The following is a 115,343-nucleotide window of genomic DNA, read 5'->3' as shown; positions in this document are numbered from 1 at the left end:
CAGAAAAACATATGGAGACCAGATCATCAGTGCATCTGAGGTCAGAAAAAAATATGCGGAAAATCAATTAAAAAGCGTCTGCGGAATGCTTCCGGAAAGTACCTGGCGCTATCTGGAAAGGAAAAAGAATGAAAACGGAAAATAAAGTTTCCTTAGAGCAGGTATTGTGGAGCCGAGAAAAAAGGGTGGCAACGCAGAAAGAGCTTCTTGAAAAATATCCGGGTACGTTAATCTGCTTTATGCTCAATATTCCGGGTCCGGAAAAGGTAAATAAACTTTTCGAAAAGGTCTTTTATGAAGGACTGGAAAAGATACAGAATAAGCTGGAAACGGAAAAAATTTCGACGGAAGTCCGGCTGGTACAAGAAAACATAACCGGATATGAGGGATATTTGGTTGTGAAAGCAGACGGCTGCCGGGTGAAAAAGCTTATGATTGCTTTGGAAGAGACGAAGATTGGGAGACTGTATGATATTGATGTATTGGAAAAAGAAAATACGAAAATCAGCAGAAATGATCTTGGATTTCCGGAAAGAAAATGTCTGTTATGCGACAACCCGGCCTGTCAGTGTGGCAGAAGCAGAAAACATTCGATCGAAGAATTGAGAAAAAAGATCTATGATATCATATGGGAAGAGCAGCTACAAAGAGGCGTAGCCGCTGAGATCAGTCAGGCCCTGATGGAAGAAGTGTATACGACACCAAAACCAGGCTTAGTAGACCGGGAGGATACCGGTGCACATACAGATATGGACTGTCAGACATTTCAAAAGAGTACAGAGGCGATCGCCGAAGATCTGGCGGCAATGTTTGAAGCAGGGTATTCCTGGGAGGCAGATCCGGAGACGCTGTTTCCGCTTCTCAGAGAAAGAGGAAAAAAGACGGAAGAAAAAATGTTTGCTGCAACCGGAGGAGTCAATACGCATAAAGGAATCATTTTTACGATTGGCATTCTAGCAGCTGCGGCCGGAATTTCCCTGAGAAATTACGGAAAAATCGAGTCAGAGAGTGTTTGCCGAATCAGTCTGGAAATGACAAAAAAAGAGCTGGAACAAGATCTGAGAAAGTTAAAACAAAGTTCGGGGATCACGCATGGAGAAAAAATTTACTGCCATCTGGGCGAAAAAGGTGTCCGGGGACTGGCAATGACCGGATATCCGATTCTGTGTGAACTTACGGTTCCTCATATGAAGCAGTATATAGCAAATAACAGGGACAAAAATCAGATCAATGTACAGATTCTTCTTGAAATTATAGCAGAGCTTACAGACACAAATGTCATCAGCAGAACCAGTGAGAAAGAAATGCGATGGCTGCAAACGGAAGCAAAGGCAATTCTTAAGGCAGGTGGTGCTTTTAGTGAGAATGGTTTGCAAAAAGTGCGGGAACTGAATCAGATTTGTATCCGGAAAAATATGAGTCCGGGCGGAGCTGCGGATTTACTTGCAGCAACGATTTTTTTGTGCCGCATGGAAACACTGATGGAACGACGGAAAGGTATTTTACAATAAAAAGAAATTAAAAAGAAACGGCCGCTTTCAATACGGAATATTTCGTTATTGAGAGCGGCTTTTCCTATAACAGCCTTCACTCGGACAAAATCTCCCACAAAGTGGAATTCACAGCTTACGAATATCCGCTTGACACACACTCTGGTGCGGTAATGTTTAGGGAAGGAAGAGTTACAATTTGCCCGGCGTTTGATTGCATCGAAAAAAAGAGTCTGTTATACTTAGCTATGTCTATTTTAGGAACGGAAACGGGGCAGAACAGGAGGAAAAAAGCATGAGTCTGCAGTTTATTATGGGAAATTCGGGGGCTGGGAAATCGAGGTATGCGTATGAAAAAATTCTGGCGGAAGCGGCGCGCCACCCGGAGAAAAATTATCTGATTGTCGTGCCGGAGCAGTTTACAATGCAGACACAGAAAGAACTCGTGTCTCTGCATCCGGCGGGCGGAATTTTAAATATTGATATTTTAAGTTTTCAACGTCTGGCCTACCGTATTTTTGAGGAGACCGGCGGAAGCCTGTATCCGGTGCTTGAAGAGACGGGAAAAAGCCTCGTGGTGAAGCGCGTTGCGCAGGAAAAGAAAAAGGAGCTGACAATTCTTGGCAGCACGTTAAAAAGAACCGGTGCGGTTTCGCAGATGAAATCGCTGATTTCCGAGCTGAAGCAGTATCAGATTGCGCCGTCCGAGCTTGATACGTGGGCGGAAGAGACGGGAGAGAAAAAGCTGCTGGCGGCAAAGCTGAAGGACACCGGTGTGATCTACCGTGCGTTTGAGGAATATCTGGAAAACCGTTACGTGACGGCGGAGGATGTGCTGGAAGTTCTGGCGGGAAAGCTGGAAGAATCGGAGCTGATTAAAAACAGTGAGGTACTGGTGGATGGGTTTACCGGATTTACGCCGGTGCAGATCGGTGTGCTTGGAAAGCTGTTCCGGCTCTGTGCGAAGGTTTATGTGACGATTATTATGGATGAGCGGGAGGACCCGTATAAAAAGGCGATTCCGCATCAGCTTTTTGCGATGAGCCGCCAGCTTGTCCAGCAGCTCATGAAAGCGGCAGATGAAGCAGGGTGCCCGGTGGAGCCGGAAATCTGGGTCAGACGCTCGGGACATGGCCGTTTTCAGCCGGGAAGCACGATGGATCAGCTGGAGCAGAGACTGTTCCGGTATGGGAAGAGAGGATTTTCCGGAAATGGAATAGAAAAAAGACCGGAATCAGGAACGGAAGCAAAGACGGGAAATCCGGCAGCAGGACACGAGGCGAACCAGCAGGGAATCTATATCAGCGTAGCGCCGAATCCGCGTGCCGAGCTGGAAGAGACGGTGCGTCTGATCCGCCGCATGGTGCGCGAGGAGGGCATGCGCTACCAGGATTTCGCCGTTCTGACCGGAGATCTCTCCGTTTACGGTACGTATGCGCGGGAAATCTTTGAAAAATGCGGTGTTCCGTACTTCGTTGATGAAAAACATTCCGTCCTGATGAACCCGTTCGTCGAATTTCTGCGCGCGGCGATTGAGATGGTCGTGCAGAGCTTTTCCTACGAGAGTGTCTTCCGCTATCTGCGCTGCGGTCTTTCGAGTCTGAACCGTGAGGAGACAGATGCGATGGAAAACTATGTCCTGGCACTTGGCATCCGTGGGCTGAAAGCGTATGGGGAGACGTGGACGAGGGGTTACCGCGGCATCAAGCCGGATGAAGTGCCGCAGCGCAATCTTCTGCGGGAGAAGTTCTATGCCGAAGTGCAGCCGTTTGCGGAGCAGATGAAAAAGAAAGATGCCACTGTGCGGGAGCGGACCGAGTCGCTGTATGCACTGGCAGTGCAGAATCAGATGCAGCAAAAGCTCGAGGAGCGGCGGCAGCAGTTTGAGCAGCAGGGACAGGAGGCGTTCGCAAAAGAATACAGCCAGATTTACGGCATTGTCATGGAGCTGCTGGACAAAATTGTCGAGGTGCTGGGCGATGAGAAGATGACGCTGGCAGAGTATCAGGAAATTCTGGAGGCGGGCTTTGCGGAGGCATCTGTCGGTATTATTCCGCCGACGGCGGACCAGGTACTGATCGGTGATAATGAACGGTCGCGTCTGAAGGACATCCGCGTGCTGTTTTTCGTCGGCGTGAATGACGGGCTGATTCCGCGCCACGACGCGGGCGGCGGCATTCTCTCGGAATATGACCGCGAGGAGCTGGAACGGGCGGATGCGAAGCTGTCCCCGACGGCGCGGGAGACGATGTATCAGCAGAAATTCCATCTCTACCGAAATCTGACAAAACCGTCGGAGCGGCTGTACCTTTCCTTTGCGAAAGCGGGCGCGTCCGGCGAGGCGCAGAATCCGTCGTATTTGATCAACGAAATACGAAAACTCTTCCCGGAGATTCCGGTGCGGGATATTGAAAAAGAGGAAAAACCGGAGGAAAAACTGGAAATGCCGCGTTCCGGCGAGGCACTGTTTCTGGAGGAGCTTGGCAGAGCGGCGGAGGGAGAGATCGATCCGCTGTTTGAGGAGCTTTACCGCTGGTATGCAGCACATCCGGAGGCGGGAATTCCGGCGGAGACGTATCGAAAAGCGGCGTTTCTGCGCTGTGCGGACGGTGTAATCGGAAAGAGTGCGGCATCGGCACTGTACGGAGATACGTTAAAAAACAGTGCAACGCGGCTGGAAAAGTATGCGGCGTGTGCGTTTGCCCACTTTATGGAGTTCGGCCTTCAGATCCGCGAGCGGGATCAGTATGAGCTGAAAGCGGCGGATATGGGAACGGTCATGCATGAGGCGCTTGAGAAGTTTTCGAAAAAACTGCAGGAGAACGGTGAGACCTGGAAGACGGTGACCGATGACACGCGTGACCGTCTGATTGAGGAGTGTGTCGAGGAGACGATGGCGGACTATGGAAACACAATTTTTCAGAGTTCAAGCCGGAATCAGTACCGCATTATCCGCGTGAAGCGGATCCTGAAACGAACTGTCTGGGCACTGCAGCAGCAGATCCGGCAGGGAGAATTTGAGCCAGGGGAATTCGAGGTTTCGTTCTCGATGGAGGACTCGCTGTCGGCGATCAACATCGATCTGTCGGAGCATGAGAAAATGCGTCTGCGCGGACGGATTGACCGCGTGGATCTCTGCGAGACGGACGATAAGGTCTATGTGAAAATTATCGATTACAAGACGGGAAATACGTCGCTCGACCTGGTGGCGCTCTATTATGGACTGCAGCTGCAGCTTGCTGTTTATCTCGATGCGGCGGTGGAACTGGAGCAGAAAAAGCATCCCAGCAAGCAGGTGGAGCCGGCGGGCGTGTTCTATTATCATATTGATGATCCGATGCTCGATCAGGAGGAGGATGAGACCGACGAGGCGTGGGGCCGGCGGATGCTGAAAGCGCTGCGGATGGACGGTCTTGTGAATGCGGACCGGAAAGTTGTGGAGCTTCTTGACCGCGTGCTTGAGGACGGAACGACATCCGATGTGATTCCGGTTGGAAAGAAGAAGGATGGAAGTTATACGAGCTATTCGAAAGTAGCATCGCCGGAGCAGTTTGATGTGATCCGCACGTACACCAGAAAGAAGGTGCGTGAGATCGGCGAGGGCATTTTTTCGGGCAATGTAAAAATTTCCCCGTATCAGCGGGACGGTGCAACGGCGTGTGCGTACTGTGAATATCAGGGAATCTGCGGTTTTGACCAGAAAATTCAGGGATACGAGTACCGCAAACTGAAGGGCATGGACACGGAACTGCTGATGAAGGCGATGCAGGAGATAACACAAAGTGATCAAAAAGAGTGACTGCCTTCCGGAAAGGAAAGAGAAATGCAGTTTTCCATGTATGAGAAAGTAATCAGCCAGAAAGAAGAGGGAGAGATAAATGGCAGTAAAATGGACAGCGGAACAGCAGAAAGTCATTGATACGAGAGACCGGAATCTTCTGGTCAGCGCAGCGGCAGGTTCCGGAAAGACGGCGGTTCTGGTAGAGCGGATCCTTGCGATGGTGAAAGATCCCGTGCGCCCGATTGATATTGATCAGCTTCTTGTCGTGACCTTTACGCGTGCAGCGGCGGGAGAGATGAAAGAGAGAATCGGCCGCGCCCTGCAGCAGAGCCTCGAGGAAAATCCAGAGAATGAGCATTTACAGCGGCAGCAGACCCTGCTTCACCATGCACAGATCAGCACGATCCATGGCTTCTGTTCGTATGTGATAAAAAATTATTTTCAGATGATCGATCTCGATCCGGTATACCGCATGGCGGATGAGGGAGAGATCCGTCTGATGAAAAGTGACGTGATTCAGAAGGTGATGGAGGAGCGGTTTGCGGAAAAAGATCCTGCGTTTACACGGTTTGTGGAGAGCTACGCGGCGGGAAAACAGGATGACGGACTCGACGCGCTCGTGCTGAAGCTGTATGAATTTTCCATGAGTTATCCGTGGCCGGAGCAGTGGCTCGAAGAGTGCCGGGCGGCGTATCAGATCGATTCGCCGGAGGCGGTGCAGAAAAGCATCTGGGTACAGGTACTGATGGCTGAGGCGAAAAAGCGGCTCTCGAGTATTCTGGAAGGAATTGAGGAAAACCGAAAAATGGCGGTAAGCCCTGGCGGACCGTATCTGTATGACGAGGCGCTGGCATCAGATCAGCAGATGGTGGAAGAGCTGATCGAGACGGAATCGTTCGATGGAATGGTGCGCGCGATGGCCGGAATGAAGTTCAAGGCGCTTTCGCGGAAAAGGGCAGACGATGTGAGCGAGGCGCTGAAAGATCAGGTGAAGGCAGAGCGCGATGCATGCAAAAAAGAACTGCAGAAATTAAAAGAGCAGTTTTTCGAGAAGGACAGCGCCGAGATTGCGGAGGAGATTGCGGACTGCCGGGAGCCGATCGGCGTTCTGATCGATCTGACGGAGCAGTTTGCGAAAGCGTTTGCAGAGAAAAAACGGAGCAAAAATATTCTTGATTATGCCGATCTGGAACACTTTGCGCTCGAAATTCTTGTGCAGCAGGAGGACGGCCGTCTGGTGCGGACCGATGCGGCGCGGGAGCTTTCGGAACAGTTCCGCGAAATCATGATCGATGAGTATCAGGACAGCAACTTTATCCAGGAGGCACTGCTCTCTGCAGTGTCCGGCGAGGAGGAAGGCAGATGGAACCGGTTTATGGTCGGCGATATCAAGCAGAGCATCTACGGATTCCGCCTGGCGCGGCCGGAGCTGTTTCTGGAAAAATATCATACGTATGCGAAGGACGGGGAAAGCCAGCAGAGAATCGATCTCGACAAAAACTTCCGAAGCCGGCCGGAGGTGCTTGCGACGGCGAATTATGTATTCCGCAAGCTGATGAGTCCGGAACTCGGAGGCATCGCGTACGATGAGGCGGCGAGCCTCCATGCGGGAGCAGCGTTTCCTGCATTGCCGGAAATGGAAGAGGAAAAGACGGAAACGTGGCATGCGGCATATGAAACAGAACTTCTTCTGCTGGATGACAAGGCGCCCGAGCTGGAAGATGATAAGTCGCGTGAGACAAAGATGGAAACGGAGGCGGCTGCCGTTGCCGCGCGCATCCGCGAGATGGTCGGAAATGAGGAAGTCGTGGGCAAAGAGACCGGGGAATACCGGAAAATTCAGTACCGCGATATCGTAATTCTGCTTCGTGCGGTCAGCGGATGGGCGGAGACGTTTTCGCGCGTACTGCAGGCGGCGGGAATTCCGGCGTACAGCACATCAAAAACGGGATACTTTTCCACGCAGGAAATCGTGACGGTGCTGAATTACCTGCATCTGTGTGACAATCCATGCCAGGAGATTCCATTTACGGCAATCTTACGCTCGCCGATCTGCGGATGCACTGATGCAGAGCTTGCTGCGGTGCGTTGTGTGGATAAAGACGTAAAAATTTATGAGGCGTGTGGAAAATATGCGGCAGAAGGGGAAGATGAGGCGCTTCGGAAGAAGCTTGGAAGTTTTCTGGAGCAGCTGGAAATGCTGCGAAGCCGCGTGCCGTATACGCCGATCCATGAGCTGATCACACAGATTCTCGAGGAGACGGGCTACGGCGGCTATGCATCTGCAATGCCGGGTGGTGTGCAGCGGCGGGCAAATCTGGAGATGCTGGTGGAAAAGGCGGTGGAATTTGAGGCGACGAGTTACCGTGGACTGTTCAACTTTATCCGTTATATCGAGCAGCTTCAGAAGTATGAAGTCGATTTCGGCGAGGTGAATATTTACGGGGAGAGCGCAGACACGGTGCGTATCATGAGTATTCACAAGAGTAAAGGACTGGAATTCCCGGTTGTGTTCCTCTCGGGCATGGGCAAATCGTTTAACCAGATGGACAGCCGTGCGGCGCTTGTACTCCATTCCCGCATGGGCATCGGCGCGGATGCGATCGATCCGGAGCACCGCGTCCGTCAGGCGACACTTCCGCGGCAGATCATCCGGCAGAGCATGAAGCTGGAAAATCTGGCGGAGGAGCTGCGGGTGCTTTACGTTGCCATGACGCGACCGAAGGAGAAGCTGATTATGACGGGCATGGCGTCGAAGCTGGAGAGCCGCGTGAAGCAGTGCGCGGCGCATGCGGGGCGGCAGGAGGAGCTGCTGTCGTATCAGACATTGAGCAGTGCATCCGGGTATCTCGACTGGATTTTGCCGGCATTTTCGAGAAACCGGTGTTTCGATGGGCTGTATGAACAATTCGGTCTGGCAGGGAATGCGGACAATCCGCTGTATGCAGAGAAAATTCCGGTAACGATCCGCCTTGTATCACCGGCAGGACTTGTTGAGGGAGAAGTGCTGCATCAGATGGAGCGCGCGGTGAATGAGCAGAAAATCATGGAAATTCCGAAGCAGCCGCCGAGAGAAGCAGCGCTGAAGGAACTTGTGGAGGAGCGGTTTGCCTACCAGTATCCGTACGAGAAGGAAAAACAGATTCCGGTAAAAGTTACCGTTTCGCAGCTGAAGAAGGCCGGGATGGAGGAATCCGAGATCGGAAAAGAGCTGTTCGTTCCGGAAGAACCTGTGCCGATTGTACCGGGCTTTCTAAAAAAGGATCACGCGAAAGTTCTGGCCGGAGCCGATCGCGGAACTGCATATCATCGCCTGCTGGAATGTCTCGATTATCGCAGATCGTACAGCATCAAAGAACTGATGACACAGACGGAAGAACTGATTGCGGACGGAAAAATGACGAAAGAGGAGGCGGAGTGCATTTATTTCAAATCCATTCTCACCTTTGCAAAAAGTCCGGTGGGAATGCGGATGCGGAATGCATTTCTGAAGGGAACGCTGAGACGAGAGCAGCCGTTTGTAATGTCCGTTCCGGCAAGCGAGGCAGATCCGTCCTATCCGGAAGACGAAACCATTCTCGTGCAGGGAATCATTGACGCATGGTTCCCGGAGGGGGACGAGATTGTTCTTGTGGACTACAAAACGGATCGTGTGAAAGAAGCCGGGGAGCTGAAAAAGAGGTATGAAAAACAGCTCGCCTATTACCAGCAGGCACTGGAGCGGACGACAGGGAAGAAAGTGAAAGAGAAAATTATTTATTCGCTGGCACTGGATGAAGAGTTGGTATTGTAGGAAAAAACTACTAGAAAAAACAACTGTCAAAACAGGGATAAAGTATGATATCATAGTTGAGAAACAAATAGGTATTGAGAAACAAAGAGAAAAAAGGAGATTCAGTGATGATTCGAAAAATTGTTCAGATAGAGGAAGACAGATGTACAGGATGCGGGCTTTGTGCGCATGCCTGTCATGAAAGTGCGATTGCGATGGTTGACGGGAAGGCAAAGCTGATCCGGGATGACTACTGCGACGGATTCGGTGACTGCCTGCCGGTCTGTCCGGCAGATGCGATTTCGTTTGTGGAGCGGGAGGCGCTGCCGTACGATGAGGAGGCGGTAAAAGAGAACCAGCGGAAGGCAAAAGAGGCGGCCGGACAGGAGAATACCGGAGCAGGAAAAGCAGGTGAAAACAGCTGGGCGATTGACCGTGCAGATGCGCAGGAAAATTCTGCAGCAGTTCCGTCCCGGCTCCGCCAGTGGCCGGTGCAGATCAAGCTGGTGCAGGAGCGGGCTTCGATGTTTGCAGGAGCAGACCTTCTCGTTGCGGCGGATTGTACAGCGTATACGTATGGAAACTTCCACCAGGATTTTATTCGGGATCATGTCGTTCTCGTAGGCTGTACAAAACTTGACGATATCGATTATTCCGAGAAACTTGCGCGGATTTTTATGTGCAATGATATTAAGAGTATCACGGTTGCACGCATGGAGGTTCCGTGCTGCGCAGGAATGGAGCGTGCCGTGAAGATGGCGCTGAAAGAGAGTGGAAAGAAGATTCCGGTGAAAACCGTGGTGATTTCTACGGAGGGGGAAATTTTGTAGAAAATCAGATATAGTAATTAGCGTGTGCCCTTAAAAGTTATTTTACAATTGGTACATTCTGCTTTGTGGAATATGTAAGACGAAAAAAATGAAAAGCTCGGTAAGAGGTATTAGAAAAATGAGTATGACGAAGATACAAGAGGAGCTTCTTGGTGCGCTGATCGGTCTGGCCCGGTCGGTAGATGGAAGAGGAGAAGCAGCAAAAGGTGAATCGCAGGAGTTTTCCAGCGGTGACAGCAATGGTCACCGCCCGGACAAAGCCACGCATGAGATTCTGCTTGGCGGAATTTGTGCGGCAAATCCGGAAAAAGAGCTGAGGGAAGAAGAGGGGAAATCCTGGATTGTACGCGTGGAGGCAGAAAAGAACCGTCTGAATCCGGATTGCGCAGTGTGCAAGGGAAAATGCGGCAGAACAGATAACTATGATCTCGAAGAAATGGAGACAGATGAACCGTCGGACCGGGCACGAAAAGAGCAGATTCTTGCGGAATTGTTTCCGATGGCAGAAAAACTGCAGCAGCTTCGGAAAGAAACAAAAGAGCAAAACGAAGAATTGCAGGGGGCGGTTAATTTTTTGTATAAGGCATTGTTTGCGATTGGAAACTATGTCGGGGAAAAGAGTCTGCAGAGTGTGGTGCAGGAGATGAATAACCTTTTTGTTAAATTGGAAAATGTATTAAAATAAGTAGAAAATAAGAAAAATCCTCTGTCCGGAGTGTATAAAAAACCCCGGAAACAGGGGATTTTTTGCGTTCTGCGCCAAGTGCATAAAACGTATTATCGCGTTTTCACAAAGTTTTGCAAAAGCAGACAAAATTGCAGACAGGCGCTTGCAACAGAAAAATGAATAGGTTATAACATTATAACAAGGCGGCAGGAGAACCAATACAAAGAAATGAGATTCTAGTGGCATATAAACAGAAAGAATACAGGGAAAAGATGAAAAGGGACGGAAGCGGGATGGAGAAGAAAAAGTATATCCTTCTGGATGTTGGCGGAACGGAAATCAAAGGAAGTGTGTCGGACAGAAATGGAGTAAGAACGAAAATCCGGAAATTTCCAGCACGGGCGCAGAAGAGCACAGAGAAGATTCTGGACAATTTTGCAAAGATCTGCCGGGAACTGATGATAGAAGCAGACGGAAGTGTTGTCGGAGTTGGGATGGCGATTCCGGGTCCGTTTGATTATGAAAATGGAATCAGCCGGATGCAGGGACTGAATAAGTACGATGCCATTTACGGGATTCCACTGGAAAGCGAAATCAAGGCGCGCGTGCCGGAACTTGGATCAGCACGATTTTTGTTTTTACATGACATTGAAGCATTTGCACTGGGAGAAAGCTGGTACGGAAACTGTCGTGATGTAGATAAAATTCTGTGCGTCTGCATCGGAACCGGCGCCGGATCTGCTTTTGTAGAAAACGGCAAAACAGTGAAAACGGGAAAAGGTGTGCCGGAAAATGGATGGATTTATCAACAGCCGTTTGGAGATTCCATTTTGGACGATTATCTTTCTGTGCGCGGGCTGGAGCAGATTAGCCTGGCTGTGACAGGAAAAGTGTGGAGTGGAAAAGAATTGTATGGTCTGGTAAAAGCGGGAAACATGGAGGCAGAAGAAGTCTGGAGAAGATTTGGAGCAGATGTGGCGGCTGGCCTTCTTCCTGTGCTGGAGGAATATCAGCCGGATCTGCTGCTTCTGGGCGGACAGATTGCAAAAAGTTTTTCCTGGTTTGGAAAAGAACTGGAAAGAGAGTGCGAGAAAAGAAAGATTCGGATTCAGATAGAAACGGAAACATCCGGCCGTGCCATGGAAGGCCTGTTGTCACAGTTTCCTGAAAAAACACAATAGAGCAAAAATATTTTCAGAAACAAAAATACAATGCTATGGAGAGAAAAGAAGAAGGAGAAACTGCAAAAATGGATAGAAATCCGGGAGCACCGCCGCTGTATGCGCAGCTGGAACAGATTCTGAAACAGCAGATCGAATGCGGCACGTACAAAAAAGGAGATTTTCTGCCAACAGAAAAAGAGCTGATGGAAAAGTACGAGCTTTCGCGTGTGACAGTACGCCAGGCGATGACGAATCTGATACAGAGCGGTTACGCCCGTGCACGGCGCGGCATCGGAACAGATGTTGTCTACGAGAAAGTCGAAGAGCAGATGGAAGGTGTCATCAGCTTCACGGAAGAAATGAAAAAGCATCATATCGAAATGCAGACAATATACTGCAAGATGGAACTGATCAGTCCCGGGGAAACGGTAGCAAGAAGTCTGCAGATTCCATTGACGGAGCCATGTTATTGCCTGAAACGTGTGAGGAATGCTGTGGGAAAACCCATGGTCTATACCATTACGTATCTGAAAAAAATCTGCGAACTGCCAACAGAGCCGGAGCCATACATGGAATCGCTGTATCAGTATCTGTGGGAGGAGCATGGAATCTATATTGAATCCGGCCGGGATACGCTTGAGGCGGCACTTCCATCGGAAGAGGTGCAGAAAGCACTGAAAATTGATGCGCAGATGCCTATTTTTATCCGGACACGGCAGACATTTCGGAAGGGCGGCGAGGTTTTTGAATATTCGATCTGCTATTATCCGGGAAATCGTTATAAGTACACGGTGGAACTGTAAACATATGACATGTAAAAAAACGAAACCGGATAGAAGTGCGAAATCCGCCAGATGCAAAAGCGTTGAAACAAAGATGATAGGTCTGATCGGCGCAGGAAACAACCCAATGGATGGAAGAAAAATTAAGAAAAGGAAAAGAATCCAAATGAATTTAAAAAAGAAATATGGAAACTACGAATTACATCCGCAAATGAAGATCACAGGATACGAAAATGAAATCTGGGATGAAAAAAAGAAGATCATCGAAGAATTAAAACGGGCGGTTCAGGAAAAACAGAAAGAAAAGAAAACCTGTATTCTTTCCTTTGATCTGTACCCGGGTGTACGAAAAGAAGAAATAATGGAACTGGCCAATGCACTGCAGCCGGACCGGATTTTTGATATCGAAGACTGTGCCAAAGACGAAGAAACGCTGTTAAGAGAATTTAACGATTACATCACCGATGACCGTGTTTTCGGCATTATGTGTCATAAAACCATAGACACCTGGTTTGAGAGCGAAAAGCTGGAAACCATGAAAAAAGCAATTGAGACAGAATGTGCGGAAGAAAAAGATACAAACGGTGGTCTGATCGTGATCGTTGGTACAGCGACAGAGCTTCTGGCCGAAGCAGATGTTCTTGTTTACTGTGATCTGACCCGCTGGGAAGTTCAGCTCCGCTACCGGAGCGGAATGCCAAACTGGCACAGTACCAATTATAATGATCCGATCCTGACGAAATATAAACGGGGATTTTTCATTGAATGGCGTCTGGCGGACCGCTATAAAAAAGAGCGGTATGAAAAATTCACGTATCTTCTGGATACGGAGAAAGAAAATGCACCGGTTCTTACAACGGGAAATGCCTTCCGAGGCGCACTGCAGCAGCTTGCCAGACAGCCATTTCGTATGGAGCCGTATTTCGACCCTGGCGTATGGGGCGGTCAGTGGATGAAGGAAAACTTTGGTCTGGATGCATTGAAGGAAAATTTCGCGTGGAGCTTTGACGGAGTTCCGGAGGAAAACAGCCTGAATCTGGAAATCGGCGGAAAAGTCTTAAAAGTACCGGCACAGGATCTTGTCTTCTATGCGCCGCATGAACTGCTGGGTGAAAGAGTCCACGGCCGGTTCGGCGCAGAATTCCCGATCCGTTTTGACCTGCTGGATACGATGGGCGGTCAGAATCTTTCCCTGCAGGTACATCCGCTGACCGAATATATCTATGAAAAATTTGGCATGCCATATACGCAGGATGAGAGCTACTATCTTCTGGATGCCGATGAAGACGAGGAAACGTATGTATACCTCGGCCTCAAAGAAGGCGTGGATAAAAAAGAGATGGAGCGGGAACTCCGTGCAGCAGAAAAAGGAGAAGAACTTTTCCCTGCAGAAAAATATGTCAACAAAATCCCGGTCAAAAAACACGATCATGTGCTGATTCCGGCAGGAACGGTGCACTGCTCAGGAAAAAACACGATGGTGCTGGAGATCAGTGCGACACCGTATATCTTTACCTTCAAACTCTGGGACTGGGGCCGCCTTGGCATGGATGGACTGCCGCGTCCGATCCACCTCGACCACGGTATGAAAAATATCCAGTGGAACCGCGATACCAAATGGGTGTACGACAATATCGTCGGCCAGCAGAAAACACTGGAAAAAACAGAAAACTGTGAAGTGGAGCGCACCGGACTGCACAGCCGCGAATTTATCGACACGATGCGCTACACACTTTCGGAAGTGTACACCGTTTCCATGGATGACACCGTTCACGTCATGAACCTGGTGGATGGACGCAGTGCTACGATTGAGAGCGTGGATGGAAGCTTTGCACCGTTTACGGTACATTACGCAGAAACCGCCATTGTTCCGGCAGCGGTCGGAACGTATCGGATTGTACCGAAAAAAGGCGAGACGATTAAAATGCTGGTAGCATCAGTGCGATAAGGGAAAAGTGATAAAAACTTATGGTAGCTGCATGGAAAAAAGAACGTAGAATTTTATATATTTCAGGAAGAATAATGTATGTTATTGGAGATTCTCCTGTGCTAAACTCTTTTTGCACAGGAGAACAGAAGAATATTTTAAGAATCCAAACAAGAGCACAGATATAAACGGCGGTAGGAAGATGGCGCCATGCCGGTTTGCTTTTTGAAAAAATTTGAAAAATAAAACTGGTTATCAAAACCGAGTGTATCTGCAATCTTGGAAATGGGCAGATCTGTAGAAGTTAAAAGCAGCGTTGCAGTTTCCACTTTTTTCTGCAGAATAAACTGTCCAGGAGAAATTCCCATGTGGGTCTGAAATAGTTTTGTAAAGTAACTGGAATGGTAGCCGGCCACTTCTGCCATCTGTTGTACGGTAATCTGCTCATGCAGATGTGTTTCAACATAGGCAATTGCACTGGAAAGTGGAGAATCAAAGGATTGTGGAATGAAAGAGACACTTCCAGGCGGGCAGCATTCAAAATAATAGCAGAGCAGATGAAAGACAGCCTGTTTGGCCTTCAAAGCGGAAGAAATATCCGTCTGTTTACAGGATTGAATAATGTCCTGAAAAATTCGCTGTGCTTTTTGCGGGTCTTTAGCATCAACACAAAGAGGAAACTGAACCAGCTGAAAGAGGTCCGTTTGCTGACAGGTAATCTGAAAATGGCAAAAATAGGTGCGATAGGGATTTTGAACATCTGTAAAAAAAGATTGATGCGTACAGGCTGGGAGCAGATATAACTGACCTGCGTGAGGATGCAATACTGTCTGGTCGACCTGAACTGTGCCTTCCCCCTGTATTACCAGCTGAAAGCTGGAAAAAGGAGGACGAGAGGAATCGCATTTCCAGGATTCATCGCAAATAATCAGATTAGCACGTTCGAGAATGACAGTTGCCTCCCGGAGGCGATTTTTAATAAGTAATTCGTTTTCATTCATAAGTCGTTTCCACCTATACATTCTTCTGTGAATATAATAATTTTAAAAATAAATCATTGATAAATGAATGATATGGCATTACTGCAAGAACAATTGTTAGCATTCTAGCATAAAAAGGAGAAAATAGCAAATGACACACAAAATCAGAGAAGTCTACATCGTACATCATTCCCACACTGACGTGGGTTACACCGATCTGCAGGAGCAGGTTATCTACAATCAGGCAAACAACATCCGCAGGGCGGTCGAACTGATTGAAAATGGAATCAAAAACAACACAACCCAGAAAGATCTGAAATGGAACTGTGAGACATGGTACTGCGTGGAGCAGTTTTTCAAAATGGCAACGGAGGAAGAAAAAGAAAAGTTTTTCGATCTGGTAAAAAAAGGAAACATCGGTCTGTCTGCCAATTATCTGAACTTTAATGATCTTGCCGACTGCAAATATCTGAAAGAAAAAATCCATACGATGCAGGAAATCTGCGGCGAAAAAGGAATCCAGATCAAAACAGCCATGATTGCAGATATTAATGGTATCTCCATGGGACAGCGCGATGCCCTGATCGAAAACGGAGTAGAATTTTTGTATACCAATATCCATACCCATCACGGCATGTATCCGCTGTATCAGAACCAGAAACCGTATTTCTGGGAAAATGAGAACGGACAGCGTCTGCTGGTATGGAATGGTGAGCATTATAACCTGGGAAATGCCCTCGGCATCGTCCTGAATAAAAATGTTAACTTTATGACAGAAAATTACTTCGGCAAAAAGAATGGCGATGTGGCAGGACTTCTGGAAAATCTGCACACGAATCTGGCTGCGAGCATAAAGGAATATGAAGAAAACGGTTATCCGTACGATTTCTATATCACCAGTGTTTCCGGCGTTTTTTCGGATAATGCGCCGATCAACCCGGCCATTGCAGATACGGTTGCGCTGTTTAATGAAAAATATGGCGAAGAAGTCACCATGCATATGGTGACGCTTCAGGAATTGTATGACAAGATCCGGGATAAAGTGCAGGATGCACCAGTGTATCGGGGTGCCCTCAATGACTGGTGGGGCAATGGCGTTGGAAGTACACCATATGCGGTAAAACATTACAAAGAAGCCGTACGACTGAACCATATCTGCGACCGACTGGAAGAAAAAACAGGGGTACATAACAAAGAAATGATTCAGGCATATGGCGACAATTCTCTTTTGTATGCAGAGCACACCTGGGGTCATTCTGCTACGGTAACCAATCCGTATGATACCATGGTAACAAATCTGGATATGCGAAAAAGCAGCTATGCTTCCAAGGCACATGAGGCCGCGGCAATGCGTAAAAATGAACAGTGCCATAAACTGGGTGATATCCTGCGGTATTACAATCTGTCCGGCAAAGTGAAAGCGGTCTCCACAAGCCATCAAAAGAGAGTATTTCCGGTAGAATTTTACGTAGAAACTTTAAGTCTTTTTGCAGTTAAAGTAACCGATGACAAAACAAAACAGGAGATGGAGGTGCAGCTGTCTGCTCATCCGCGCGGAGTCCTGATAAGTTTTCTGGCAGAATTTGAGCCGATGGAAGAGAAAACGTTCACGTACGAAGAGCAGCCGGCTCTGTCCCAGACCCTGTTCACCAGAACTGCCTGGGTAGGCGCAGAGCGGGTGCGCGATATTGTGAACACGTACGATCCGGAAAGTTACAAACTGCCTTACGGTCTGGAAAACGATTTCTTTCAGATCAAATGGAAAGTCGGAGAGGGCATTACCTCCTTCTACAATAAAAAAGCAGAGGTTGAAATGTGCAAATCCGGTCTGGAAACGTTCTTCACGCCGGTTTATGAACGCACCGAAATACGGAAGGGTGTTTATGCGGAACGCAGTCTGATCGGAAGAAATATCCGCGGACTTCACGCAGAGCAGTATCAGGGTGACCTTACGGATGTGAAAATTCTGGATCACGGACCGGTGTTTACCAAAGTAGAACTGATCTTTACCCTGGAGGGAACGTATCACAGCAGTGTTGTGATCAAAATGTACCGTCATCTTCCGAAAATTGAGTTTTCTTACCGGGTAGCCAAAACATTAAGCGAGGATATCGAAAGCCTGTACCTTCCGTTATCGTTAAATCTTCCGGATGCGGAAGTGATGATCCAGAACGGAGGTGTTACCATGCGCCCTGGTATTGATCAGCTTCCTGGCACCAATATGGAATACTATATTGCGGATGAAGGGCTCGTTTACCGGACAAAAGATCAGACGATTCTGGTTAATACTTTTGACACACCGTTACTTTACATGGGGGAGATGGAATCCCACCCAATCCTTCTGTGCGATAACAAAGAGGAGAATAATAAACGGCCGGTTTACAGCTGGATTATGAATAACACATGGGAAACAAACTTCAAGATGGACCTGTCCGGATTCAGTGAGTTCCGTTATGGAGTGGAGATTGTGGAGCAGGGAACCGCAGAGAAAGATATGGAAAGCCTGTCAGATAATGACAAGGGTGTGGTTACCTTTATTTGCGGGTAATCATTGTTCCGCGGTTTTACGGCGGTGTCAGGCAATGAGGCCATGGCTGTCTGGCGGTAGTATGAAAAACAGCAGAAGATGAAAAAAGACAGCGGGGAGTATGACAATTAGACGAAAAAGTCAGACTTTCCGCTGCTTTTTCGTTAAAAATGAAAACAGGCGAAAAAGTACTGCGTTAATATTAAGATGTTATGTGACTTAACACAAGAACACAGATTTTCTGTCTAAAAAATCAAAAGAAACAGAAGAATACTCCTCGATCTATACAAATTAGGACTGGAAAATAAGAATTTTAATATACAAAATAACGAAAAGGCTATTGACAATCTTTCTAAAAGATGTTAACATCTAAACACAAGTTAAGAAACAAATAGAGGGGCTGTTGGTAACATGGCAGAGAGAAAATCAGTATCCATGCAGGACCTGGCAGATAAGCTGGGCATCAGTAAAGTAACAGTTTCCAAGGCGCTGAACGGAAAAGACGGCGTGGGAGAAGAACTGAAAGAAAAGATTTTTGCGCTTGCGAGAGAATCCGGTTATGTCCTTCCGGACTACGGAAAACGGAAGAGCAAAAAAGTCGGTATCATCATGAGTCCGCGGTTCAGCTCCGGAGACGAAGGAAAATTTTATATGGCAATGTACGAGCGGATCATCTACGAGCTGCAGAGAGCATCCTGTTCGAGTATCATGATTTCTCCGACAACAGCAACACTCCCGTCGGACATGAACACGATACAGACCAGAGGGCTGTTCGACGGCCTGATCTTTCTTGGTATTCTCGATAAGGGTGTCCGGGAGCAGATTGCACAGATTGATCTCCCGAAGGTGTATGTGGACATCTACGATCGAACCCACAAATCCGATTCCGTCATCACCGAGAATATTTACAGCTCCTATGAGCTGACCAATTACCTGATCCAGCAGGGCCACACAGACATCGGATTTGTCGGAACCGTAGGAAGTACAACCAGTATTTCCGACCGATATCTCGGATATCTGCGGAGAATGCTGGAGGAGGGAATTTCCCCGAAAAATGAGTGGAGAATCCCGGACCGAAGCGAGGAAGGCATTGCCATTCCGCTTTTGCTACCGGAGAAGCTGCCCACCGCATTTGTCTGTAACTGCGATGCCACCGCATTCAAATTAGTGCAGGCATTAAAAGAGCGTGGAATCTGCGTACCGGAGGATGTTTCCGTGACCGGTTTTGATGATTCCATTTATGCACAACTGTGCAGTCCGTCGCTCACCACGGTTGCGGTTGACACCGACGCGATTGCACGTCTTGCGGCAAAACGTATGATCAAACATATGAATGAACCGCAGAAAAAGAGCGGCGAGGTATACCGCATTCCCGGAAAGATTATTTACCGGGATTCCGTTTGTAAGATAAACGGATCAAGTGATAAGCCCGAGCAATCGGGAGAAGGAGGAAAAAATCTTGAGTAAACCAAGCAAAAAGAAAAAAGGACGCTGGACCAAGAATGACACGGAGCTGACCGTCATGGCGCTGCCGACCACCATCTGGTATATTCTGTTCTGCTTCCTGCCTATGTTCGGTCTGATCATTGCGTTCAAGAATTACAAAATCACCGGCGGAAAGAGTTTCATTTATAACCTGCTCCACAGTGACTGGGCCGGCTTCAAAAACTTTTCGTTCCTGATCAGATCCAACGACCTGTTCGTCATCCTGAGAAACACAATCCTGTATAACCTTGCATTTATCGTTCTTGGTATGGTATTTTCCGTAGGACTGGCTATCATGATCAGCCTGCTGCACAACAAAAGAGCGTCGAAGGTATATCAGACGATGATGTTCTTCCCATATTTCATGTCATGGGTTGTAGCTTCCTACTTCCTGGATGCATTCCTGAACCAGGACAACGGTCTGATCAACAGTATAATGAGAAATGCAGGCAAGGAACCGATTCAGTGGTACATGAGTGCCGGTGTATGGCCATTTATCCTGATCTTCATGTATCTGTGGAAATCTACCGGATACAACATGGTTATCTACCTGTCCAGCATTTCCGGTATTGATACCACACTGTACGAGGCAGCCGTTATGGACGGCGCCAATAAGAGACAGCAGGTATGGCACATTACCCTGCCTTGCTTAAAGAGTGTCATCATCATGATGTTCATCCTGAATGTCGGAAAGGTCTTCTACTCCGACTTCGGACTGTTCTTCCAGCTTTCTCAGGGAGCAAGCGGTTCGATCTTCAAAACGACAGCAACTATCGACACATATGTATACAACGCACTGCAGTCTTCCACTCCGATCGGAATGACTTCTGCGGCAACATTCTTCCAGTCTGTTGCATGCTGCATCACCATCCTTCTTGCCAATGCCATTGTGAAGAAGATTGATGAAGACAGCGCGATTATTTAAGGAGGTACAAAAATGGCAAAAAAGAAAAAAGATCTTGATCTGGCTTCCTCTTCACATTTAAATCAGATCCAGGGATCTACAAATGCAATTTTCAATGTTATTTTTGTGATCCTTGCCCTGGCCTGCATTATCCCGGTGGTATTCATCTTCATGATCTCGATTTCTTCCGAGCATTCGATCAAGATGAATGGCTACCAGTTTATCCCGAGTGCATACTCGCTGGATTCCTACAAATTCCTTCTTCGGGAAGGACAGATGATTGTGACTGCACTTGGCGTTTCCGTTGCGGTAACGGTTATCGGTACGGTAATCGGAGTTGCCCTTACGATGCTGATGGGTTACGTTCTTTCCAGAAGCACCTACAAACTGAACGGATTCTTCACCATGGTCGTTTTTATTCCAATGATCTTCAATGGTGGTATGATTTCTTCTTATGTAGTTAACACACAGTTCCTCAACCTGAAAAACAGTATCTGGGCGCTGATCCTTCCGCTTTGTGTTTCTTCGTTCAACGTTGTTATCTGTAAAACGTTCTTCAAGACCAACATTCCGGAATCCATCATTGAGTCGGCACAGATCGACGGAGCAACCCAGTTCCAGATTTTCGGAAAGATCGCCCTGCCGCTGTCGAAACCGCTGATGGCAACGATCGCCCTGTTCCTCACCTTCGGTTACTGGAACGACTGGTTCCAGTCTTCCCTGTACATCAGCGATACCAAGCTGTATTCCCTGCAGGCTCTGCTGGATCACGTACAGAGAAATATTGAGATGATGGCAAACAACCCGTCTCTTGGCGTTACCACGGCACAGTACATGAACTCGATGCCAAAAGAGGGCGCCCGTATGGCGATGGCAATCATCATCATCATCCCGATCGCATGCTGCTATCCGTTCTTCCAGAAATACTTCATTTCCGGTCTGACGGTCGGTGCGGTAAAAGGCTGATCGACCATTTACCTTTATGGATCTCATACTGAAGCAAAAGGCTTCGGTTAAGGATAATTTCAACATTCTATATTTTATATCAGGAGGATGCTACAATGAAAAAGAAACAGTTTTTAGCTCTTGCACTTTCTGCTGTTATGGCCGGTGGCATGCTGGCAGGCTGCGGAAGCAGCAACGGAAGCAGCAGCTCTTCAAAGAGTGATGCAAAAGATGAAGTTGTTACACTGAAATGGATTCAGGTTGGTAACGGAATGCCGAAGGATTATGATGAGTGGCTTGCACAGATCAACCCATATCTGGAGGAGAAAATCGGCGTTAATGTAGACATGGAAATCGTTCCGTGGGGTGACTGGGATAACAGAAGAAGCGTTATCACAAACTCCGGCGAGTATTTCGATATCCTGTTCACCGACCAGAACCGTTACTCTTCTGAGGTGAACACCGGCGCACTGATGGACATTACAGATCTGCTCAAAGACAACGCTTCCGAGCTGTATGACATGATTCCGGAAGATTACTGGAAAGCAGTAGAAGTAAATGGAAAAATCTACGGCGTACCGACCTACAAAGACAGCTCCCTTTCCGAGTACTTTGTATGGGATCAGGATATTGCAGACAAATATAACATTGATGTAAATTCTGTAACAGATTTCAATACTCTGTACGATGCTCTGAAGACAGTAAAAGAGGGCGAAGGCGGATCTCCGTACTTCATGTCCAAAAATGGTGCAAACTTCCTGCTGAACCTGAACTACGATGATTTAAGCTCCGGACTTCCGGCAATCGGCGTTAAATACGGCGATGACAGCAAGACCGTTGTCAATCCGCTGGATGACGAAGAAATCCTTTCCAACCTGGATATCGTTCGTAAAATGTATCAGGAGGGCATCATCAACGGAGACGCTCCGACAGCAGATGATTCCAGCAAATACGCAATGTTCTTTGTTGCACAGGGATGGAGCGGCGCTGCAAAAACAACATGGGGTCCGAACAATGGTATCGCCAATTGTTCAGCAGTACAGTATGGCAACACAGTCGTTTCCAACACAACTGTACGTGGTTCCATCAATGGTATTTACTCCGGATGCAAGCACCCGGACAAAGCACTTCAGCTTCTGAACCTGGTAAATACGGATTCCAAAGTACGTGACTGGTTCTACTATGGAGCAGAAGGAAAAGACTTCGAGTACACCGATGACAATAAGGTACACCGCCTGACCACTGACTGGGGTATGGCCGGATATACCCAGGGTACTTTCTTCAACGTAACTCAGACAGACGATGTTGACTTCAACCAGTGGGATGAAGTAGAAGAGCTGAACGAGAAAGCAACTCCGTCTGAGATGCTTGGATTCAACCTGGATACCTCCAACATCGAAACAGAGCTTGCAAACTGCCGTGCCGTATATGAAAAATACTATTCTGAGTTATTCACCGGCGCACAGGATCCAAGAGAGCTTGTAAAAACCATCGATGCTGAGCTTGAGACAGCAGGCTGGGAGACCATCCGCGAGGAAGCTCAGAAACAGATTGACGCACAGAAATAAGTTTGATACATTAACTTTATAAGAACTACAACAGGGCATTTTCGATTACGGAGATGCCCTGTTGCAGGATAACGGGAAATGAAAAAATTGAGCGAAAGGATGAAAAAAGAATGAAAGAGACATTACCAAAGTCCGTTCAGGAGCTGATTTTAAGCCTGAGAGAAAAACTGAAAGACGAGCCGGAAATCGTTGATATGTTTGAGCGATGCTACTCCAATACCCTCGACACAACCGTAAAGAAAATGGAGGACGGCAGCACCTACGTCATCACCGGAGATATCCCGGCAATGTGGCTGCGTGACTCGGTAGCACAGCTGCGCCCGTACCTTGTTCCGGCGCAGAACGACCCGGAGCTGGCTGACCTGATCGCAGGCCTCATCCGCCGCCAGTTTATGTGCATCAACATCGATCCATACGCAAACGCATTCAACGAAGGACCGAACGGCAACTGCTGGGAGAAGGACGAGACCGATATGGGACCGTGGATCTGGGAGAGAAAGTATGAGATCGATTCTCTCTGCTATCCGCTGCAGTTCTCCTATCTGTTCTGGAAGAACACCGGAAGAACGGATCAGTTTGACGAGGTTTTCTGGGAAGGTGTTGACAAAATCCTGACTGTATTTGAGACTGAAATGAACCACGAGGAGAAATCCCCGTACAGCTTCATCCGTAAAAACTGCTCCTACACCGATACGCTTTCCCGCGATGGAAAAGGTGCGCAGGTAAAATCCGGCATCGGCCTGATCTGGTCCGGCTTCCGTCCAAGCGATGATTCCTGCCGTTACGGTTATCTGATTCCGTCCAACATGTTTGCGGTTGTCGTTCTGAATTATCTGAAGGAGATCGCAGATTTCGTCGGCGGAAAAGAGGAGATTGCGAAGAAAGCAGAAGAGATGGCAAAGACCGTAAAACAGGCCATTGAGACTTACGGTACCACCCATATCTGGGGACTTGGCGATGTTTATGCTTACGAGGTAGACGGCTTTGGCCAGTATAATCTGATGGACGATGCCAATGTACCGAGTCTTCTGGCTATGAGCTATCTCGGCTACGAGCCGGAAAGCCAGGAAGTGGCTGACAACACAAGAAAGCTGATCTTAAGCGAGGCAAACCCGTTCTATTATGCAGGAACGAAGCTTTCCGGTATCGGAAGCCCGCACACACCGGTTCGCTACGTATGGCACATCTCCAAAGCCATCGAGGGACTGACCGCACCGACAAAGGAGGAGAAACATCAGATGATCCACGAACTGATGGCAACCGACGGGGGTACAGGACTGATGCACGAGGGTGTTTTCGTAGATGATCCGACCGTTTACACCAGAGAGTGGTTCTCCTGGGCGAATGCGATGTTCTGCGAGCTGGTGATGCAGTATTGCGGGTATGAGATTAAGAAATAAACAAAAAGAAAAACGAAAAAGATAGAAAAGAGGAGGCTGTGGTCGCTGCACAGCCTCCTCTTTTCGTCTACACCAAAGAAAACTGTCAGTAACAGTTTCCCTGAAAGGAGGGACAGCAGTGGGGAGAATACTGCTGTCCCAGGGGAACATGGGATTTTCATTTTGATTCATTTCTCTGCACACGGGGTATTATACACAGTTTTTTTGTGATATGTAAAAGATATAATTGATATGAAAGATATAATAAATTGGCATGACGAAGAAATGTAAAAGAATCTGAGCATCAGAAAATCTTAGGAAATTTATTGGGATTTCTTTGGAAAAGAAGAAGCGGAATCCTAAGAATGTTTTGGTAGAATCCTCTTATCAAGTGAAGATGAGAGAGGAAAGAACATGACCTGGAAAAACGAGAAAAAATCAAAAGCATTACTTGTGGTATTCGGCATTTACCTGGCGCTGCTTGTCTGGTGCATTTTATTCAAATTCGCTCTGCGCCCGGAAGAAATTCCGCACCTGCGGGGGATTAATCTGATTCCGTATGCGGCGTCGGTTGTGGTGAACGGGAAAGTGCAGATTAGTGAAATTATCGAAAATATGCTGGTCTTTCTGCCGTTCGGCCTCTGCATCTCAGCCTTCTATCCGGACAGCGAAATCCAGAACCGCATTCTCCTTGCATCGGGACTGAGCCTGTTTTTTGAGGTGACGCAGTATATTTTTGCGATCGGCGCGAGTGATATTACGGATGTGATCGATAATACGCTTGGCGCGGTGATCGGAATTCTATTGTATCTGGGGATGAAAAAAATCTGGAAAGAGAAGACGGGAAAGATCATTACCATTCTGGGAGCGGTGCTGGAAGTGCTGTTTCTGGCGTTATTGTTTTTTACGTTTGCGGCGAATAGGATGTTTTAAGATTGGAATTCAGGAAAGGATAGTGTATAATCGAGAAAAGGACAAATTCCGAAAGCAGGTGTGATGGATGGAAAAAGTAATCAGTATAGGAAAACAGAATTTTGCATCCTTAAGGGAAAACCATTATTTCTTTGTGGATAAATCTCACTTCATCAAGGACTGGTGGGAAAACGGGGATGAAATCACCTTGATCACCCGCCCCCGCCGCTTTGGCAAGACACTGAATATGAGCATGCTGGACTGCTTTTTCTCTAATAAATATGCCGCCCGGGGCGATCTGTTTGAAGGACTTGGCGTTTGGAAAGAAGAAAAATATCGGGAACTGCAGGGAAAGTATCCGGTGATCTTTTTGAGTTTTGCAGCCGTGAAAGCAGATCAGCTTTCGGAAGCAAAAATTCAGATCAAACAGCAGATTGCGAGAGTGTATGAAGAAAACCGTTATCTTCTGGATGGGGATCTGCTGAGCGGAAATGAGAAGAAAGCATACAACGAGGTCAATCTGCATATGGGTGATGCGGAGGCCGCAGCGGCACTCAATAATATGAGTATGTATCTGGCGCGGTATTACGGCAGAAGAGTGATTATTCTGCTGGATGAGTACGACACGCCGATGCAGGAAGCGTATGTCCATGGCTACTGGGCGGAATTTACAACGTTTGTGCGGAGTCTGTTTAATGCGACGTTTAAAACGAATCCTTATCTGGAACGTGCGATGATGACCGGAATCACGAGGGTTTCGAAAGAAAGTATTTTTTCTGACTTAAATAATCTGCGTGTGGTGACGACGACATCGGATCTGTATGCGGAATGTTTTGGATTTACCGAAAAGGAAGTTTTTGCATCTCTGGACGAGTTCGGAATGGGAGACAAAAAGGACGTTGTGAAGCAGTGGTATGATGGATTTATCTTTGGCGGACACCGCGATATCTACAATCCATGGTCGATTACCAATTATTTAAAAGAAAAGAAACTGCGCCCGTACTGGGCAGATACGAGTTCGAACGGTCTGGCAGGAAAGCTGATCCGCACCGCCTCGCCGGAAATCAAAGAGTATATGGAAGATCTACTGAACGGACAGGCAGTCACGGTGAACTTTGATGAGCAGATGGTGTTTGAACAGCTGGATTACAATGAAAATGCAATCTGGAGTCTGCTGCTCGCGAGCGGTTATCTGAAAGCGGAAGAGGTGGAGTATCGCGGAATTACTTTGAAGCCGTGGTATCAGCTCCGTATCACCAATCTGGAAACGGTGAGCATGTTTGATGATATGTTCAGCGGATGGTTTGAAGCATCGGAAGCTGGGTACAGCAGCTTTGTGAAAGCACTGATGCAGGGCGATCTGGAAGCGATGAATTATTATATGAATAAAGTGTCACTTGCAACATTCAGCCATTTTGACGTTGGCGGAGAGAACAGTGAAAGTCTGGAGCCGGAACGATTCTATCATGGCTTCGTCCTGGGACTGATGGCAGAGCGTGCGGAGTGTTATCAGATCCGGTCGAATCGGGAAAGTGGATTTGGACGGTATGATGTGATGATGATTCCGAAGAATAGAGAAAAAGATCCGGCGATTATTATTGAATTTAAAGTCTGCAGCCGGGTAAAAAAGGAGACACTGGAAGATGCGGTGCAGGAGGCTTTAAAACAGATCGTGGATAAAAAATACGACGCAGAACTGGTGGCCCTTGGCGTGCCGCAGGAAAGGATCCGGCATTATGGGTTTGCATTTGCGGGGAAGAATGTGTTGATTGGAGCAGAATGAGAGAAACGGGTGATGAAGGTCATCCGTTTCTTTTGGCGTAAAATGGTATTCCTATTGACTCACTATGATATAGATAGTATGATAAATTTAATTTTTAAAATTTATTTTTACGTGAGGATATTTTATCTATGAAACGATTTTCTTCCACTACCTTAAAAACTGCTTTCGTAAAATCCATCCCGATTTTCTGCAGCTACGTTTTCGTCAGCATGGCCTACGGCATGATGATGGCATCCGCCGGCTTTCCCTGGTATGATTCACTTCTGGTAAGTCTGACGGTCTATACGGGCGCGTTCCAGTTCGTTCTGATTACGTTTCTTTCTAGCGGCGCTTCCCTCATCACCATTGCGCTCACTGCACTTCTGATGAACAGCCGCCAGAGTTTTTACAGCATTACCTTCCTGAAGGAATTCAAACAGATGGGGCGCCGCAAGCTGTACATGATTCACACGATGACCGATGAGACATACGCCGTAAACTGTACCTTAGATCTTCCGAAAAAAGAAAAAGAGGACACCATGTTCCTCGTCGCTCTGTTCAGCCGCTACTATTGGATAGTTGGTTCGGTTCTCGGCGGCATTTTAGGCCAGATCGTTCCATTTGACCTGACGGGCCTTGATTTCTGTATGACAGCCCTGTTTCTCATTATCTTCATTGACCAATGGGAAAAAGCAGAGAAGCACACGCTGGCGCTGTCTCCGCTCTGATCACCTTCGGACTCCGTGCACTCCCGTTTCTTGCATTTTCCGGCAGCCGTAAAATGCCCGCATCACTCGAACGACTCGGCCAGGCACTGCCGTCTGCCATCATGGCGGTACTGATCATTTACTGTATGAAAGATATTCCCACCGGCGGTATCTCTGCCGCAGTACCGAAACTGCTCGCAGCAGCGGTCGTTTTTATCACCTACAAATGGAAACACCAGACCCTCGTCTCCATCCTTCTTGGAACCATTTCGTATATGATGCTTCTGCGTCTCTTTTAAAAAGAAACGGTGCAGTTCTGAATTCATGGCAGAAATTCAGAACTGCACCGTTTTTCTATTCTCTATATGCATTAGAAGGATTGGCAATTATTCGATGACTTCGTACTCTCCGTCGCCCGTCTTTTTGAATAACGGAAGCTTCTGCAGAAATACAATATCTTTTCGATCAGCAGCATCGCCCTCAGCAAGGATCGCTGCTTTTTTTACAACCTCTGCACTGGCATTCGCCATCAGGCATTCCAGTGCGTGCAGGGACTCGCCGGTGGAAATGACATCATCCAGCAGGCAGACACGTTTGCCGCGGATTTTATCTGCGTCTTTTCCATCCAGACAAAGATGCTGCTCACCCGCTGTTGTAATCGAATGAACGGATGCGGAAACCACATCTTTCATGTAGGATTTTGTGCTTTTTCGTGCAACGATAAATTCTTTATGGCCCAGCTCTTTGCTTACTTCATACGCTAGGGCAATACCTTTCGCTTCTGCGGTGACAATGGCATCGACTTCTCCGATTTTTGCGGCCAGCTCCGGCGCACATGCACTTACCAGCTCGGTGTCACCAAGGACAACAAAGCTTGCAAACGCCATCTCCTCACTGATCGGGATAAATGGAAGTGTTCTTTTCACTCCGCAGAGCTCCATGCTGTATTCTTTCATACGATTTTCCTCTTATGTTACTGAATTTATAATCCAAGCAGTTTTGCAGCAACACCGGCCAGCATTCCGAGGAACGGGTTTGTTACTGCAGTGACAACCATTGTGGTTCCGCCGACGGCTGCATTGATAGCGAAGGCAGACGGCGCATCCAGTACAACGGTTTTGAAGATACCGAGTACAAACAGGAAACCTGCGATCGAAGAAGACGGAACAAATTTTCCGATTTTCGGAAGCAGTTTCAGAAGCAGAATTACACCGATCACAACCATCATGATGACACCAGCCCATACAGCGTGCGGTGCATTGGCAGTTGCGGAAATGATTGCCTCAACCGGGGCTCCTCCGAAAAAGGAAGAAAACATATCGGCCAGGGAAGAAATCACGGTCAGGTTATCGACGTTGTAATTTCCACCGGTTGCCATTCCTGCGGTAATTCCGCCGAAGGAAATGTTGGAACCAATGTTCAGGCAGACCATACCGAGTGCGCCGAGAATTACGTTGGCATTGATTGTAAATTTCTGGCGGACAAATTTATCATCCTCTACGACAATGCTGGATTTCTCTTTGTTGAAAAATGCATTGGCAATGCAGGATGCTACAACGGAAATGACGATGGTATAAACCAGGGTATTGGCACTGTCTTTGGTAAAGTAATAGGTGATCAGTGCTGCGGCCAGGGAAACACCGCCGGAAATGGCATCACTCTTGATCATATCGATCGCGGCCTTTACCAGAATGATACCGACACCGGCCATCATTCCATAGGCAACATCCTCACCTACAAAGTTTACGATTTTTGTCAGCAGTCCAAACACTCCGATCAGAGCCATAATCACACCGCCGATAAAAATCATCGTACAGCGTTCCGAACGGTCTTTTCCAGCCGTTCCGGCGTAAGTGATCGTCTCCGCCTGGAAGGAAATTGGTGCGACACTCTGCGTAATCGTATTGCCCACCGCACCAACAAAGAATGCCAGCGCCGTCGGAACCGATGCAAATCCAAACGTCAGAGCAAGAAGACCCTGCGGCAGACCATTCAGCACAACGCCGATGATTGCCAAAAGATCTGTTAAAATGGCTTTCATACTAAATACTCCTCCTCACTATGAAATATGTCGTTTTGAAGCAAAGAAAAGTGTAGCACCAAAACCGGTCAAAGTAAACCAGATCAGTCATGAAAGGTTTTTGTCAGTGATAATAAGTCAATCTTATATACAAAATATTATTATTTCTGTGTGCTAATAAATCAAGAGGATTTTTAAATGTCTGCATAACCAATAATCAATAGTTACAAAACTGGGTGCCATTATTTGGAATTGTGCATATAGAAGCGAAGAAAAAGATTTGCTATACTAAATCTGTATAAGGGTTTTTATCACAGTTATAAGAAATGGAAAGGGGATTTTTACTTATGGCAATTACAGAGACAAAAACAAAATATGGACAGGTTCATGGTGTGCAAAAAGACGGCTACACGGTATTCCGCGGCGTTCCGTACGCAAAGCCGCCGGTAGGCGAAAAACGATTCTGCCCGCCGGAAGAGCCGGCGTGCTGGGAGGGCGTTTATAAGGCGGATCATTTCGGATGCGTCTGCCCGCAGACCGAGCATGAGCCGGACTCCTTCTATGGAAAAGAATTTTATCTCGACCCGGAATTCGGCATGAAGCAGAGTGAGGACTGTCTGTACTTAAACATCTGGACACCGGCAAATACAGTGGATGAAAAACTGCCGGTTGCTTTCTGGATTCACGGCGGCGCGTTTATGCACGGCTTCAGCCACGAATCCGAATTTGATGGAGCTGCTTACTGCGAACGCGGAGTGATTCTCGTTGCGATCAATTACCGTCTCGGTGCTTTCGGATTTTTGGCACATCCGTGGCTGTCCGAGGAGAGCGGTGCCGGAAGAAGCGGAAACTACGCGATTCTCGACCAGATCGCAGCACTGAAATGGGTAAAAGAAAATATCGCAGCATTCGGCGGCGACCCGGAAAATATCACCGTATTCGGCCAGTCCGCGGGATGTATGAGCGTACAGACACTCGTCAGTTCTCCGCTGACTGAAAACTGGATCAGCAAAGCCATTTTCCAGAGCGCCGGCGGCTACGACACCGGACTGAACCGCGATATGCCGCTTTCCGAGGCAGAAACCATCGGCCAGGAATTTGTAGAGCTTAGCGGAGCAAAATCGCTGGAAGAACTGCGTGCGATTCCGGCTGAGAAAATTGTGGAGCTGCAGGAGGAGTTTGGCCGCGTAAATCCATCGAGAATGCTGAGCTTCGTACCGAACATCGACAATCATCTGCTGACCTGCGGCTATAACGATGCCGTAACCGAAGGAAAAATCAAGGACATCCCATATATGCTCGGTTCAACTGCAGACGACATCGGTGTGTTCCCGGAGATGAAAGAAAAAGGCGAGCACGGCGGCATCTATAAGGGATGCATCAACTGGAGCATTGCGCTGGAAAAACTCGGAAGAAAACCGGCTTACGTTTACTACTTCACCCGTGCCCTGTTAGGTGACGACGCCGGAGCGTTCCATTCCTCCGAACTCTGGTACATGTTCGGAACCCTGGGCCGAAGCTGGCGCCCGAAAACCGAAGGCGACTATGCCCTCAGCAAAGAAATGATGGACGACTGGACCAATTTCATGAAAACCGGAAACCCGAACGCAGAGGGAAAAGACGACTGGAAACCATGCACAAAGGACGACCCGTATGTGCAGGTGCTGGATGTGAGAAAATAAGCAGAAGGAAATAAAAATGGCAATCGAATATAAAAGACTTACCCAAAAGGAACTGGATTTTTTCATTCAGATGAGAATCCATCAGCTTCGCGAAGAGGGGGCAAAAGAAGAAATTGATTTAGCACCTGCGTTAAAAGATTACTATGAACGTCATATGGCGGATGGTACTTTTGTATCTTGGATTGCTGTTGACGGAGAGAGCATCATCGCAACAAGTGGAATGTCATTTGTAGAAAAACCTCCATACTTTGGATGCCCGAGCGGCAGAATTGGATTACTGTCCAGTATGTTTACAGATCCGGCGTATCGAAGAAGAGGTATTGCAAAAGAATTGCTGTCCCGTGTGATAGAAGATGCAAAAGAATATGGATGCGGAACAATACAGATTACGGCATCGGATATGGGCGTTAAGTTGTATACAGATTTTGGATTTGTGCACAATGGGAATTTTATGCAGTATAAATTGTAATGTCCCTCAGAAAGAGATATTCTCTCCACTGGCTGCGATATTGGAAAAATATTCAACAAATAATAGCAAGGATTCTCTCACCTCTATAGGTGGTGAGATGAATTGCAAATAAGAAAGTTAACGGCAGTGGCGGGCGGAGAGAAATCGGTATCCCCCACTGACATGAGGCAAACCACAGTCAGCATTCTGCTGACATGTCAGACTCTGTGAAATTACCGACTGTGGATTGAAACAAAGAAAGAGGAAAAATTAGAATAAAGAAAGAGCAGCATTTTACCGACGTGTGAAAGGTAAAAATGCTGCTCTTTTTGCGTGGCAGAATCAGTCGTCCAGATCGTTGCGCTCGCGGAAGATCTGATAAATGGTGTCGATCAGTTCATCGTCATCGAGGCCTTCGAACTCGGCTTCGTTGACATCGAGATTCTCGGAAATGATGCGCAGAATGTGTACCGGTTCGTCATCGCCGCCGTCGGCCGGATAGAGAACGGCGTACTCATCCTCCTTGTATTCTACGATATCCAGAAGCTCAAAACGGACAGAATTTCCGTCCTGATCGGTAAGGACAATAAGATTGGAATCCATAATTGCAATATACTCCTTTGTGTGTTATTTTTGCCGCTCAAAAACATGCAAATATAAATTTATTATACTATGAGCAATTGGATTTGAAAAGAAAAAAGTGTCTGGTGCGATACGCTTGATATTTTGCGCCGATACGGTATAATGACAACAGAGTAAAAACTGGCGGCTGTGGCCGTACCCGGAAAAATTGGGTGAAAGGAAGAACTTATGAATTATCAGGTATTAGATGTCAAAGTAAAAGATACAGAAGAAACTGCAAAATTATATACGTATTTTCTGGACAACTCGCGTGAGATTGCTCCGGAACGCGTGCGTCCGGTCATCGTGATCTGCCCGGGCGGCGGTTATGAATGGGTGTCCGAGCGTGAGGCAGAGCCGATTGCGCTGAAGTTTGTCGGAGCCGGTTACCACGCTGTTGTTCTGCATTACAGTGTTGCTCCGGCAGCTCACTATCCGACGGCACTCCGCCAGCTTGCCTGGACCGTTGCACATCTGCGGGAGCATGCGGCAGAATATCATATTGATCCGAACAAAGTAGTAGTAGCGGGATTTTCCGCAGGCGGCCATCTGGCAGCATCGTACGGTGTGTTCTGGAAAAAGAAAACATTCCTTGCAGAAGAACTTGGCGTAGACGCAGAGCAGCTTCGTCCGAACGGTCTGCTGTTATCCTACCCGGTTATCACATCCGGTCCGAAAGCGCACCGCGGATCCTTCACCAATCTGCTGGGAGACCGGTACGATGAGCTGGTAGACGAGATGTCTCTCGAGAATCAGGTCAGCCTCGATACGCCGAAGACCTTCCTGTGGCATACCGCGCCGGACGACTGCGTGCCGGTAGAAAACTCCATTCTGTTCTTTACTGCACTGCATGCACTGGAGATTCCGGTAGAAATGCATATTTATCCGGTCGGCGGCCACGGCCTTGGCCTTGCAAGCGAGGAGACACAGAGCTATGAATACCAGAACGCAGTACGCGAAGAGTGCCAGAGCTGGATTTCACTGGCACTGAGCTGGATGCAGCATTTATAAAAAAATGTCCCAGAAGGGAGAACAAAGATGAAAGTATTAATTGTAGTAGATATGCAGAATGATTTTATCGACGGAAGTATCGGCACGAAAGAGGCGGTCGGGATTGTTGACCGCGTTGCAGAGGTGATGGATTCGTTTGACGGAGCTGTTATCTGCACCAGAGATACCCATTTTGCGGATTATCTGGAAACGTCCGAGGGCAGAAAACTTCCGGTAGAGCATTGTATCGAAGGAACGAAGGGTCATGCACTGCAGGATACAATTCAGAAAATGGCGGAGAAAAAACAGGCCGTGGTGATGAATAAAATCACCTTCGGTGCAAAAAATCTGCCGGAGGAGATCGAAAAACTGGCAGGCGGCGTGCCGGAATTCATTGAACTCGTGGGACTCTGCACCGACATCTGCGTGATTTCCAATGCCATGCTGCTGAAAGCATTTTATCCGGAAGTGCCGATTTCTGTCGATGCATCCGCGTGCGCGGGCGTAACGCCGCAGAGTCATAAAAATGCATTGGAAGCTATGAAAATGTGCCAGATTGACATTGTAAACGAATAGACGGAAAAGAGGAAAAATTATGAGCACAACAAGATTATTTGATCAGGATGCGTACCTGGGTGAATTTGAGGCAACCGTAGAACGGAGCGTCTGCGAGGGCGGCATGTACCGCGTGCTGCTGGATCAGACCGCATTTTTCCCGGAGGGCGGCGGCCAGCCGGCAGATGAGGGAACACTGGATGGAATTTTTGTAACGGATGTACAGGAAATCGACGGCGAAATCTGGCATACCGTGGAAGCACCGCTCGAGCCGGGCAAAACGGTAGTTGGAAAACTTGACTTTGAAAAACGTTTTTCCAATATGCAGAATCACTGCGGAGAGCATATCGTGTCAGGTATCGTGCATCGGATTTACGGTTTCAACAACGTTGGATTCCATATGGGAAGTGATGTCATTACCGTTGATTTTGACGGTGTTCTGACCGAGGAGCAGCTCTACGATGTGGAGCAGGAGGCAAACAAAGCCGTGCTTCGAAATGTTCCGGTTACGATCAGTTATCCGTCAAAGGAAGAGCTGGAAACCATGGATTACCGGAGCAAAAAAGAGATCGAGGGCCAGGTGCGGATTGTGACGATCGAAGGCTGCGACAGCTGTGCGTGCTGCGGAACCCACGTTGCAAAAACAGGGGAAATCCGTCTGATCAAAATCTTAAGTGCCCAGAAATACAAAGGCGGCGTCCGCGTGACCATGCTTTCCGGTGAAAAAGCGTATGCGGATTACTGCTTAAAACACATCAATACCCTCGGCATTGCACGTTTACTTTCTGTAAAACCGGAAGAAGCCGGGGATGCTGTCGTACGGCTGAAACAGAAAAATATTGAGATGAAAAAAGAAATCAAACAGCTCAAAAAAGAACTGTATGCACTGCAGGGAGCACCGGAGAGAAAATAATGGCAAAAGAAAAAGAAATCAAAACAAATGCAATGCGGATTCTGGACCGCCAGAAAATCAAATACGAAGTTCTTCAATATGAATGCGATGAATTTATCGACGGGCTTCACACAGCAGAGAAAACCGGCGCGCCGGTCGAGCAGTCGTTTAAAACGCTTGTGGCGCAGGGCAAAAGCAAACAGTATTACGTGCTGGTGCTTCCGATTGCAGAGGAAGTAGACCTGAAAAAAGCCGCAAAAGCGGTGGGGGAGAAATCCATCGAGATGATCCATGTCAAAGATATCACTGCAGTCAGCGGATACGTCCGCGGCGGATGCAGCCCGATCGGAATGAAAAAACAGTATCCGACCGTGATTCAGGAATGTGCGGCACAATTTGATAAAGTTTACGTGAGCGGGGGAAGAATCGGAACCACGCTGTGCATGGCGCCGGAGGATCTGAAGAAGGTCAGCAGAGCGGAGTATGCGGATTTTATTCAGTAAAAACAGAAAAAACTGTATGGAAGCAGACCAGAACGAAGAAAAAAGTTCTGGTCTGTTTCTTTTTACTGTGATGCGGCTGGGGAATTTCTTTCAAAAAAGGATCATAAAATAATAGCCAAAAAGCAGCGGTGAAATTGCGATACGATTCTACGAATCCGCGAAAAACGGAAAACCTTTCACACGATTTTTCTTTTTGGTGTGAGAAATTTTCATCCCGTTTTTGGAGGCAATTCACAAACCGGAAAAAGTTGCCGAAAACCGCTGGACAAATCGAAAAGAGGCAACTATAATGACCTCACAATCAAGTTGACCCAAACGAAACGGGAGGTGAGAGACAAAATGTCTTTGCAGCACTGTCTGGTACTGACAGTTGCGACAGGGGCGGTATGGATGGATTTAAGAACACGCAGAATTGCAAATGAATGGATTATCACCGCATGGATCGCCGGGCTGGTTACACAGCTCATCCGCTATGGCGCCGCGGGAGCGGGTATTTTTCTTTTTGGGATGCTTTTCCCGATACTCGCACTTTACATTCTGTTCTATTTTCATATGCTGGGCGCGGGAGATATCAAACTCCTATCCGCTGTTGGAGGCTTTCTCGGTGTGCCAGCGATCCTGAAATGTATGATTGTGTCGTTCCTGTCTGGAGCGGTCTTATCTATCGGAATTATTCTCGTCTGTGGAAATTTACCGCAGCGTCTTACCAAATTTTTCAATTATTTCCAAACTTATTTTACCAAAAGAAAATACCAGAAAAAAACAGAGCCGGTTCCCTATTACGATGGGAAGTGGGGCATGGAGTGCATCCATTTTTCCGTTCCCGTGCTGATGGGAGTGTTGCTCTGGATGGGGGGATTTTATTGAATACTGCAAAGAAAAAGAGTGTTTTTGCAGTCTGTGACACGGAAATGGAATATGCACGCAATTTTATGGAATATCTGAACCAGAAGAGAAATATTCCGTTTGAAGTGCATGCGTTTTCCAGTGCGGAGATGTTCCTGGAGTTCGCAAAAAACAACGAAACAGAGATTCTTCTGATTTCGGATAAAGCGATGAAAGAAGAGATCCGCCGGTATCCGATCCGTCAGATTATCATTCTGTCTGAGGGCGTACACAGTCCGGTGCTGGATCAGTATCCGGCGGTCTACAAATACCAGTCGTCGGAAAAGGTGATCCGCGAGGTCATGGCGTGCTACGGCGTAGAAAATGGTGTCGATACATCGCCTGCACTGCTGCCGAAAAAGGAAATGCGCATCATCGGCATTTATTCGCCGGTCGGACGGACGCAGAAGACCTCGTTTGCCCTGACGATGGGGCAGATTCTGGCAAAAGAGCGGGCGGTTCTGTATCTCAATATGGAGAGCTATTCCGGATTTGAACGGCTGCTGGAATGCAGCTACGACAGGGGAATGAGCGATATTCTGTATTATGCGAGACAGGAAAATCAGGGCATCATCTACAAACTGGGCGGAATGGTCCAGTCAATGCAGAACCTGGATTATCTGCCGCCCGCCGCATCGCCGATGGACATTCAGACTGCAAAATATGAAGAATGGAAATGGCTGTTTCAGGAGATTGAGAAGAACAGCAGCTATGAAGTGCTGATTCTCGACCTCGGGGATGGCGTGGCGGATCTGTATCAGATCCTGGATTTTTGCAATGAAATTTACGTTCCGATAAGGAATGATGTGATTTCTGCGGCCAAAATGGAGCAGTTTGAAAATTTGCTGCGCCGGTGGGACTGCCAGTCGGTGCTGGACAAGATGCGGAAAATCCACGTTCCGTTTCACACGGCCAACCGGACGGGAAAAGCCTACTTTGAGGAGCTTGTCTGGAGCGAGCTGGGCGACTATGTGCGTCAGATTCTGCGGGACGGCAGAAGAGGAGAAGAAACATGACAATGCCGGAAATTCTGCGGAGAAAACTGATGGAGCGGATCGATATCGCATCCGAACCGGATGACGGAGAGGTTCTCGAAGAGATTGACCGTCTGATTTTAGGGGAAGAAGAAACACGGTATCTTCCGGTGGCACAGAAGGCGGAGCTGCGCAGACAGCTGTTCTACAGTGTGCGGAGGCTCGATGTCCTGCAGGAGCTGCTGGAAGATACGGGAATTACCGAAATTATGGTAAACGGTTATCAGCATATCTTCGTGGAACGGAACGGCAGAATCGAGAGATACGGCAAAAGCTTTACCTCCGCGGAAAAGCTGGAGGATGTGATTCAGCAGATTGTAGGCCGGTGCAACCGCGTGGTGAATGAACAGAATCCGATTGTGGATGCACGGCTGGAAAATGGAGACCGCGTCAACGTTGTCATGAAACCGGTCGCATTAAACGGACCGATTCTGACCATCCGCCGCTTTCCGGAGCAGGCGGTGACGATGGAATTTCTGGTCTCCATCGGGAGTATTACAAAAGAGGCGGCAGAGTTTCTGCAGACCCTCGTCCGGACCCGCTACAGCATGATGATCGGCGGGGCGACCGGATCTGGCAAAACGACATTTCTGAATGCGCTTTCCGCCTACATTCCAAAGGGCGAGCGCATCATAACCATCGAAGACAATGCAGAGCTGCAGATCCAGGGTGTGGAGAATCTGGTGCGGCTGGAAGCAAAAGAGGCAAATCTGGAATCAGGAACAGAAATTACGATCCGCGATCTGATCCGCGCAGCTTTGCGTATGCGTCCGAACCGCGTAATTATCGGCGAAGTGCGCGGAGCGGAAACGTTTGAATTATTATCCGCACTCAATACCGGGCATGCGGGATCTTTGAGCACGGCACATGCAAACAGCGTGAAAGATATGATCTCCCGTCTGGAAACGATGGTGCTGATGGGAGTGCAGCTCCCGTTGGAAGCAATCCGCCGCCAGATTGCATCGGGAATCGAAATTCTCGTGCATTTAGGACGAGGGGAGGATGGAAGCCGTCGGGTGGAGGAGATCGCAGAGATCACAGGGATGGAGGAGGACGAAATCAAAACGGTTTCTTTGTTTCGAAGAGAATATGGGAGAGGCCTGCAAAAGACAGGCGAACTGGTACACAGAGAAAAACTGGAGGGGAAAACAGGATGAGAATACGTGAGGGAAGCCAGGCAAAGACGGGCATGGCAGAGGAGAAGGAGACGAAGGGGATCGACTATCAGACCTGGGAATTTACCGGTCGGGAATATCTCGAAATAGCGGGAATCAGTCTTGGGATTGCCGCCGCTGTGAACCTGCTCTGTTACCGGGCGTGGTGGGCATGCATTGCTGTGGTTCCGGTTGGAATCGTATGTTTTCACACGTATCGGAAAAACCGGATTCAGAGGCGGAAAGAGGAGCTGTACGACAGTTTCCGGGATCTGATTGCGTGGATGCACACGGCACTGCGTTCCGGCTATTCCATGGAAAATGCAGTGCTGGAGGCGGCAGGACAGCTGGAACAGTCGCTGGGAAAAGAAAACATTCTGGTACAGGAACTGCGCCGGATGCGTCATAAAATGATGATTTCCGTGCCGGTGGAACAACTGTTTCAGGATCTTGCGGTGCGAAGCCGCATTGATGATATTGCGACGTTTGCAAGTGTACTGGTGATTGCGAAGCGGACAGGAGGAAATGTCTGCGAGATCTTTCAGAATACGTGGGATATTTTCTGTACGAGAATTGACACGATGCGGGAAATCCGTGCGGGCGTTTCTTCCCGGCGGTTCGAGCAGAATATTATGAGTGTTGTGCCGTTTGGAATTCTGGGATATGTACAGCTTTCCTTTCCGGAATTCTTAAGTGTGATGTATGGGAATGTAATCGGGGTTTTCTTCATGAGCGGATGCCTTGCCGTGTATCTGGCGGCATGGGTGCTTGGAAAGAAGATTCTGGACATTGAGTTTTAAGAAGCAATTGAAGTTTAAAAAGTAAGACTGCGAATCATAACGATTCGTCCGCAAAAAAGGGGAGGAATCAAATGTTGTGGATTTGTCTGACCGCATGGGCGGGGCTGTTCATCTGGTATTTCCGGATGAGAAAAAAGGCGGAAGATCACAAATTGGTGAGACGGATTTTCTGCCTTGCAGCGACAGGGTTTATAGCGGGCACTGCACTCTGCCTTCCGATCGGAGTGCGAAAAGTTTCAGGAGATGAAAAAGCGGAACTTCAACTGGAACGGGGTGCCTTAGGCAGCCAACCGACAGAGGAAAAACTTGAGGTTTCTGTTGGAAATCAGAAACCGGAAAGAATTACACTGTCTGTACCTGCAAGAGCTTACAGCGCAGAAGAGATAGAAGAGGCGTTCAGTACGGCGATAGAGGCGCTGGATGAAATCATCTTAGGTGAGAATCTGTCTTTTCATACGGTAAACAGAAACATGGATCTGGTTACGGAAATACCGGGAAGCCCGGTGGCGCTTAGCTGGGAAACAGACAGGCCGTTGTTGATTGACAGCCGGGGTTTGCTGTCAGACGAGATTCCCGAAGAAGGAGTGGAGGTTACGCTGAAAGCGGAACTGGAACTTCAGGGGGAAACAACAGAATATATACGGAAGGTTCAGGTCTATCCACCGGAGATAAAAGGGCGGGATGAGGTTCTTAGGGCACTGAAAAAAGCAGTGGAAAAAGAAAACGAAGCACATCCCGAAGAAACAGCCTATTATCTGCCGGAGACACTGAACGGAGAAACTGTAACATGGTCAAAAGTGCCGGATCTGACAGGTCTGGAACTGATGGCACTTGCCGCGGCGGCAGGAGCAGCCTGCTGGGCGGCAAAAGGAAGGGAAGAAGAAAAAGCAAGGCAGAAAAGAGAAGAACAGATGCTGCGGGATTATCCCGAAATTGTCAGCAAAATGGTTCTTCTTCTGGGTGCCGGGCTTGGGATGCGGAAAGTACTCGAGCGGATTGCAGTGGATTACCGGAAAGATCTGGCGCTTGGCGGGCAGAAACGTTTTGCCTATGAAGAGATTGTATTTACCTGCCAGGAGATGGAAAACGGTGTTTCTGAGCAGGAAGCGTACCAGCGCATGGGAATGCGTATGGGAACCGGAGCGTATCGTTCCCTTGCTGTTCTGCTGACGCAGAATCTGAAAAAAGGCAGTAAAGGACTGCTGGAATTATTGAAACAGGAATCGCAGGAGGCCTTTGAGGAGAGAAGAAGGCAGGCGAAAACAACAGGAGAAAAGGCATCGACAAAGCTTCTTCTTCCGATGGGCATGATGCTTGCGGTTGTATTGGTCATACTCACGGTTCCGGCATTTTTGTCCTTTTATGCATAGGGGATGTTTTTATCCCCACAACAGCTGGTAAAGAGAGGGAGGTGGAAATTATGAAGCTGATATCGGAGTTCTGGAAAGAGGAAGATGCGGTGGGTGTTGTGGAAGTGATTCTGATTCTCGTTGTGCTGATCGGACTCGTACTAATCTTTAAAAAGCAGCTTGTGAGTCTGGTCAACAGTCTGATGGAGAAGGTCACAAACCAGAGCAACACCGTATAAACGGGAAAATGTCCAATACGGAACTCCAAAGAAAAATTTAGAAGCCGGTACGGACCTATATGTCATTTGCATATCTGTGTCTCGGTATATCCTTTATCCGATCCACGGCATCTAAAGTTCGAAAAAGTAAAAGTAAAGTGGAAGGAGCTGTATCCCATGAGGGAAACAGAAAGACAGAAAAGATGGGCAGCCGGAAGCATAACAGCATATTTGTGTCTCGTTCTGATACTGATGCTTTCCCTGGTTTCCGGGACAATTGCGTCGGTGCGAAATGCCCATGCACGGGTGATGACGGCCTGCGCAATGGAACAGGGACTGTATTCTCTGTTTGCCGGGTATGACAGAACACTGCTGGGACAGTACGAGCTGTTTTTTTATAACGGCGGGGATAAGAGCGGTGTCTGGAAACCTGAAACCATGAGCAGAAAAGTCGCAGAAACTGCGGGAGAAGTTCTGTCCCCCACTGCATCGGGGATGGGAATTCTATCAGGCAGTTTATCTGGCGGACAGGTTACAGAAGTTTATCTCGGCGGCTATCGTCTTGCGACAGACGAGGAGGGAAGTGCTTTCTCCCGTCAGATCTGTGAGGCAATGAAAGCCAGCCTTGGAACTTATGGAATACAGCAGCTTTCCCAGAAATTAAGAGGAGAACAGGAAACCGTGAAACGTCAGGAGGACGGACAGAGCGGTTACGAGGAAGAGGAGGTTTTAAAACAGTATGAAGAATCCAAACAGCCAGAAGAGGGAACAGAAAAAACAGAAGGTGAAGGAGAATCTGGAAACGGCACGCCTTCGGAACCGGATCAGAAGCAGCCGGTACCGGAAGATTTTGTGAATCCGATTGAGGTCATTCAAAAAGTAATGAAAATGGGAATTTTAGGACTGGTCCTCCCGGAAGGGCAGGCACTGTCGCAGGGGGAAACGGATGTATCGTTTCTTGCATCAAAACGGGAGCTGCAGAGCGGGTTTGGCATGGCAGAGTGTGGAAAAGAACTGAGCTTTGTGGATAAGATGCTTTCGTCCGAATATATTCTGTGGAAATTTCCGTGCTATACCAGCAAGGAGAAGAAGGAAGGGCTGCAGTGCCAGGTGGAATATGTGCTCTGCGGAAAAAACAGTGATCAGGATAATCTGGCGGGAACCGTGAACCGTCTGCTGGCGCTGCGGGAGGCGGCAAATCTGGTGTATCTGGCGAAAGATGCGCAGAAGCAGGGCGAGATGGAAGCAATGGCGGGGGTAATTGCCGCGTCGTTTGGAGTTCCGGCGGCGATGCCGGTTGTGAAAATGGCACTTGCCGTGTGCTGGGCATTTGCAGAAAGCATTCTGGATCTGCGGGAACTGCTGGATGGTGGAAAAGTAGCGCTGTTCAAAACGGCAGAATCGTGGCAGCTTTCTCTGGAACAGCTTCCGAAACTGCTGGAAACAGGGGATCAGAGCAGAAAAAATGCACCGGGCGGCATGGAGTATTCCGATTATCTGCGGCTGCTTTTGATGCAGAAATCGGGAAAAGCGGTAACGTTTGGAGCGATGGATCTGGTGGAATACAATATGCGGACAGAACAGCAGCAGCCGGGTTTCCGACTGGATTGCTGTGTCGATGAACTGGAAGCCGGTTTTACGGCGGTAATTGGGAAACGAGAGTATGAGATTACGAGAAATTATGGATATGAGATGCAGGGAGCAGCCTGAAAAATGGGATGACTCCGGCAGGGATACAAAAGGGTGTTCTTCTGAACGGCACATTTATTTCTGGAACCTTATCAAAAAACTTATCCACTCTTCCGGGAATTTTTATAAATCCGGATCAGGAGAGCAGCCTTTTGTAAAACGAAAATGGAACAGGGCAAGCCTGACGGTGGAAGCTTCACTGGCACTTCCTGTTTTTCTGATCGCGGTTCTTGTGTTATTAAAAATCGTGGATCTTTACCGGCTGCATGGAATGCTGACGGTATCTCTGCAGGAGTCCGCGCGGTATCTTTCCGTTTGTGCCTACGCGGTGGATGAGACGGGAAAAGAAACGTATGAAATACCAGAAACGGCCGCGTGCATTGCTTATGCAGAAGCAAAGATTCCAAAAGAAATCCGCGAAAATGGAATGGTGACACTGGCAGGAAGCCGTGTGAAAAATGGATGGCTGGAACTGAAAGCGATTTACTGGCCGAAAATGGGAAACCGCCTCGTTCCGGTGCGGAACCGGGGAATTGCAGCGTGTGCGAAAGTGCATCTGTTCTGCGGAAAGACAGAAGAGGAGGCGGATGAAGAAGAGGGCGAAGCAAAACAGATGGTGTGGGTGACTGAGAACGGCAGTGTGTATCATACCGATTCGTCGTGCAGTCATATCAATCTTTCGATCCAGGTTTCCTCACCGGGTGCGCTTGCGTGGAAACGGAATCAGGATGGAGAAAAATATAAGGAATGCGAACAGTGTGTGGGAAATGGCGCTGCGGGTGCGGAAGTTTACTATACGAAATACGGAAACCGGTATCATAACAGTCTTTCCTGCAAAGGGCTGAAACGTAAAGTAAAACTTGTAGCACTGGAACAGACGGATGGACTGCCGCAGTGCTCGAAATGCGCGAAAAAGGCGGCGTAAGAAAGCCGGATATGAGCAGAGCAGGTGTCTTCTTTCCGGGTGAGACCGGAAAGAAGGACGGTAAACAGAAACTCGGGTTTGCGGAAAGGAGGCCGCGGCTGTGTATCAGGAAGAAGTAAAGAGTGCAATTATATTGCTGTATCTGGGGATTCTTGCCGGAATGGATGTGAGGAAACGGCAGATCAGCCTTGTCCTGACCGGTGTTTTATTCCTTGCAGGCATTGGATGGCAGATTCTGGTGGAACAGACATCGTGGCTGGAATGGCTGCTGTCCCTGCTGCCGGGAGCGGGATTTCTGACGCTCAGTTATATATCACGGGAACAGGTGGGATACGGGGACGGCCTTCTGCTTCTGACGGTTGGAATCTGGCTGGGATTTGGGCAGACGTTCGGCGTTCTGACGCTGGGACTCATTCTCTGTTCGGTACTCTGCGGAGTTCTTCTGATGCGGAAGAAAATACGGAAACAGGATTCTATACCGCTGGTGCCGTTTCTGCTGCTTGGATTTGTGGGGAGGTGCGGAATGCTTTGAAAGTGAAAATGAGAAAAGCAAGTATTACGGTAGAGGCAGTTCTGGTCGTGCCGCTTGTTCTGATGGTGATTTTTCTTCTGCTGTCGCTGACCTTTTTTGTACACGCACGGAGCTGGTATACATTTGCGGCATATGAAAGCACAATGCTTGCCGCCAGTGAAGGCCGTCTGTCTGTGGAAAAAGGAGAGGCAGCCGCCCAAAGCCGGATGGAATGGTGGATTTCCCAGATACCGCTTCCGGCTGAACCGGTGACTGTACAGACGGAATGCAGAGAAAAAGAGATTCAGATAAAAGCAGAAGGAAACATTCTGCCAATCTGGAGCCGGAACGCGTGGGAATATTCGGTTTTGAGTGAAAGCAGGAGAAACAATCCGGTGAAAACGATCCGGAAGATACGGGCGGTAAAACAGATCTGGAACCAGAAGTAAGGACGGAAGCGGAGAAATGCAGATTGATTATAAAAGAGATTTGAATCATACATATGTTATTTTACAGGAGGAAAAAGAGCCGGACACGGCGTCGTATCAGATCCGTATGCTGCTGACAAACACAATCCCAGGGCTTTTGGACTGCAAAATCGGGAAAATGGATGATAAAACATTGTTTTACTATGAGGTGACATCAAAGCAGTCGCTTCAGAGTGTGTTTGAACAGCGCTCGATTGGGGCGGAGGCGCTGCGGAAACTGTTTGAACAGCTGCTGGATCTTCTCGAAGAACTGGGGCAGTACCTGCTTGCACCGGACGGTCTCGTTCTGCAGCCGGAGCTGGTTTTTGCAGATGCAAATCTGGAGAACTTTTCCTTCTGTTATCTGCCGGGAAAGCAGGGACACACAGGCTGTTTTCAGAAGCAGATCCGGGAGCTGATGGAATATCTGCTGCCGAAGCTGGATCACCAGGAGCAGGATGCGGTGGTACTCGGGTATGGACTGTATCGGGAGATTTCGGCGGAGATCTTTTCGGTTGAGATGATTCAGGCACTCTTATATCAGACAGGGAAAGAGAAGAAAGAAACGACGGAGCAGGAGGGAAAAGAGCGTCCTAGGGAAGAAAATCCGCCTGTACAGATGGAGGAAACACTTTGGGGAGAACAAGAAGCGGAAGCGGCGGAAAATTTTTTTGTGGAAGCGGAGGAAGAAAAGGATGAAGGACGCTGGAAAAATATTGTGGAAGCAGTGATCTGCATCGGATTTCTGGGAGGTGTGCTGGCACTGCGGTGGACACAGGCCGAAACTGTTTGGTATCTGGTGCTGGGAGGAGCGGCGGCTGTTGTGGGAATTGTAAGTCTGGCATTGGAACTTGCCAGCCGATGGAAAAAGCGGCAGTCGGGAACAGAAACAGGAAGCTATGGGAAGGCCGCAGGAATCCGGAAACAAGGAGAAACAGGAGATGTATTTTCGGAATATCAGAATCGGAAGGGCTTAAAACAGAAAGATGGAACATGGAATCCGAAAAGCGATACAGAACAGCAGGGATGGAAAAGGGATTCCTCAGTCGAAAAAGAGAAAACATGGGAAAAGAATGAAGAACAGGAAAACAGAAAGATGCACAGCCTGATGGAATTGGAGGGGCATGAAGAGGATCTGTTTGGAAAAACGGAACTGCTGACCAGCCCGGAGGATGAGGGAAGGGCATATCTGATTCCGATAGATCCGATTGATCTTCCGCTGATTCCGATTGAACGCGGAAGCACATTGATTGGAAAACTGTCAGCGGCGGCAGATGTAATTCTGCCATACCGTACGGTAAGCCGCCTTCACGCAAAGCTGGTCAGTACAGAAGAGGGAGATTATCTGCTGGATCTGAATTCGCGGAACGGAACAACGGTGAATGGCGTTCCATTGATGGGCGAGACAAAAAAGAAGCTGGAGGATGGAGACGATATCTCATTTGCCGGGAAGAAATACCGGTATAAGGCGGGAGAGAAAAACAGAAATTAGAGAAAAATGACGCATTACACTTTTTCGATTTGGAGAAAGTGCTGGATGCGTTATTTTTAATATGGCAGAATGATCGAAGAAAAAAGTTATGCGAATGAAACAAAAATATTACAGAAAAGAAAATTATGCATAAAATTAAAAAAAGAAATAATGTAAAAAATAATGTCATAAAACGTCGAAAGCCGTCGTGAAGCGTCAATAATTGTCGAAAAACGTTTATCAAAAAAGAAAAAAATTTGACGATTTCTTGCATTTACAAGTGAATTAAATTATAATAAAAAAATAGCACAGATAAGGAAATGATGTAATGGAAGAACAAAGGAAAAACAGTTACGATCCGAACGAAGATATCGTGGACCGTATGTGGAAGAGGTCAAAAAACAGCATCAATCTGGTCATCGTCGTATGCAATATTCTGGTATTCCTTGCAGTCACACTGACCGGAGGGACAGAGAGCTCCAGACATATGATGGACTGCGGTGCGGCGTATGCGCCGCTGATTGAGAGCGGAGAATACTATCGCCTGTTTACGAGTATGTTTCTTCACTTTGGCATCCAGCATCTGATCAACAACATGCTGCTTCTTTTGTTCCTTGGGGATTACCTAGAACGCGCAGTTGGAAAGATCCGTTATCTGGTCATCTATCTGGGCGGCGGACTCGTCGGAAATCTGTGCTCGTATCTGCATGAACTGTCCCTGATGAAAACAGGGGAAGCACCGGCAGTTTCCGCCGGCGCTTCGGGAGCGATTTTTTCTGCTGTCGGAGCGATGCTTGTTCTTCTGGCATTTCGGAAAGGAAGGCTGGAGGATCTCACCTTCCGGAGGATGGCCGTCATGGCTGTCCTTTCGCTGCTGGTCGGATTCCAGTCTTCAAATGTGGACAACTTCGCACACATCGGCGGTTTTCTGGCAGGTGCAGTCCTGATGGCGGTTCTCTATCCGGGAATGGCAAGGATCAGGAAAAGGGGAAAACGACCGTAAAGGTGCTTCCTTCCCCGGGAACGGAAGAAACGGAAATCGTGCCGTCGTGTGCGGTTACAATTTCCTTGCAGATGGCAAGTCCAAGGCCGGTTCCGTTTTTCTTATGTGTGACAAAAAGGTCAAAGAGAGTCGGCAGATCCTCGGCGGGGATTCCGCAGCCAGTGTCCTGCACACGGATGGTCAGAAAGTCACCGTCGAAACAGAGAGAGATTTTGATCGTTCCGCCGGAAGGCATTGCTTCCGCCGCATTTCGGATCAGGTTCAGAAAAAGCTGACGAAATTGCGTGGTATCAAGGGCAAAGCGCGGAATGGCAGATTCCTTGACAAGTTCAATGGAAATCTGTTGTTTTTCGAGGAGAACGCCGGTATCGGCACAGAGATTCTGGAGCAGAAGATAAGGATTCACGTAAGCGCGTACCGCCCGATATGAATGATTATAGCAGGAGAGCTCATCGAGCAGGGAGTTCAGAAAAGCCATATTTTCCTGGATTTTCTGAAAATAGAGATCGTTGGAAAGCTCCGGATGCGCTAAAAGAAGAAGCTGATGAAAGCTGTGGATAACCGCAACAGGATTTCGAACCTCATGTGAAATCCGGGAAATCATAGCGTGACATTCTTCCGATAAGCCCTGTGAATTGGTTGTTGGTTCTTTTGACATAGCCGTATCCTCCTTATGATGCGTAGATAATGATTTTTGATTAGGCAAAAGTTTAGCATTGAAAAGGGGGAGCGCGCAACAAAAAGCGTTCTGCATTATTTGACATTTTTCGACAAATAGTGAGAAAATAGAGTTGTTCGGAACCGTGCGAAACGGGATTCGGAACAACAGAAAAATTAAAAAAAGTAAAGGAGAAAAAGATCATGGATTGTATTTTTTGTAAATTAGCAAACGGAGAAATTCCAACCGCGACACTGTATGAGGATGATGAGTTCCGTGTCATTCTGGATCAGGGACCGGCAACGAAAGGACATGCGCTGATTCTTCCAAAACAGCATTTTGCAAACATTTATGAAATTCCGGATGAAACCGCAGCGAAAGCAATGATTCTCGGCAAAAAAATGGCGACGGCCATGACGAAAGCGCTTCATTCCGATGGCTTCAATCTGGTACAGAACAATGGTGAGGCAGCAGGACAGACGGTATTCCACTTCCATATGCATCTGATTCCAAGATATGAAGGTGACAATGCCGGTATTGCTGCATGGAAGCAGGGAACTCTCGAGGATGCGGTAAAAGAGCAGATCATTGAGAGCGTGACGGCAGAGCTGAAGGCCTGAGAAAAGGCTGGCAGCAGCCAGAAAAAGAATCAATGACAGACGAACAGGGGCGGAGAACAATGGACAAAAATAACTTTTCAGAAATATATAAAAAGTATGTAATGACAGCCTATTCAGCCGCAATGCAGGTGGTACACAATGAAGCCGATGCGGATGATATCGCACAGGAAACGATGGTGAAACTGTACCTGAATATTGATGCGCTGGATGAAGACAGAGTAGAAGGCTGGGTCCGTGTCGCTGCAAAGAATCTGGGAATTGATTATCAAAGAAAAGCACAACGTTTTGACTGGAACGAACTGGATGAGGATCTTCGGGCGGAAGAGATGGAACTTCCGACGCTTGCAGAGGAAGAAAAGCAGGAGAGAAATCATTTTTTTCAGGAAGTGATGGATGCACTGAAAGATCATGATGAATCGGGTTATTATATTACGCGTGAAATCAAGGTGCATGAGCGTTCGGAAAAGGAAGTAGCATCCGAAATGGGTATCACCATAGGAAATCTGCGGGTGAAAATGACCCGGACGAAAAAATGGCTTTGCCAGCACTTTGCTGACAAAGCCAGAGAAATGGGATTTCTGTAGTTACTATTTGCGTTCGCATTCCTGGATCAGGGAAAGGATGCGGCCGATGGAATCGGTGTGGCTGCTCTTCTTCATCGCATTGATGTAGGTCTGACGATTTTCGTAAACCTCACGGATTGCGGACTGAAGAGTCTGCGCATTCACGGATTCTTCTTCCAGAACTTTACTGTAACCCTGACGCTCAAAGGAACGCGCATTTAAAATCTGGTCTCCGCGGCTGGCATTGGCAGAAAGCGGAATCAGAATGTTTGGTTTTGCCAGAGCACTGATTTCGCAGATCGCATTTGCGCCGGCGCGGGAGATGATCAGATCTGCTGCGGCGAAGAGATCCGGGAGCTCATCTTTGATGTACTCGAACTGAACGTAACCTTCGGTACCATTTAAGGATGCATCCAGTTTATCTTTACCGCAGAGATGAATCACCTGGAAATCTTTCAGAAGTTCTGGTAAAATAGAACGGACCGCATTATTGACAGCGACGGAACCGAGGCTTCCTCCGATGACGAGAATAACCGGTTTTGCGGCATTGAATCCGCAGAACTTCAGGCCTTCCCGCGCATCGCCGGACAGCAGTTCCTGGCGGATTGGCGTTCCGGTCAGAACGGCTTTGTTTTCTGGGAGACATTTGACGGTTTCCGGGAAATTACAGCAGACCTTTGCAGCGGACGGAATACACAGCTTATTTGCCAGGCCAGGCGTCATATCTGATTCATGGATGAGCGCCGGGACTTTACATGCTTTGGCGGCAAGGACAACCGGTACCGAAACGAAGCCGCCTTTGGAGAAGACAACGTTTGGTTTCAGCTTTTTGAGCAGTTTTTTTGCTTCAAAGTAGCCTTTTACGACGCGGAATGGATCGGAAAAGTTTTTCGGATCGAAGTAGCGGCGCAGCTTTCCGGATGAAATTCCGTAATACGGAATGCCGAGATCTTCGATCAGCTTGCGCTCCATACCGTCGTAGGAACCGATATAAGAGATTTTATAACCTGCTTCCTTTAATTTTGGAATCAGGGCAATATTCGGGGTAACATGGCCGGCGGTACCTCCGCCTGTCAGAACAATATGCTTCATGAGAATTCCTCCCTGGAATTTGATAATATCATTTGGCTTTTATTATCCCCTCAAGAAGAAAAAAAGTCAAGAGCGGTTACAACATGGAAAATGCCGAGGAACGGAAGAAGATGAAAAAGATAGAAAAAGAAGAACAGCTGAAAAAGAAACTGGAGCAGACGATGGAAGAAAAAATGGCTGCGGATTCGAAAACGGTGGAAGGGGAATCGGCAGTTGTAAAGGCAGAGGAAGGAAACACAGCAACAGAACAGGAGGCTGCGCCTGCGCTTTCAGAGGAAGAACTGAACGCAATGTACGAGCGCTTCCAGCAGCGCCTTCAGAAGGAAGGACTCGCGGACGCGGAAGGAAATCCGACAGAAAAAACACTGGAGATCCGCCGCCAGATCGTGGAGAAAAAGGTGGAACGCGAAAAGCAGGCGGAGAGACAGAAGAAGATTGCGAAGAGAGCGAAAACAACAAAACACTGGGTACGGACGGCAAAGGCGGCTGGTGTTGTGCTGGTTGTGGGAGCGTGTGTCTTTGGGGCTAGTATGACAAGTGAGGCGAATCGGATTCGGTTGGTGGAGACGGTGCATGACGTTTGGAATATAGGAGATGCAACTGGAATAAACAATGGGGATGAAAGAAAATATTCAGAAGGAAGTCTGGATGAAGCAAAAAAGGAAATAAGCGAGAAACTTCATATAGCAGTTCCAGAGTTTTATTATATTCCATCAGGAATGGAATATAGTAAATTTATGGTATTTGATGAAACTCAGATGGCGGTGATACAATATCAATATGAGGGGCATTGCATATACTTTCATTTGTCGGCAAATGAGAAAGACTTATCGCAAGGAGTTTGGAAAGATAAAGAAAAAGTTCAAGTAGAAACACTTGATGATGTAATTGAAGTTGAAATGGGAACTTTAGCAGAAAATGATGAAGAAAATTATTATGTACTATGGAAATATAAGGATGCATATTATCAATTAAGCGGTCAGATAGAAAAAGAAGAATTAATAAAAATTTTGAATGAAATGCAGTATAACATGTAATTTCTATTGGAAAACTACGTATATAAGATGTAGATGAAGACGAGGGGAAAGAGGAAGTATGAAAAAGGTTATGAATTTAAAAAACTTACTCCTTTGCGCAATGTTCGTTTTAATGATGTCCTTAAATACTGTAAACACATATGCGGGAACTTTAGACTATTTAGGAAATACAATTGATGGATCTGAATTGACAAATGAAACAGAGTCAATTGGAAATTATCAGAGTGTGGCGAGAAGTACATATTTACATCAGGGATTTGTAAGAATTACTAATAATGGAAATGGATATATCGGTATTACTGGTGGGACGGAATGCAATGTTAGTTGTAATGTTGTAAAACTGAATGTTTACTTGGAAAGGTCAAGTGGTCCAGAAGATTTTTATAGTTATAAAAAATGGGAAAATGTAGATTATAATACCAATTCTTTATACTTTAGCACGCAGATAAAGGTGGAGAAAGGTTATTATTATCGTTTAAGAGGATATCATTCATGTACGAAAAATGGAACCATTGAAAATGGTGGAAGTAGAACGGATGGTATCTACATTGGTTAATTAAATCTTCTGAAGATTCGAACTTAAAAACGAATCCAAGTAAGTATTATATAAAGTGCAAGAGAGCAATACAAACGAACAAAAATAATTTCTAACCCCAAATGATTTACAACTCCCTCATCCCCTTTCGGGGCCAGTCCCCTATAGAAACCTTATAACAATGAATATATTAAGACGAAAACGCAGATCTTTCAGGATTTTCAACGCGTCGAAATTCCTTTTTCCAACCACAATACAGATCTGAGTCATCATGTGTTACTATGTTCAGCGTGTGAGTGATCATACGGAACATCGGCTGGCCCCGATAAGTGAGGCATCGGTATTACTGCAGGAATACCGGTGCCTCTTTTCTATGCACTTCCGGCGGCCGATGCCCATAATTGAACAAAAATATCAAGATTGTTGTGCAATCTGCTTTAAAATTCCGTTGGAATCTGCCAGATATTATGCTATAATAATCAAAAAAAGAGAGAATAAGCATAAAATACAAAAGGAATTTCAGATTATTTTCGCGGACAACGCGTCAAAGACCATGCTGGCATGGGAACTTGACGACTGCTGGCCGCGATAACGGGCCAAACGTATAACGCGTGTTTTGACCCGCAGTGACAACATTTTGTCCCCGAACAAAACGGGAGAACAGGAGGCATCTTATGCGTCTTACATTTCTTGGAGCAACACATGAAGTGACGGGCAGTTGTTATTATCTGGAGGCTGCCGGTAAGAAGTTTTTAGTGGACTGCGGTATGGAGCAGGGACCGAATATTTATGAAAACAAGCCGATTCCGGTCCCGGCATCCCAGCTTGATTTTGTATTGATCACGCACGCGCACATTGATCACACCGGAAATCTGCCGCTGCTGTATGCGCACGGCTTCCGCGGCCCAATCTATATGACCCCGGCGACGGTAGCGCTTTCGGACATCATGCTCCGCGATAGCGCACACATTCAGCTCGCCGAGGCCGAGTGGCGGAACCGCAAGAACCGCCGGGCGGGAAAAGAAGATTACGTCACGCCGTACACAATGGAGGATGCCCTCGGCGTGATTCGCTTACTGGAGGGCATTCCGTATCATCAGCGTGTGACACTATCGGACGGCATTCAGATCCGTTTCCTCGATGCCGGTCATCTGCTCGGTTCCGCATCCATTGAGCTGTGGCTGACAGAGGACGGTGTGACGAAAAAACTGCTCTTCTCCGGCGATATCGGAAATATTCATCAGCCGCTGATCAACGACCCGGAGTACCCGGAGAGCGCCGATTACGTGATTATGGAATCCACCTACGGTGACCGGAGCCACGGTCCGAAACCGGATTATGTACCGGAGCTGGCAAAAATCATTCAGGAAACGCTCGACCGCGGCGGCAACCTCGTGATCCCGTCGTTTGCTGTTGGAAGAACGCAGGAGATGCTGTACTTTATTCGTGAAATTAAGGCAGAACATCTGGTTCACGGCCACGGCGAATTCCCGGTTTACGTGGACAGTCCGCTTGCCGTTGAGGCAACCAATATTTTCCGCGATCATCAGAAAGAGTGCTACGATTCCGATGCAGCTGCGCTCCTTGCGCAGGGCATTAATCCGATTCTGTTTCCGGGCTTAAAGCTCTCGATTACATCCGATGAGTCGAAAGCCATCAACTTCAACGAAACCCCGAAGGTCATCATATCCGCGAGCGGCATGTGCGATGCAGGACGAATCAAGCATCATCTGAAGCACAACCTCTGGCGGCAGGAGAGTACGGTTCTCTTCGTCGGCTATCAGGCCGTCGGTACACTGGGACGGGCGCTGATCGGAGGCGCGAAGGAGGTGAAACTGTTCCAGGAAGAGGTTCATGTGAACGCGCACATCATCCAGTTCCCGGGCATGAGCGGCCACGCAGATCAGGAAGGACTGCTCAAATGGGCGGGCAGTCTGCGGGCAAAACCGGACCGCGTTTTCGTAACGCACGGCGAAGATAAAGTGACGGAAATTTTTGCAGAAAAACTGTGGGACGAATTCCGCTACCCGGCGATGGCTCCGTTCTCCGGCACGGTATTTGACCTGAAAGAAAATGAATTCATCGAAAAAACCGTTGGCATTCCGATCCAGAAGGAAACAACGGCAAACGCTGGAACACTGCGCACGAGAAGCAGCGGAAATGCCGTCTTCGATCGTCTCGTTGCGGCTGGTCAGCGGCTGCTCACCGTCATTACAAGAAACAAAGGCGGTGCTAACAAAGACCTTTCGAAATTTGCCGATCAGATCAACAGTCTCTGCGACAAATGGGACAGATAAAGCAGTCCGGTGGCTGGAAGAAAGACTGTGCTATTAATATAGAAGAAAAACCGGAAGAAAGCAGGCGGCAGGGAAGCTGTGCTGCATCAGAAAAGAAAAAACAGAAGTGGATAAATTACAAACTCCCCGGGGTGAGCATTCCCCGGGGAGTTATTATAATAAAAAAGAGCAAGCGTAAAAAAAGTTATTTCTGGATAGCCTGTTCCAGTGCTTTTGCAAGCTGGTCTGGACATGATGTTCCGCGTCCGTTGCAGTCGATGCCTTTCATGCGGGAGATGGCTTCGTTTACGTCCATGCCCTCAACGAGTCTTGCAACACCCTGTGTGTTTCCGTTGCATCCGCCTACGAACTGTACGTTGTGTACTTTACCGTCTTCTACCTCAAACAGAATTTTTCTGGAACAGGTACCTTTTGTTGTATATTCCATCGATAAGATCCTCCTTTGTGAATAAAAAATTAGAACATTATCGTGAACTTCAGCCACGATAATTCTTCGGTTCCTGCTATTATACCATAGATTACGAAAACAGCAAAGAAAAAAGATACCACAGATCCAAAATTTATTGTATACTGTAACAGGAATTACAAAGAAACCAGAAGGAAAAGAAAATGGATTCCCGGAGTTTTCCGTTCTTACTTTAGCGGCTGACCGCTGACAAAAATGATTTCATAAAAGCAAGAACAGAAAGAATCGGAGAGTACATGTAAAGTTATTGGAGGATATCATAAACATGAAGTTAATCGGAATTATCGGTGCAATGGAAGTTGAAGTTGCAAGCTTAAAGGAAATGATGACGGACGTTACAATCCGCACGAAGGCATCCATGGAGTTCAACCACGGTTACCTGAACGGAAAAGAAGTGGTTGTTGTGCGTAGCGGAATCGGCAAAGTAAATGCCGGTATCTGCACCCAGATTCTTGTAGATGATTACGGCGTGGACTGTGTCATCAACACCGGAATTGCAGGCTCCCTGCGGAATGAAATCAACATCGGCGATATCGTCATCTCGACCGATGCTGTTCAGCATGACATGGATGTGCGCATCTTCGGATACCCGCTCGGCGAGATTCCGCAGATGGGTGTTTTAAGCTTCCAGGCAGACGAGCACCTCGCAGAGGTGGCAGAGGAAGTCTGCAAGGAAGTCAATCCGGAAATCCAGGTATTCCGCGGACGCGTGGTCAGCGGTGACCAGTTTATTTCCAGCAAAGAAGTGAAAAACCGTCTGATCGAGGAATTCAACGGTTCCTGCGCCGAGATGGAGGGCGCTGCGATTGCGCAGGGCGCTTATCTGAACAAGATTCCATACGTCGTACTCCGCGCCATCTCCGACAAAGCAGACGACAGCGCAACAATGGACTACCCGACCTTTGAGAGCGAGGCAGCCCGCCACTGTGTCAACCTGCTGCAGGAAATGGTAAAACGCCTGTAATCTAAAAAAAGCAAGAAGAAAAAATCGACAAACGGGCAGGCGAAAACCAGCGAAACCACGCGAACCGGCACGAAAGCAGTCCCCTGAAGGAACGAAAAATAAAAATTCACGCGAAAAAGCACAGAATCACAAAGAATTTGACGAACGTTTTTTGTTTCCAAATTTTTCCGGCGGTGCTATACTGTGGCACATCGGAACAAGAAGATGCTCACTACGGATTGCTCAGCAGTAAAACACTTGCTGTTTTGCTGCGTAAGAAAGTGATTCAGGTGTGAGCAGCCCTCCTTTTGCGAAGCAAAATTTTCAATGAGGGCTGCGAATGTTACAGTTCCCAGGTACCTGTGAACTGTAACACGTCTCCACTGCCGATATGCCAGCGGAAGAATCCTGTGCGCGCAAATTCTGCCGCGGCATCCGCCGATGCACCGCAACGGAAGCACCGGCATATGATCATGACAGGCAAATTCAAAAATCATCAGGGGGAATAAGAATGCTGGAGTTTTGTGTGAAACAAAATGTGTTCTTATACGCAATGATAGCAGCAGGAATCGCCGGTGTGTGGTGCCTGTTCTGGAATAACCGTTTCTACACCCGGGCCATCCGCGATCTCGGAAGGCTGAAGGAACCAAAGTCGAAATGGACCAGGTCGGTGCTGGAAACGTGTCAGAGAAAAGCGCATCCCTTTTCGAATGCCGGGGCGTTTATGCGCAGCCAGATTGCACAGGGCAGGTCAGCGGGAATGGCAGTCCCGACGCTTCTGCGCGGAAGCCAGAATATGATCCTCACGGTTCTGGCACTGTCGATTCTTTCGCTGTGGGCGATCTACCGATACCGTTATGGAGAGGCGGAGCTGATGCGCTACCTCGGAACGGGCACCGCGCTCGCCGGAGGCCTTGTCTTTTTCCGGCTCTGTCTGGATTTCGGCGGAAAAGAGGAAATTCTGCTGAACGGCTGGACAGACTATCTGGAAAATGAGTTTGCATCGACGAAACAGAGTGCGGTGCTGGAAACCGTACAGCAGACCGAACGGCAGCCGGTGCAGGCGGAAACCATGGCACAGGCAGGAACCGGAGCGGCGAAAGCAAAAGCGCAGACTGCGGGAAGCGAGTCCGCCAAAGAGAGGAATGAACTGTTCGCAGATCCGGAAAAAGAAGCGAGGATTTCGAAAGTCAGGGAGGGCATCCGCCAGACCGCCGCGGCCGAGAGCAGGTTTGCCGGAATGCTGACGCCAGAGGAAGAGAAGCTGATGAGGGAGATTATCAGCGAATACGTGTAAATACCAGGGGATCAGGCCGGGGAGCATGGCATATCGACATGACCATATTTCCGAATCGGCAGTCCGCAGGTATCTAAGATAAAAATATTTCAGGCAGTGCCGTCTTTCAAAACAGACAGGCGGCACTGCTTTCCCGGATAAAGCAGAATCATCATCTGCAAAAGGAGGAACCAACATGAGACTTGTAATTCTTGAGGCAGAGTCACTGGGAAAGGACATGGATCTGTCCGGCTTTTCCCGTTTTGGAGAAGTGACAGTATATGAAAAAACAACGGAGGAGGAATGCCCGGAGCGTGTGCGGGAGGCGGATATTGTCATCTGCAACAAGGTGCGCATGTGCAGCCGCACCCTGTCCGGCGCGGAGAACCTGAAACTGATCTGCGTCACCGCAACCGGCATCAACAACATCGATCTCGATTATGTGAAGCGCCACAACATCGCCGTGACGAACGTCGCCGGCTATTCCACCGTCAGCGTGGCCCAGCATACCTTTGCGATGTACTTCTATCTGGCAGAAAAACTCCGTTATTACGATGATTACGTAAAAAACGGCAGCTACGCCGCCAGCAGTCTTTTCACCTGCATGGACAGACCGTTCACCGAGCTGGAGGGCAAGACGTGGGGCATCATCGGCCTTGGCGCGATCGGCAGAAAAGTGGCTTCGATTGCACAGGCATTCGGCTGCCGTGTGATCTATTACTCCACCTCCGGTGCACACGACGATCCGGACTACGAGCGGGTCGATCTCTATCGTCTGCTGAAGGATTCTGATGTGGTTTCCATCCACGCCCCGTTAAATGAGGCGACCGAGAACCTGATGAATATCGAAACGTTTGCCAACATGAAGCGGAACGCAATTCTGATCAACGTTGGCCGCGGCTCGATCGTGAATGAGCGTGACCTCTGCTGTGCCCTGCGCGAGGGCCTGATCGCCGGAGCAGCGCTCGATGTACTTTCCAGCGAGCCGATCCGCAGTGACAGTCCGTTGCTGAAAATGGCGGACGACGACCGCCTGTACATTACGCCGCACATCGCCTGGGCATCGAAGGAAGCCCGCACGCGCCTGATCGGACTGGTGCAGAAAAATATTGCTTCGTACCTGGAAGGCGGCATGGAAAACCGCGTGGTATAAAAGGGGTACAAAGCCAGGGACAAAATACATAAAAAGAGCCGGACATCCGACGGAACCGCAGAGGGGACTGTAAGAACAGCCGCTCCCAAGTTCCGCCGGATGCCCGGCTTTTGCATTTGCTTTATTCGCTGCAAAAACGAGAGAACATTATTCCTCTGTAATCTGAATTTCCAGATAATCAAACTCCAGAGATTCAATAAAATTATCCTGTGTGAACCGCGTTTTCGATCTCCGTTTAAACTCCGAAATATTCGTATCGAGCCAGATCGGCTTCGCCAGATTCCAGGCATCACAGATTTCATCGAGCGCACGGAAGACCTTGTGCGTTCTGGTATCCTCATCGTCGATGCAGACGGTAAGATCCTGAAGAACATGATTGTTTTCCACTAATTTTCCCCACATCTGAAACATATTAAAAATCCTCCTGAAAAGTACAAAGTGAACAGTGCATTTGGAACGACCGTGTTAATCGCTGGTAACGGTATGCAGTTCTTTAAAATCCTTCGGCGAGATCCCGTACTCTTTTTTAAACGCGCGGTAAAAACTCGAATAGTCGTGAAATCCGAACAGCAGATACACCTTCGTGACCGGTACATCGCCGAGCAGCGCTTCACGGCACCTTGCCAGCCGCTTTTTGGAAATGTACTGGTGGATCGACATGCCGATTTCATCCTTGAAAACGTGTGCAATGTGATATTTGCTCACAAAAAGTTCCGCCGCCAGCCGTTCGAGCGACAGATCCTCGGACAGGTGCTCATCAATATAGAAACAGAGCTGTTCATACAGCGAAAGCTGCGCCTTCCGGGTGAGCGGGTGATGCTGTTCATACACCGTGCGGTTGATCTGCATCAGCAGGTCGCTGACGTAGAGAAAAATCTGCGTCTCTTTTCCAAAATGATCGGACCGCATTTCCTCAATCAGTCGGATGGTGCGGTACTGGATCGTGTTGAACTCGACGGAATCGAGCGGGAACAGATATTTCTGATTTTCGGCAGCGTATTCCATCAGGTAAACGTAGTCGGCGGAACGGGCGCGGAGCTGTTCTGCAAAAGCGGCGCTAACCCAGAACACAAAGCGGCGGTACGGCACAGACAGGTCGTGCATCACCAGATGATGCGGCACGCCGGGCGGAATCAGAAGAAGATCGCCGGGCGTCGGTGTGTAGAGCACTCCGTCGATTTCCAGTGAGATCGCCCCTTCGAGAAAGAGATAGAACTCATAATGCGTATGCGTATGTTCTTTTACGCCGGGCACATCGTCGGTGCTGTAATAGTATAACTCAAACGTATCCGAAATCATGTACTGCCGGGTGGCAAATTTCGTCTGTAGTTTTTCTTTCATAATAAAAGCATCCTTGCAAAAAAATGATATTTTTGAACCATAACAACAATTCCCAGCATATCACAAAACAGCAAGTTTTACAATGTATTCGGCAATCCGCACAATAGAAAAAAATAACCTGTCCGGTTATGATACAAGGGAATAAAATAAAAACAGAATGCAGAATAATTTTCAGATAAAGATCAAAACGGAGGAACAGCTATCATGAATCAGATTCTCGAACAGCTTGGAACATACGGCATTGTGCCGGTTGTCGTTTTACAGGATGCAGCAAAAGCAGAGCCGCTTGCCGAAGCTCTCTGCAAGGGCGGACTTGCCTGCGCCGAAGTGACCTTCCGCACCGATGCGGCAGAAGAATCCATCCGCATTATGAGCGAAAAATTCCCGGAGATGCTGGTGGGAGCCGGAACTGTGCTCACAATCGAGCAGGCGGACTGCGCCGTGAAAGCCGGAGCAAAATTTATCGTCAGCCCGGGCCTCAACCCGGAGGTAGTAAAATGGTGCCAGGCACACGAAGTACCAGTGATCCCGGGCATCGTGACCCCGACTGAGATGGCGCAGGCAATCGGTCTTGGGCTCACCATGGTGAAATTCTTTCCGGCAGAACCGGCAGGCGGACTGAAATACATCCGTGCCATCGCAGCACCGTACACCATGATGAAATTCATGCCGACCGGCGGCATCAACCCGCAGAATGTAAGAGAATACCTGGCATACGACCGCATCGCAGCATGCGGCGGAAGCTGGATGGTAAAAAATACGATGATTGAAAACAACGAATTCGACCGCATTGAAGAGCTGGTGAAAGAGGCGGTTGAGATCGTAAAGGAAAGCCGGACGTGACGACATCCTTCCCGCAGCCGCTGGGCACCGACCGTTGACCTCGAGCGTGATCCGAGATGGGGAAGAAACGAGGAGGGCTACGGCGAGAACCCTGTGCTGACCGGAAAAATGGCCGGCGCTTACATCGAGGGAATGCAGGGCGACGATCCAAAATATCTGCGCTGTGCATCAACCCTGAAACACTTCTATGGAAACAACACCGAGGTCGGCCGCGGCTGGAAGAACTCTTCGATTGACCCGCGGAATAAATATGAGCTGTATCTCGAGCCGTTCCGCAGATGTATTGAGGAGAGCGGTGCAGAGGGCATCATGACGGCGTACAACAGAATCAACGGCACCGTCGGCGGAATGGTCCGGGAAAACATGGAAATCTCGGAATCCGTCATCATGAAACAGGCGGATCAGAAGATGTATGAAAATAAAAAAAGTTCACGGTGAATCGCCGCAATGGATTGTCCCCGCGGGTCTTTTCGTGGTACAATGAAACATAACCGATAAAAAGAAAAACGAGGGCAGAACATGAACGAATTATATGAAATGATTGAAAAGAAAATCAAAGAATCCGGCTATCCGCGGCCGATTTCGGGAAGCGATGTTTACGATGACATCTGCGACCAGATCGAGGGAAAAGAGAACGGTTCCTATGTGGTATTATCGAAATTTGATGATGATGTGATTTTCGAGTACCACATCACGGTGATGGATGATGAATTCAACCTCGGCGTGCTGACGATGCGCACCCCGGAGGGCGTGTTTGAGACTGATTTTGACCAGTAAAAGAGAAAAGAAAGAGGTTGTTACTTATGCCGAATGTTGAAAAAATCACAAAACAGACGGAAAATCCGTTCGTAAATCTTTACCTGGTGGAAGGGACAAACAAAGTAAACCATCACTTCCGCTATTACGTGGCTTCCCGCGCAAAATCCATCGAGCAGATGAAGATTAAAACAAGGAAAAATACGCCGGACGGTGTGCTGATGTACAGTCTGTACGGGGAAAAACGCGACAAAATTGTCCTGGTGCGCCAGTACCGCGTTTCCATTGATGACTACATCTACGAATTCCCGGCAGGCCTGGTGGAACCGGGCGAGGAGTTCCATGAGGCTGCCGTGCGCGAGATGCATGAGGAGACCGGTCTTACGTTTCACCCGTTGAAAGTAGATCCCTGCTACGAGAAACCGTTCTTCACCACAATCGGCCTGACCGATGAAGCATGCTCTGCCGTTTACGGCTGGTGCGAGGGCGAGATCAGCCGCAAATACCTCGAAGAGAGCGAAGTGATCGAAGTTGTCCTTGCTGACCGCGAGGAGGCAAAGAGAATCTTAAAGGAAGAAAATGTAGCAATTATGTGTTCTTATCATCTGATGCATTTTATTCATGATGAGGAGCCGTTTGCATTCCTGAAATAAGTGGAGGGGAGCCAGAAAAACACAACCCCTGGAAGTTCTTAGCACGAACTGCCAGGGGTTGTGTTTTTCTGACTCCCATTTACGTTGTGGGGGACGGGATGGTGAGGACTCAGGTGTAGTATTGGGCCTGGGTTTCGTAAAGATTGGCGTAGATGCCGTGGTTTGCGAGGAGGGTGTCGTGGGTTCCGTCTTCGGCGATGCGGCCGTGGTCGAGGACCACAATGCGGTCACAGAATTTGCAGCTACTCATGCGGTGGGAGATGTAGACGGCGGTTTTGCCGGAAATCATCTGGCTGAACTGTTCGTAGATTTCAGCTTCGGCGATTGGATCGAGGGCAGCGGTCGGCTCGTCGAGGATGACGAACGGGGCATCCTTGTAGAGGGCGCGGGCGATGGCGGTGCGCTGGGCCTCGCCGCCGGAAAGGTCGACACCGGTGCCGTTATTGTTGTAGAGACGCGTGTGTGTTCCCTGCGGGAGACGTTGTACGCATTCTGTGAGACCGACTTTTGCAAGAGAGGACTGTAAAGCAGCTTCATCAATCTCGGTTCCGGCGGCGATGTTTTCGTCGAGCGGGAGGGAAAACAGGTGGAAATCCTGGAAAACGACGGAGAATGCCTGCGTGTACTCTTTGTAGCTATATTTGCGGATGTCAATGCCATTCAGGGTGATGTAACCTGAAGTTGGCTCATACAGGCGGCAGAGCAGCTTGATGAGTGTTGTCTTTCCGGCTCCGTTACGGCCAACGAGGGCGGTTTTTTCGCCGACGGCAAAGGACAGTGTCACATGTTCGAGTACCGGAATATTCGTACCGGGATAAGAGAATGAGACATCGTGGAACGCAAATTCGTACTGGCCGTCGTCGCGTTTCTCAATCGGCAGTGTACCGTCGTAGGCCATAGACGGCTGCGCAATGAAATCCTCATAGGTCGAGAGATAGGAATTGATATAGTCGAACTCCGATCCGGTTGCGAGAAATGTCTGAAGATCACTCATGGCGCGTGTCACGGAACCGGCATACAGAAGAACATCCCCAATGGGGAGAACGCCGTACAGAGCCCTGGCGCCGATCACAAGGTACGCAGCGAAATTGGAAAGGAGCGAAAGCAGCGCGTTTTTTCCGTCTGTGATGGCGGAGAAGCGGGCGAAGTCGAGGTACATCGGCAGAAAGTGTTCCATGGCTTTTCCAAACTGTACGTCGAGAAAATGATCGAGATGACCGATGCGGATATCGTCCGCGCGCCGTTCTTCAAGCATCACATTAACGAGATAATTGGCAACCGAGTTGGAATGGTCGTTGCCCTGGTTCAGCTCTATCTTTTTCTGCGTACTCCTGCGGTTGATGCGGGAGGAAAGTGCAAGCTGCACACCACAGAGCAGGAGCAGTGCAAGCATCGAAAACGACGAGGTGAAAAAGTTATTCCTGCTGCTGTCGGACAGAAGAAACAGACGGAGCAGGAAAAACAGGGCATAGAGAACCGAGAGCAGGGAAGTGATCAGCGTATGAATGACAATGAGCTGGTCACCCACATTTCCCGATCCCATGGAGGAGACGTTGGTGCGCCGGATGGCATCCATCGTCTCTGTTTTTTCGAATTTCTCAAACTCCAGCTCCAGCGCCTTTGCGGTGATTTTCTGTTCCGTGCGTGCAAGACAGAGTTCTTTTTGGCCGTCGAGATACTGACGGCAGATTTTTTCAAACAATCCCAGCCCATACTGCGTAAGCAGAAAGACGACAACAGTATACAGACAGGCGCGGTACGACTTTGCAAGCAGTAAATTCAAAATTCGCGCCGAGAAAAACAAGGAGAGATACGGCAGCGTTGCAGCTGCAAAAGCGCTTCCGAGAAGCCAGAACAGCACGCGGTGATTGCCCTGGCTCACCATAGTTAAAAAGCGGCAGATGGCATGAAACCGTTCTTTCATTTTCATCAGATATCTTCCTCCGTTTCCTGATAATACTGGCTCTGCACCTCAAACATATGCGCATACGATCCGCCAAGGGCAATCAGCTCATCGTGGGTTCCGCATTCTTTGATCTTTCCGTTTTCGAGAAACAGGATCGTATCGCAGAAGCGTGTCGATGCAAGACGGTGCGAGATGAAAAGCGCAGTCTTATTTTTCAGCAGTGTGCTGTAGGTTTCGTACATTTTATTTTCCGAGATTGCATCGAGCGCAGCCGTCGGCTCATCGAGCAGGAGCAGATGGCAATTTTTATAGAGTGCCCGCGCCATCATCAGTTTTTGCATTTCACCGCCGGAAAGCGTAATGCCGTCGTCCGCCATATCCTTGCCAAGATAGGTTTCTTCTTTCTGCGGCAGACTTGCAATTTTTTCCAAGAGTCCGGCGCGGATGAGTGCTTCTCGGCAACGGTTACGATCGGTCTCTTCCAGTGGGGAGCAGCTCACATTTTCTGCAATCGAAAACGAGAGTGCAAACGGGTCCTGAAAGACCGCCGCGATTGCTTTGTAATACTGTGCCGGATTCAGACTGCCAAGGGGAATGCCGTTGATGGTGATATTCCCTTCCGTTGGCTGATATAGCCCGCAGATCAGCTTGACAATGGTGGATTTTCCGGCGCCGTTGATGCCGACAAGTGCCGTATGCTCGCCCGCATGGAGTGTAAAACTGACATCATCGAGGATCCTTTTATCGCCGCCCGGATGGGAAAACGAGACGTGGGAAAAGCAGATTTCCAGCGGTTTTTCTTCCGCAAGTTCCGGCCGGAACGGCAGCGTGTGGCCTGCAGGGAACGGGAGATCGAAGAATTCCCGCAGCCAGCGGATCTGCTCGAGACAGAGCACGGATTTGGAGAGCGCGGCGGTGATCTCGTTAAAATATGAAGAAAAACCGGAGACGGCACCGAGCGCAAGCACAAAGCCGGATACGGTCATCGTGCCGTGGGATAGACGGTAAATCAGAAAGCCATAGCAGATTCCGTCGCGCAGAAGCTGTAGTGTAAGTGTCAGCAGATCATTTGCAAAGTAGGCGCTGCGGATGCGGAACAGAATTTTCTGATACCGCTTGTTGAGCTGGCGATAAACACCATCGAGCCATCCGTTCAGCTGATACAGACGGATATCCTTTCCGGCGGATGTGTTGTACGACTGTTTCTGGAAATAGCGCTGCGATACTTCAATTTCAGACAGATCGTCTCTGCGGCGGACTTCGTAAGAAGCCGCGCGGCGGTAGCTGAGAAACTGCAGAACCGAGAGCACAAGCAGCAGAAGAATGATAGCCGGATGGACGGTTCCGATCAGTCCTGCGTAGAGAATCAGCCCAAGAAACGAAGAATAAATTGTGACATCGTATCGGAACATGCCTTCCACGCCGACCCAGTTGCTGCAGGTGGCTCCGACGGCTTTTTCGGCGAGCTGCAGCGTTTTTGGTTCTGTCAGAACCGCATAATCTATCTGCATGAAATGACAGAGAAGGCGGCGCGTAAAAAAGCCGGTCCGGAATTCGGTATACTGCCAGGCGTTCCGCGATTGCAGAAAGGTGTGGCTGACAAAAACAACGGCATAGCAAAGAAAGAGAACGAGCGTTCCAAGTGCAAATCCGGAAAAGCCGCTGCTCTGTTCCAGAAACAGGAGAATCCCGGCAGGAAGCAGAATCCCGAAAAAGCCGGTGAGCACCTGTGAGACGATTTCGAGTGCCTGAAAGAGAAACGGCTTTTTGCTGTAATGCCACAGCTCCCGATGAATATAAATGTAGTTAGACCATAATGAATACATAAAGACCTCCTCTGTCACATGTCTTTCGTGAACTGTAGTTATCCTACCATATTCATGCAAAACACGGGGGAAAAGTACGTAAATGGAACAAAAAAGAACGCGAACAGCAAAAAAAGTGTTCACGTTCTGCAAAATTTTTCTGTAGAATCATCGGACAAAATCAAAAAATTCTGGAAAGAGCTTTTTACAGCGGCAGCATAATCTCCGTCACGAAAACGCCGGGCTCGTTCTGCCGGTTGATATATCCTTCGTACTTTTCCACAACAAGATTGATCCGTTTCAGCCCATGCCCGTGATTTCCGCGCTTCGTGGTGATATACTCGCTGTCCAGCTTCCGCACAGTATCCTTTGTTGCATTCGTAACGGAAATATACAGCTGGTTTTTCAGCACACCAATATAAAGCCGGATATAGGGATCCGCAAGGCCCTCGCATGCTTCCACCGCATTGTCAATCAGATTTCCGATCAGCGCGCAGAGATCAATATCACTCACCGTAAGATTGGCCGGGCAGGCTGCCTTGTAATCCACGCGGATGCCGTTCTTTTCGGCGAGTGAAATTTTGGAATTTAAAATCGCATCGAGATTCACATTCCCCGAGTCGCAGAGCTGGTTGACCTGATCGAGATCATTTTCGAGCAGCCCGAGATATTCCTGCAGCTTATCATACTGTCCCATCTCAACATATGCCTTCATTGACTGCAGATGATTGTGGTAATCATGGCGCCAGCCGCGCATTGTCAGATAGATATTCTGCACTTCCTCGACCTGGCGGGCGAGAAGCTGGTTCTGGTATTCGATATTTTTGCGTTCCAGATAATGGGATAAAAATGGAATGTGCACCATGAAACATCACCTCGGTTCGTTCGGAATTGGAAATTAAAAAATGCAAAACCTTTAAAACGCATTCGGCCGGTAAAACTGCAGGAACGCATGGTTGAGTGATGCATAGCATCCGCGGCTGACCGGAATTTTTGTTCCGTCCGACAAGAGACATTCCGTCCGCGTGATCCGCTCCACATGAGCGAGATTCACAAGATAACTCCGGTGTGCGGCCGCAAAACATTCCCCCGTCTCACCAGAAGCCTGCCATGCGGCAGAAAGTTCTTCGCGGAACTCCGACAGATTTTTCTTAAAAGTTTCCATTCCGGCGGCTGTATGCAGCGTCAGATAATGATTATCGGATTCCACAAAAAGCAGGTCGGAGAGAAACAGCTTCTGCGTCTCCCCGCCAAGTGAAAGCAGCAGATGCGGCTTTTCCTGTCCGCGCATCGCCTGCAGCTCCTCGAGCAGCGGAAACAGTGTATCCTCTGTCACCGGCTTTAAGAGATACCGGAACGCCTGCACCTCATATCCTTCGAAAACATATTCTTTATGATTCGTCAGAAAGAGAATCGGCACCTCACTGTCCGTTTCACGGATTTTCCGCGCCAGCGCCATGCCGTCCATTCCGCCGAGATCAATATCGAGAAAGATGAGATCAAACGGATACGAGCCGGGATACTGGAACAGAAAAGCGGCGGAGTCTGAAAAGGCTTCCACGGTCAGAGGAAGCCTTTTTCGCTCCGCAAAGGTGCGGAGCAGCAGTTCCATCCGGGAACGCTGCGCCGGTTCATCTTCGCAGTAAGCAATTCTCATGTTATTCACCCAAACATTTTTTGAAGAAGTTATCGTAAACGGTAATCATTTCCTCGGTCCAGAATGCGGCACCGCCGTGGTCTGCGCCGCGAAGAAGATACAGCTGTACATCTTTTCCGGCATCCTTTAATGCGTGGTAGAGATCGACACTCTGCTGGCAGAACACCATCGTGTCCTTGGTGCCGTGTGCGATCAGCATCGGCGGGAAATCCTCGTTCACGTATGTTTTGGAGCAGGCTGCCTTAGCCTCCTCAAGATGCTCGGTAATGTCATAGCCCATCAGCATGCCCTCCGGGCTGTCTGGTTTCTGATGGTTCAGCGTTATCGGATAGCCGTACGGCAGTGTCACATCAACAGCTCCGTACAGATCGATAATACCGCATACCTCGCAGCTTTCCTCATTGATCGGCTCGTCAAGTTTTCCGCTCTTTGCGGTCATGCCGGCAACGGAAGAAACCTGTCCGCCGGAAGAATCTCCCATCAGGAACATCTGCGATGGATTCAGCTTGTATTCCTCCGCATGCGCACGCAGAAAACGTACCGCATTTTTTGCGTCGATGATCTGCGCTGGGAAATGTGCGATTCCGCTGTGACGGTATTCGACGATTGCAACAACGTAGCCGCGCTGCGCCAGACGGGCGATCATGCCGACCTTCTGGTAGACATACTGTTTCATCCAGGCGGATCCCTGAATAAATGTGATGCACGGCCAAGTGCGCTCCGGGTGCGCCATCTGGAATGGTGTGAAAATTTCCAGATGAAGATTGTGCGCCTCGTCGTAGACAACTTCATGCGCATAGCGGATCTCCATTTCCTCTCCGGTCACCGGAATTTCCACGGCGCCGTCTACCGCGTCTGTGTAGTCCGGCATTGTCTCATACGTGTAGTTTGATGGTTCAATGATCATGTGTAAAAACCTCCTTTTTCAAAAACCCCTTTTTCGGTCCGAAACAGCAATCCACAGGATTTACGATTTCTTCGACTCCTCATATGATTTTAACTCGGAAAGCGCCTCACCTGCAAGTGGATACAGTGCAATAATGTTGAAAATTGTCATCAGCCCGATGCCGACATCACCAAGATCCCACACAAAAGTGTATGCGGCAATACCGCCGATAAACAGCATTACAAGTGCAAGAACCTTGTAAGCGGTCTGGAAACACCACTTGTCACCGAACAGGTAGGCAACGTTGCTTCTGGCATAGAACAAAATGCCGAGGAACGTGGAAAAGCTGAACAAAAACAGCGTAAGTGCAATGAAAATCACACCGAATTTTCCCAGATGATACTGCATGGCGGTCTGCAAGAGATCCATGCCGGAAAGGCCATTAATCAGATCCTTTGGTGCAAGCAGCATAATCATTGCGGTGCAGCTGCAGATGACGATTGTGTCAACAAAAACGCCGAGCGCCTGTACAAGGCCTGCTTTGGCCGGGCGGTCACATTCTGCGGCGGCAGCGGCGCATGGAGCGGAGCCGGAACCGGCTTCATTCGAAAACAGACCACGCTTTACACCGTTCATCAGAACAGCACCAAAACCGCCGGCTGCCATCTGACGAAGTCCGAAGGCTTCCTCAAAAATGCGTGCAAACACAGAAGGAATCTGACGGAGGTTGACTGCGATGATAAACAGTGTGATAAAGAAATAGCAGACTGCCATGACAGGAACTATAAAATCCAGCACCTTTACGGTTGCATTTTTCCGCAGTACGATGATTGCAGAAAGAATCACCAGCATGATACTGGTGTAAAGCGGCGGAATGGAAAATGCATTTTTAAAAGAAGAAGCCACGGAGTTGCTGATTACCTGACTGATACCGCACCAGCAGATCAGACCGGCAATGGCAAACAGAACAGCCGGCAGAACGTATCGTTTTTTCTTCTTGAGGTGGTCTTCAACCAGATCGTGAATGTAGTAGGCAGGACCGCCGCGGTAGCCGCCGTACAGAGGATCTTCTTCTTTGTGAAGCTGTGCGAGCGTAGCTTCGATAAACGCGGTAGACGAGCCGATGATAGCCGTCACCCACATCCAGAACACAGCACCTGCGCCTCCGGCGGAGACTGCAGCGACAACGCCGACCAGATTTCCCATACCGACACGCGTTGCGGTGGAAACGATCAGTGTCTGAAAAGAAGAAAGGCTGCTTTTTTCATTTTTCTTTTCCGACAGGGCACGGATCATGTCCGGGAACAGACGGATAGGAAGAAAACGTGTCCGGATCGTAAAATAGATGCCGGTTGGGATCAGCAGAAGAATCAAAAGGGAGATTCCGAGACTGCCGCCGCCCGGGAGCGGAATCGTAAAAAGATCGCCCCAGAGAAAGTTGTAGACTGTGGTGATGAGATTGACAATCATGTTTTCAAAAACCCTCATTTCAAAATATTTGCGGCACTGTGAAACGTCAAAGCATAAAAGCACCGTTACCTGCTATTATATCGGTTTCTGTTTGGAATGTAAAGAAGGGAAGAGAAAAGATAAGAGGCAAATATCAGCTTTTTCCGAAACCAGAAAAAGTTGATATCTGCCTCTTAAAAATTTTTCAGTCGTATCAAAAGATCAGCCTGCGAGATGCAGCATCTCGATCAGGAACAGCCAGCTCAGGCCATAGAATGTAACGACAGCGACAAGGTCGTTGACCGTCGTGATGAGCGGACCGGAAGCAACCGCCGGATCGATGTGGATCTTTTTGAAGAACAGCGGAATGCAGGTGCCGACGGCACTGGAAATCAGCATTGCCAGCAGCAGTGCGATGCCGATGCAGGCGGAAACGGAAAATGCGAACATCATGGTCTTTCCCTTGAATAAGAAGATGAAAAGTCCGATGACAGCAAAGGACAGAACACCAAGCAGAAGACCATTGCAGAAACCGATGCGCATTTCCTTGAAAACAAGCTGTAATTTCTGTTTTCCGGTCAGGGACTCATCCATCAGGACACGGATGGTAACAGCCAGGGACTGGGTACCAACGTTTCCGGCCATGTCAAGGATCAGGGACTGGAAGGTCATGATGATCGGAAGGGTTGTGACAACCTGTTCGAAAATACCGACTACAGAAGAAACCAGCATGCCAAGACCGAGCAGGATGATCAGCCATGGAAGACGTTTTTTCATACTGTCTTTTAACGGCTCTTTTAAATCCTCCTCTGCGGTCAGACCTGCGAACATCGCGTAGTCCTCACCCATCTCATCATCAACCAGGTCGATGATGTTTGATGATGTGATGACACCGAGCAGGCGGTTGTCATTGTCGAGGACCGGAATAGAATCCTCGGAATAATCCTTCAGTTCTTCGATACACTCGTTGATCGGCTCCTCTGCATATACGTACGGGTAAGAAGTTACGGTCAGATCCTCGAGCGTCTCGTCGCGTCTTGCGATGATCAGGTTTTTCAGATCGATCGCTCCGTAAAATTTCTGCTGCGCATTGACAACAAAGATGGTAGAGATGTTGTCGTTCTTTGCGGCCTGATCGATCAGGCTGCTCATCGCCTGTTTGACATTCAGATCCTCGCGGATGATGATGCAGTTTGTCGTCATGCGGCTACCGATTTCATCTTCATCGAAGGAGGCGATCATCTCAATATCGTGGCGTACTTCCGGATCGAGCAGTTCGATCAGAAGTTTTTTCTTTGCTTTGTCGAGTTTCTGCAGAACCTCGGCCAGTGCATCGGTCTCCATTTTGGAGAGGATGGAAGCGGCTTTTTTGACATCCATCTCTTCGAGGTACTCGGCTACGTTGTCGGATTCAGCATACTCAAAAATATCGGACAGCATGTCCGTGTCCAGAATGCGGTACAGTTTGCATCGCTCCGGAACCGTTAAAAGCGGCAGAACATCTGCCAGGTCATTTTCGTGGTAATCTTCCAGGCGGCTGCCCATGACAGCCGGAGAAGAGTTACTGCGGATTGTATCCAGGATCTCCTGGGTATAATCCTGTACTCGTTTTTCCATTTTTTCGTTATCCTCCATTCTTTTTTTTGACAGCAGAAAAAAACATGCGTGCTGTCGGTGCGAAAAAGCATGTTGGAACCCTCACAGGGCAGTAAAAGCACACGAAAAAAGAACCAGAGAATTACGTTTCAAAACTGGTTTGGATCATGTGTCTTACTTCGGGTTTTCATAGGATAAGAAGGGAAAATATTTAAGATTAAAGCAGGACAGAAGGATGGCCGTCATCCTGCATATTTTCCGGTTCCCGTCCTATGCTGGTACTTCGCCCATGAGAATCACAACTATCCATTCTGTTCACCTGCCTTTTTTTAGAAATTTTTTGATCAAACAGCCGTTTTTGCCGGTCTGTTTCGCTTGAAATACGGGATTCAAAAATCATCCCTCAAGTATTCTAACTGCTTTCCAGAAAAAAATCAATTCCTATTTTGGTAAAATTTTCGCAACATTCTTATCTCGTTTCTGTTTCTCCTCGTAAAGCATTGCATCCGCATGCGCGAGCATCTCCGGAAGTGTGGAATCCATGTCTTTCGGAAGCAGATAAAAGCCGGTGGAAACGGTAATATTATATGCTTTTTCGTTCGTTCTATTAAAAATGTCGAATGCGGAGTGCAGCGTCCGGTACAGATCCCTGGACATTGTTTCGTCGGAACACGGAACAAGATATGCGAATTCATCGCCGCCGATGCGTCCGCAGACACCGCGTTTGCCGATGGAATCCTGCAGAAACTGTCCGACAAGGCGGATGGAGAAGTCCCTTTCTTCATGCCAGTATCGGTCGTTGATGATCTTTAAATTATTGAGATCCGCATAGACGGCAAGCAGGATGTGCTAAGAAAATAATTGCAATTGTCTAAAAAATGTTTGAGCTCTGAATTCACAGACAAAACTTTATAGAAACTTAAGATTTTCCTTTGCGGACCTAAAGATTCCTTTGGTACAGTAAGGATGAAAACAAAAGACATCTGGCAACTTGAGGGAATTTGCGGTACAATCATCTTTGAATCATGTGGGAGGTCCGGCGCGGAAAAAAAGTGCCGGAAAAGAAAAAATGAAAGGTGGAGAAAGAAGAAATGTACAACATTTTAGTATGTGATGATGATAGAGAGATTGTAGACGCCATTGAGATTTATCTGACCCAGGAGGGCTATCATGTGCTGAAAGCATATGACGGCATGCAGGCCATCCAGATGCTCGAGAGGGAGGAGATTCAGCTGCTGATTATCGACGTCATGATGCCGAAACTGGACGGCATCCGTGCGACGCTGAAAATCAGGGAAAAGAGCAGTATTCCGATCATTATTCTGTCCGCAAAATCAGAGGATGTGGACAAAATTCTGGGACTGAACATCGGCGCGGATGATTACGTGACGAAGCCGTTCAATCCGCTCGAGCTGGTGGCGAGGGTGAAATCTCAGCTGCGGCGCTACACGAAACTTGGAAATCTTCCGGCGGACGACGGAGAAAATGTGTATCAGGTCGGGGGTCTTCTCGTCAACGACGATTTAAAAGAAGTCAGCGTCGAGGGCGAACCAGTCAAACTGACCCCGATCGAATACAACATTCTCCTGCTGCTGGTAAAAAATCCAGGCAAGGTATTTTCGATTGAACAGATCTACGAGAGCATCTGGAACGAGGAGGCGATCGGTGCGGACAACACCGTTGCGGTCCACATCCGTCACATCCGTGAGAAAATCGAAATCAACCCGAAGGAGCCGCGCTATCTGAAAGTTGTATGGGGAATTGGGTATAAGATTGAGAAACAATAATAAGGAGTGAATAATTGTGAAAGAACGAAAACTCTACAGCCTGACGGGGAAGCTGATCGTTTTTCTTCTGCTGATCGTTTTTGCCGCCAGTGCGCTGTTCGGGGGCATTCAGACACTGATGCTTTCCAGCGTCGGCCTGACGCCGAATGCGGCAGCAAAAAAGTATGCGTTTGAAGAAACCACCGCATGCGGCACACTGGTGCAGCGGCAGCTTCATAACGTCATGAGCTACTATAATGATATGAGTAAATTCGGCACAAACGGTCGATACGACGGAACAAAAGAGATTGATTACCGTGCCTTTGCAACCGATGGAGAGGGAAGCGGCGGGATAAGTACAACGTACACCATTGACCAGCTTGTCAAGATGTACGATGACGGCAGCAGCGCAGACCTCAATGAGGTGGCAGCGTATACTGCGGACAATTATGCGACGAACGATGCCGGAATTGACAAAGAAGCCTATCTTGCATACGAAGATGGAACTGACGTGAGCCAGGAAACAGAAGAGACGGATGTAGCCGCACGCACCGAAGAAGTGAGCGCGGCAGATGCAGAGACGTTTGACAGCTTTTCCCCGGACGGCGAGGTCTACTTTCCTTCCGATAATGCAGTGAAAAGCCTGAAAGAGAAAAAAATTGATCCTGCTGATGTTTCCTCCCAGTTTTTGTATCTATACGATCAGGGAATGAGCCTGGAAACGCAGAAAACGAAAGCGGGAACGTACCTCTATGAGTACGCGGCGGCAAATCTGAAAAAGGTATCCATCCGCGATCTGTATATGACACTTTCCGGGGTCACGGAAGAAGTTGCTGCTTTTAAAAACCAGGAGAGCGGCATCAGCGTCGATGCGGACGATGCCAATCTCTGGTACTGTCTGGAGGATAAAGAAGGAAATATCTATACGAATGTGGATTCCTGGAAAAATGGTTACACAACAGCCATTGCGCAGAAATCGCCCTATCCGTTCGCCTTTGCTGTTGACCGGACCGGCGGTGCCGACAAAGTCCGTTCTTATGCAACAAGAAAAAACAGCCCGGCCGTGGAAGCAGCGAGAAGCTATCTGCTGAACAATCAGATTGCAGATAATTATCAGAAGATCTTTGTTGCACTGGATCCGGATCTGGCAGCAAGCGACTATTTCTCCCAGTACAGTGAGATCTACAGCCAGTGGCTTCCGAAAATGCAGCTCCTTCTTCTGATGATTGCAGTTGGCGGAATCGGAACGCTGGTCTGCCTGGTCCTGTTCACACTGCAGGCAGGAAGAAATGGAAAAAACAAAGAAATCCGCCTTTACTTTTTCGATCAGTGGTACACGGAAATCGCAGCTGCAGCCGCCATCCTGATTGTGATGGGAGCAGTTGGAATCGTTGCTGTCTGCATCGAACTTTCCTACGGCGGCGTTCATTATATCCAGAATTTTGACGGAAACTACATCTACAGCGGATCCTATGGAAATGAAGCAGATACATGGCGAAGCCTGGTGGCCGCATCGGGCATCCTCGCCGGATTTCTGATCACACTGATTCCGTACTGCTCACTGGTGCGCCGGATCAAAGCACGCAACGTCTGGAAACAGTCGTTTTTGTACTGCGTCGGCCACCGGATCGTGTCTGCCGGAAGAACCTTCTATGAAGGCAGACAGGAGTCGGAGCGAACGATCCTTATGTTCTGCGTTTTCTGCGGCGTGCAGATCATTCTCTGCTGCGGCTTCGGAATGTTCGGCGTATTCCTTACCCTGGTGATGGATGCCGCAGTGCTGCTTCTTCTGCTGCGCGAGGCATCCGGAAGAAAACAGATTGAACATGGCTTAAAAGAGATTGCTGCGGGCGATCTGGATTACAAGATTGACCTGACGGAGCTGCCGGGGGAAGACAACCTTCAGCTTGCCGGAATTGTCAATTCGCTCGGAGAGGGAATGAAAGCGGCAGTGCAGGAGCAGATGAAGAGCGAGCGCTTAAAAGCGGATCTGATCACCAACGTATCCCACGATATCAAGACACCGCTTACTTCTATTATTAATTATGTCGATCTGCTGAAACGGGAAAATATTGAAAACGAGAAAGCGAAAGATTATATCCGCGTACTCGACGAAAAATCACAGCGCCTGAAACAGCTGACGGAGGACCTTGTCGAGGCATCGAAGATCAGTTCCGGAAACATTAAACTGGAATTTATGAACCTGAACCTGAACGAACTTGTACAGCAGGTGAACGGAGAGTTTGCCGAGCGGTTTGAAAGCCGTAATCTTGATCTGATCTGTATTCTTCAGCCGGAGCCGCTTCTGATCTGTGCGGACAGCCGCCGCATCTGGCGTGTGCTGGAAAACCTGTACGTAAATGTCTGCAAGTATGCGATGCCGGGGACAAGAGTTTATGTGGACGCGATCCGGAAGGATGGGAAAATACAGTTTTCCATCAAAAATATATCAGAAAATGCGCTGAACTGTGAGGCGGATGAGCTGACGGAGCGGTTTATCCGCGGTGACGTCAGCCGAAGTACGGAGGGCAGTGGTTTAGGGCTTTCCATTGCAAAGAACCTGACCGTTCTGCAGCATGGCACGTTTGATATTTATCTGGATGGCGATCTGTTCAAGGTGACGATTACGTTTGATGAGGCTGTAAAAGAGAAAAAGCCGGAGGCTTCCGGGTACACAGCAAAGCCGGAAATGCCGGAAGAAGATCTGGAAAAGCCTTCTTCAGACACGATCTAGAAGAATAAAAATTTCATAACTGTTCAGAGCTATACAAAATGAAAGAAAAAACGCCCTGCCGGAAACCACATATTCTGTGTGTTTCCGGCAGGGCGTTTTGATTTACGCGAGTAACGAGCCAAAGTCCGTGCTTGCACGAGACCTTGGCGACTGCCGCGATAACTTGAGAAACTCGCGGAGCGTGTTTCTCATAGTTGAATTGCTTGTAATTGCTATTTTGACGAATTATCTGTCTCTTTATCAGATTTTTCTTCTGTGACCGCAGCGTGCTCAGTCAGAGGACTTGGTCTGTCCATGGCCTCCAGTGCCCGCAAGGATTCTTCTTCCGGGGTCAGAACCTCTTTTTCTTCCTCCGGCATATAGAATGGGAAGATTTTGTTTACGAAGAACCAGGAGCATCCAAGCGCTACCGTGGAAAAGCCCAGAAGGAACATCAGAAGAATCAGATAGCTGACAATCTTTGTCGTGGAGAATACATAGATCAGCAGCGGACAGAGATTGACGAGCAGGATCATGATGGTCCACGGCAGGTGGCGGATTGCCATCAGGATGGAGTTCTTGATCGTGTTTTTTACAGTATTGTCAAAGCGGCTCAGTACCGGAAATACATAAGAAAGTACCATGGCCTCGAAAAAGATCAGTACCAGGAAAACAAAACGCAGGTAGGTGATGGTACCCGGCATTCTCATGACCAGCAGAAGATCAAGAATCAGAACAATCAGAACCGCCAGCAGGATGAGCCAGATGGCAGTTGCCTGCTTGAAGTTTTCGCGGAAGGATTTCCAGTAGGTACGGAAGATATACGTCTCCTCATTTTTGATCATCTTCAGCGTGACGTAGTACATTGCTGTGAAATTGGCGCCGATTGTCACAATCGGGATACACATAATAAGGAAAATAATGTTCAGCATCATCAGGTCGAAGACACGGCCCATAATCTGCGAGAACTTACTGTCCAGGCTGAAAAAACTCATAATTTGTTCCTCTTTTCTGTTGAATTAAGTGTGCCGCCGATTAACGTTCCGGCTGGCAGACATCATAGAAAAGTATAGCGAATTTTTCAGAAAAATGCAATGAAGAGAATATAAACTTTTCGTTTCGTCATTTTGTATAAGAGTGAACATTTTGTTTGTGCAAAGTGGACAGAAGAGAACGGTTCGAGAAAATCCGAAAGCAGAATTGCCAATCTGCCGGAGGAAAGTTTGTGTAATTGTGGCATGGTCGAATGCGGGTAGAAAAGGTATACTAGTCCCATAAGCAAGAGAGATGCAAATGCAAAACTCATAATAAAACGCATGATGTTTATTTAGGGAGGATTCAAAAATGGCAAGTTTATCTTTACAGCACATTACAAAAAGATATCCGAACGGTTTTGAAGCAGTAAAAGACTTCAACCTGGAAATCGCTGACAAAGAGTTTATCATCTTCGTAGGACCATCTGGATGTGGTAAATCTACAACACTTCGTATGATCGCAGGTCTTGAGGAGATCTCCGATGGTACTCTGAAAATTGACGATAAAGTAGTAAACGATGTAGAGCCGAAAGACCGTGATATCGCAATGGTATTCCAGAACTACGCTCTGTATCCGCACATGACCGTATATGATAACATGGCATTCGGTCTGAAACTGAGAAAAGTTCCGAAAGATCAGATCGACAAACAGGTTAAAGAAGCAGCTAAAATCCTTGACCTGGAGAAACTGCTTGACCGTAAACCGAAAGCTCTTTCCGGTGGTCAGAGACAGCGTGTTGCTATGGGACGTGCCATCGTACGTGATCCTAAAGTATTCCTTATGGACGAGCCTCTGTCAAACCTGGATGCAAAACTTCGTGTACAGATGCGTACCGAGATTTCCAAACTGCATGAGAGACTGGGCGCTACCATCATCTACGTAACACATGACCAGACCGAGGCTATGACACTTGGTACCAGAATCGTTGTTATGAAAGACGGAGTTGTTCAGCAGGTAGATACCCCGCAGAACCTGTACAACGCACCGGGCAACCTGTTCGTTGCAGGATTCATCGGATCTCCGCAGATGAACTTCCTGGATGCAAAAGTAAAAGTTAACGGAAACGACGTTACTCTTACTGTTGGTAAATACAACATGAAACTGCCGGCTTCCAAAGCAAAAGCTGTTATCGACGGCGGATATGACGGAAAGACCGTTGTTATGGGTATCCGTCCTGAGAACGTACATGATTCTCAGATGTTCATCGAAACTTCCAAAGACAGCGTAGTTGAGTGCAAGATCAACGTATACGAGCTGTTAGGTGCAGAAGTTTACCTGTACTTCGATTGCGAAGGCTTCCCAATGACAGCCCGCGTAGATCCTCGTACAACTGCAAGAAGCGGTGATACCGTTAAATTTGCTCTGGATATGGAGAAAGTTCATCTGTTCGACAAAGAGACAGAGATCACCATTACCAACTAATCCATATGAACATCAGCGCGTATGCGCAAACATAGAGAAAAGGATCGACATCCGTTCGGATGCCGGTCCTTTTTGCATATGCACCGCCCTCCTTTTGCGAAGCAAAAAATAGTTGCCAATGAGAAAAAAATAAGCTATAGTTATAGATAAGATGCACCCTGGAGTAAAATACGCCAGGAGAAAGGAAGTGGCAGATTTGGTATCAAGTCAGGTATTACAGAAAACCCTTGATGAATTAAGAAATATTACGAGAATTGATTTATGTGTGACGAATACGGATGGTGTTCTGCTGGTGACCACATTCCCGGAAACCGCGATTGATGCAGAAAGCATCCGTTCTTTTGTATTATCCGCTGCGGACAGCCAGATTGTACAGGAATATCATTATTTTAAAGTATATGACAACCAGAATGTGGAGTATATTCTGATTTCTAAAGGAAGCAGCGACGATGCATATATGATCGGAAAGGTTGCCGTATGTGAGATTCAGAATCTTATCATTGCATACAAAGAGCGTCTGGACAAAAACAACTTTATCCAGAACCTTCTTCTCGACAATCTTCTTCTGGTGGATGTCTACAACCGCGCGAAAAAGCTTCGCATCGACACAGATGTACGCCGCGTTGTTTACATGGTAGAGACGAAGCTGGAAAAAGACATCAGCGCACAGGAGACAGTAAAGAGCCTCTTTGCTTCAAGACCGAGAGATTTCATCACCGCAGTCGATGAGAAGAGCATTATCATTGTAAAAGAACTGAAGGATACCGACACCTTCGAGGATATGAACCAGACCGCAAGAATGCTGGTGGATATGCTGAATGCGGAGGCCATGTCCCAGGTGCGCGTTTCCTACGGAAATCCGGTCAACGAGATTAAGAGTGTATCGCGTTCTTACAAAGAGGCGAAGATGGCACTCGAAGTAGGAAAAATTTTCTACGCAGACAAAAACGTGGTACCGTACAACAACCTCGGCATCGGCCGTCTGATCTATCAGCTCCCGATTCCGCTGTGCGAAATGTTTATGACCGAAGTCTTCGGCGAAAATCTGCCGGATACGTTCGATGAGGAAACACTGACCACAATCAATAAATTTTTTGAAAATAACCTGAATGTGTCCGAGACATCCCGTCAGCTCTATGTACACAGAAATACTCTGGTGTACCGTCTGGAGAAGCTCGAGAAGAGCACAGGACTCGACATTCGTAAATTTGACGATGCGCTGACCTTTAAAATTGCCATGATGGTCGTAAGCTACATGACGTATATGAACAACAGCGAAAATCTGTAAAACCGTTCAGAGCCGTACAGGATTGCGGGAGTGCAAAGCACGGAGCAATCCGGGTATCGAAGGGGTCAAAAGACTTTTTGACCCTAACATTTTATCAACAACAAGAGGAGAGGAACGACATGATTGAATTACTGAACACAGGTGCATACCTTGTCAACGGAATCGACATCATCCCGGATACAGAAGAAGGCCGCGCGGAACTCAAAGCGCGTACCGGCGCTGTGCCGTGTCCGGCGGATGCTGCAAAAGAAACCATTGCCTATGGAATCTTAAAAGACCACAATGTTTCCGGCAACATGGAAAATCTGCAGATCAAATTTGACAAACTTACATCGCATGACATTACTTTTGTTGGAATCATTCAGACCGCGCGCGCGTCAGGACTGGAAAAATTCCCGGTACCGTACGTGCTGACCAACTGCCACAACTCCCTTTGCGCAGTCGGCGGAACCATCAACGAAGATGACCACATGTTTGGTCTTACCTGTGCGAAAAAGTACGGCGGCGTCTATGTACCGCCTCATCAGGCAGTAATTCATCAGTTTGCCCGCGAGATGCTTGCCGGCGGCGGAAAAATGATCCTCGGATCCGATTCCCACACCCGTTACGGTGCACTCGGAACCATGGCCATGGGCGAGGGCGGACCGGAGCTGGTAAAACAGCTTCTCTCCAAAACATATGATATCGCTATGCCGGGAGTGATCGCAATTTACATGACAGGCGCACCGCAGCCGGGCGTAGGACCGCAGGATATTGCACTTGCCATCATCGGTGCAGTCTTTGCAAATGGTTACGTAAAGAACAAAGTTATGGAGTTCGTAGGACCTGGCGTATCTTCCTTAAGCGCAGATTACCGGATCGGTGTGGACGTTATGACAACCGAGACAACGTGTCTGTCCTCCATCTGGAGAACCGATGAGAAAATCAGCGAGTTCTATCAGATCCACGGCAGAAGCGCAGATTACAAAGAGCTGAATCCTGGCGCGGTTGCTTACTATGACGGCGTTGTAAAAGTAGAACTCGACAAGATCAAACCGATGATCGCGATGCCGTTCCATCCGAGCAATGTTTATACCATTGAAGAGCTGAAAGCAAACCTCGATGACATCCTGAGCGATGTAGAGAAGAAAGCAGCCATCAGCCTCGACGGAAAAGTTCCGTTCACTCTGAAAAATAAAGTACACGACGGAAAACTCCTGGTAGACCAGGGAATCATCGCAGGATGCGCCGGCGGCGGATTTGAGAACATCTGCGACGCAGCCGATATCCTGAAAGGCCACAGCATTGGCGACGATGCGTTCACCTTAAGTGTTTACCCGGCAAGTACCCCGATCTATATGGAGCTGGCAAGAAACGGAAAACTGGCAGACCTTTTGGAAACCGGTGCGATCGTAAAAACCGCATTCTGCGGACCGTGCTTCGGCGCAGGCGATACTCCGGCAAACAATGCGTTCTCAATCCGTCACTCCACCAGAAACTTCCCGAACCGCGAGGGATCCAAGATCCAGAACGGTCAGATTTCTTCCGTTGCCCTGATGGATGCACGTTCCATTGCAGCAACCGCAGCAAACAAGGGATTCCTGACCGCAGCAGACGAGTTCACCGGAACATACACGAAACCGGCATACCACTTCGACAAGAAGATTTACGAGAACCGTGTCTTCGACAGCAAGGGTGTGGCAGATCCGTCTGTAGAAATCCAGTTCGGACCGAACATCAAAGACTGGCCGGCAATGCCGCAGCTTGCTGAGAACCTGATTCTGAAGGTTGTCTCTGAGATCCATGATCCGGTTACGACCACCGACGAGCTGATTCCATCCGGCGAGACTTCGTCCTTCCGTTCCAACCCGCTTGGACTGGCAGAGTTTACCCTGTCCAGAAAAGATCCGGCTTATGTGGGACGTGCAAAAGAAGTACAGGTTGCAGAGAAAGCCATCCAGGAAGGAAACTGCCCGGCAGAGGCACTTCCGGAACTGAAACCGGTCTTTGCAGCCATCCATACCCAGTACCCGGATATCGACAAGACAAACGTCGGTGTCGGATCCACCATCTTCGCTGTAAAACCGGGCGACGGCTCTGCGCGTGAGCAGGCAGCTTCCTGCCAGAAGGTATTAGGCGGCTGGGCAAACATCGCCAACGAGTATGCAACGAAGCGCTACCGCTCCAACCTGATCAACTGGGGCATGCTTCCATTCCTGATCCCGGAGGGAGATCTGCCGTTTACAAACGGAGATTACATCTTTGTACCGGAGATCCGCAAGGCAGTGGAAGAGAAAGCCGATGTGATCAAAGCGTACGTTGTAAAAGACGGAGCACTTGTTCCGTTCGAGATGACGTTAGGCGCGCTGACCGATGATGAGAGAGAAATCATCCGCAAGGGATGCCTGATCAACTATTATAGAGGATAAGTATTTGAGAAAGAGCTGTGTGGCAGGAGAAAAGTCTGTTTCATAGCTCTTTTTCTGCGCACTTATTTGAAACAAAATATCAGAAAACAATATAAAATTCAGAAAATAAACACAATAATTAAGAAAAGGAAAAGTGATATAAAAAAACAGTAAAAATATTTTAAAAATGTGTTGACAAATGCTGACGGATCTGTTATATTAAAATCACAAAGAAACAAGAAAACAAAAACCTAACCAAGAGGTACAAAGAGAAAGACTTGGGACCCCCTTTTCAAGAGAACAAACCATTTTCATAGAAAGAGACGAGAAATCTTCTATAGAAGAATGGAAAAAAAGGGAAAAGGAAGATGTTCTTAAGATGAGAGACTTCCGAAAGGAAAGAAAACCTGAGATAAAGATCCATACAAAAGAAGTTCGAAAGAAAACCTTTTGATAAACATGAGATCAGAGCAGATCTTAGGAAATCCTAAGGAAAAGATTTTCGGAGTGGAAATCTTAACCGCAAAGGAAAAGCCTCTGAAAAAGAACATCTTCCCGAAAAAAAGAAAATCTACAACAGGGAAATGGAAGAGAAACGATCTTTGAAATATCAAACGAAAGCGAAAACAAAGATCACAGATCGGTAAAGAAAGAAAACCAGTGAAAATCCTTGAAAGTAGAGAAAAAACTGAATATGGAAAATAAAGAAAAAGCGGTCGCTGTATCAGAAAAAATGATTGGTATGGCGATCGCTTTCTGTGTTGTGTAATTCGTCCGCCGGGCATGTTTTTCTTGACAGATGCGGCGGAAATGGTGCATACTTCTTAAAGCATAACAGCGGAGAAATCCGTGTATCGAAAATAAGAAGTCAGAACAGGAGAAGAAAGTGGCTGGATTTTGCAGAGAAGATATTTTAATGGAAGATAACGATATTCTTGTTGTTCACAAGCACGCGGGTATGGCAGTGCAGAATGCGCGGATGGGACAGATGGATCTGGAGCATGCGCTGCTGAATTATTTGGCGAAGCAGGCAAGGGCGGAAACACCGGGTCAGGCGCGGACTCAGATTCCATATCTGGCGGTCGTTCACCGGCTCGATCAGCCGGTTGAGGGCGTGCTGGTGTTTGCGAAAAACAAAGACGCCGCAGGAAAACTGGGACGGCAGGTGAAGGACGGGACGATGAAGAAAGAGTATCTCGCCGTCTGTGAGGGAAAAATCGAAAAACAGGGCGTGCAGAAGTTTGAGGATTTCCTTGTAAAAGACGGACGGAGCAACACATCCCGCGTCGTACAGCCAGGCACCGCCGGAGCGAAAAAAGCGGTGCTGGAATATGAAGTGATAAGGACACAGGAGAACCGAACCCTGGTGCGGATCCACCTCGGAACGGGCCGCCACCACCAGATCCGCGTCCAGTTTTCCCATGCGGGATATCCGCTGGCGGGGGATGCAAAATATGGGGCGAAAGAGAAAGGATCTCTGGCGCTGTGCGCGCATCATCTCGAGCTGGAGCATCCGCGGACGGGCAAACGGCTTTCGTTTACCGTAAAACCAGAAGGTGAAATCTTCCACAGCTTTGTGTAACTATTCAGAGCTATGTGAAATTGCAAAAAAGTTCAGAAAATCATAAGAAAACAGGACTGGACTATTTTTACGGTTTGTGTATAATAGAGAAAGGTTATGTAACAAAACTGTAAAAAGTAATGGAAAATGATTCATCAGGCAAAGCAGAAAGGGAGAATTATGAAACGCAGAATGATTGCAGTACTGCTTTCCGGAATCCTGCTGTGCTCGGCAGCTGGATGCGGAAAAGAAGCAGTGACAGACAAGAGCACCGCAGCATCGTCGTCTCAGGAAGTGACAGAAACTCCGGCGGCAGAAGAAAGCCCGGAGGCCTCATCGTCCAGCGCAGATTCTACAGCAGAGTCAGCCAGTGCATCCACATCTTCTGAAAGCTCTGGAGATGAAGGAAAAGAAGCAGACAAAAAACGAATAGAAATCACCGTTCCGCACAAAGACGGCATGGAAGCATTGTACGACACCGTGGATGGACTTACCGTTGAAAAAGGCTCTTACATCGCCGTGGTTGCAAAAGACTTAAGTGCCGGTTTCTGGAAAGCCGTAAAAGCCGGTGCACAGCAGGCGCTTGACGATCTGAACGCCTCGCTTGGCTACACCGGAAACGACAAAGTTTATATGACATTTGAAGGCCCGGAAAATGAAAGTGACACCAACTCTCAGATCAATATCATCGACTCTGTCATTTCGGAAAATCCGGACGCGCTGATCCTTGGCATCATTGACCAGCAGTCGGGACAGGCACAGATGGAAGAGGCTTCCGACAGCCAGATTCCGGTCGTCATCGCGGATTCCGGTATCGAGAGTGATCTGATCACCTCGACATGTGCGACTGATCACGCAGCGGCAGCAAAGCTTGCGGCAGATCATCTCTGCGAGGCCATCGGCAACAGCGGAGAGGTTGCGATTGTTGCACATCAGTACAACACCGAGAGCAGCGTAGAGCGCGTGGAAGCATTTAAAAAAGAGATCGAAGAAAAATATACCGATGTGAAAGTGGTTCAGGTGAATTACGGAGATGGAGAAGAATCCATCGCGGACATGCTGAAAAATACACTTGAAACCTACCCGGCTCTGAAGGGCATCTTCTGTACGAACGAAGACATGGCAGACCAGACGCTGGATGCGCTGGCAGATATGGAAAATACTGAGCAGATTCAGATTGTCGGTTTTGATTCCGGTGAAAAACAGCAGAAAGCGATCCAGGAGGGACGCGAGTACGGTACCGTAACGCAGAATCCGTACGGTCTTGGCTATGCGGCAATCGTGGCGGCCGTCCGCGCGATTCAGGGACTTCCGGTAGATCAGAAGATCGATACGGGATATCAGTGGCTCGACAAAGACACGATCGATCTGGAGACAAATCAGAAGTATCTTTATAACTGAAAATCAGGATAAAAAATGAACCCGGCAGACAAGGGAATGTTCCTTTGCCTGCCGGGTTTTCTGCGCTGCAGTGCGGATTACGAGTTCTGATCGTCTTCGTAAATTCTCTGTACCTCTTCGGAAATCTGCTGCCGGATCGCGGAGAGATCGACATCCGGGATGCCGTCCTCGGTGATCTGCGGTTTGGAAGGAGAGGTATACGGCTTCGTGTCGCCCATGGAAGCTTTTGGGGATGTTTCTTCTTCGTCAAACTCCTCCGGAGCGGCCGGTTTTGCGGATGGCCGGCGGCGGATGATTTTCGGAAGATCTTTCTCATCGTCGTCATCGTCAGGTTCTTCCGGAACAAAACGGAAATCGTACATGGTGTTCTGCGAAACACGGGTACGGTTCGACGGTTTCTGATAGCTGCGGTACGGATCTCTTGCGTTGCCGGAAGAAGAGGAAGAGGAGCCGCGGCGTTTCTTTTTCTTCTTTCTGGATGGAAGAGGGTCGAAACCGGATCTGCGCTTCCGTCTGGCGCGCGCTTTTGCACGGTGTTCGCGTTCTTCTTCGTCGTCATCCTCCCAGTAGTCCGCCTCTTTCCACGGTTTAAACTGGAAGAGCATGCCTGCTGCGGCGAGAATGGCAGAGACAATCCAGAACATCATGTTCAGATCGAGGTCCTTGAAGAAATATGCCATGCGGATCGTCGTGAGGGCGCCGCAGATGGAGGTGACCAGGATTACGGAAATGCGTTCGAACGGAACGCAGATCAGGCTGATCACGAAAGCGACGAGGGCGACGAGTCCATAACCTGTGATATCGTTTGGATTAACGAGATGCCAGAGGCAAAAGCCGACGAGCCCGCAGATCAGAAGAAAAAGTCCGATCCGGTAGAGGACGAAGGCAATGATTGCGGTCAGAAGACCGGTGCCGACGGCAAGCGCCAGGGTGATCGTCGTGGTCTGATTCGTGTAGGTACCCGCTGCATAACCAGCGGCCGCGCCGAGAAAAAATCCGGGAATGACGCTCCAGAGTTTGCGGAGCGCATAGCCGAAGAAACAGTTCAGCAGGGCAAAAACAATCACAATCAGAAGAAGCTGCTGCTGGTAAACACCCATGACGTCCCGGACTTTATCGAGACCGCCAAGCAGCGTGTTGATGTTGAAAGCTTGCATATTCAGATTCATGATATTCACTCCTATATGATGTATCGGAAAAATAGATACAGGTTGTATTTTAGTACGGAACGGCGGTTTTGGCAAGTGAAATTGTGTTTGAGATCTGGGAAACGGCAGAATGGCGGCGGTGTGCATATGGTATAAGGAAGAGCAAAAAGGAAATAAAACAGGCATGAATCAGGATAGAGTGTATGAAAATAGAAGAAATTCCTATCAGGGAAATCCGATGGAGCGGCCGGAGCCGTTTTTTGCGGCACAGCCCTTATGGGGAAGAAGTATGGAGGAGCAGCAGGAAGCGCGGGAACGGCAGCGGATGCAGTCGTATTATTCCCGGACGGCATCTGATCTGCAGCGGCTGGTGGAGGCAGAGTGTGACCGCATGGATTACCGCGGCAGCATGATGTACGACGAATTCCCGGACCGGCTCATGATGGAGCACACCTGCCGGAATATCGCACGTCAGTACGGCAGGGAAAACGGCGGGAAGGATGAGAAAACGGCAGAAGAGGAACTGCTCGATTTGATCGGCGTTCTTTTTTATAATGAAATGTTCCGGAGGCGGAGCAGGAGGAAACATTATTACAATCTGTGGCTTTAAACTGCGCCATAAAGTAATAAGAGGGTAACACATTTTTAATAATTTTTCTGTTGTGGTTTTGCGGAAAACAGATTACAATATTAGCGAGGTTGTAAGGGGCTTTATTACACATGTTTACAAACGATTCAGGAAGTTTGGAGAGTATAAATGGAATTACAGAAATTATTACAGGATGAAATCCGGGAAGGGCTGTATCGTATCACGATCAGCGGCCCAAGAGGGGACAGTGAAGTGTCCAAAGTGAGAATACGCCCGGTTGAAATAAAAGGAAAACTGCTCTTTCAGTGCCAGGAGACTGTCGGCACGAAGGAGTTTCATAAAAATATGACAAAAGACGACGTGATCACCCGGATCAGCGACTGGATGAACGGAACCTTCAAGCAGATGCAGCTCGAATCCGACACCTGCACAGTATCCGTTCTGGTCAGCAAAAAGGGAACGATGACGATCAAAAAGAAACCGCATATGAAAGGAACCGGCAAACCCGTCAATCTGGCGCACAACCGGAAGAAACGGTATATTCTGGAAGAAGGAATCCCGGTTCCTTTTTTACAGGATCTCGGTGTTATGACAAAAGAAGGCAAAATCGTGCGGACCCGCTACGACAAGTTCCGCCAGATCAACCGCTTTCTGGAGTTCATCGAAGATATCCTGCCGCAGCTCCCATCGGACCGCGAGATCACGATTCTCGATTTCGGCTGCGGAAAATCGTATCTGACGTTTGCGATGTATTATTACTTCCGCGAACTGAAAAAACTGGATGTCAATATCATCGGACTTGACTTGAAAGAGGATGTCATCGCGATCTGCAACGGACTGGCGGAGAAATACGGCTATGAAAAGCTGCATTTCTATCAGGGTGACATCGCTTCTTATACCGGCCGCGACGAGGTCGATATGGTGGTGACGCTGCACGCGTGCGACACGGCGACTGACTATGCGCTGGAAAAGGCCGTCAAATGGAATGCAAAAGTTATTCTTTCCGTTCCGTGCTGCCAGCATGAGCTGAACCGCCAGATTGCAAACAAAGAACTGTATCCGATCATGGATTACGGCATCTTAAAAGAGCGCATGGCGGCGCTTCTGACCGACGGAATCCGGGCAAAGCTTCTGGAGAATGCAGGCTATGAGACACAGATTCTTGAGTTCATCGACATGGAGCACACGCCGAAGAACCTTCTGATCCGCGCGGTAAAACGCCAGGAAGGCTCGAAAAAACTGCCGGAAGAACTGAAAGTGTGCATGGAAGCGTACCATGTGAAGCCGACACTGGCAGACCTCCTCACAGAAAAGGAGGAGCCGTGATGAATAAAAGAGCAGCAAGGATTCTGATCCTTTTTCTTGTTTTTGCCGCATCAGTCGGTGTGTTCACACACCTGATGAGCCACGAGACGACGGAGAATGCGACCGATCTGGACGCAGCGAGTCTTCCGGTGCTGTACATGAAGACCGCGGACACGACAGTGAACCGCATGTACGGATACCGCCAGGAGATGAACGGCGTAACGACAAGAGAAAACCTGACACCGCTGCCGATGGACCGTTCGCTTACGCTTGAAATTGATGCGAAGGGACAGAAAATTATAAACGTGACCTATACGGTGGAAAGCACAGACGGCGGAGCGCTGATTGAAAACTCGGTGCTGAAATCGTTTGACGAGGACGGAAGCTATCTGAAAGCAGACTTCCAGTTAGAGACCGCGATTCTGATGAATCAGGAATATACGCTGAAGCTCGAGGTTGCCTACGGAAACGGCCAGTCTGCCTGGTATTACACCCGCATTGTACAGCGCAACGGCGTGGAGGTCGGCGATTATCTGGCCTACACGCAGATGTTTGCGCAGACATGCCTGGATAAAACGCAGGCGGAAGCGCTCGTTCCGCAGCTTGAGCCGGATGAGACGGGGGATAATTCTTCGTTCCTCAATGTCAACATTCATTCCAGCCTCGACCAGATTTCCTGGGGAAGCCTCGCACCGACGATCGTACAGCAGCCGGTGCAGCAGATCAAAGAAGCGAATGAGACGACGACCAGCATCAAACAGGAGTACATGATCAGTGCGCAGGATGAGAACGGACAGACGGAGTATTATACCGTAAGCGAGTTCTACCGGATGCGAGAGTCCGACGGAGAGATTATTCTGCTGGACTTCGAGCGGAGCGCACAGCAGATCTTTGATCCGGAGCTTGGTGTTCTGACGAAATCCGGCATTAACCTCGGTGTGACCGGCGAGGATACCAAGTATGTGACGAATACGGCAGGTGATATTGTCGCATTTGTAGTAAACGGTGATCTCTGGTGCTACAACCGCAGCGCCAACAAGACGATCCGCGTTTTCAGCTTCCGTGAGAACGGCAGCATGGATGACCGGGAACAGCACGGAGAGCATGATGTCAACATTGTACGTGTGGATGATGCGGGCGATGTGACGTTTGTTGTTTATGGCTATATGAACCGCGGAAACCACGAGGGTGAAGTGGGAGCAGCCGTTTACTATTATCGCGCCGAGCGGAATGTGGCAACCGAGGAGATTTTCGTTCCGGCGGATATTTCCTACGAGATGCTGAAAAAACAGCTCGACCGCCTCTCCTACGTCAACAAGCAGAGAGAGATGTATCTCTATCTGAATGAGAACCTGTGTAAGGTAGATATTGAAACCGGCACGACGACGGTGGTCCGGGAAAGTATCCCGGAGGACTGCTTTGTAGTATCGGAAAGCCAGGAGAGCATCGCGTGGATGGATGCGGACAATGCAAGCAGTGCGATGAACATCACCGTGATGAATCTGGAGAGCGGGGAAACGCAGCGCTTTGCGGCGGATGACGGACAGAAGATCCGGGCACTTGGCTTTATCAATGAAGACTTTGTCTATGGTATGGCAAACGACAGCGATATTTTAAAAGATATTTCCGGCAATGAAGTTTTCGCTATGCATACGGTGCGGATTGTCAGCATCGACGGAACCGTGAAAAAAGAGTATCACCAGGACGGCTATTATGTGACAGGCGTGTCGATTTCGGACGGCCTTCTGGAGCTGGACCGCGTGGTACGCCAGGAAAACGGCTATGCGGATGCGCCGGAGGATCACATCATGAACGGCGAGCAGCAGAGCCAGGAACTGGTGACGGGCCGCCTGGCAACGGTGGACGACAGAAGAGAGCAGCAGTTCCTTCTGGAATTCTCGACGAGCGGCAAAACACAGTCGCTTCTGACACTGACACCGAAATATATCTATTCAACCTTACGGACCGATCTTACGATGTCGTACGACACGGGCAGCGCAGATCTTTACTATGTATATGGAAAAGGAAAACTGATCGCCATTTTAAGCTCCCCGGCCGAGGCCGTACAGCTTGCCGATGAGAATGTCGGCGTTGTGCTGAACAGCAGCCAGTCCTATGTGTGGGAGCGCGGAAACCGCCAGCAGGGCATGCGCCTCGACGAGACAACGATGCCGTCGGGATTTCAGAGTGCATCTCTGGACGAAAACGTGCTGAAGGAGTCACTCGGTGATGATTACGAACTGCTGAACCTGACGGGCTGCACAAGAGAAGAAATTCTCTACATGATCAGCAGCGGCTACGGCGTTGTTGTAAAGACCGGCGCGAACGAGAGTCTGCTTCTGACTGGATACGATATTTTTGGAAATTCCTGGCTGTATAACCCGGCAACGGGCGAGACAACTGCACTTTCTGACGATGACAGCGATGCATTGTTCGCACAGAACGGCAATGTCTTCATCAGTTATATTAAAAAAGTAAAGATCGAGTGATTTGCGGGGTTTTCTAATGACGCAAAAAGTGCTAGAATAAAGAAAGCACTATGAATATTTAGGGAGAAAAAAGACAATGAAACTTACAACCATCCGAGAGATTTATAAAAACCGGGAAGTATACCTGGACAAAGAAGTAACCGTAGGCGGCTGGGTGCGCAGCGTACGTGATTCCAAAACCTTTGGTTTCATCGTTCTGCATGACGGAAGCTATTTCGAAACCCTGCAGATCGTATACCACGATGAGATGGAAAACTTCGCTGAGATTTCCAAAATGAACGTCGGCGCAGCCATCATCGTAAAAGGTACCCTCGTTGCTACCCCGCAGGCAAAACAGCCGTTTGAGATTCAGGCGGCAGAAATTACCGTAGAGGGCGTTTCCGCACCGGATTACCCGCTGCAGAAAAAACGCCACTCCATGGAATACCTTCGTACCATTTCCCATCTGCGTCCGAGAACCAACACCTTCCAGGCAGTATTCCGTGTTCGTTCCCTCTGCGCCTATGCGATCCATCAGTTCTTCCAGGAGAGAGACTTCGTTTATGTCAACACCCCGCTGATCACCGGCAGCGACTGCGAGGGAGCCGGCGAGATGTTCCAGGTAACCACCATGGATCTTGACAATATTCCGAAAACCGAGGACGGCGCTGTTGATTTCACACAGGACTTCTTCGGAAAGAAGACAAGCCTTACCGTAAGCGGACAGTTAAACGGCGAGACCTTTGCACAGGCATTCCGCAATATCTACACCTTCGGACCGACTTTCCGTGCAGAAAATTCCAACACCACCCGCCATGCAGCAGAGTTCTGGATGATCGAGCCGGAAATCGCTTTCGCTGATCTGGAGGACGATATGGAGCTTGCTGAGGCAATGCTGAAATATGTCATCCGCTACGTTATGGAGCATGCACCGGAAGAAATGCAGTTCTTCAACAGTTTCGTGGACAAGGGACTGATCGAGCGTCTGAACCATGTCGTAAATTCTGAGTTCGGCCGTGTAACCTACACCGAGGCTATCGAGCTTCTGGAGAAAAACAACGACAAATTCGATTACAAAGTATACTGGGGATGCGATCTGCAGACCGAGCATGAGCGTTATCTGACCGAGCAGATCTTCAAGAGACCGGTTTTCGTTACCGATTATCCGAAGGAGATCAAAGCGTTCTACATGAAGCTGAACGATGACAACAAGACCGTTGCCGCTATGGACTGTCTGGTTCCTGGCATCGGAGAGATCATCGGCGGAAGCCAGCGTGAGGACGACTACGAGAAACTGCTTGGCCGTATGAAAGAGCTGGGACTTGCTGAGGAAGATTACGGATTCTATCTGGACCTCAGAAAATATGGTTCTACCCACCATGCAGGATTCGGACTGGGATTTGAAAGATGCGTCATGTATCTGACCGGAATGGGCAATATCCGCGACGTCATCCCGTTCCCGAGAACAGTAAACAACTGCGAGCTGTAATTACGAAAAGTGATATAGAAACTTAAAAAATACGGATGCCGGGTGCAGTGGAATCCAATGTGGATTTGGTGCACCTGACGTCCGTATTGTAGTAATAGAGAAAATGAATCCAGAAAGGGGTATGCGCCTATGCGGTTTATTCATATTGCGGATGTGCATCTCGGCATGCAGCCGGATGCGGGATTTCCCTGGAGCGAGGAGCGAGGGGAGGCCATCTGGGAGAGCTTCCGGCGGATCATCCGCCTGGCCGGTCGGGAAAAGACGGACTTTCTGCTGATTGCGGGAGATCTGTTTCAGTGCCAGCCGCTTCTGCGGGAACTGAAAGAGGTTAATGATCTCTTTGCTTCCATCCCGGAGACGATCGTCGTGCTGATTGCCGGAAACCACGATTATGTGAAGCGGGAGAGCTTTTACCGCGGTTTCGACTGGGCAGACAACGTGGTAATGCTCCTGTCGCCGGAGCCGGAGTGTGTTGAAGTCCCGGAGAAGAAGACGGCGGTGTACGGATGCAGTTACGACAAAAAAGAGATTCTGGAAAACCGGCTGGACGGCGTGCGGCCGGAGGGAAAAATGAAATATCATCTGCTGCTCGCGCACGGCGGCGATGCCCGCCACATGCCGTGGAATCCGGGCCGCATGGCGCAGGCTGGGTTTGATTATATTGCGTGCGGGCACATTCATAAGCCGGGGATTCTTATTCCCGACAAAATGGCATACGCAGGCGCACTCGAACCGACGGATGAGACGCAGTTGGGGCCGCACGGCTACATCCGCGGAACGGTGGACGAGCACGGCACGCGGATTCAGTTTGTGCCGTTTGCCAGATATGAGTACGAAGATCTGGTGTTGAACGTGACGGAGGATCTGACACAGTATGCGCTGGAGACGAAGCTGAAACAGGAGCTGGCGCTGCGGGAGGATGGGAAGATCCGAAAAATCATCCGCCTGAAACTTGTGGGACACCGTGCCGCCGAGCTGGAATTTTCTCCGAAACGGCTGCTGGACTGCGGCAGAGTCATCTCCGTGGAGGATGAAACACGTCCGGCGTACGATCTGGAACAGCTGAAGAAAACGTATGGCGCTAGTCTGATCAGCGCCTATATTGAAGCGTTTGAAACAAAGACGGATGCGCAGTCACAGAAGGCGCTCGACTATGGTCTCGAGGCGCTGCTGGCGGCACGCAGGAACGGCTGAAAAAAAGATTGCGGGAGGTATAGAAGATGAAAATAGAAAAACTGGAAATCCGCAATTTTGGAAAAATGCAGAACCGCACACTGGAATTTTCCGATGGGATTCAGCTCATCAGCGGGGAAAATGAGAGCGGAAAATCGACCGTCCATACTTTCATCCGCAGCATGCTGTTCGGCATGACACGCGGCCGGGGGCGGGCGGCAAAAAATGATGTCTACAGTCGTTATGAGCCATGGGAAAATCCGGCATACTATGCGGGAGAGATGGTGCTTGAAAGCGGCGGCAAACGGTTCCGCCTGACCCGGAATTTCGGGCGGCAGAACGCCAATGCAAAGCTGGTGTGCCTGACGGACGGCGAGGTGCTCTCCGTGGAGGACGGCGATCTTTCCATGCTGCTCGGCGGTGTCAGTGAGATTGTGTATGATAATACGGCTTCGATCGGGCAGTTAAAAGGCAGAACCGAGGAAGGGCTTGCGGATGAGCTGCGGAACTATATGGCAAATTACCAGGGGAGCAGCGATGGAGAGCTCGATGTGGCGGCGGCGCTGGATCTGCTGAAGCAGAAGAGAAAGCGCCTGGAGCAGGAACAGAAAAAGACGCTGGCGGGACTGGAAAAACGGAAGGAAGAACTTGAGACGAAAATTTCCGTTTTTACGGAGGAGTGCCGTCAGAGCGAGGAGAATCTGCAGCAGGCGAAAGAGCAGATGAAGCGGGATATTTATCAGAAGGATGTGCCGATCGAACGGGTGCGGAAGATGAAAAAAGAATCTCGGAAGAGCCGCAAATGGGGTGCCGCGTGCGTGGCGCTGGCTGGATTTCTCTTGTTCTTATGCATTCTGCAGTTCTTCCATATTGATTCGCTGCTGACGAGAACGGGACTCGGGCTTGCGATTGCGGCGCTCTTGTATCTGGCGTACAGTCTGTTCCGTCACCGGAAAACGGAGGTCGAGCAGGTCGTGACGGAGCCGGAGGAGCAGGCGATCCGCCGCCAGCAGTGGAATGTGGACCGCCTGAAGCAGGAGCTGGGGCAGAAACAGACGGTGCTGTCGAACTTGCAGAGTGAATACGAAGAGCTCTGCATTTCCATGACGGAAAAAGATCATCTGCAGGAAGAACTCGATGCGCTTTCCCTAGCGGGGGAGGCGATCCAGAGTCTCTCCGTACAGATGCAGAGTCGGATCGGCGACCGCTTAAAACAGCAGATGTCAAAAACGCTGTCATCGCTGACGAATGGTCGCTATCTGCAGGTGAATATGGATGAGAATCTGCGGATCGGCCTTCACACCGCAGACGAATATGTGCCGCTTGAACAGGTCAGCCGCGGCACGATCGAGCAGGCGTACTTTGCGCTCCGCATGGCGGCGATGGATGTGCTCTGCGGCGAGGAGGAGCTGCCGGTGATTCTCGATGAATCGTTTGCGTTTTACGATGAAAACCGGCTGAAAGAAACTTTGAAATGGCTGGCGGAAAACCGGACGCAGGTGCTGCTCTTTACGTGTCAGAAGCGGGAGGAGGAAGCACTCTCGGAGATGGGAATTCCGTACCGGAAAATTGTGCTTTAAGTAATGCGGCTCGCAGAGAATCGGTGAGTTGTGGTTTGGAAATAAAGGAGAATAAAAGTTATGCTGACAATAGGATGTCATTTATCATCGTCCAAAGGATATCTTGCCATGGGAAAAGAGGCGGTGTCCATCGGGGCGAATACCTTTCAGTTTTTTACAAGAAACCCGAGAGGAAGCAAGGCGAAAGCCATCGACGAGGCGGATGTCGCAGCGTTTCTTTCTTACAGTAAGGAGCATGGAATCGAGCGCATTTTGGCACATGCGCCGTACACGCTGAATCCGTGCTCGAAGGATGCGCACACGAGAGAGTTTGCATGGATGACGATGGCGGATGATCTGAAACGGATGGAGTATACGCCGGGAAACTGCTACAATTTCCACCCGGGCAGCCATACCGGACAGGGGGCGGAAGAGGGAATCCGTCTGATTTCGGAGATGCTGAATGAAATTTTAAAACCGGAGCAGACGACCACGGTGCTGCTCGAGACGATGGCAGGAAAAGGAACCGAAGTCGGCCGCTCGTTTGAGGAGCTGGCGGCGATTCTGGAGCGCGTGGAATTAAAAGACCACATGGGTGTCTGCCTGGATACGTGCCATGTGTACGATGCGGGATACGATATTGTGGATCACCTCGATGATGTGCTTGAGGGGTTCGACCGCGTGGTAGGACTTTCGAAGCTGAAAGCGGTTCATCTGAACGACAGCAAGAATCCGTTTGAGAGCCATAAGGACCGCCATGAGAAGATCGGCGAGGGATCGCTGGGGCTTGCGGCATTTGAGCGGATTGTGACACATCCGGCGCTGGCGGGACTGCCGTTCTATCTGGAAACACCGAATGAGCTGGACGGATATGCAAAAGAGATCGCGCTGCTGCGCGGGTTTGCGAAATAGAGGAAGAAGGTAAGAGAAAGTGGAAAACACGAGAGAGAAGAATAAAAGAGCTGACGGAAGAAAAAAGACGTATTTCGACAGGGAAAATAAAAAGAAAGCCGTTCGTACAGAGAAAACAAAGAGCGTGGCACCGGAAAAAGGAAAGCAGAAAAAGAGTTCATCATCGTCGAAATGTCCTTATCAGAAAAAATGCGGCGGATGCACATATCTGAACCTCTCCTACGAAGAGCAGCTCGCGAAAAAAGAGCAGTTCCTGAAGAAAACTCTGAAGGGCATCGTCCCGGTCAAAGGCATGGTTGGCATGGAAAATCCTTATCATTACCGGAATAAAGTCAATTCCGCCTTTGCACGCAAAAAAGACGGAACGATCATATCCGGCATTTATGAAAAGGGCACACACAAAGTGGTCCCGGTCGATGAGTGCCTGCTCGAGGATCAGCGTGCCGATGCCATCATCCGCGATATCCGCAGTCTGCTGAAGAGCTTCAAAATCATGATCTACAACGAGGACAGCGGCTACGGCCTCCTGCGCCACGTCATGGTGCGCACCGGCTTTGCTTCCGGCGAGATCATGGTCGTCCTCGTCTGCGTATCACCAGTCTTCCCGTCAAAAAACAACTTCGTAAAGGCCCTGCGCAAACTCCACCCGGAGATCACCACGATCGTACTGAACGTCAACGACCGCACCGACAGCATGGTACTCGGAAAACGCGACATTGTCCTCTTCGGACGCGGTTACATCGAGGATGAACTCTGCGGCTGCACCTTCCGCATCTCCCCGCAGTCCTTCTACCAGGTCAACCCGGTTCAGACGAAAAAACTGTACGAAAAAGCCATCTCCCTGGCCGGCCTCACCGGAAACGAACGCGTCCTGGACGCCTACTGCGGAATCGGAACCATCGGCCTCATCGCATCCCGCGATGCCAGAGAAGTCATCAGCGTCGAACTGAACCCGGACGCCGTCCGCGATGCCGTAACAAACGCCAAACGAAACCAAATCAAAAACGTCTCCTTCTACCAGAACGACGCCGGCGCCTTCATGGTCTCCATGGCCGAAAAAGGCGAAAAAGCCGATGTCGTCTTCATGGACCCGCCAAGAGCCGGCAGTGATGAAGCCTTTCTGTCCTCTGTTGTAACCCTTTCACCGAAAAAAGTGGTCTACGTCTCCTGCAATCCGGAGACATTGGCGAGAGACCTGCGGTATCTGACGAAACACGGATATAAGGCAGAAGAGGCATGGGGGTATGATATGTTCGCGTGGTCGGAGCATGTGGAAAGTATCGTGTTGCTTTCCAAACTTAAATCAAATAAGTTGAAGCATATCAATGTGGAATTAGAGATGGATGAGCTTGATTTGATGGCGGCGGAGAGTAAAGCGATCTATGCGGAAGTCAAGGATTATGTTTCTGAAGCAAAGCGGATTGAAAGTTAGCAACTTGTATATCGCACAGGTGAAGCAGAAATGCGGCATTATTGAGAGGGCAAATTATAACCTGTCAAAATTGGAAAACTCTAGACAGCCGAAGTGTCCGCCAGGGAAAGAAGCGGCTATAAGGGAGGCACTGGAACATTTTCGGATGATATGACGATATCGTAGAAATAGAAGAATCCTTTTTCTTTGACTTGGTTCTTTAAGTCCCTTTGTTAGTTTTGGTTAGTGGGACATAATTTTACATTTGAAGAAACGTGAATACGTATCGGAAGATAGATAGAGAGTTCAAACAGATACGAAGGAGTTTTGTTCATAAATGATAGAAAAAAATAAGATTTTAGAATCATGGATAATGGTGGAACATTTATCGGAGGGAGACATCGGTTTGAATGATAAGGCTATTCTCACTCTGAATGATTTGCAGGAACAGGATTTCTATTCTCTGTTTCTGCATAAAATTGAGAAAAAGAAATGGAATCGACGGCAAAAAGGAGGAGTCGTTGTCTATTTTGATATTTTTAAATTTCAGGAAGTTGTGGACATACTTCATGCAGAGTATGGCTTGGAATCGACGGATGAGGATATTCGTTTCGGAGACAAGTTCAGTTTCGCGCTGTATTTCGATAAGAATCTTAATTTTCTGGAGGATATGACATTCTTTACAGAAAGTGCTTACATACGGAAATTCAAAAAAGTTCCCTATGAGAAAGAGTTTCGGGAATTTGAGAAAGATTTTAAAAATCAGCTTGCTCAGGATTTTGATGAGACAGCAGGGGATTCGGCGAAGTTTAATGCTGCGATGCAAAAGGAACTCCTGCAACATGAGGTTGATATAATAAATTGCCGGATGAAGATTCTGGGAAATATCGAGACTGAAGCGACGAATCTGCATTCTTTTTTCATCGATGATCTGGAAAAAGCAAAAAAAATCGAAACGGTTAATTTGAATGCTTATTTGTATGGAAATAAAAAGGAACGCATGAACCTTGACAGCAAAAAAGATTCAGTGAATTTTCATCCGCATCTGTTTGAACAAATTCTGCAGCCGAAGAATTATCCCCTGGGAAGGTTTCCAAGCAATACGACATATGCGCTTTCTCTGATGCAGCAAGTTGCGGTAAACTTATCCATCGGCTTTGACAACAATCAGATGAGAAGTGTCAACGGTCCGCCTGGAACCGGAAAAACGACGCTTTTGAAGGACATATTTGCGCAGTTAGTGGTACAGCAGGCGTATAGTATTGCGAAACTTTCGGACCATTTTATCAAAGGAACAGAGAAAACAATTTATTTTAATCATGCATCGATTGGAGAGATCCCGGAACATATTATCGAAAATAATATCGTGGTTGCAAGTTCGAATAATGGTGCGGTTCAAAACATTGTGAACGAACTTCCGTTGAGTAAGGAGATTGACAATTTTCTAATCGATGAACTGAAAGAAGCGGACTATTTTTGTGAGATATCGAATGCGAAGGTGTCGGTAGAGTGGTTGGAAGATGAGAACGGGAAGAAAAGAGAGGAACTGGTAAAAGAATCTGTTCCGGGAGAAGAAAAGTTTTGGGGAGTATTTTCACTTGAAGGTGGAAAAGCGAATAATATGAGCAATATCCTCACGAATATGAAGCATATCCACAAATATTTGGAAGAAGATTATCTGCCGAATCAAGGTATATATAAACAATTTCTGAGTCATTATGAGGAAGTAAAAGCGATTCGAACAAAAAGGCAGGAATTTGCAGATAGCGTTCGGATGTATCAGGAATATACTCAAAAGATGGAACAGGTTCGTGGCAGCTATCAAGAAAAATTAGAGAAGAAAGAGCATGAATTGTGCGTAGAACTTAAGAAGCTTGCAGAAAATAAACAGGAATGCGGGCAGCAGTTGGAACAGTTACATCTCAGTTTGAAAGAGGTACAAAACAGGGCAGAAGCTGTCCGAAAAAATATGGACAGTATGAACCAGTGCCTTCAAGTACACAAGGAGCAACGTCCTTGCTTCTTTGCGGGAAAGAAAAAGAAAGAGGAATATAGGAGCAGATTAAATGAGATTACGGATCAGTTAGTAAAATTAAATGATGAAGATATAGAATGCAGGGAACAGGAGAAAAAAATTAATGAAAATATTCATTTGCGGCAAACAAGGCTGAGTAAAAGTAATGAAAAACAGGAGAAGCTTAAGCAGGAGTTTAACAGTTGGAAGACGGTGGAAACAGGTAAAATTTCAAATTTGGAGAAAAGAGTCCGCGAATATGAAAATATAAAAAACGACAGTAAGACAGAACCGCTGAATATGAATCAGGAGTATGAAGATTTACAGATATCAAACCCGTGGTTTGACGAAGCGTATCGTGTCGCACAGTCAAAATTGTTTGTTATGGCATTACGTGTTCGAAAACAATTTCTTTATGAGAACAGAAAAAATGTAAAGGCGGCCATTATCGTCTGGGATCAGCAGGAGAAGTATTTGGATCGAAAGCATGTGATTGAGGCGGCATGGAACTGGATTAATATGACAATTCCGGTGATTAGTTCTACGTTTGCCAGTTTTTCGCGTATGTGCAAAAATCTTGGAGCTGAGACACTGGGGCATCTTTTTATCGATGAAGCAGGACAGGCGCTGCCACAGGCGGCTGTCGGTGCAATCTATCGCAGCAGGCATGTAATGGTGGTCGGTGATCCGTTGCAGATTAAACCGGTTCTTACGTTGGATTCTAATACCCTATATATGTTGGGGGAGCATTTTGGAGTGACAGAAAAATATTTATCTGCATCTGCATCCGCACAGATTTTAGCAGATGCGGCAAGTCAGTACGGGTTTTATCGAAAACAGGACAAGGCGGAGGATTCATGGGTTGGAATTCCGCTATGGGTGCATAGAAGATGTCGGTATCCGATGTTTACAATTTCGAACATGATTTCCTATGACGGATTTATGGTGCAGGGAATGGAAAAGTACGGAAAAGCAGACTGGTTTGATGTTGGTGGAATGGCGAACAATAAATATGTCGAGGAACAGGGAGAATTCCTTTTGCATAAGCTCAAGGAGATGATAGATAAAAATCCGAAAATCTTAGATAAAAAAGAAAAAGATGTGGTTTATGTAATTACACCGTTTTCCAATGTGGCATATCAGCTTTCTCAGAAATTACGGAAAATTCACTTTACCCGATATGATGAACAGGGAAAACCGACAAATGTCGGAACTGTCCATACGTTTCAGGGGAAAGAGGCTCCAATCGTATTTTTTGTACTCGGTGCCGACAGGCAGAGCAGCGGAGCGGCACGCTGGGCAGTAACCGAAGCGAACATAATGAATGTTGCGGCGACGAGGGCCAAAGAGGAGTTTTATATTATTAGTGATAGGAAATTGTATCTTGGGCTTGGGTGTGATGTTGCAACAGATACGGATCGGATTATCAGAGAATATAAAAATCAGTATCTTGTGGATGATCATGCACACAAGAATGGGTTGCGCATGCAGGTTGACGAGACACGGACACTCATTATTGATGCGGATTTTAGACGCATTACAGGAACGGTCAAATATGTTGGAAAGGGAACAGAAAGTTTTTATGCCTATGTAGTTGGTGCTGATGGAAAAGAATATTCCATTACCGAAAGTATTTATTCTAAGACAGAGAGTGCAATAGAAGTGATTCAAAAGGGTAAAAAAATATCTTTTATTCCAGGAGAAGGGAATAAGAAACTATTTGCTACAGAGGTGAAGATAGATGTTTAATTAAGAGAGAGGTTATCGGGAATTTAATGGAACGGTAAAGGGAGGGGTAAAAGATGGAGGATCAAAGAGACAATCCTAATATTATTGGGAGTGAAATCATCATATATCAAACGGAAGATGGATATACAAAAATTGACGTTAAATTTGAAGACGAGACCGTTTGGCTTACACAGGCACAATTATGTGAGTTGTATCAGACAAGTAAATCTAATATCAGCGAGCATATCAAGCATATTTTTGAAGAGGAAGAATTGGATGAAGAGTCAGTTGTTCGGAAATTCCGAACAACTGCAGCTGATGGAAAAAACTATAATACAATTCATTATAATCTTGATATGATTATTTCTCTTGGATATAGAGTGAAATCCAAGATTGCTACAAATTTCCGTCGGTGGGCTGCTGAACGATTAAAAGAGTACATGATAAAAGGCTTTACAATGGATGATGAACGGCTAAAAAATCTGGGTGGGGGTAATTATTGGAAAGAGTTATTAGACCGTATTCGGGATATTCGCTCATCTGAAAAAGTGATGTACCGACAGGTACTTGACCTTTATGCAACAAGTGTTGATTATGATCCCAAGAGTAGTGAATCCATTGCATTTTTTAAAATGGTACAAAATAAATTACACTATGCAGCACATGGACATACAGCAGCAGAAGTTATATACGAGCGTGCGGACGCCAGTCAGCCTTTTATGGGATTAAAAAGTTTTTCTGGTGATTTTCCTGTATTGAAAGATATCAGTATTGCCAAAAATTATCTCAATGATGAAGAGTTAAAGATCCTAAATAATATTGTATCGGGATATTTTGATTTTGCGGAGATTCAAGCTATGCGTCACAATCCCATGCATATGGAAGATTATGTGGAACACCTTGATAATGTTTTGAAAACTACAGGTGAAAAAGTGTTGCAAGGAGCCGGAACGATTAGTCATGCACAGGCAATTGAAAAAGCAACAGAAGAATATCGGAAATATCAGGTGCAGAACTTATCGCCGGTTGAAGAAGAATATTTGGAAAGCATTAAAAATATTCACAGTACAGTAAAGAAAAACAGTAAGAATTAATTTTCATAAAAGAGATTTTTAGAAGTTGGTAAAAATACGAGTTTGGACAATGATGAGTATGTCGAGACGGTCTGTTTGCTGTCAAGAAAATAAAATCAAGTACTGAAAAGTAGCGTATTTCCGAGCTTTTTGTAAGGTTGGTATCATCAGAGAAGCCTTGCGGAAAGCTCGGTTTTATTATATGGAAACATATCTACTTTTTGGTCTGATTGGAGAAAAAGTGGATGGCCGGAAAATTGCGGTAGGGTTTAGGCTGTGGATTAGATGTTAGCATTTCCGGATTTGGTTCATCGTGAATCAGTCGATACAGCGGATGTTTGATAGTTTTTTCCTCGCCACCGGTACCGGTGTATTGATATACATGGACTCTGTGACCTGAACATAAAGTTTGTCATCTACTTTTGTTGCGATAAAATCCACTTCGGAATTATCCACTTTACCAATAGAGACATCATAGTCTCTACGTAGCAGTTCAAAGTAAACAACATTTTCTATTGCATGTCCGCTATCACGATCCCTGAATCCAAGCAGATAGTTTCTAAGTCCGATATCAACGATGTAATACTTTCCAAGAGTACGTAAGAATTCCTTTCCTTTAATATCAAATCTCTTGATGTCATAGAAGAAGTATGCTTCCAGTAGCGCATTCACATAGGCCTGAACAGTGTGAGCGCTTGGAGTTCATAGTGTTCGCCGGTTTTATCAAATGCTTGCTTGCGTGTGCCACCTAACGCATTTTTGGTTTCTCTTATTTCAAAATCATGGAATGTTAAAAATTCAGAGAAGGACAATGGAAGCATCTTTATTTCTACGCATCTGCCTGATAAATAGGTAGCATATTCAGAGGAGAGCATATAAGCATTCGAACCAGTAACATAAATATCGCAATTGAAATCAACATGGAAAGAGTAAGCATAAACTCATGAAAAAAATTAAGTTTATGCACTGAAATGCAGAAACTATTAAAATTTGACAATTTTTGTATTTTACAAGAAGAGAATGCCTCTATCATTGTAGACAGAAGCACCGGTATTATTTCCACAGCGGATAGCACGGTCGAGCTCATGATGGGGAGATTATTTGATGAATTATGTGCTAATATTCTGCAATTCTACTGCTGGTCGATTGATTTATGTACACTCTCATTATAATATGTGTGCAGGAGGTGGATATATGTATCAGATTAGTAATGAAAAATTCGGTTTATTTGTAACCGAATTAAGAAAGGAAAAGAATTTAACTCAAAAGGATTTGGCTGAAAAATTATATGTATCAGATAAAACAGTTAGCAAATGGGAACGTGGTCTTAGTATGCCCAATGTCGTATTACTCATACCAATAGCTGATATATTAGATGTTACCGTTACAGAATTGTTACGTGGAGAAAAAATAGATACACAGAAAAATATTGATAAAAAAGAAATCGAGGAATTGGTAGTAGGCTCTCTCGATATGGCTGTTAGGGATTCTATTCACCAGCATAGAAAAAACTGGATATTAGCATATTTGTTATGTTTTTTTATATCTATTACAGAAATTATTATGTTAGTTGTATCTGGAAGTTCGTTAGCTGAGATGAAAAGGGATATATTGCTAGTTACCGGGGGAATGCTTTTATTTGGTGCATGGTTTTGTTTCTTTGCAAAAGACATATTACCAACATATTATGATGCCAACAAGATAAATTATGTTTCACAAGGAATTTTTAGAATACATCTAGTTGGTTTATCTTTTAACAATGGAAATTGGATATATATCTGCACAACTTTAAAAATATGGATACTTGCAACAGTTGTTTTATATCCTCTTGCAGGTATTATAATAATCAATTGTTTCAATATAGCTTTATGGGATATTTTGAATAAAATTTTCCTAATTATGATATTAGGCGGTATGGTAGTTTCGATTTACATTATCGGGAAAAAATACGAATAATTAAATTACCTGTTATTGTTGTGGATAGTACTAATTTACAACATTCTTCATGGGAAATATGGAATGATGCAGAAGAGGTTGTGTTAAGAGAATTAGTGTACATTTAAAACGTGGAAAGCCCCTTCGGGAGCTTTTTTCTGTTTATAAGATAATTTCTGCCGGAGATTTTGATTTAATAATTTGATTTATAAAACTGGCAATGATACAATTAGCGTAATTTGAAAGAAAGCAGAGAAAATATGAGTGAAAACTTACTGATTGTTGAAGATGACAAAAAATTAAATGATGGAATACGTCTCGCATTGAAGAATGATTCCTATTTCTTTTATCAGTGCCAGACTTTGCAGGAGGCTAGAGAAATCTTGAAAAAGGAAGATATCACATTGGTTTTATTAGATGTGAACTTGCCGGATGGGAATGGGATTGATTTTGTAAGAGAAATAAGGAAAAACAGTCAGGTGCCGATTATCCTGCTTACAGTAAATAACATGGAAGTAGATATCGTAACAGGATTGGACGCTGGGGCAAATGATTATATTACGAAACCGTTTAGTTTGATGGTTTTGCGTGCAAGAGTGTCTGTGCAGCTTAGAAATAAAGATGCAGTAGTTAAGAATTCTATGGAGTTTGATGGATTCGAGTTCTATTTCGATAAAATGGAATTTTTCAAAAATGGAGAACTTATTGAACTGAGTAAGACAGAACAAAAACTCTTGAAAGTGCTGTGCGAAAACAGAGGAAAAGTAGTGAAGCGAGAATACCTGATTGACGAGGTATGGCAAGGAGATACAGAGTTTGTGGATGCTCATGCTCTGACTGTTGCAGTTAAACGTCTCAGAGACAAATTAGAAGATGATACGCAGAAGCCTAAATATATCAAAACGGTTTATGGAATTGGTTATACCTGGGCGGTGAATGGATGATAGAAATAATTATATTGATTGTAGGAATATTTGTTTTAAGTGGAATCTTCTGGCATAGCATTTTTTATCAGAAAGAAAAAAAGCTTTTGAACCGGCTGCAGCAAATGCTGGATTGTGCTATAGATGGAGAACTGGAACGGACAGAAATATCAGAAGAAAAGTACTCTGCTCTTGAAAACAGCATGAAACAACATTTAGACAGTAGCTTTCTGGCAAGAAAGAACCAACAGGAACAAAAAGAAGTGATACAGAAACTTATTTCCGACATTGCGCATTAGACGTTGACTCCTATTTCAAATTTGAAAATTTATGGTGAAATACTCTCTGAAACAAATCATGAAAATCAGGAGGAGATAGATACCATTTTGGAGCAGACAGAGAAATTAGATTTCCTGATACAATCATTGGTCAAATTATCACGGATGGAGAGTGGAATTATCGCAGTACATTCGGAGGATACTACTATTACACAGATGCTTGAATCCATACAGCAGCAGGTTAGCGTGAAAGCAAGGGAGAAGAATATTACTCTGAGCCTATGTGACACGGATTTGCATGTTCTATGTGATCCAAAATGGACTGTGGAGGCACTCGGAAATATTGTAGATAATGCGATTAAATACACAGCATGTGGGGGAAATGTTCAGGTAAAAGCTGAGCAGAATTCTTTCTTTGTAAAGATTGATATTATTGATGATGGCATTGGAATAGAAAAAGAAGAAATACCAAAGATATTTGGAAGGTTTTATCGGAGTCTGTCAGTGGCAGACCAGCCAGGAGTAGGAATTGGCTTATTCCTTGCAAGAGAGATTATTCAGGCACAAAAAGGGTATATAAAAGTGACATCAGAGAGAGGAAAGGGTTCTATCTTTTCTGTGTTTCTCCCGATATCAAAAAAGGAATAGTATCAAAACTGTGATATTTCAGAAACCGGATAGAGACATTGTTGTGATAAAGTCTGTATTGTAAAGAGCAATACAGGCTTTTTTAAAATATAAGACAGGGAGGAAGACATGAATATATTAAAAACGGTAGATTTACAAAAAATATATGGACAAGGAGAAACAGAAGTCAAAGCCCTTGATGGTGTAAATTTAGAAGTGGAAAAGGGGGAGTTTGTAGCGATTGTTGGAACTTCCGGGAGCGGAAAGTCTACGATGCTTCATATCATTGGAGGATTAGATAATCCAACATCTGGGCAGGTAATTGTGGATGGACAGAACTTAAGCCATATGACAGATGAAGAGCTTACCATTTTCCGACGCAGGAATATTGGTTTCGTATTTCAACAGTATAATCTGGTTCCGATGTTGAATGTATGGGAGAATATTATTCTTCCCGTGAAGCTGGATGGAAAAAAGATTGAAAAGAAATATGTAGATGAAATCATTGATACACTTGGTATTCGAACAAAATTGGAAAATCTGCCAAGTGCTCTATCCGGCGGACAGCAGCAGAGAGTGGCAATTGCGAGGGCTTTAGCTGCAAAACCTGCCATTTTGCTCGCTGACGAACCGACTGGAAATTTGGATTCGAAGACAAGTCAGGATGTATTAGGGCTTCTGAAAGTAACCAGTAAGCGTTTTCACCAAACCATCGTTATGATCACCCATAATGAAGAGATTGCCCAGATGGCAGACCGGATTTTACAGATAGAAGACGGAAAAATTGTTTCAGACAGTGGTGTGGTATAGCAGGGGGCGATTTTATGGTAAAAGTAGAGAATAAAGAGACGTTACGATTATTAACGAGTCGTTTTATGAAAATGAATCGCGCCAGGAATGTTATTGCCGTTATTGCAATCATTCTGACTTCCCTTTTATTCACAAGTCTCTTTGTGGGAAGTGTATCTATGATTCTTTCCAAAAGAGCAACGGAAATTAAGCAGTTTATGGATTCTGCCCATGCCAGTGCACAGAATCTGTCAGAAGAAGATGCAAAGCGATTGCAGCAAACAATCGAACAGAGTGAAGATGTTAAGCGATATGGTTCCGGTATTTTTCTGGGAGCTGGAATGGACGAAAGGTTTGGTTTTTCCGTAGAGGTCCGATATGCAGATGAAAATACGGCAGAAAGTTTTAATTGTCTGCCAACCACAGGAAGACTGCCGGAGAAAGAAAATGAAGTAGCACTTAGCAGCATGGTATTGGAATCTCTGGGAGTTACACCAAAGATTGGGGAAGAAGTAACGCTGACCTGGGAAGTAAATCCCATGCTGAAACAATATAAGACAGATACGTTTAAGATATGTGGATTCTGGCAAGGAGACAAAGCTGTTTTAGGTCAGATGGTCTGGGTATCCGAAGCCTATGCAAAGGAGAATCGTTATCCCGTTACGCAGGAAGAATTAGAAAATGGTATCTACAATGGAGGAAAAGAGTATTTTCTCTGGTACAAGAACCTTTGGAATCTGGAAAAGAAAACGGAAAAGATATCTAAAGCAGCGGGATTTACGAGAGCTGGGACAGGAATGGAAGTCAATCCGGCATATAATCTCTTTGAAGAGGATTCATTTTCATTTTCTTCCTTAATTATAATGATTCTATTTGTTATATTAGCTGGATACCTGATTATTTATAATATCTTTAACATTTCTGTGAAAACTGATATCCGGGCTTACGGATTGTTAAAGAACGTGGGAACAACGGGAAAGCAGTTGAAAAAAATTGTACGTATGCAGGCGTGGAGATTATCAGCTATTGGTATTCCAATCGGATTGCTTTGTGGTTATCTTGCAGGTCTTTGTATGGCTCCGTCCTTGACAGCAGATGCTGAAATTAGTGCACAGGCAGGACAGACTGCTCAGACAGTAGTATCAGCAAATCCTTTGATTTTTCTTGCAGCAGCGCTTTTGACACTTTTAACGGTGTATCTCTCTAGTCTGCAGGCTTGTAAAATGGTGGAAAGGGTATCTCCTGTGGAAGCTCTGCGTTTGGCAGAGGGAGAGCAGTCACATAGGAAAATAAAAAAGAATACTTCTGTAACCTGGTGGGGAATGGCAGTTCAAAATGTGTTACGAAATTGGAAAAAGGGATTGATTGTTATGCTTTCTATCGCTCTTTCTATGGTGGTTGTCAACTGTATCGTGATGCTGGTGCAGGGATATGATTTTGATTCTTACCGAAAAGTGCTTTTAGCTTCCGATTTTCAACTGGATCAGATGACGGGAAGTTTGTTAAATACGAATTTCAACGGTATTACACCTGAAATCAAAGAGATTCTGGACGAATGTCCTGATAGTGCTAAGACAGGATATGTGTATTATTCTGAGGAAACCCACAAGATGGAGCCGGAACTTCTGAAAACATGGGAAGCATTCGCAGATAAATATGAAAAAAACTGGAACGATTATGAAAAACAGGTTTGGGAAGAGGCAAAGGCTTCCAATACAGTAAGTGTTCATTTTCTCGGAATCAGCGAGTCGGTGTTTGACAAATTAGAATGGAGAGGGGAAAAATGCTCTTGGGATACATTTAAAAGCGGAAATTATGTGCTTGTAGATTATGGTAATAAATATGCAGAGCGTCCGGTTTCTTATTATCAGACTGGGGGTATTTTTCAGATGGATTACAAAAATGGAAACCAAAAAGATTACGAAGTCATCGGAGAAGCACTGATGCCATATGCATTGGATTATCCGTATGCGGACTGTATCTATATCACGGTATTGGTTCCCGAAGAGGAGTATATCACCCAGACAGGAAATGAATCAGCCATGTATGCTGCCATTGATGCAAAGAAGGGCGAGGACAAGCAGATAAAAGAATACATTGATAAAAATATTTTGAAAGAAAATGATATGATCAACGTGTTTTCTGTATTGGACATGAAAGAGAGCTTTCAGCGGTATGTCAGTAAATATTATATGATCGGTAGTTTTCTTGTTGTTATTTTAGCTTTTATTGGCATTATGAATTTCTTTAATACAACAGCAACCTCTGTAATCAGCAGAAAAAAAGAACTGGCACTTTTGGAAGTTGTGGGAATGACGAAAAAACAGGTATCGAAAATGCTAGTGACTGAGGGATTCCTATATTTGGGAGGCGCATTTGTGATTGCAGTATTGCTAATTGTATTTGGAGCAAAGCAGATTTTAGTAAATACGCTCGGTACGGCATTTTTCTTCCGGCTGCATCTTACAATCGTGCCATGTGTGCTTATGATTCCAATTTTGGTTGGGATTGCGTATGTGATACCAAAGTATCAGTTTGAAAAGATGAGTCGGGAAAGCATTGTTGAAAGGATTCGGAAAGAATAATAACAATATGTAAATTAGGCGTATGGATTTGATGAATCCATGCGCCTTTTTAGAAAAATATAAATAAAAACAAAAGAATCCTAACTTTTTTTATAGTAGGATTGTTATATTATTTAGAAAACAGAGGGAGGCAAATTTGCGAATGGAATACAAAACTGATTCTTTGTTAGTACATCTAGCAAGAGCAGGAGATGAAGATGCGTGTGAAAAACTGGTCAAAAAATATTACTCAAGTATATATCAATATTGTTTGCTACATATCAATGATCCATATGAGGCAGAGGATTTGACACAAGAAGTGTTTACACGTTTCTTTTCCAATTTATATAGATATAAAGAATATGGAAAAGTTAAGAATTATCTTTATACAATTGCCGGAAATACCGTTAAAAATTATTACAAAAAGAAAAAAGATATTCCATCAGAGGAACTGCTAAAATCAGAGGACTGTAGTAAAAATCATGTAGAAGAGCTAGGAGTCCGATTAACTATTGAACAGGCAGTGAGAAAGTTACCGGAAGAAATTAGAGAAACGGCAGTTTTATATTTTTTTCAGGAATTGAAGCAAAGAGAAATTGCAGAATTACTTCATATCAAACTTTCTCTTGTAAAATATCGAATCGGAAGAGCAAAAGAACTTTTAATGAAAGAGTTGGAGGTGAAAAAAGATGAAGAATTATAAGCAACAAATAAAGGAATATAAAGAGGAGATTGAAGAAAAGTATGTAAGGGCTGAAGCAGAGAACAAAACAGTAAAAGCATGTCAGAATATTTTGTCAGAGTCGGTTTTATCGAAACAATCGCATAGAACATCTTATTTTGAATTTTTGTATGAGCAGACAAAATTCATAAAAAAAAGATGGTGGATTTTACAAGGTTGTGTTCTTATGTGTCTATGGATATGGTTGAGTAATTATACGTCAGACATAAAAGATATGATGAGGATTATGGGAATATCTGCCACAATATTTGTGGTTCTGATTATCCCGGAAATTTGGAAAAACAGAAGAAATGGTGCGATTGAGATTGAGCAGGCGTCTTATTACACACTGCGTCAGATTTGTACAGCAAGAATGTTAATGTTTGGAGTAGTGGATCTGGTGATCGTTATGGTGTTTTTGGCAATTACATATCAAACAACAATACTCTCGTTAAGTGATTTGGTGGTTAATTTTTTGCTTCCGGTAAATGTTTCATGTTGTATATGTTTTCGTGTATTGTACAGCAGATGGGAAAAATCAGAATATATAGCAGTGCTTTCTTGTCTGGTATGGGTTGGTTTATGGATGATGATTGTTGCAAATGATGTTATTTATCAGAAAATTGTAACTCCGGTATGGGTGGCTATGCTGATATTGACTTTTGTATATTTTGTTTTTTGTGTTCAGAAGTCATTAGTATTTGATGAAAAAATTTTGGAGGATTACACGTATGAAATTAGAATTTAAAAATGTAACAAAACAATACGGAGAAGTAAATGCTGTTAATAAAGTGAATTGTGTTATGGAAAAAGGAATTTATGGACTGCTTGGAGTAAATGGAGCAGGAAAGACCACATTAATGCGTATGCTTTGTACGATTGTTCAACCATCAGAAGGACAAATATTATGGAATGGTAAAGATATATGGAAACTAGGAGGTGAATACCGAGAAGTTCTGGGATATTTACCACAGGATTTTGGATATTATCCAGATTTGACCGTATATGATTATATGATGTACATTTCTTCTATAAAAGGGTTAAAAATGCCGTTTGCCAGAAAAAAAGTGAAGCAATTATTAAATCAAGTAGGAATGGAAAAATTCAGTAAAAGAAAAATGAAGAATTTGTCTGGAGGAATGGTTAGACGTGTAGGAATAGCACAGGCGATGTTAAACGATCCGCAAATTCTTGTCCTGGACGAACCTACCGCTGGATTAGACCCGAATGAAAGAATACGTTTTCGTAATTTAATTAGTGAATTGTCGGAAGAACGTTTGGTGCTCTTGTCTACACATATTGTATCGGATATTGAGTACATTGCGAATAACATTATGTTAATGAAAGATGGAGAACTTTTTTATGCAGGTACTGCGGAAGATTTAGTATCTTCTATGAAAGAAAAGGTATGGCAATGTAATGTTTCGAGAAGTATGATAGACAAATATATGAATGAATATTTGGTTGGAAATATAAAAACAACAAAAACCGGAGCAGAGCTTAGAATTATTTCAATAGAAAAGCCAACAGAAGATGCTGTGGCTGTAGAAAAAAATCTGGAAGATGCATTTCTATTTTATTTTGGAGAAAAATCGGAGGAAAAATAAGATGCTTAAATTAGAATTAAAACGAATTTTTTCAAAGAAAATTAATGTATTTGCAATCGGATTGGCATTGATACTTGCTGTCATTTTTAGCGGATTTGCAGTTACAAGTAATCGCTATGTGGATGAGAATGGAAATGCTAGTACTGGAATTATGGCAACAAGAAAACTTACAGATAACAGACGAGCATGGAAAGGTACATTGACAGAAGATGAACTTGGAAAAGTTATAGAACAAAATAAAAATGCGGTGACACAATCCTCAGAAGAAAATGCGATTTACGGAACGACATTACAACCGATAGATGATATTAGGGGTTTTATAATATCGGTATTAACACCGGATGCAGAATATGATGAAAGTGTTCTGAATCAAATTACAGAAGAAAATATACAAGAGTTCTATAACACTTATCATAAAAATATGAAAAAGATGGCAGAAGAATATGGAAAGACTGCTGTTCAGAAAAAATACTTGGAAAAGAAATATAATGAAATAAAATTACCAGTAGAATACGAATCTTATAGTTCATGGGATACTATGATTATGTATGTAGAAACGTATTCTATTATTCTGGCAATCATAGTTGGTTTTATTTGTGCTGGAATATTTGCAGATGATTTTCAGACAAAAGCAGATGCAGTATTTTTCTCTACAAAGTATGGACGTACAAAAGCTGTTAAAACAAAAATACTGGCAGGAATAGTTACGACAGTTATGATTTATTGTATGGGAATTATATTACTTAGTGTGATTTGCTTTGGAATTATGGGAACCAGTGGTATGAATACACCCTATCAAATGTATCAGGCATATAGTATTTACATTATGTCATATGGACAATACTATTTGTTGACAGTTGTATGTGGATTTATAGCCAGTATGCTGGCGGCTTCAGTGTCTATGTTAGTAGCGGCTAAAATGCATACAATTAGTGTCGCTGTTTGCATTCCGTTCTTTTTATATTGCTTATTGCCATTTATAGGACGGGCACTTTCTGGGTATACAACGCTTTTCAATTTGATACCAACAATTTTGACAAATGTACAGGCAAGTGTAAAAGTCCCACTTATTTATCAGATTGGGAATTGTGTATTTCGACAAATTCCGCTTGTAATGGTAATGTATACCGTGATGGCAATAGCCTTACTGCCTTTTATTTATAAGAGTTTTCGCAGATACGGAAATAAGTAAAAATTGTATTCATACTCATGAAAAACAAAGTAAGTAAAATATTTTCTGGAAAAATCAAAGCATAATTTAAAGATTTAAGGCGGGCAAGTTGCCCGCCTTAAATTGCACGTATTATGTTAAAAGACCAGATAGAGTTTTTCCAATGGAAAATCCAATCTGTGGATATAACTCCTGAATCTCCCGATATTTTGCTTCAATCATTTCAGGCTCATCAGCCAAGATCTTTTCATATATTTTGAAAGCTTTTTTAAAATGTGTTTTGGCTTGTGAAAGATTGGCGGTCATCAGATAAATGGTTGCAAGGTTTTCCTGTACTTTGGCATAATCCAGACATTCATCGGAATGGTATTCCTTGATGATACCGGATAATTTTTGCAATTCGGAGATTCCTCTTTCGGGTTCCTGCTGTTTTGTCAGGAACATTGCATAATTGGCAATCTGAGGTATGCTGTCATTTATATGAAGCAGGTTAAATTGGTCAAGCAGTGAGATGCTTTTTTCCATGTGTTCTCTTGCAAGATCGGGATAACCGTTCATGCGGTAAAGTCCTCCGAGATTGGCATGAAGGTTAGAAACGAGGCGAGCATTGTCAGCAGTGATATTTTCTATCTGGGCAAGTGCATTTTTTTCCAGTTTTATTGCTTTTTCAGGTTGGGTTTCAAGGGCTGCCTGAAAATCCAGTAATAACGCCCGGTCAGAGTCGGTGCCAATGCTTTTTGTCTTTAACAGTACCTTCAGTTCCTGAATGATTTCCTTCATACCTTTGTGATAGTTATAGTTATCCATGTATGGAAATGCATTTTCCAAAAAAAGCAGATACTTTGGCATATCATCTTTTTCAATCAGATCTAAGATATTTCCTATTGTTTGAAATAGCTTTTTATAATAATCTACTTCCATTCCATGCATTAAACATATGTGCTGTAAAGAATCCAGCAATGTGTGGCAACTACTTACAGATGGTTTTGTCTCTGAAAGAGTGATTTCCTAAATCATCGGATGCAGAGAGAGTGTGCGACGTGTTGTTGTCTGAACGAAACCAGTCTCAATTAAATCGTTGATTTCATTTAGTGTGGGCAGTTCCAGCCATTTGGCAAATATACGGGCAGAAATACCGGTGGAAGGAAGAAAGCATAGATTACACATGATATCCTGCTGTTTAAGAGATAAAGTGTATAGAGAAAACAGCGTATGGATATGATTGTAATAGGTGGCTTTGCTGCTTTGTCCATCTTTGATTATTTTAATTTTATCTTCGTTATGGAAAGATGCTTTTTCCGCCTGAAGTCTTGTTAATAACTGGTCTGGAGTCGAGATTCCATTTTCCAGAAGTTTTGCTGCCAGTTCCACGGCAAAAGTATGAGAGTGAACAGTTTCGATGATTTTTTCAACTGTTGCCCGGTACGTGTCTGCCTCTGAATAAAATACTGATGCCAGTTGGAAGAGAGCGTTCATATCTGATATTTCTTTTAATGGCAGAGTACAGTATTCATCCAGTCTGCTTCTGGTTGTAAACAAAATCTGGCAGCGATATTTTAATACTACTGACAGAAAGCTGTCTTGTGTAGCAGTGACATTAAAATTATCTATGATCAACAGAGTATCAGATTTCAGGGAACGCAGAAAACGGTTATGTCTTTGAAACCGTTCCTGTTCAGTGCTTTCCGGCAGATCGTCAATAAAATCCATGTCAGTAATATCCTGATGAAGATTGCCGGTATATTCTACATATAGAATGTTAGTGTAATACTCTTTGTAATGTTTTGCGTAGGCTTTGGCAAGTTCGCTTTTTCCAATACCGGCAATTCCGCAAAGAAAAACATGACGGTTTTCTTCAAGCATGGTATATAATTCTTCCAGTTCTTTATCTCTTCCGATAAAATGACGGCATGGTTTCGGAACCTCACTGTCCATAATATAATCCAGCACAATGGGTGACAGGGCACCTCCGGCAATTAATTTTTGATTTTTAGTATCACGTTTGATAAATTGTCGCTCCATGCCAAAAGAAATCAGCTTTGCAAGAAAAAGCAGACGTGAGCTGGCTGGTTTGTACAGAGAAGCCAGATTTTTCTTTTTGGCATCGGAGATGGTGTCATCTTGTATAAATAATGTGTATATATCCTGCATAGCCATATTGCAGTCAGACATCAATGGAAGCAGATTCTGGTGAATGGTTTCTGCCAGTTTTTTCTGATTACTGGGTTTGGAATAGTAGGCAGATATTTTGGGACTGATCTTTGCTTGACCGGTCAGCCAACGACAAACCAGACCATTATCCATAGAAAAATCCTGATTTGCCGGATCATCCATAAAATCTTCAAATAATTCGTATAAAAAATCAGGCTGACTCATTTGATTACTTTCGCTGATATGATTTTTTAAGCAAGTGCTAATAGAAGAAAAATCGCATCGATTCAATAGAAATTCCCCTTTCGTAGTTAAGATTAAGTATATCTATCATAACACGAACATATATTCGATTCAAGAAAATGCGGATATTTTTAAATTGATTGTGTCAATTTACAATCAATTTCTATTCAATGTGGTTTTCCGGCAGGTTCTGTAAAATAAGCTCAGATCAAAACAATGACGGGAGGAGCTTATGCAACAGAATATTGAATTTGAGCGGTGCATTGATTTTCTGGTACGGATGCTTGATAAGTACGGCGATGAAGTCCTCCGGGAGTTGGAGGAAGAAAAACAGAATAAAGAAGAAAAAATAGCATAGAATACTTCTGAGCGGGTATGGCTAAGAATGTTTTGGCGTATTGACAGGACATTTAAAATGACGTATACTAAGCTCAGTGATCGTTCTGTAGAAACTTGCGAAGCCTACAGGCGGGGGAGAGCCTGCGGGTCTCTCCCTCTTTTGTTTTAAGGAGAAATGATATGCAGACACCGAAAAAATTCTCTTCTTTTAGTGATCAGGTTTCCTGGATCAGTGACGAAAAGGGAATAAAAATAAACGACAGAGAATATGCAGAAGAGATGTTACGCCAAATAGGATATTTTCCTCTTATGGGAGGATATAAACATCTTTTTAGAATATCGAATACAAAGAAATATAAAGCAGGAACAAGTTTTGAAGAAATAGTCAGTCTGTATAAGTTTGATGCAGAGCTTAGAGAGTTGTTCTTTAAATATTTACTGCAGGTTGAGCGACAGATGCGTTCTTTGATGTCATACTATTTTACTGAAATGTATGGAGCAGAGCAGAAGCAGTACCTGGATGCTAATAATTATAATCATACAAAAAGAAATCATGCAACAATCGTAAAGTTGATAGCGACCTTGAAACGGGCAACAACGACCACAGATTATACATATATCAATTATTATCGCAAGACATATGGTGAAATTCCATTATGGGTTTTGGCGAATGTACTTACGTTTGGAAATTTATCAAAAATGTTCCGAGTATTTCCTCAATCCTTAAAATCAAAAGTATCAAAAAACTTTGAACCTTTGAATCAGCATCAGATGGAGCAGTTTCTATCGGTTCTCACGAAGTATAGAAACGTATGTGCACATGGAGAACGACTGTTCACATACAGAACGGTAGATGCTATTGCGGATACACCGCTTCATAAAAAACTTTCATTGCCACAGAGTGGGAATCAGTATGAAAAAGGAAAACAGGATTTGTTTGCTGTGGTGATTGCTTTTAGATATCTATTACCTGGAAAAGATTTTCTGGAATTTAAAAGAAAGCTTATAAAAGAGATTGACCGAGTAAACAGAGAGGTAGAGCATATAAGCGAAACGGAATTATTGAATAAAATGGGTTTCCCGGAAAACTGGAAAAATATTACCAGATACCATTTAAAGTAAAGAAAAATCCTCTAAGAGATAGTGAAATACCTATTGTCTTAGAGGATTTTTTTTGTATTAATCTATAAATGAGCAAATCCAAAATATTGCACAAAAGAAAG

98 protein-coding genes and 2 pseudogenes (1 of these 100 running past the window's edge) are annotated in these 115,343 nt (G+C 46.7%); 78 read left to right on the top strand and 22 right to left on the bottom strand.

Annotated elements, in window-relative coordinates; translation table 11 throughout:
* The 9 genes from citC to DWW13_RS09480 form a co-directional block, all read left to right on the top strand.
* Positions 1–145, top strand: partial view of a [citrate (pro-3S)-lyase] ligase gene (gene citC / locus DWW13_RS09520; RefSeq protein WP_117804855.1) — the 3' end only. The gene continues 893 nt to the left of window position 1, outside the view; 145 of the gene's 1,038 nt are visible here — the last part of the coding sequence; the start codon falls outside the window, past its left edge; its stop codon occupies positions 143–145.
* The gene (citG, locus tag DWW13_RS09515; RefSeq protein ID WP_118595878.1) at positions 129–1,511 is read left to right on the top strand and encodes a triphosphoribosyl-dephospho-CoA synthase CitG; all 1,383 of its coding nucleotides are present in this window, start codon (positions 129–131) and stop codon (positions 1,509–1,511) included. The genes citC and citG overlap by 17 nt, the downstream gene beginning before the upstream one ends.
* Positions 1,512–1,785: 274 nt before the next feature.
* Positions 1,786–5,289 carry a PD-(D/E)XK nuclease family protein gene (locus DWW13_RS09510; RefSeq protein ID WP_118719962.1) on the top strand — a complete coding sequence of 1,168 codons (3,504 nt, stop codon included), beginning with the start codon at positions 1,786–1,788 and terminating at the stop codon, positions 5,287–5,289.
* 79 nt (positions 5,290–5,368) lie between these two features.
* A complete protein-coding gene (addA, locus tag DWW13_RS09505; protein ID WP_118719960.1) occupies positions 5,369–9,064 on the top strand; it encodes a helicase-exonuclease AddAB subunit AddA in 3,696 nt (1,231 codons plus the stop codon).
* A 107-nt stretch (positions 9,065–9,171) separates the two neighbouring features.
* Positions 9,172–9,873, top strand: coding sequence for an ATP-binding protein (locus DWW13_RS09500; RefSeq protein ID WP_118595881.1), 702 nt, complete (start codon positions 9,172–9,174; stop codon positions 9,871–9,873).
* Between the two features lie 118 nt (positions 9,874–9,991).
* Positions 9,992–10,558, top strand: coding sequence for a hypothetical protein (locus tag DWW13_RS09495; protein WP_118595882.1), 567 nt, complete (start codon positions 9,992–9,994; stop codon positions 10,556–10,558).
* 221 nt (positions 10,559–10,779) lie between these two features.
* On the top strand, positions 10,780–11,721 hold the full coding sequence (locus DWW13_RS09490; RefSeq protein WP_227759204.1) for an ROK family protein: 942 nt from the start codon (positions 10,780–10,782) through the stop codon (positions 11,719–11,721).
* Between the two features lie 68 nt (positions 11,722–11,789).
* On the top strand, positions 11,790–12,506 hold the full coding sequence (locus DWW13_RS09485; protein ID WP_118595899.1) for a GntR family transcriptional regulator: 717 nt from the start codon (positions 11,790–11,792) through the stop codon (positions 12,504–12,506).
* Positions 12,507–12,651: 145 nt separating this feature from the next.
* Positions 12,652–14,433, top strand: a complete 1,782-nt coding sequence (locus tag DWW13_RS09480; protein WP_118595900.1) for a class I mannose-6-phosphate isomerase — start codon at positions 12,652–12,654, stop codon at positions 14,431–14,433.
* Between the two features lie 137 nt (positions 14,434–14,570).
* Here the strand turns inward: DWW13_RS09480 and DWW13_RS09475 are convergent, their stop codons facing one another.
* A complete protein-coding gene (locus DWW13_RS09475) occupies positions 14,571–15,413 on the bottom strand; it encodes an AraC family transcriptional regulator (protein ID WP_158578901.1) in 843 nt (280 codons plus the stop codon).
* Between the two features lie 130 nt (positions 15,414–15,543).
* Here DWW13_RS09475 and DWW13_RS09470 point away from each other — a divergent pair, with 130 nt between their 5' ends.
* The 10 genes from DWW13_RS09470 to DWW13_RS09425 all read left to right on the top strand — a co-directional run bounded on the left by DWW13_RS09470 (position 15,544) and on the right by DWW13_RS09425 (position 27,880).
* On the top strand, positions 15,544–17,940 hold the full coding sequence (locus DWW13_RS09470; RefSeq protein ID WP_118595884.1) for a hypothetical protein: 2,397 nt from the start codon (positions 15,544–15,546) through the stop codon (positions 17,938–17,940).
* Positions 17,941–18,330: 390 nt separating this feature from the next.
* Positions 18,331–19,386: a LacI family DNA-binding transcriptional regulator gene (locus DWW13_RS09465; protein ID WP_117761903.1), complete on the top strand. Its 1,056-nt coding sequence runs from the start codon at positions 18,331–18,333 to the stop codon at positions 19,384–19,386.
* Positions 19,387–19,441: 55 nt separating this feature from the next.
* The gene (locus tag DWW13_RS09460; RefSeq protein ID WP_055265684.1) at positions 19,442–20,329 is read left to right on the top strand and encodes an ABC transporter permease; all 888 of its coding nucleotides are present in this window, start codon (positions 19,442–19,444) and stop codon (positions 20,327–20,329) included.
* A 12-nt stretch (positions 20,330–20,341) separates the two neighbouring features.
* Entirely contained in the window at positions 20,342–21,274 is a 933-nt protein-coding gene (locus DWW13_RS09455; protein ID WP_055265506.1) for a carbohydrate ABC transporter permease, read from the top strand.
* A gap of 95 nt (positions 21,275–21,369) precedes the next feature.
* The gene (locus DWW13_RS09450; protein WP_117509974.1) at positions 21,370–22,821 is read left to right on the top strand and encodes an ABC transporter substrate-binding protein; all 1,452 of its coding nucleotides are present in this window, start codon (positions 21,370–21,372) and stop codon (positions 22,819–22,821) included.
* A gap of 110 nt (positions 22,822–22,931) precedes the next feature.
* Complete coding sequence (locus tag DWW13_RS09445; RefSeq protein ID WP_118719958.1) at positions 22,932–24,221, top strand: glycoside hydrolase family 125 protein; 1,290 nt, start codon at positions 22,932–22,934, stop codon at positions 24,219–24,221.
* 393 nt (positions 24,222–24,614) lie between these two features.
* A complete protein-coding gene (locus tag DWW13_RS09440; RefSeq protein WP_055226594.1) occupies positions 24,615–25,133 on the top strand; it encodes a VanZ family protein in 519 nt (172 codons plus the stop codon).
* Positions 25,134–25,200: 67 nt separating this feature from the next.
* Complete coding sequence (locus tag DWW13_RS09435; protein WP_118719956.1) at positions 25,201–26,895, top strand: AAA family ATPase; 1,695 nt, start codon at positions 25,201–25,203, stop codon at positions 26,893–26,895.
* A 128-nt stretch (positions 26,896–27,023) separates the two neighbouring features.
* A complete protein-coding gene (locus DWW13_RS09430; RefSeq protein ID WP_055265510.1) occupies positions 27,024–27,602 on the top strand; it encodes an AzlC family ABC transporter permease in 579 nt (192 codons plus the stop codon).
* Positions 27,557–27,880, top strand: coding sequence for a branched-chain amino acid transporter permease (locus DWW13_RS09425; RefSeq protein WP_055265512.1), 324 nt, complete (start codon positions 27,557–27,559; stop codon positions 27,878–27,880). Before DWW13_RS09430 ends, DWW13_RS09425 begins: the two co-directional genes overlap by 46 nt.
* Before the next feature lie 87 nt (positions 27,881–27,967).
* Here DWW13_RS09425 and DWW13_RS09420 read toward each other — a convergent pair whose 3' ends face one another.
* A complete protein-coding gene (locus DWW13_RS09420; RefSeq protein WP_055265514.1) occupies positions 27,968–28,537 on the bottom strand; it encodes a phosphoribosyltransferase family protein in 570 nt (189 codons plus the stop codon).
* 26 nt (positions 28,538–28,563) lie between these two features.
* Positions 28,564–29,622 carry a benzoate/H(+) symporter BenE family transporter gene (locus DWW13_RS09415; RefSeq protein ID WP_055265516.1) on the bottom strand — a complete coding sequence of 353 codons (1,059 nt, stop codon included), beginning with the start codon at positions 29,620–29,622 and terminating at the stop codon, positions 28,564–28,566.
* 326 nt (positions 29,623–29,948) lie between these two features.
* On the opposite strand from DWW13_RS09415, the gene DWW13_RS09410 reads away from it, so the two are divergent.
* A complete protein-coding gene (locus tag DWW13_RS09410; protein WP_117804848.1) occupies positions 29,949–31,283 on the top strand; it encodes a carboxylesterase/lipase family protein in 1,335 nt (444 codons plus the stop codon).
* Positions 31,284–31,299: 16 nt separating this feature from the next.
* The gene (locus DWW13_RS09405) at positions 31,300–31,752 is read left to right on the top strand and encodes a GNAT family N-acetyltransferase (protein WP_117761906.1); all 453 of its coding nucleotides are present in this window, start codon (positions 31,300–31,302) and stop codon (positions 31,750–31,752) included.
* A gap of 321 nt (positions 31,753–32,073) precedes the next feature.
* Here the strand turns inward: DWW13_RS09405 and DWW13_RS09400 are convergent, their stop codons facing one another.
* Positions 32,074–32,334, bottom strand: coding sequence for a DUF1292 domain-containing protein (locus tag DWW13_RS09400; RefSeq protein ID WP_022461956.1), 261 nt, complete (start codon positions 32,332–32,334; stop codon positions 32,074–32,076).
* Positions 32,335–32,541: 207 nt separating this feature from the next.
* Here DWW13_RS09400 and DWW13_RS09395 point away from each other — a divergent pair, with 207 nt between their 5' ends.
* The 16 genes from DWW13_RS09395 (at position 32,542) to DWW13_RS09320 (ending at position 46,798) form a co-directional block, all read left to right on the top strand.
* Positions 32,542–33,363 (top strand): alpha/beta hydrolase, encoded by an 822-nt coding sequence (locus tag DWW13_RS09395; RefSeq protein ID WP_022461955.1) that lies wholly within the window; start codon positions 32,542–32,544, stop codon positions 33,361–33,363.
* Positions 33,364–33,390: 27 nt separating this feature from the next.
* Positions 33,391–33,918, top strand: a complete 528-nt coding sequence (locus DWW13_RS09390; RefSeq protein WP_118601512.1) for a cysteine hydrolase family protein — start codon at positions 33,391–33,393, stop codon at positions 33,916–33,918.
* A 19-nt stretch (positions 33,919–33,937) separates the two neighbouring features.
* A complete protein-coding gene (locus DWW13_RS09385) occupies positions 33,938–34,810 on the top strand; it encodes an alanyl-tRNA editing protein (protein ID WP_118601513.1) in 873 nt (290 codons plus the stop codon).
* Entirely contained in the window at positions 34,810–35,292 is a 483-nt protein-coding gene (ybaK, locus tag DWW13_RS09380; protein WP_055219087.1) for a Cys-tRNA(Pro) deacylase, read from the top strand. The genes DWW13_RS09385 and ybaK overlap by 1 nt, the downstream gene beginning before the upstream one ends.
* A gap of 198 nt (positions 35,293–35,490) precedes the next feature.
* Positions 35,491–36,159: an A24 family peptidase gene (locus DWW13_RS09375; protein WP_147398321.1), complete on the top strand. Its 669-nt coding sequence runs from the start codon at positions 35,491–35,493 to the stop codon at positions 36,157–36,159.
* Positions 36,156–37,193, top strand: coding sequence for a hypothetical protein (locus DWW13_RS09370; protein WP_226906364.1), 1,038 nt, complete (start codon positions 36,156–36,158; stop codon positions 37,191–37,193). The genes DWW13_RS09375 and DWW13_RS09370 overlap by 4 nt, the downstream gene beginning before the upstream one ends.
* Positions 37,190–38,368, top strand: a complete 1,179-nt coding sequence (locus tag DWW13_RS09365) for a CpaF family protein (protein ID WP_118719952.1) — start codon at positions 37,190–37,192, stop codon at positions 38,366–38,368. The genes DWW13_RS09370 and DWW13_RS09365 overlap by 4 nt, the downstream gene beginning before the upstream one ends.
* Entirely contained in the window at positions 38,365–39,165 is an 801-nt protein-coding gene (locus DWW13_RS09360) for a type II secretion system F family protein (protein ID WP_022461948.1), read from the top strand. The genes DWW13_RS09365 and DWW13_RS09360 overlap by 4 nt, the downstream gene beginning before the upstream one ends.
* Positions 39,166–39,236: 71 nt before the next feature.
* Positions 39,237–40,535: a type II secretion system F family protein gene (locus DWW13_RS09355; protein WP_022461947.1), complete on the top strand. Its 1,299-nt coding sequence runs from the start codon at positions 39,237–39,239 to the stop codon at positions 40,533–40,535.
* Positions 40,536–40,585: 50 nt separating this feature from the next.
* Positions 40,586–40,753 carry a Flp1 family type IVb pilin gene (locus DWW13_RS09350; RefSeq protein WP_022461946.1) on the top strand — a complete coding sequence of 56 codons (168 nt, stop codon included), beginning with the start codon at positions 40,586–40,588 and terminating at the stop codon, positions 40,751–40,753.
* Positions 40,754–40,909: 156 nt separating this feature from the next.
* On the top strand, positions 40,910–42,442 hold the full coding sequence (locus tag DWW13_RS09345) for a DUF5702 domain-containing protein (RefSeq protein WP_118719950.1): 1,533 nt from the start codon (positions 40,910–40,912) through the stop codon (positions 42,440–42,442).
* Positions 42,396–43,346, top strand: coding sequence for a TadE/TadG family type IV pilus assembly protein (locus DWW13_RS09340; RefSeq protein WP_147342475.1), 951 nt, complete (start codon positions 42,396–42,398; stop codon positions 43,344–43,346). The genes DWW13_RS09345 and DWW13_RS09340 overlap by 47 nt, the downstream gene beginning before the upstream one ends.
* A gap of 100 nt (positions 43,347–43,446) precedes the next feature.
* The gene (locus DWW13_RS09335; protein ID WP_022461943.1) at positions 43,447–43,878 is read left to right on the top strand and encodes a prepilin peptidase; all 432 of its coding nucleotides are present in this window, start codon (positions 43,447–43,449) and stop codon (positions 43,876–43,878) included.
* A gap of 2 nt (positions 43,879–43,880) precedes the next feature.
* Positions 43,881–44,306, top strand: coding sequence for a TadE/TadG family type IV pilus assembly protein (locus tag DWW13_RS09330; RefSeq protein WP_226906365.1), 426 nt, complete (start codon positions 43,881–43,883; stop codon positions 44,304–44,306).
* Positions 44,307–44,322: 16 nt separating this feature from the next.
* Positions 44,323–45,816 (top strand): DUF6382 domain-containing protein, encoded by a 1,494-nt coding sequence (locus tag DWW13_RS09325; protein WP_118719948.1) that lies wholly within the window; start codon positions 44,323–44,325, stop codon positions 45,814–45,816.
* 307 nt (positions 45,817–46,123) lie between these two features.
* On the top strand, positions 46,124–46,798 hold the full coding sequence (locus DWW13_RS09320; RefSeq protein WP_226906363.1) for a rhomboid family intramembrane serine protease: 675 nt from the start codon (positions 46,124–46,126) through the stop codon (positions 46,796–46,798).
* On the opposite strand, the gene DWW13_RS09315 is transcribed toward DWW13_RS09320, so the two are convergent.
* Positions 46,773–47,456, bottom strand: a complete 684-nt coding sequence (locus tag DWW13_RS09315) for a two-component system sensor histidine kinase NtrB (protein ID WP_022461939.1) — start codon at positions 47,454–47,456, stop codon at positions 46,773–46,775. The two genes, DWW13_RS09320 and DWW13_RS09315, sit on opposite strands and share 26 nt — an antisense overlap.
* Positions 47,457–47,659: 203 nt before the next feature.
* On the opposite strand from DWW13_RS09315, the gene DWW13_RS09310 reads away from it, so the two are divergent.
* The gene (locus tag DWW13_RS09310; protein WP_172680766.1) at positions 47,660–48,076 is read left to right on the top strand and encodes an HIT family protein; all 417 of its coding nucleotides are present in this window, start codon (positions 47,660–47,662) and stop codon (positions 48,074–48,076) included.
* A gap of 59 nt (positions 48,077–48,135) precedes the next feature.
* Entirely contained in the window at positions 48,136–48,660 is a 525-nt protein-coding gene (locus tag DWW13_RS09305; protein WP_158579765.1) for an RNA polymerase sigma factor, read from the top strand.
* Between the two features lie 3 nt (positions 48,661–48,663).
* On the opposite strand, the gene DWW13_RS09300 is transcribed toward DWW13_RS09305, so the two are convergent.
* On the bottom strand, positions 48,664–49,731 hold the full coding sequence (locus DWW13_RS09300) for an undecaprenyldiphospho-muramoylpentapeptide beta-N-acetylglucosaminyltransferase (protein WP_022461936.1): 1,068 nt from the start codon (positions 49,729–49,731) through the stop codon (positions 48,664–48,666).
* Between the two features lie 161 nt (positions 49,732–49,892).
* On the opposite strand from DWW13_RS09300, the gene DWW13_RS09295 reads away from it, so the two are divergent.
* From DWW13_RS09295 to DWW13_RS09280, 3 genes are all read left to right on the top strand, one after another.
* On the top strand, positions 49,893–50,768 hold the full coding sequence (locus DWW13_RS09295) for a DUF4367 domain-containing protein (RefSeq protein WP_158579764.1): 876 nt from the start codon (positions 49,893–49,895) through the stop codon (positions 50,766–50,768).
* A 58-nt stretch (positions 50,769–50,826) separates the two neighbouring features.
* Entirely contained in the window at positions 50,827–51,324 is a 498-nt protein-coding gene (locus DWW13_RS09290; RefSeq protein WP_118719940.1) for a DUF6147 family protein, read from the top strand.
* A 653-nt stretch (positions 51,325–51,977) separates the two neighbouring features.
* Positions 51,978–53,600, top strand: coding sequence for an MBL fold metallo-hydrolase RNA specificity domain-containing protein (locus DWW13_RS09280; RefSeq protein WP_055219142.1), 1,623 nt, complete (start codon positions 51,978–51,980; stop codon positions 53,598–53,600).
* Between the two features lie 184 nt (positions 53,601–53,784).
* Here the strand turns inward: DWW13_RS09280 and DWW13_RS09275 are convergent, their stop codons facing one another.
* Positions 53,785–54,027, bottom strand: a complete 243-nt coding sequence (locus tag DWW13_RS09275; protein ID WP_022461364.1) for a TIGR03905 family TSCPD domain-containing protein — start codon at positions 54,025–54,027, stop codon at positions 53,785–53,787.
* Between the two features lie 304 nt (positions 54,028–54,331).
* On the opposite strand from DWW13_RS09275, the gene DWW13_RS09270 reads away from it, so the two are divergent.
* The 3 genes from DWW13_RS09270 (at position 54,332) to DWW13_RS09260 (ending at position 57,438) form a co-directional block, all read left to right on the top strand.
* The gene (locus DWW13_RS09270; protein WP_117804838.1) at positions 54,332–55,030 is read left to right on the top strand and encodes a 5'-methylthioadenosine/adenosylhomocysteine nucleosidase; all 699 of its coding nucleotides are present in this window, start codon (positions 54,332–54,334) and stop codon (positions 55,028–55,030) included.
* Positions 55,031–55,520: 490 nt separating this feature from the next.
* Positions 55,521–56,306 (top strand): hypothetical protein, encoded by a 786-nt coding sequence (locus DWW13_RS09265; protein ID WP_118719936.1) that lies wholly within the window; start codon positions 55,521–55,523, stop codon positions 56,304–56,306.
* Positions 56,307–56,481: 175 nt separating this feature from the next.
* Entirely contained in the window at positions 56,482–57,438 is a 957-nt protein-coding gene (locus DWW13_RS09260; RefSeq protein ID WP_022461361.1) for a D-2-hydroxyacid dehydrogenase, read from the top strand.
* A gap of 147 nt (positions 57,439–57,585) precedes the next feature.
* On the opposite strand, the gene DWW13_RS09255 is transcribed toward DWW13_RS09260, so the two are convergent.
* Positions 57,586–57,849, bottom strand: a complete 264-nt coding sequence (locus DWW13_RS09255) for a hypothetical protein (protein WP_022461360.1) — start codon at positions 57,847–57,849, stop codon at positions 57,586–57,588.
* Between the two features lie 54 nt (positions 57,850–57,903).
* Positions 57,904–58,779 (bottom strand): AraC family transcriptional regulator, encoded by an 876-nt coding sequence (locus DWW13_RS09250; RefSeq protein ID WP_055265553.1) that lies wholly within the window; start codon positions 58,777–58,779, stop codon positions 57,904–57,906.
* A gap of 204 nt (positions 58,780–58,983) precedes the next feature.
* On the opposite strand from DWW13_RS09250, the gene DWW13_RS09245 reads away from it, so the two are divergent.
* The 4 genes and pseudogenes from DWW13_RS09245 (at position 58,984) to DWW13_RS09230 (ending at position 61,031) form a co-directional block, all read left to right on the top strand.
* Complete coding sequence (locus DWW13_RS09245; protein WP_118719934.1) at positions 58,984–59,622, top strand: bifunctional 4-hydroxy-2-oxoglutarate aldolase/2-dehydro-3-deoxy-phosphogluconate aldolase; 639 nt, start codon at positions 58,984–58,986, stop codon at positions 59,620–59,622.
* A gap of 30 nt (positions 59,623–59,652) precedes the next feature.
* Positions 59,653–60,060, top strand: a pseudogene (locus DWW13_RS09240) (glycoside hydrolase family 3 N-terminal domain-containing protein); the annotation flags it as partial.
* A gap of 81 nt (positions 60,061–60,141) precedes the next feature.
* Positions 60,142–60,399: a hypothetical protein gene (locus tag DWW13_RS09235; RefSeq protein WP_055265559.1), complete on the top strand. Its 258-nt coding sequence runs from the start codon at positions 60,142–60,144 to the stop codon at positions 60,397–60,399.
* Positions 60,400–60,425: 26 nt separating this feature from the next.
* Positions 60,426–61,031 (top strand): NUDIX hydrolase, encoded by a 606-nt coding sequence (locus tag DWW13_RS09230; RefSeq protein ID WP_055219153.1) that lies wholly within the window; start codon positions 60,426–60,428, stop codon positions 61,029–61,031.
* A 109-nt stretch (positions 61,032–61,140) separates the two neighbouring features.
* Here the strand turns inward: DWW13_RS09230 and DWW13_RS09225 are convergent, their stop codons facing one another.
* The 8 genes from DWW13_RS09225 to DWW13_RS09190 all read right to left on the bottom strand — a co-directional run bounded on the left by DWW13_RS09225 (position 61,141) and on the right by DWW13_RS09190 (position 71,173).
* Positions 61,141–62,961 (bottom strand): ABC transporter ATP-binding protein, encoded by a 1,821-nt coding sequence (locus DWW13_RS09225; RefSeq protein WP_118719932.1) that lies wholly within the window; start codon positions 62,959–62,961, stop codon positions 61,141–61,143.
* Positions 62,961–64,763 (bottom strand): ABC transporter ATP-binding protein, encoded by a 1,803-nt coding sequence (locus tag DWW13_RS09220; protein WP_118719930.1) that lies wholly within the window; start codon positions 64,761–64,763, stop codon positions 62,961–62,963. The genes DWW13_RS09225 and DWW13_RS09220 overlap by 1 nt, the downstream gene beginning before the upstream one ends.
* 184 nt (positions 64,764–64,947) lie before the next feature.
* Positions 64,948–65,607 carry a sensor histidine kinase gene (locus DWW13_RS09215; RefSeq protein ID WP_179964648.1) on the bottom strand — a complete coding sequence of 220 codons (660 nt, stop codon included), beginning with the start codon at positions 65,605–65,607 and terminating at the stop codon, positions 64,948–64,950.
* 51 nt (positions 65,608–65,658) lie between these two features.
* Entirely contained in the window at positions 65,659–66,399 is a 741-nt protein-coding gene (locus DWW13_RS09210; protein ID WP_055219161.1) for a LytR/AlgR family response regulator transcription factor, read from the bottom strand.
* A gap of 1 nt (position 66,400) precedes the next feature.
* On the bottom strand, positions 66,401–67,306 hold the full coding sequence (locus tag DWW13_RS09205) for an alpha/beta hydrolase (RefSeq protein ID WP_118601528.1): 906 nt from the start codon (positions 67,304–67,306) through the stop codon (positions 66,401–66,403).
* A 60-nt stretch (positions 67,307–67,366) separates the two neighbouring features.
* Entirely contained in the window at positions 67,367–68,755 is a 1,389-nt protein-coding gene (locus DWW13_RS09200) for an alanine/glycine:cation symporter family protein (protein WP_055219316.1), read from the bottom strand.
* A 201-nt stretch (positions 68,756–68,956) separates the two neighbouring features.
* The gene (gene mgtE / locus DWW13_RS09195; RefSeq protein WP_022461398.1) at positions 68,957–70,351 is read right to left on the bottom strand and encodes a magnesium transporter; all 1,395 of its coding nucleotides are present in this window, start codon (positions 70,349–70,351) and stop codon (positions 68,957–68,959) included.
* A gap of 420 nt (positions 70,352–70,771) precedes the next feature.
* Positions 70,772–71,173 (bottom strand): GGDEF domain-containing protein, encoded by a 402-nt coding sequence (locus DWW13_RS09190; protein ID WP_179964649.1) that lies wholly within the window; start codon positions 71,171–71,173, stop codon positions 70,772–70,774.
* Positions 71,174–71,421: 248 nt separating this feature from the next.
* Here DWW13_RS09190 and DWW13_RS09185 point away from each other — a divergent pair, with 248 nt between their 5' ends.
* Together DWW13_RS09185 and DWW13_RS09180 are read left to right on the top strand one after the other, a co-directional pair.
* Positions 71,422–72,117 (top strand): response regulator transcription factor, encoded by a 696-nt coding sequence (locus DWW13_RS09185; RefSeq protein WP_022461396.1) that lies wholly within the window; start codon positions 71,422–71,424, stop codon positions 72,115–72,117.
* A gap of 16 nt (positions 72,118–72,133) precedes the next feature.
* Positions 72,134–74,830, top strand: a complete 2,697-nt coding sequence (locus tag DWW13_RS09180) for a sensor histidine kinase (protein WP_226906362.1) — start codon at positions 72,134–72,136, stop codon at positions 74,828–74,830.
* A gap of 212 nt (positions 74,831–75,042) precedes the next feature.
* On the opposite strand, the gene DWW13_RS09175 is transcribed toward DWW13_RS09180, so the two are convergent.
* Entirely contained in the window at positions 75,043–75,804 is a 762-nt protein-coding gene (locus tag DWW13_RS09175; RefSeq protein WP_179964647.1) for a YesL family protein, read from the bottom strand.
* A 349-nt stretch (positions 75,805–76,153) separates the two neighbouring features.
* Here DWW13_RS09175 and DWW13_RS09170 point away from each other — a divergent pair, with 349 nt between their 5' ends.
* From DWW13_RS09170 to DWW13_RS09150, 5 genes are all read left to right on the top strand, one after another.
* A complete protein-coding gene (locus tag DWW13_RS09170) occupies positions 76,154–77,266 on the top strand; it encodes an ABC transporter ATP-binding protein (protein ID WP_055219170.1) in 1,113 nt (370 codons plus the stop codon).
* A 196-nt stretch (positions 77,267–77,462) separates the two neighbouring features.
* On the top strand, positions 77,463–78,554 hold the full coding sequence (locus DWW13_RS09165) for a PucR family transcriptional regulator (protein WP_117762063.1): 1,092 nt from the start codon (positions 77,463–77,465) through the stop codon (positions 78,552–78,554).
* A gap of 119 nt (positions 78,555–78,673) precedes the next feature.
* Positions 78,674–80,962 carry a hydratase gene (locus tag DWW13_RS09160; RefSeq protein WP_173815294.1) on the top strand — a complete coding sequence of 763 codons (2,289 nt, stop codon included), beginning with the start codon at positions 78,674–78,676 and terminating at the stop codon, positions 80,960–80,962.
* Between the two features lie 895 nt (positions 80,963–81,857).
* Entirely contained in the window at positions 81,858–82,523 is a 666-nt protein-coding gene (locus DWW13_RS09155) for an RluA family pseudouridine synthase (RefSeq protein WP_118719924.1), read from the top strand.
* Between the two features lie 159 nt (positions 82,524–82,682).
* Positions 82,683–83,903 (top strand): ABC transporter substrate-binding protein, encoded by a 1,221-nt coding sequence (locus DWW13_RS09150; protein WP_158565876.1) that lies wholly within the window; start codon positions 82,683–82,685, stop codon positions 83,901–83,903.
* A gap of 77 nt (positions 83,904–83,980) precedes the next feature.
* Here the strand turns inward: DWW13_RS09150 and DWW13_RS09145 are convergent, their stop codons facing one another.
* Entirely contained in the window at positions 83,981–85,072 is a 1,092-nt protein-coding gene (locus DWW13_RS09145; protein ID WP_158565052.1) for a TM7S3/TM198-like domain-containing protein, read from the bottom strand.
* A gap of 163 nt (positions 85,073–85,235) precedes the next feature.
* On the opposite strand from DWW13_RS09145, the gene DWW13_RS09140 reads away from it, so the two are divergent.
* The 10 genes from DWW13_RS09140 (at position 85,236) to DWW13_RS09090 (ending at position 100,793) form a co-directional block, all read left to right on the top strand.
* Complete coding sequence (locus tag DWW13_RS09140; RefSeq protein WP_082424871.1) at positions 85,236–85,661, top strand: hypothetical protein; 426 nt, start codon at positions 85,236–85,238, stop codon at positions 85,659–85,661.
* A 147-nt stretch (positions 85,662–85,808) separates the two neighbouring features.
* A complete protein-coding gene (locus DWW13_RS09135) occupies positions 85,809–86,966 on the top strand; it encodes a class I SAM-dependent methyltransferase (protein ID WP_118719920.1) in 1,158 nt (385 codons plus the stop codon).
* Positions 86,966–89,434, top strand: coding sequence for a hypothetical protein (locus tag DWW13_RS09130; RefSeq protein WP_118719918.1), 2,469 nt, complete (start codon positions 86,966–86,968; stop codon positions 89,432–89,434). Before DWW13_RS09135 ends, DWW13_RS09130 begins: the two co-directional genes overlap by 1 nt.
* Positions 89,435–89,510: 76 nt before the next feature.
* Positions 89,511–90,902, top strand: coding sequence for an asparagine--tRNA ligase (asnS, locus tag DWW13_RS09125; protein WP_118719916.1), 1,392 nt, complete (start codon positions 89,511–89,513; stop codon positions 90,900–90,902).
* Between the two features lie 129 nt (positions 90,903–91,031).
* On the top strand, positions 91,032–92,096 hold the full coding sequence (locus DWW13_RS09120; RefSeq protein WP_118640938.1) for a metallophosphoesterase family protein: 1,065 nt from the start codon (positions 91,032–91,034) through the stop codon (positions 92,094–92,096).
* A gap of 26 nt (positions 92,097–92,122) precedes the next feature.
* Positions 92,123–93,655 (top strand): ATP-binding protein, encoded by a 1,533-nt coding sequence (locus DWW13_RS09115; RefSeq protein ID WP_117509938.1) that lies wholly within the window; start codon positions 92,123–92,125, stop codon positions 93,653–93,655.
* 60 nt (positions 93,656–93,715) lie between these two features.
* A complete protein-coding gene (locus tag DWW13_RS09110; RefSeq protein WP_117813516.1) occupies positions 93,716–94,546 on the top strand; it encodes a deoxyribonuclease IV in 831 nt (276 codons plus the stop codon).
* Between the two features lie 19 nt (positions 94,547–94,565).
* Positions 94,566–95,978: a 23S rRNA (uracil(1939)-C(5))-methyltransferase RlmD gene (rlmD, locus tag DWW13_RS09105; protein ID WP_118659478.1), complete on the top strand. Its 1,413-nt coding sequence runs from the start codon at positions 94,566–94,568 to the stop codon at positions 95,976–95,978.
* A gap of 316 nt (positions 95,979–96,294) precedes the next feature.
* Positions 96,295–99,720 (top strand): AAA domain-containing protein, encoded by a 3,426-nt coding sequence (locus DWW13_RS09095; RefSeq protein WP_118601538.1) that lies wholly within the window; start codon positions 96,295–96,297, stop codon positions 99,718–99,720.
* 53 nt (positions 99,721–99,773) lie between these two features.
* Positions 99,774–100,793: a virulence RhuM family protein gene (locus tag DWW13_RS09090; protein WP_055265578.1), complete on the top strand. Its 1,020-nt coding sequence runs from the start codon at positions 99,774–99,776 to the stop codon at positions 100,791–100,793.
* A gap of 297 nt (positions 100,794–101,090) precedes the next feature.
* On the opposite strand, the gene DWW13_RS20165 is transcribed toward DWW13_RS09090, so the two are convergent.
* Both DWW13_RS20165 and DWW13_RS20160 read right to left on the bottom strand, forming a co-directional pair.
* Positions 101,091–101,444: a DUF4143 domain-containing protein gene (locus tag DWW13_RS20165; protein ID WP_055265580.1), complete on the bottom strand. Its 354-nt coding sequence runs from the start codon at positions 101,442–101,444 to the stop codon at positions 101,091–101,093.
* A complete protein-coding gene (locus DWW13_RS20160; RefSeq protein ID WP_416388128.1) occupies positions 101,441–101,647 on the bottom strand; it encodes a hypothetical protein in 207 nt (68 codons plus the stop codon). The genes DWW13_RS20165 and DWW13_RS20160 overlap by 4 nt, the downstream gene beginning before the upstream one ends.
* Positions 101,648–101,966: 319 nt before the next feature.
* On the opposite strand from DWW13_RS20160, the gene DWW13_RS09080 reads away from it, so the two are divergent.
* From DWW13_RS09080 to DWW13_RS09040, 10 genes are all read left to right on the top strand, one after another.
* Positions 101,967–102,728: a helix-turn-helix domain-containing protein gene (locus DWW13_RS09080; RefSeq protein ID WP_055265582.1), complete on the top strand. Its 762-nt coding sequence runs from the start codon at positions 101,967–101,969 to the stop codon at positions 102,726–102,728.
* Positions 102,729–102,967: 239 nt separating this feature from the next.
* Positions 102,968–103,651, top strand: coding sequence for a response regulator transcription factor (locus tag DWW13_RS09075; protein WP_055265584.1), 684 nt, complete (start codon positions 102,968–102,970; stop codon positions 103,649–103,651).
* Positions 103,648–103,929, top strand: coding sequence for a hypothetical protein (locus DWW13_RS19370; protein WP_226906361.1), 282 nt, complete (start codon positions 103,648–103,650; stop codon positions 103,927–103,929). The genes DWW13_RS09075 and DWW13_RS19370 overlap by 4 nt, the downstream gene beginning before the upstream one ends.
* Before the next feature lie 3 nt (positions 103,930–103,932).
* On the top strand, positions 103,933–104,556 hold the full coding sequence (locus tag DWW13_RS19365) for a sensor histidine kinase (RefSeq protein ID WP_243859106.1): 624 nt from the start codon (positions 103,933–103,935) through the stop codon (positions 104,554–104,556).
* Between the two features lie 108 nt (positions 104,557–104,664).
* Positions 104,665–105,345 carry an ABC transporter ATP-binding protein gene (locus DWW13_RS09065; protein WP_055265588.1) on the top strand — a complete coding sequence of 227 codons (681 nt, stop codon included), beginning with the start codon at positions 104,665–104,667 and terminating at the stop codon, positions 105,343–105,345.
* Between the two features lie 14 nt (positions 105,346–105,359).
* A complete protein-coding gene (locus DWW13_RS09060; protein WP_117802492.1) occupies positions 105,360–107,909 on the top strand; it encodes an ABC transporter permease in 2,550 nt (849 codons plus the stop codon).
* 142 nt (positions 107,910–108,051) lie between these two features.
* Positions 108,052–108,591 carry an RNA polymerase sigma factor gene (locus DWW13_RS09055; RefSeq protein WP_005348545.1) on the top strand — a complete coding sequence of 180 codons (540 nt, stop codon included), beginning with the start codon at positions 108,052–108,054 and terminating at the stop codon, positions 108,589–108,591.
* Positions 108,578–109,357, top strand: coding sequence for a hypothetical protein (locus DWW13_RS09050; protein ID WP_117805393.1), 780 nt, complete (start codon positions 108,578–108,580; stop codon positions 109,355–109,357). The genes DWW13_RS09055 and DWW13_RS09050 overlap by 14 nt, the downstream gene beginning before the upstream one ends.
* A complete protein-coding gene (locus DWW13_RS09045; RefSeq protein WP_118666809.1) occupies positions 109,341–110,216 on the top strand; it encodes an ABC transporter ATP-binding protein in 876 nt (291 codons plus the stop codon). Before DWW13_RS09050 ends, DWW13_RS09045 begins: the two co-directional genes overlap by 17 nt.
* A 1-nt stretch (position 110,217) precedes the next feature.
* The gene (locus tag DWW13_RS09040; protein WP_055265598.1) at positions 110,218–111,408 is read left to right on the top strand and encodes an ABC transporter permease; all 1,191 of its coding nucleotides are present in this window, start codon (positions 110,218–110,220) and stop codon (positions 111,406–111,408) included.
* Between the two features lie 111 nt (positions 111,409–111,519).
* On the opposite strand, the pseudogene DWW13_RS20000 reads toward DWW13_RS09040, so the two are convergent.
* Positions 111,520–113,763, bottom strand: a pseudogene (locus tag DWW13_RS20000) (tetratricopeptide repeat protein).
* A 250-nt stretch (positions 113,764–114,013) separates the two neighbouring features.
* Between DWW13_RS20000 and DWW13_RS19745 the strand changes: the two are divergent.
* The gene (locus DWW13_RS19745) at positions 114,014–114,139 is read left to right on the top strand and encodes a hypothetical protein (RefSeq protein ID WP_264292947.1); all 126 of its coding nucleotides are present in this window, start codon (positions 114,014–114,016) and stop codon (positions 114,137–114,139) included.
* Positions 114,140–114,300: 161 nt separating this feature from the next.
* Positions 114,301–115,242: an Abi family protein gene (locus DWW13_RS09030; protein ID WP_055265600.1), complete on the top strand. Its 942-nt coding sequence runs from the start codon at positions 114,301–114,303 to the stop codon at positions 115,240–115,242.
* Positions 115,243–115,343: the final 101 nt, after the last annotated feature.

This window comes from Blautia sp. AF14-40, from assembly GCF_003479665.1.
Classification (GTDB): Bacteria; Bacillota; Clostridia; order Lachnospirales; family Lachnospiraceae; genus Fusicatenibacter; species Fusicatenibacter saccharivorans.
This window is presented reverse-complemented; position numbering and strand designations above follow the sequence as displayed.

Coding starts and splice junctions, on each gene's coding strand:
- citG (WP_118595878.1), top strand. CDS start 129: ATGAAAACGGAAAATAAAGTTTCCTTAGAGCAGGTATTGTGGAGCCGA.
- DWW13_RS09510 (WP_118719962.1), top strand. CDS start 1,786: ATGAGTCTGCAGTTTATTATGGGAAATTCGGGGGCTGGGAAATCGAGG.
- addA (WP_118719960.1), top strand. CDS start 5,369: ATGGCAGTAAAATGGACAGCGGAACAGCAGAAAGTCATTGATACGAGA.
- DWW13_RS09500 (WP_118595881.1), top strand. CDS start 9,172: ATGATTCGAAAAATTGTTCAGATAGAGGAAGACAGATGTACAGGATGC.
- DWW13_RS09495 (WP_118595882.1), top strand. CDS start 9,992: ATGAGTATGACGAAGATACAAGAGGAGCTTCTTGGTGCGCTGATCGGT.
- DWW13_RS09485 (WP_118595899.1), top strand. CDS start 11,790: ATGGATAGAAATCCGGGAGCACCGCCGCTGTATGCGCAGCTGGAACAG.
- DWW13_RS09480 (WP_118595900.1), top strand. CDS start 12,652: ATGAATTTAAAAAAGAAATATGGAAACTACGAATTACATCCGCAAATG.
- DWW13_RS09475 (WP_158578901.1), bottom strand. CDS start 15,413: ATGAATGAAAACGAATTACTTATTAAAAATCGCCTCCGGGAGGCAACT.
- DWW13_RS09470 (WP_118595884.1), top strand. CDS start 15,544: ATGACACACAAAATCAGAGAAGTCTACATCGTACATCATTCCCACACT.
- DWW13_RS09465 (WP_117761903.1), top strand. CDS start 18,331: ATGGCAGAGAGAAAATCAGTATCCATGCAGGACCTGGCAGATAAGCTG.
- DWW13_RS09460 (WP_055265684.1), top strand. CDS start 19,442: ATGGCGCTGCCGACCACCATCTGGTATATTCTGTTCTGCTTCCTGCCT.
- DWW13_RS09455 (WP_055265506.1), top strand. CDS start 20,342: ATGGCAAAAAAGAAAAAAGATCTTGATCTGGCTTCCTCTTCACATTTA.
- DWW13_RS09450 (WP_117509974.1), top strand. CDS start 21,370: ATGAAAAAGAAACAGTTTTTAGCTCTTGCACTTTCTGCTGTTATGGCC.
- DWW13_RS09445 (WP_118719958.1), top strand. CDS start 22,932: ATGAAAGAGACATTACCAAAGTCCGTTCAGGAGCTGATTTTAAGCCTG.
- DWW13_RS09440 (WP_055226594.1), top strand. CDS start 24,615: ATGACCTGGAAAAACGAGAAAAAATCAAAAGCATTACTTGTGGTATTC.
- DWW13_RS09435 (WP_118719956.1), top strand. CDS start 25,201: ATGGAAAAAGTAATCAGTATAGGAAAACAGAATTTTGCATCCTTAAGG.
- DWW13_RS09430 (WP_055265510.1), top strand. CDS start 27,024: ATGAAACGATTTTCTTCCACTACCTTAAAAACTGCTTTCGTAAAATCC.
- DWW13_RS09425 (WP_055265512.1), top strand. CDS start 27,557: ATGGGAAAAAGCAGAGAAGCACACGCTGGCGCTGTCTCCGCTCTGATC.
- DWW13_RS09420 (WP_055265514.1), bottom strand. CDS start 28,537: ATGAAAGAATACAGCATGGAGCTCTGCGGAGTGAAAAGAACACTTCCA.
- DWW13_RS09415 (WP_055265516.1), bottom strand. CDS start 29,622: ATGAAAGCCATTTTAACAGATCTTTTGGCAATCATCGGCGTTGTGCTG.
- DWW13_RS09410 (WP_117804848.1), top strand. CDS start 29,949: ATGGCAATTACAGAGACAAAAACAAAATATGGACAGGTTCATGGTGTG.
- DWW13_RS09405 (WP_117761906.1), top strand. CDS start 31,300: ATGGCAATCGAATATAAAAGACTTACCCAAAAGGAACTGGATTTTTTC.
- DWW13_RS09400 (WP_022461956.1), bottom strand. CDS start 32,334: ATGGATTCCAATCTTATTGTCCTTACCGATCAGGACGGAAATTCTGTC.
- DWW13_RS09395 (WP_022461955.1), top strand. CDS start 32,542: ATGAATTATCAGGTATTAGATGTCAAAGTAAAAGATACAGAAGAAACT.
- DWW13_RS09390 (WP_118601512.1), top strand. CDS start 33,391: ATGAAAGTATTAATTGTAGTAGATATGCAGAATGATTTTATCGACGGA.
- DWW13_RS09385 (WP_118601513.1), top strand. CDS start 33,938: ATGAGCACAACAAGATTATTTGATCAGGATGCGTACCTGGGTGAATTT.
- ybaK (WP_055219087.1), top strand. CDS start 34,810: ATGGCAAAAGAAAAAGAAATCAAAACAAATGCAATGCGGATTCTGGAC.
- DWW13_RS09365 (WP_118719952.1), top strand. CDS start 37,190: ATGACAATGCCGGAAATTCTGCGGAGAAAACTGATGGAGCGGATCGAT.
- DWW13_RS09360 (WP_022461948.1), top strand. CDS start 38,365: ATGAGAATACGTGAGGGAAGCCAGGCAAAGACGGGCATGGCAGAGGAG.
- DWW13_RS09355 (WP_022461947.1), top strand. CDS start 39,237: ATGTTGTGGATTTGTCTGACCGCATGGGCGGGGCTGTTCATCTGGTAT.
- DWW13_RS09350 (WP_022461946.1), top strand. CDS start 40,586: ATGAAGCTGATATCGGAGTTCTGGAAAGAGGAAGATGCGGTGGGTGTT.
- DWW13_RS09345 (WP_118719950.1), top strand. CDS start 40,910: ATGAGGGAAACAGAAAGACAGAAAAGATGGGCAGCCGGAAGCATAACA.
- DWW13_RS09340 (WP_147342475.1), top strand. CDS start 42,396: ATGAGATTACGAGAAATTATGGATATGAGATGCAGGGAGCAGCCTGAA.
- DWW13_RS09325 (WP_118719948.1), top strand. CDS start 44,323: ATGCAGATTGATTATAAAAGAGATTTGAATCATACATATGTTATTTTA.
- DWW13_RS09320 (WP_226906363.1), top strand. CDS start 46,124: ATGGAAGAACAAAGGAAAAACAGTTACGATCCGAACGAAGATATCGTG.
- DWW13_RS09315 (WP_022461939.1), bottom strand. CDS start 47,456: ATGTCAAAAGAACCAACAACCAATTCACAGGGCTTATCGGAAGAATGT.
- DWW13_RS09310 (WP_172680766.1), top strand. CDS start 47,660: ATGGATTGTATTTTTTGTAAATTAGCAAACGGAGAAATTCCAACCGCG.
- DWW13_RS09305 (WP_158579765.1), top strand. CDS start 48,136: ATGGACAAAAATAACTTTTCAGAAATATATAAAAAGTATGTAATGACA.
- DWW13_RS09300 (WP_022461936.1), bottom strand. CDS start 49,731: ATGAAGCATATTGTTCTGACAGGCGGAGGTACCGCCGGCCATGTTACC.
- DWW13_RS09295 (WP_158579764.1), top strand. CDS start 49,893: ATGGAAGAAAAAATGGCTGCGGATTCGAAAACGGTGGAAGGGGAATCG.
- DWW13_RS09290 (WP_118719940.1), top strand. CDS start 50,827: ATGAAAAAGGTTATGAATTTAAAAAACTTACTCCTTTGCGCAATGTTC.
- DWW13_RS09280 (WP_055219142.1), top strand. CDS start 51,978: ATGCGTCTTACATTTCTTGGAGCAACACATGAAGTGACGGGCAGTTGT.
- DWW13_RS09275 (WP_022461364.1), bottom strand. CDS start 54,027: ATGGAATATACAACAAAAGGTACCTGTTCCAGAAAAATTCTGTTTGAG.
- DWW13_RS09270 (WP_117804838.1), top strand. CDS start 54,332: ATGAAGTTAATCGGAATTATCGGTGCAATGGAAGTTGAAGTTGCAAGC.
- DWW13_RS09265 (WP_118719936.1), top strand. CDS start 55,521: ATGCTGGAGTTTTGTGTGAAACAAAATGTGTTCTTATACGCAATGATA.
- DWW13_RS09260 (WP_022461361.1), top strand. CDS start 56,482: ATGAGACTTGTAATTCTTGAGGCAGAGTCACTGGGAAAGGACATGGAT.
- DWW13_RS09255 (WP_022461360.1), bottom strand. CDS start 57,849: ATGTTTCAGATGTGGGGAAAATTAGTGGAAAACAATCATGTTCTTCAG.
- DWW13_RS09250 (WP_055265553.1), bottom strand. CDS start 58,779: ATGAAAGAAAAACTACAGACGAAATTTGCCACCCGGCAGTACATGATT.
- DWW13_RS09245 (WP_118719934.1), top strand. CDS start 58,984: ATGAATCAGATTCTCGAACAGCTTGGAACATACGGCATTGTGCCGGTT.
- DWW13_RS09235 (WP_055265559.1), top strand. CDS start 60,142: ATGAACGAATTATATGAAATGATTGAAAAGAAAATCAAAGAATCCGGC.
- DWW13_RS09230 (WP_055219153.1), top strand. CDS start 60,426: ATGCCGAATGTTGAAAAAATCACAAAACAGACGGAAAATCCGTTCGTA.
- DWW13_RS09225 (WP_118719932.1), bottom strand. CDS start 62,961: ATGAAAATGAAAGAACGGTTTCATGCCATCTGCCGCTTTTTAACTATG.
- DWW13_RS09220 (WP_118719930.1), bottom strand. CDS start 64,763: ATGTATTCATTATGGTCTAACTACATTTATATTCATCGGGAGCTGTGG.
- DWW13_RS09215 (WP_179964648.1), bottom strand. CDS start 65,607: ATGGTGCACATTCCATTTTTATCCCATTATCTGGAACGCAAAAATATC.
- DWW13_RS09210 (WP_055219161.1), bottom strand. CDS start 66,399: ATGAGAATTGCTTACTGCGAAGATGAACCGGCGCAGCGTTCCCGGATG.
- DWW13_RS09205 (WP_118601528.1), bottom strand. CDS start 67,306: ATGATCATTGAACCATCAAACTACACGTATGAGACAATGCCGGACTAC.
- DWW13_RS09200 (WP_055219316.1), bottom strand. CDS start 68,755: ATGATTGTCAATCTCATCACCACAGTCTACAACTTTCTCTGGGGCGAT.
- mgtE (WP_022461398.1), bottom strand. CDS start 70,351: ATGGAAAAACGAGTACAGGATTATACCCAGGAGATCCTGGATACAATC.
- DWW13_RS09185 (WP_022461396.1), top strand. CDS start 71,422: ATGTACAACATTTTAGTATGTGATGATGATAGAGAGATTGTAGACGCC.
- DWW13_RS09175 (WP_179964647.1), bottom strand. CDS start 75,804: ATGAGTTTTTTCAGCCTGGACAGTAAGTTCTCGCAGATTATGGGCCGT.
- DWW13_RS09170 (WP_055219170.1), top strand. CDS start 76,154: ATGGCAAGTTTATCTTTACAGCACATTACAAAAAGATATCCGAACGGT.
- DWW13_RS09160 (WP_173815294.1), top strand. CDS start 78,674: ATGATTGAATTACTGAACACAGGTGCATACCTTGTCAACGGAATCGAC.
- DWW13_RS09155 (WP_118719924.1), top strand. CDS start 81,858: ATGGAAGATAACGATATTCTTGTTGTTCACAAGCACGCGGGTATGGCA.
- DWW13_RS09150 (WP_158565876.1), top strand. CDS start 82,683: ATGAAACGCAGAATGATTGCAGTACTGCTTTCCGGAATCCTGCTGTGC.
- DWW13_RS09145 (WP_158565052.1), bottom strand. CDS start 85,072: ATGAATCTGAATATGCAAGCTTTCAACATCAACACGCTGCTTGGCGGT.
- DWW13_RS09140 (WP_082424871.1), top strand. CDS start 85,236: ATGAATCAGGATAGAGTGTATGAAAATAGAAGAAATTCCTATCAGGGA.
- DWW13_RS09135 (WP_118719920.1), top strand. CDS start 85,809: ATGGAATTACAGAAATTATTACAGGATGAAATCCGGGAAGGGCTGTAT.
- DWW13_RS09130 (WP_118719918.1), top strand. CDS start 86,966: ATGAATAAAAGAGCAGCAAGGATTCTGATCCTTTTTCTTGTTTTTGCC.
- asnS (WP_118719916.1), top strand. CDS start 89,511: ATGAAACTTACAACCATCCGAGAGATTTATAAAAACCGGGAAGTATAC.
- DWW13_RS09120 (WP_118640938.1), top strand. CDS start 91,032: ATGCGGTTTATTCATATTGCGGATGTGCATCTCGGCATGCAGCCGGAT.
- DWW13_RS09115 (WP_117509938.1), top strand. CDS start 92,123: ATGAAAATAGAAAAACTGGAAATCCGCAATTTTGGAAAAATGCAGAAC.
- DWW13_RS09110 (WP_117813516.1), top strand. CDS start 93,716: ATGCTGACAATAGGATGTCATTTATCATCGTCCAAAGGATATCTTGCC.
- DWW13_RS09095 (WP_118601538.1), top strand. CDS start 96,295: ATGATAGAAAAAAATAAGATTTTAGAATCATGGATAATGGTGGAACAT.
- DWW13_RS09090 (WP_055265578.1), top strand. CDS start 99,774: ATGGAGGATCAAAGAGACAATCCTAATATTATTGGGAGTGAAATCATC.
- DWW13_RS20160 (WP_416388128.1), bottom strand. CDS start 101,647: ATGCTCTCCTCTGAATATGCTACCTATTTATCAGGCAGATGCGTAGAA.
- DWW13_RS09080 (WP_055265582.1), top strand. CDS start 101,967: ATGTATCAGATTAGTAATGAAAAATTCGGTTTATTTGTAACCGAATTA.
- DWW13_RS09075 (WP_055265584.1), top strand. CDS start 102,968: ATGAGTGAAAACTTACTGATTGTTGAAGATGACAAAAAATTAAATGAT.
- DWW13_RS19370 (WP_226906361.1), top strand. CDS start 103,648: ATGATAGAAATAATTATATTGATTGTAGGAATATTTGTTTTAAGTGGA.
- DWW13_RS09065 (WP_055265588.1), top strand. CDS start 104,665: ATGAATATATTAAAAACGGTAGATTTACAAAAAATATATGGACAAGGA.
- DWW13_RS09060 (WP_117802492.1), top strand. CDS start 105,360: ATGGTAAAAGTAGAGAATAAAGAGACGTTACGATTATTAACGAGTCGT.
- DWW13_RS09055 (WP_005348545.1), top strand. CDS start 108,052: ATGGAATACAAAACTGATTCTTTGTTAGTACATCTAGCAAGAGCAGGA.
- DWW13_RS09050 (WP_117805393.1), top strand. CDS start 108,578: ATGAAGAATTATAAGCAACAAATAAAGGAATATAAAGAGGAGATTGAA.
- DWW13_RS09045 (WP_118666809.1), top strand. CDS start 109,341: ATGAAATTAGAATTTAAAAATGTAACAAAACAATACGGAGAAGTAAAT.
- DWW13_RS09040 (WP_055265598.1), top strand. CDS start 110,218: ATGCTTAAATTAGAATTAAAACGAATTTTTTCAAAGAAAATTAATGTA.
- DWW13_RS19745 (WP_264292947.1), top strand. CDS start 114,014: ATGCAACAGAATATTGAATTTGAGCGGTGCATTGATTTTCTGGTACGG.
- DWW13_RS09030 (WP_055265600.1), top strand. CDS start 114,301: ATGCAGACACCGAAAAAATTCTCTTCTTTTAGTGATCAGGTTTCCTGG.